Source organism: Micromonospora phaseoli (assembly GCF_900109115.1).
Lineage (GTDB): Bacteria > Actinomycetota > Actinomycetes > Mycobacteriales > Micromonosporaceae > Micromonospora > Micromonospora phaseoli.
On the sequence record NZ_FNYV01000008.1, the window covers coordinates 114,839 to 227,826 of the forward strand.

Here is a 112,988-nt window from a genome sequence, read left to right on the forward strand (position 1 = left end):
AGGAGACCTCCATCATCGACGAGCCGAGCTTCGCGGCACTGGTCGACCGGCACCGACGCGAGTTGCAGGTGCACTGCTACCGGATGTTGGGGTCCTTCGAGGACGCGGAGGACCTCGTCCAGGAGACCTACCTGCGGGCGTGGCGCAAGCGGGAGACGTTCGAGGGGCGGTCCGCCGTCCGCGCCTGGCTGTACCGCATCGCCACCAACGTGTGCCTGGACTTCCTGCGGGCCAACGCGCGCACGCCACTGCCGCACCGGCAGCCGGCCCTCGGCGCGGACCCGGACACCGCGCCGCCGCCCACCGACGAGGTGCCCTGGCTCCAGCCGTACCCGGACCGGCTGCTCGACGTCGTCGCACCGCCGGAGGGTCAACCCGACTCGCAGGTTGTGGCGCGCGAGACGATCGAGCTCGCCTTCCTCGTGGCGGTCCAGCACCTGCCGGCCCAGCAGCGGGCCGTGCTGATCCTGCGCGACGTGCTCGCCTGGCCGGCGAACGAGACCGCCGCGATGCTCGGCATCAGCCTCGCCTCCGCCAACAGCGCCCTGCAACGGGCCCGCGCCACGCTGAAGGACCGGCTGCCGCCGCGCCCGATCGAGTGGGGCGCGACCACGGATCCGGCCGAGGCCGAGCGGGCGCTCGTCCAACGATGCATCGAGGCGCTGGAGAAGGCCGACGCGGTGAGCTTCGCCAAGCTCCTGCGAGCCGACGTCCGCGTCACCATGCCGCCGGACCCGTTCTGGATCGTCGGTCGGGAGACGTTCACCGCCGGGCTGCTCGCCCAGTTCGACCCGACCTCGCCGGCCTACTTCGGCGAGTGGCGGGCGCTGGGGACCCGCGCGAACCGGCAACCGGCGGTCGCCGGGTACGTCCGGCGGCCGGGCGAGTCGCTGTACCGCCCGCAGGTCCTCAACGTCTTCCGCGTGGAAGGCGGCATGATCGCGGAGATCACCGCGTTCCCGCCGGAGGTCTTCTCCGCCTTCGACCTGCCCCACCACCTGTGACCGGTGTCGCGGCGCCGGCCGGTGCCGCGACGCCGGTACCGGTCAGCGCCGCCGCGCGACGGTGAGCCCGTCGGCGATCGGCAGCATCACCGCCTCCAACCGGTCGTCGGCCGCCACGGCGGCGTTCACCTCACGCAGCACGGCGGCGCACCGCCGCTGCAGCGGGTCGGCGGCCAGGTCGGGCGCGGTCACGAAGCCGTCGAGCAGCACGTTGTCCAGCAACAACAGACCGCCCGGACGCAGCAGCGGCACCACCAGCTCGTAGTAGGTCGGGTAGTTCAGCTTGTCGGCGTCGACGAAGACGATGTCCACGGCCGCCCGCTCGGGCATCGCCCGCAGGGTGCGGGCCGCCGGCCCGAGCCGGAAGTCGATCCGGTCGGCAACCCCGGCCCGCTGCCAGTGCGCCCGGGCAAGCTCCAGCCAGCGGTCGCTGTTGTCGCAGGTGACCACCGTGCCGCCGGGAGCGACACCGCGGGCGAAGGCGAGGGCCGACAGCCCGGTGAAGGTGCCGACGTCGATCACCGTACGGGCGTGGACGAGCCGGGTCAGCAGGGTCAGCAGCGCCACCTGCTCCACCGGCACCATCATCCCCGCCACCTCACCGAGCTCCGCCGTGGCACGGGCAAGGTCGCGGACGGTCGCGTCCGGTGCCGAGGTCGAGGCGAGCAGGTACTCCCGCAACACCTGGTTGACCGGTACGTGTTTGGCGTTCCCGCCCCCCAACGACGCGTTCACACGGTCGCCCCTTCCTGGTCGTCCCGCCGGCGCCCGGCCGGGTTCAGGTGTCTGGCCCGATCGTCGCCGCGCCCTGCCGCCGGCCGCATCCTCCACGGTGCCGAGGGCGCGACAGGACGGACCCGCGGTGGTCGCGCACGGAGAAGGAAGCGACTGCCCGGCGGGCCGTGCCACGCTGACGGCAGGGGAACACGACCAGCCGGGAGCGCGAATGCGGGCAATGTGGAAGGGCGCAATCTCCTTCGGTCTCGTGTCGATCGCCGTCAGGGTGCACGCCGCCACCGAGGAGAGGACCATCCGGTTCCGGCAGGTGCACCGCGACGACGGCGGCCGGATCAGCATCCGCCGGTTCTGCGACGACTGCGACCGCGAGGTGGCCTACGAGGACGTCGCCAAGGGGTACGAGGTCGACGACGGGCAGCTGGTCGTCGTCAGCGACGAGGAACTGACCGCCCTGCGGCCGCCGATGTTGCGCACCATCGAGGTGGGCCGCTTCGTCCGTACCGACGAGATCGACCCCATCCTCTACGACCGAACATACTTCCTGGAACCGGACGACGTCGCGGTGCTGCCGTACACGCTGCTGCGGGACGCGCTGCGGGACAGCCGACGCACGGCCCTCGCCCGGGTGGCGCTCCGCCAGGTGGAGCGCCTCGCGGCGATCCGGGTACGCGGAGACATGCTGATGTTGCACACCATGATCTGGCCGGACGAGCTACGCGTGCCGGAGTTTCCCTTCCTGTCCGCCCCGGTGGCGGTGCCGGCCCCGGAACTCGCCCGGACGACCTCTCTGGTCGACGCGATGACCGAGCGGTTCGACCCCGGTGGCCAGCGGGACGACTACCGCGCCGCCGTGCTGGAGCTGGTGGCCGCCAAGGTCGGCGGCGACGCGGCGAAGCCACCTGGGGCGGCGGACGCCCCACCGGCGCAACCGCCACCCACGGCAGAGGTCCAGCCGGCGCAACCGGCCCCGTCGCGCCGGCGGCGCGCCACGAAGGCCGCGTAGGCCGGACCGAATTCAGACACCGTAGCCCTGCTCGACGACCCGACGCACCGACTCGCCGTACCCGTCGGGCCCCTCCGGCGCCACCGTACCCAGCCCGTCGACGTAGCGGTTGAACATGCAGAAGGCCGCCGCGATGAGCACGGTGTCGTGGATCTCGACATCGGTCGCGCCCTGTTCGCGGGCGGATGTCACCAGTTCGGCGCGTACGTCGCGACCCGACTGCTGCACCGCCGCGGCGATACGCAGCAGGGCCTTCAGCTTGGCCGAGATGGACGCGGCGTCGGGATCGGCGCGCACCTGCCGCACCAACGGCAGGCCCTCGTCCAGTTGGGCGGCGGCGAACAGCGAGTGCGAGGTACAGCAGAACTCGCACTCGTTGCGGCCGGAGACGTACGCCGCGATCAGCTCCCGCTCCCCCCGGCTCAGCGAGTTCGGGCCGCGCAGCAGCACCTCGGCCAGCTCGTTGAGGGGTTTGGCGGTCTCCGGCCGATACCGCATCAGGCCGATGATTCCGGGGTTCTGCACTTCGTCGAGGCCCAGATCGATGTGCGCGATGATGACACCTCCGATGTGGATGACTGCTCGTCACGACGTCGCGACGCAGCGGGTTGTCCGGATGGTGACACACACACCGGTCGCGGGTTTCTTCGTACGTGCTCAATTTTCCGGTGCCGGCCGTCGTTCACCGGGGCAGCGGCCCCGCCGACGGGACCACCCGCCCGGTGCCCGTTGACAGCGCCCACCGGGGTCGGGAACGTCTCTGTCCACAGCACCGACTACGGGAGGCGCAGCGGATGGACGACACCTACGATCCCGACGTCACCGAACGGCACCGCTATGTGATCATCGGCGGCGGCCCGGCCGGCCTGCAGCTCAGCTACTACCTGCACCAGGCCGGCTGCGACTACCTGACCCTGGAGAGGGAGTCGGCGCCGGCGGGATTCTTCCGCCACTTCCCCCGACACCGCCGGTTGATCTCCCTGAACAAGGTGCACGCGGTGAGCGACGATCCGGAGATCCGGCTGCGCTGGGACTGGAACTCGCTGCTCCAGGAACCCGCCGACCTGCCTTTCCCGACGTACAGCCAGGAGTACTTTCCGCACGCCGACGACATGGTGCGGTACCTGGACGACTTTCACCGCCACCACGAGTTGCGGCTCCGGTTCGACACCGCGGTCGAGCGAATCGAAGCCACCGGCAACGGCTTCGTCGTGCACACCGCGACCGGCCCGATCGGTGCCCGATGCGTCGTGGTGGCCACCGGCTGGGGCCGGCCGAACGTCCCGCCGATCCGGGGCATCGAACACGCCGTCGGCTACGAGGAGATGGACGTCGACCCGCGCCACTACGCGGGTCAACGGGTACTGATCATCGGTAAGGGCAACTCCGCGTTCGAGACCGCCTCGGCGATCCTCGGCCACGCCGCGATGGTGCACCTGGCCAGCCCGCGTCCGCTGCGCCTGGCCTGGAACACCAAGCACCCGGGAGACGTACGCGGCCACCACGGAGCGGTGCTGGACAGCTACCAGTTCAAGACGCTGCACGCGGTGCTCGACTGCGTCATCGACGAGATCCGCCGCGACGACCACCGGTACGAGGTCCACCTGACCTACACGCACGCCGACGGCGAGACAGCCGTGCTGCCGTACGACTCGGTCCTGCGCTGCACCGGCTTCGCCATGGACACCTCCCTGTTCACCGCCGGCTGCCGTCCGGAGCTGGTGCCCAGCGGCCGGATGCCGGCGACCCGCCCGGACTGGCAGTCGACGAACGTCGACGGGCTCTACTTCGCCGGGACCATCGCCCAGGACCGCGACTTCAAACGGGCGTCCTCCGCCTTCATCGACGGCTTCCGCTACAACTTGCGAACGCTGACCGCGCTGTTGCGCGAGCGGTACGAAGGTGTCCCACTGCCCCACCGCGACGTCGCCCGGGATCCCGGCATCCTCACCTCGCTCGTGCTGGACCGGGTGAACTGGAGTTCCGCACTGTGGACCCAGTTCGAGTTCCTCTGCGACGCCCTGGTCGTCGACGACTCCACCGGCACCGTGCGCCACTACGCCGACCTGCCGGAGGACTACGTCCGCGCCCGGTTCCACGACCAGGCGCACTACTACACCTTCGGTTTACGGTGGGGCCGCGACGACTACCGCGACGTCTTCGCCATCGAACGCCACCCGCAGCCGCAACGCGCGGCCGAGAGCGCCTTCATCCACCCCGTCATCCGCCGCTACCACGGCCAGACACTGGTGGACGAGCTTCATCTGCTGGAGGATCTGCTCGCCGAGTGGCGTCGTGCCGACCGGCACATCGAACCGCTGTGCCGGTACTTCGCCCAGGAGCTCGGCCGTTCGCGACACGGCAGCGGATCAGAGCCGGACCATAACCTCCTGCAGTGACTTGCGGCGCAGACACGGCACCGTGGCCTCCGGTGCCGCGTAGCCGACGGGCATCACCACGTACGGCCGCTCCTCAGCGGGGCGTTCGCAGACCTCGTTGAGAAAGCGCATCGGCGAGGGCGTGTGGGTCAGCGTCGCCAGCCCGGCGTGGTGCAGGGCGGTGATGAGCACGCCGACGGCGATCCCGACGGACTCCTTGACGTAGTAGGGCCTGGGCGTGTTCGGCCCCTGGTGCACCTCGAAGACGACGATCACCACCGGCGCGTCGGTGAGGAACGGCTTACGCCAGTCGGTGCCCAGCGGCGCGATCGCGGCCAACCAGTCGGCCGTGGCCCGGCGCTCGTAGAACTCCCGCTCCTCCGCCTCGGCGGCCGCGCGCAGCCGTCGTTTCCGCTCCGGATCGGTCACCACGACGAACCGCCACGGTTGCACATTCGCCCCACTCGGGGCGGTGGCCGCCGCGCGGACCGCCTGCTCGACGACCGCCACCGGCACCGGCCGCGAGGAGAAGTGCCGCAAGGACCGCCTGGTGGCCATCCGGTCCGCGAAGGCCCGACTCACGCTGAGCATCTCCGCCTCGTCGCGCCCCACCGTCCGGTGGCCGCCGCCCGTCGTGTCCATCGACCGCCTCCTGCCATCGGTTACCGATCCAGCATCCCGCGACGCGACCGTCACCGCTTACGGCAGAAAGCTCTCTTCGGCCGGCTCCCGGGTGCCGGTGCCGCTGACCGTGCTGGCGATCAGGTAGTCGACCACGTCGGCGGGGCGGCCCGTCCGGCGTCCCACGGTCCGCTGACGGTGGGCGCCGCTGCCGGCGGCCAGCAACCGGCGCAGCCACCCGTCCAACAGCTCACCGTCACCGAGCTGCTCCAGCACCGGCCGCAGCGAGGCCACGAGCCCGGTCACCATGGCGGCAGCGGGTACGAGCCGACCGGTGGACAGGTCGAGCAGCTCACCGTCGAGCCCGTCACGGGCGGCACGCCAGTACGCCAGGCGCAACAGCTCCGCCGGCACGTCGTGGTCGGCCTCGCCCTGCTCCACCGCCGCCAGCGCGCGTACCACGAGCGCCCGGACCAGCGCCGCGTACAACGCCGACTCCGCTGCCGTCACCGGCACGTCCGCGGCTCGGATCTCCAGGGTCGGGTGGGTGGCCGACAGACGCACATCCCAGAACAGCGTGCCGGAGTCGACAGTGGCACCGGCTGCGCCGACGGCCGCCACGGTCTGCTCGTAGTGCGCGGCCGAGGTGAACCGGGGTGGCGGCCCGGCGACCGGCCAACGCGACCAGATCACGGTGCGCCAACTCGCGTAACCGGTGTCCCGTCCACGCCAGTACGGCGAGTTGGCGCTCAGCGCGATCAGCAGCGGAAGGTGCGCCCGTAGGTGGTTGCTGACCTGCACCGCGTACTCGCGGTCGGGCATCTCGACGTGCACGTGCAGCGCGCAGATGGCCAGGTCGTCGTGCAGGCCACGGAACATGGCGGTGCCCCGGGCCGGACGCGGGCCCTCGACGATCGGTGCCGGACCGTCGGCCTGGATGATCGGCGTGCCGGACGCGACGAGGCGGAGTCCTTCGTCCACCGCGCAGCGGGCGACGACCCGGCGCGCCTCGGCCAGCTCGCCCAGCAGGACTCGTAGGGAGGTGACCGGGCGGGTCCGGGTCTCCAGGTGCACGGTGCTGATCTCCCCGCAGACCCGGTCGCCGAGCTGCTCCCGCGCCCGCGCCACGACGCTGGCGGCTCCGGGTGCCACCGTCCGGCTCTCCCGGTCCACCAGGAAGAACTCCTCCTCCACCCCGACCCGGGTGCCGGCTGGGTCGGGCGAGCCGTGGATCCGCTGGTGAGGCACCCGTTCGCCGCCTTCCGGTCACCTGGCAACGCCGCGTCGTCGCGGCCCGCCGCCAGGCTACGGGGCGAGTGCGGTCAGCGGGTGGTCGCGCGCCGCGAGGAGCCGCCTGATCAAGCCGGTGAGCAGTGCGACCCGCTCGGGTGCGCGGGCCAGATCCACGTACTCGCCCCGGGCGTGCGGGTGCCCGCCGACACCGCCGAGCCCGTCGAGGGTGGGCACGCCGAGGGCGGCGGTGAAGTTGGCGTCCGACGCGCCGGCGGCGTACGTGCCGTCGATGGCGGGCAGCCCCAGTTCGGCGGTGACCGCCTGGGCCTGATGGAGCAGGGGGCGGGCGACCGCCTCGGGCATCGGGTAGCGGTTGACGCCGCCTTCGACGACGATCGAGGCGCCGGGCAGCCGCGGTACGAGGGCACGCAACGCGTCGTCCACCCGGTGCAGCTCATCACGGCTCCACGCCCGCACGTCGACGTGCATCACCGCCACCTCCGGGACGACGTTGGTCATCGTGCCTGCGGTGAGCACGGTCGGCGTGACGCTCGTACCGTCGGCGGCAAGTGTCCCGACGCCGAGCAGTTGGTGCGCCAGCTCGACGCCCGCGTTGACGCCCCGGTGCGGCTCGACGCCCGCGTGCGCCGCCCGGCCACGCACCGTCACCCGGTACACGGAGCCGCCCTTGCGCGCGATCTTGACGTGGCCCGACTCGGTGCTCGGCTCGCCCACCAGCACCGCGCCGGAGCGTGCCGCTTGTTGTTCGATCAGCGGGCGCGAGGCCGGCGATCCGCTCTCCTCGTCACAGGTGAGCAGAAACCCCACCTGTGACGGGTCGGGAAGCAGCTCCACCGCGGCGAGCATCTGCACGATTCCGGCCTTCATGTCGCAGACACCCGGGCCGGTGGCCACGGTTCCGGTGACCGCGAACGGCCAGTCCCGGACGGTGCCCGGGGGCCACACCGTGTCGTAGTGCCCCAGCAGCAGGACCCGCTGGTGCACGGCCGGCCACAGCAGGTGGGGCAGGCCGTCGAGCCACACCCGTCGCGCCGGCCTGCCGAGGGCCGCGTTTCCCCAGTTCTCCAGGAGATCGGCACAGGCAGCCAACTGCCCGGCAGCCCCTGGCGGGGATTCGCAACCGACCAGGTCGCGAAGTCGAGCGGTCATCCCCGGCAGCCGGTCCCGCGCCTGACCCCACATGTCACTGACGCCCGTCATCGTTCGATCGTCCATCACGGACGGACCGGCGACGCGGCGACATGGCAGGTATGCCGGTTTCGTAGTGAATCGGCCTGGCGACTTCGGCAGTCTGCGAGAACTCGCACCGCCTATTTGTCGATGTCGTTGCGCACTCGACGCAGACGAATGTCGAGAACCGCACCCCCTGCTTCGACCCATGAGGTGAGCGCCGCTTCACCGCCACGCCAGGGAGGTCACCGTGCGGTACATCCTGCTCAGCTGGCTCGACCGCGACAGCATCGCGGTACCCGGCACGATCGGCTGGAGCAACGCCGACCTCCGCACGCATTTCCGGTACCTCGACGACCTCAACCAGACCCTGACCACCACCGGGGAACTGGTGAGCAGTCATACGCTGGCCCATCATCGGCGGGCGCTGGTCGTCCGCGCCAACGCCGGGCCGGCGTCGACGATGAGGCGTTTCTCCGGCCCTCGCGCCCTGGCCGGGTACTGGTTGATCGACTGCGCGAGGCCCCGGCGGGCGATCGAGATCGCCGCCCTGCTCTCCGCCGCGCCCGGCACCTCGGCGCGCCCCCTCAACCACCCGGTCGAGCTGCGCCCGGTGGTCGGGGCACAACCTCCGCGATTATCCGGCTGACCTACAGGCCAATGTGGAGTAACGAGCCGACCGTTTCCGATGATTGCCCATGGACCGACACTTCGTCCCCGATGGCGCGGGCGGCTAGGTCCAGTCATCCATCCGCTCTCCGAAGGGTAGTCCGTTGTCTGACCTTGTACTCACCGAGAAGCGCGGTCTGAACGCCGGCCCGGAACCAATCGGCACGGCGCTTGAGCACCAGCGGTCAAACTTCCTCCGCCTCGTCACCCAACTCGATCCGGCGGGCTGGGCGGCGAAGTCCCGCTGCACCGCCTGGTCGGTGCACGACGTGGTCCGGCACGTGGTCAACGTGGCCGAGCTGCACATCGCCCTGCTCAGCGGCAGCCCGGACGTCGAGCGGTTCCTGCGCCACGGCCCCATCCTGCCGGCCACCACCCCGCAGTTGTGGCTGGCGGACTCGCCGGCACAGAACCCGGAGGAGACTATTCAGACCCTTGCGGTGCTGATCGAACGGGAGCGGGAGCTGTTCCAGGCCCGGACGGCCGGGCCCGAAGGCCCGCTGATGCCCTCGCCGAGCGGCCGTCAACTGCACTGGTCGACCCTGTCCCTGCACATGCTCTGGGATGCCTGGATCCACGAGCGCGATGTGGCCCTGGCGCTGGGCTTCGAGCCGGAGTCGCGGGCCGAGGACTTCCCCCTGGTCACCATGTACGGTCTGCTGCTCGCCGGGGGCGTCGGTGTGCTGGCCGGCCACCCGCCGGCCGCCACGCTCGCACTGCGGGACATCACCGAAACGCGGTACGAGATCGGCGTCGCAGAGGACGACGTGTTCGTCGTGGCGGGTGCGGACGGCGACGCGCAGGGGCACGGGGCGGCCGGCGAGGTGTTGGACAGCCTCACCGGCCGCGAACCGGATCTCGCGCAGGCGCTGACGGCACCGGAGCCGGTCCGCGCGCCCCTGGGGGTGCTCCGCCAGGTGATGTGACGGATTCCCGGCGCGCCCGTTCCGGCGGCGACGCCTGCCGATACTGGCATCCCCGTGTCGGCCATGAACGGGTGCCCGCTACGGGGCCGGGTCAGGGTGCAGGACCATCGCGAACGTCGTCCGGCGCCGGTGCCGGCCCTCCGTCCGCATCCGCAGGGGTCGCAGAAGCTCGGTGATCGCGGTGGCGAGCTGGCGCGATTCGGCAGGAGTGGTCCAGACCGGAATCTGCTGGTACACGACGCCGTCGCGGGTGGGGGCGGCGTCGGTGGTCCGCAGGTACTGGTCGAATCCGGCGACCAGCGCGCCGACGAACGCGGCGAAGTAGCGCTGGTGGTCGGCCGAAGAGGCCGCGTCGAAGTCTCGGGGGCCGAGGGTGACCGCGGACTCCACCACCGTGTACGTGCGCTGCGTGCCGCCACGCACCCGCTCCTCGCGTGTCACCCGCAGCACCCCCGCGTCTACCAGGCGCCCGACGTGTCGGTAGAGCGACGCCTGAGGGATGTCGCTGAGTTCGGCGCTGAGCTGGCGTGCGGTCAGCTCGCGGTCCATGAGCGCGTGCACGATGCGCAGCCGGCCCGGATGCAGCACGGTCTCCACGATTCCGGCGCTGGATCGCGCCGGCTCGGCGTTGATTATCACAATCAAGAATGTTAGCTTGAGCTCCGATGCTTCTCAGAAGTGAGAATAAAGGGTAGATCGTTGCGGGAGCAGAGTGTCGAGATCAGGGCTGCGGGAGCGCTGCTGGCCGGCGCGCTCAGTCGGCCAGACGGGGACGGCCGTCACCCGTCCGCGTTGCTCATCAACGGCTCCGGGCCGATCGACCGCGACTCCGCAATGCCCGGGATGGCACTGGGACTGGGCCGGGAGCTCGCGGTGGCACTGGCCGACCACGACTGCGTCACCCTGCGCTACGACAAACGGGGCGTGGGTACCTCGCAGGGTGACTACCTGAGCACCGGCTTCCACGACGAGTGCCGCGACGCCGCAGCCGCCCTCGCCGCGCTGCGCGCCCACCCCGCGGTGGACCCGGAGCGGGTCTTCGTCGTCGGGCACTCGACTGGCGCGGTGGTGGCGGCCAACCTCGTACGGGCCGTGGCACCGCCCGCCGGCTATGTGCTGCTCGCGGGTGCCGCACAGCCCGGCGACCAAGTAATGGCCTGGCAGAGCGACCGGATCGCAGCCACGCTGCCGCGGCTTCTGCGGCCGCTGGGCCCGGTACTGGTGCGCCGTCAGGCCCGCGAGCGCGACCGAATCCGCCGGTCCACCACCGACCGACACGACCGGATGCCCCGCTCGCGCCTCACCGACCGTTGGCTACGCGAGTACCTGGCCCACGACCCAGGCCCGGACCTGGCCGTCATCGACCGGCCGGTGCTGGCGATCACCGGCGGCAAGGACGTCCAGGTTGACCCGGCCGACGTCTCACGCATCGGCCGGCTGGTGACCGGCCCGTTCGACGGTGAAGTGCCGCCCGACCTCACCCACCTGCTACGCCGCGACCCCGGGCAGCCAGGACTGTGGCGGTACCGAGCTCAGCTCCGCGGGCCGATGGATGGCTGGGTCACCGAACGCATCGCGGCATGGGCCCGGATCCGTCTCGCAAGCTGACCGCCCGGTGCCCCCGCCATGCCGGCGCGCGCCCTCTTGACACCCACCGCAACGCGACCGGGACCAATATCTTGCCGTCGATGGCGATCACCGTCGGTACCGCCTCGGCCTGGCCACCAACTGAACGTCCGGGCACCGACCTGGGTGCGGTTGCCCGAGTCGTCGTACGCGTACGCGACGTTGGTCGTGCCGTCGTTCCACGAGGTGAGCCGGTCCGCCAGATCGTACGTATAGGTGTTTGAACTGCCACCCGCGAAGCCGGTGACAACCTTCGAGGTCTCGTTGCCGTTGTCGTCGTACCCGTAGTTGATCGAGCCGAGGGTCGTGGTGCCGGCCCCGTTCTTCAGGGTCTCCGTCTTCAGCCGTTGCAGACCGCCGCAACTGAGTGAGCGGACGTTGCCGGAGCCGTAGGTGATGGTGGCGACCTGCGACATCGAGTTGTACGCGATGATCAGGTTGATGCCGGTGATGGTGTTCGATGCCGTCCGGAAGCGACCGGCCGGGTCGTAGCCGAAGTGGCGAACCGCTCCGCCCAGTCGCTGCCGGCCGGCTCCAGCGTCACCACCCGGTCAGCCCGTTGGAGTTGGAGGGCGAGGAGGCAGAAGGGCGGACTCCCATGCTGGCGACTTTGCCCAGATTATCTTAGCCATTAAGATAACTGGATGAGCATATCGACTGACTTCTCGGTGGCCATCGCCGGCGCCGGGCTCTCCGGCCTCTGCCTCGCCCAGTACCTGATGCGCGCCGGCATCGACGTGCACGTCTACGAGCGGGATCCCGGCCCCTTCGTCCGGCGGCAGGGCCACCGGATCATTCTCGACCGGTACGGGCTGGAGGCGCTGCGCGAGAGCCTGCCCCGCCCGCTGTACCGCCTGGCGCTGACCACCGGCGACGAGCCCGGCGGGCACCTGCGCTTCACCGACAGCCGGCTGCGGGACGCGTTCACCATCAACTTCAAGGACGAACCGCACGCGACCCGCCAGGTCGACCGGCTGACCCTGCGGTCGATCCTGCAGTCCGGGCTGGACGGGCGCATCCACTACGGCAAGACCGCCGTCGCGGTGGACAGCGGCGACCCGGCAAGGCCGCGGCTACGGTTCTCCGACGGCGGGGCCGCCGCGGCAACCGTCGTGGTGGGCGCGGACGGCGTCGGCTCGGCGCTGCGCGCGCAGCTCATGCCGGACGCGGACCCGGCGAACACCCCGATGGCGGGCATCTACGGCCGGTCGCCCCTACGGCGCAACGGCGAGAGCATCATCCCGGACGCGCTGCGTACCAGCGGGGTCCTGGCCATCGCCGACCGCCCTGGCCGCGCCTTCTTCTTCACCTCCATGCGGTTCGGCGAACGCCCGCGGGAGGCGTTCGCGCGCCTGGCCCCGGGCAGCTACGCACCCACCGGCGACGACTACGTCATGTGGGCACTGCTGCTCCGGCAGGAGGAGGTGCCCCTCGACGTCCGCGGCGAACTGCGAGCGCTGTGGAAACTGGCCGCCCGGATGAGTGCGAACTTCCACCCGCTCATCCGACGGCTGGTCGACACGGCCGAACTGGACACCACGGTGCTCAACCTCTTCGCCACCGGCCGTCGCCCACGCCAGTGGGCGGTGCCCCGGGCGACGATGATGGGCGACGCCGTGCACGCCATGCCACCGTTCGGCGCTCACGGCGGCAACACCGCGCTCCGCGACGCCGCCCTGCTCGGCCACCGGCTGGTCGAGGCCCGGGCGAACGGCACGCCGGTGGAGGAGGCGATCGCCGGCTACCAGAACGAGATGGTGCCCTACGCCTTCCGCGCCGTCGACACCGCCGCCAGGCTGATGCGCCGCCTCACCGGGGGCGCGGCCGCACCCCACTGGATGCTGACCCGCGTGTTACCTCGGCTGCACCGGGTCACCGTACCGGAGGCATGATTGCCGGCATGTCCCACGAGCCGGCCCGTGCATCCGCCATCGCCGACCTCATGCGCGCCGGGCGGGAGACGTCGCGACTGTCCATGGTGTTCCGGTACGCCATCGCGGAGCGGCTGGGCCTCACCGTGAGCGACCTGGAGTGCCTGGACTACCTGGCGGACGTCGGATCCGCCACCGCGGGGCAGGTCGCCGAGCGGACCAACCTCACCACCGGGGCGGTGACCAGCATGCTCCGCCGGCTCCAGCAGGCGGGCTACGTGACGGCCGACCGCGATCCGGCGGACCGGCGGCGGGTGATCGTCACCCTGCGCCCGGAGCGGATCGCCGAGTTGGAGCGACCGTACGAGCGGTTCGCCGAGCGGGCGGAGCGGCTCATCGAGGGCTACAGCGTCGAGGAGGTCATGCTGCTGGTCCGGCACCATGACCGCATGCAGGCGATGTACCTCGCCGAGTTGGACCGCCTCCGCAGTGGTCTGCCTGAGGCGGCCTCGCGGGACTGACCGCGCTCCCGATCGCCACCGAGCCTGCGCTCGGCCGCACGGCTGCGCGCGCCGCCCGTGCCGACGGATCACTCGGCCGTGCGGAGTGGAGATCGTCCCCAGCTCCGGGTCCTCGGCGAAGGCCAGCGCCGTCACCCCGGGCTCAGATGTCGGGGCGACGACCCGCCAACAGTCCCATTCGACGAACGGGTTCTCAGATCGCTCGAACTTCGGCGAGCCGCTTGACTGCGTACTCGTCGCCCCAGCAGACGGCGGCTTCCCACGCGGCCGACGCTTGCGCGGCGATGTCGTGCGCGACGTCGTCGAGGCCAGCAGCGTTGCCGGGCAACACAAGGTCGAAGTCGGGGACGTCGACGTGCGACTCGTCCCAGTCGATCAACGCAACCTGACTCGCGGTCATCCGGACGTTGCCAGGGTTGGGGTCGCCGTGCACGACGCACGTCTGACGTCCGGCGAGCCGCGCCCACGCTGCCCGGCACCGAGCAACACCCTCAGCGGGCAGCACGCCCAGGTCGATCCTCGTCCCGGTCTCGGCGTGCAGGAGGTCGGTCGACGATCGCCAACCCGGGCGCTGCGGCCAGCCCCGCGTCAACCGATGCAGCTCGCGGAGCGTGCCGGCCACGCGACGCCAGTCAGCCGCCGTCTCAGGCGGCCCGCCATCCAGATAGGTCATCACCACCAGACCGTCAACGAACAGCCGACCATCCGCAGCCGGGGTCGGCACCGGCACGGTCAGACCCGCACGGTCCAGGTATCGGAGAAGCTCGGTCTCCCACGCGAGATCAGCGTCGCTCCTGGTGCCGAGACGACCTACCGCGAGACGCTCATTGACACGCACGCTCCACACATCGTTGGCAACTCCGCCAGCGAGCCGTTCGACGCGAACCGCGTCGTCACCCCACCGCCCGAGTGCCTCCCACCCCACTGGCCACATGCTACCGGCTTGCGAAGATCACGCGGACCTGCAGGCGCTCCTCACCCAGATGGGACGACCCCCCTTGCGCTATCCCAACGGGTGCCGTTGTTCCTGATGGAGCAGGAGGCGCCTCCGGAAGACCGTCCGGGGACGGTGACGACCCGGCCGGATTGCACGCCGACGGCGGAACCGGCGGGTTCGCCGCCGAGGCCGAGGCCGCCGTACAGGCGGTCGATCCGGCACACGGTTCGGCGCGGTCCGAATGCGATTGACAGGATGATCGAGCGGGTTCTACGGTCGCGCCGATGCGCCCAGGAGAGATCGTCGTCGCTGTCGAGCAGGTACGCGCCCTGATCGACGAGCAGTTCCCCGAATGGTCGGACCTGCCGATCGTTGCGCAGCCGTTGAACGGCACCGACAACGCGCTGTTCCGGCTGGGTGATTCCCTGACGGCACGGCTGCCGCGGGCGCAGTGGGCGGTCGACCAGGTGGCGACCGACTCGACCTGGCTGCCGCGGCTGGCGCCGCATCTTCCGGTGCCGGTGCCAGTGCCGGTAGCGGTCGGCCGGCCGGGCGGGGACTATCCGTGGCCGTGGACGGTCGTCCCGTGGCTGGACGGGCGCAATCCGGAAGCCGGGCAGGACCTCGTCGACCTCGCCGTCGACCTCGCCGGCTTCGTGCGCGCGCTGATCGCGATCGACCCGATGGGCGGGCCTCTCAAGGAGGGGATTCAGCGCGGCGTACCGCTGGTGCAGCGGGACGAGGTGACCCGCCGGTCGATCGCGGCGCTGGGCAACCGGATCGACGGACGGGCGGTGACCGCGGCGTGGGACGAGGCGATGGCGGCGGACGAGTGGCCCGGACCGCCGGTATGGCTGCACGGTGATCTCCTGGCAGGCAACCTGCTGGTCGACCGGGGCAGGCTCACCGGGGTGATCGACTTCGGCGGTCTCGGCCGCGGCGATCCGGCGGTCGAGGTGCGGCCGGGCTGGAGCCTGTTCGATGCTCGCGCGAGGGCTGCCTACCGGGAGGCGCTCGGGTTCGACGAGGCGACCTGGGTACGCGGGTGGGCCTGGATGCTGTCGGTCTCGCTCTACTGGCTGGCGGACCTGTGGGACTCGATCAGCGAGGACGACCGCGAGGACACGATCCGCTACGTCGACTACATCGTGCGTCACCGCCACGACTGACCTGCGACGGCGACGCGATCACCGTCGGGCGACGCCCCGGACGGCAGCGTCGAGAGCCCGACCGCGAAGCTGGGCCGGCTGACGTCCTCGGCGTTGATCGCGGTGGCGCCAGCCTCTGCCCATACCGATCTCGGCGCAGCAGTGCGTGCCGGGGATGCGGGGCACGATGAGCTGGGCACTCCTCGGCCAGAGCGCGGACCTGGTCGGCCTCGTCGGCCCCGTCCTGATGAGGCGACGCTCAACCAATCCGCCAGGCGGCTCGATAGGGGCTCGAAGGGACAGTAGAGTTCGTGTTGATCTAGTCATCGGCGGGTCCTCACTGCGTCATCGCGCAGTAGCCCGGCTGGCCGACGTCATCCTCGCCGGGCACCGATCTCGCCCTCCTGCCGGTCAGCGATGACTGACGACGTTGACCACCTTGCCGTCCGGGTCGCGAACGAAGAAGCGCCGGACGCCCCACTGCTCGTCGGTGATCGGGTGCACGATCTCTGCGCCCGTCCCGCGTACCGCCTCGTAGACGGCGTCGACATCGTCGACCTCAATGCTGAGGTCCGGATTTACCGCGGCCGCAGCATCCTTGGTGATGAGGATGACCTGGGCGGTGGGATTGGATGGTGAGACCAGGTTGACCACCCAGCCCAGGTTCATCTCCTCGCGGAAGCCGAGAAGCTGGTAAAAGCCGCTGCTCGCGGCCGGGTCAGCAGTTGTGACATCGGGTACGGCACGGCGAATCGTCATGTCGGATTCTGGCATGCGGAATACTGGCTCTGACGGTAGCTAGCGACCCCACGCCACGGTGCAGGCCCCGCTGACCATGCGTCGGGACGGGCGTGCGGAGCGCTCCGACGATGACGTGTCGCGGCGTCCGAATCTGCCGCAACAGGTGCCACCTGGCTGCGGGACAGGGGCGTCTGGTGGTGGTCGCCGGGTGCGACTGGGTGCAGCGATCAGGATCATGACGTCGTTCCGGAGCGCCCGGCTCACCGACGGCGCCGTGATCGTCGGCCATCGAGGAGTCATTCTCATCGTGGCTTGGGGTATGCGGATGGCCTGGTCAGTGCTTCGTGTCGTCCGCTTGAGACAGGACGAGGCCTTCGGGCCGGTTATGCGTCCTATCCCATCATCGTGAGCAGCTTCTCTACCGTGTTCCAGTTGCGCACGGTCGTCGACGGTCCGCTCCTCGCCTTGCCGAGGACGGTCATCAGCGGGCTGTCCCGCAGGCCGCCTGGGCACCAGATGTACATCTCGGTGCCGTCGACGATGTAGCGGTCGTCGCCGATGTCAGCGCCATCCAGCACGGCGCCGACGGGCGTCTGCGGGGGCGCCGCCATGAACGCCACGACGTACTTCGAGCCGTCGGTCGCCACGTCGCCGAGGGGGTTCTTCGCCACGATGCGCGTCAGCTGGTCGTGGCTGCGCAGGATCGTGTCGACGGCGAATCCGAACCGCTCCTCGATCAGCTGCTCGATCGTCCTGCCTAGCTCCTCGGCCGGCTGGTCGGCGTCCAGCACCACGTTGCCGCTCTGTAGCAACGTGGCGACGTTCTCGTACCCGCTCAGCGTGAGCACCGTGCGAAGGTCGGCCATGGCCACGCGTCTGGCCTTGCCGAGGTTAATACCGCGCAGGAGGACCGCGTAGCGCGCCATCGTCTCCCCCTCACTGGCCTTGGGTCTGTCGTCGCTGCGAGCTTAGCCATGACTCGCCGAACGGAGTGCGGTGCGCTCATTGGCCATATCCATCACGGTGGGCCGGTCGGATCGCCTGGCCACCGCAGGCGTGTCGGTCAGGCCGGTATCCGCTCATGCCGAGATAGCGGAGTCGCGGAGAGGTCGCGAAGTTGGTGAAGGACGATCTGGCTCGCTGTGGTGAGAGTTGAGCGGCTGCGAACGGCCGCGTAGACGTGGCGGGTCAACGGTCGGCGTAGCGGGCGGGTGGCGACGTGGTATCGATGGTCCACGGCCAGCTCGGGCAGGAGCGACACGGACAGGCCAGCTTCGATATGCGCCAGGAGCAGCTCGTAGCTGGCGAAGCGGCCAGCCACGACTGGCTCGAAGCCGGCTTGCCGGCAGGCGCTCGTCACCAGGTTGGACAGGTATGTGCCGGGCATGTCGATGGACCAGGCCGCCTCGGCGAAGTCGGCCAGGTCCGCCGGTGCGTCAGAGGCAACCTGCGGCCGCGGCAGCACGAGCACGATGGCGTCGGTGAGCAGGGGAATGGTGTGCACGTCAGGATGCAGCGGCATGGAGCCGTCGATGAAGTCCGCGGCCACGATGATGTCGTAGTCGCCTCGGCGTAGGGCCGGATGGCTGGCTTGCGGGTCCAGTTCGGCGACCTCAAGCTCGATCCTGGGATGCGCCTCCCGGAGCCGCGCGGCGAGCGGAATGACGACGGTCCGTATGGCGCTGGAGAACGCCGCGAGGCGTACCGGCCCCGTCGGTTGTCCGGAGCGGCCCCGGAGGTCCGCCTCAGCAGCCTTGACCTGGTCAAGGATGATGCGGGCGTGCCGGGCGAGCGTACGCCCAGCAGGCGTGAGCTGTACGCGTCGGCCGCTGCGCCGCAGAAGTTCGGTGTGGGTCTCCGCCTCCAGCACCGCCAGTTGTGCTGACACTGCCGACGGACTCATGTGCAGGGCTGCGGCGACGGCCCGCATGGTGCCGAGGCCGTCCAGCAGGCTGAGCATCTCCAGGCGTGCTGTGTTGAGCCGCATCGGAAACTCCTTGTGCACGAATTCCGCACAGCGTAGCCAGAAACACGAGCTTTTCGTGCATAACGAACACTCCTATCGTGAGGCCCATGACGCTGACCACCAAGCGGAGTACCGCCGAACAATTCTGGTCCGACGCTGCCCGCCATCTGGTGCGCTACGGCGGATCGTTCACGCCCGAGATCATCGAGCGCGCGGCCGGTAGCTTCGTGTACACCGCTGACGGCCGGCGGATCCTGGACTTCACCTCGGGCCAGATGAGCGCCATTCTCGGGCACTGCCATCCCGCGATCGTCGACACGGTGCAGCGGGAAATCGCGAGGCTGGACCACCTGTTCAGCGGCATGCTGTCCCGCTCGGTCGTCGACCTCGCACGCCGGCTCGCCGAGTCCCTCCCCGCGCCGTTGGAGAAGGCGCTGCTGCTGACGACCGGCGCCGAGTCGAACGAGGCGGCCATCCGGATGGCCAAGCTCGTCACGGGCAAACACGAGATCGTCGCCTTCGCCAAGTCGTGGCACGGCATGACGCACGCCGCGGCCGCCGCAACGTACAGCGCCGGCCACCGGGGCTACGGGCCCACGCCGGGAAACTTCGCGATTCCCACGCCCAACCCGTACCGCCCCGACTTCACCACCCCTGACGGCGAGTTGGACTGGCAGCGCCAGCTCGACTACGGCTTCACCCTCGTCGATGCCCAGTCGTCGGGAAGTCTCGCGGCGTGCATCGTCGAGCCGATCCTCAGCTCTGGCGGCATCATCGAGCCACCGCCGGGCTACTTCGTCGCCCTGGCACGCAAATGCCGTGAGCGCGGCATGCTGCTGATCGTCGACGAGGCGCAGACCGGTCTGTGCCGCACCGGCACGTGGTACGCCTTCCAACGTGACGACATAGTGCCCGACATCCTCACGCTGTCCAAGACGTTGGGCGCCGGCCTACCGCTCGCCGCGATGATCACGACAGAAGAAATCGAACAACGGGCACACGAGTTGGGTTACCTCTTCTACACCACACATGTGTCCGACCCCCTCGTCGCCGCCGTCGGCAACACCGTGCTCGACGTCCTCCAACAGGAGCAGATGGACGTACGGGCCCGAGAACTTGGCGAGTTCCTGCGCGCCGGCCTGCTTGACATCAGAGACCGACACGACGTGGTGGGAGACGTACGGGGGCGCGGCCTGATGCAGGGGATCGAGCTTGTCCTCGACCGGGAGACGCGAGAGGGCTCGGACGTCCTCGGCACCCACGTCACCCGCCGCTGCCTCGAGCTCGGCCTCCACATGAATGTCGTGCAACTGCCCGGCATGGGAAGCACCTTCCGGATCGCACCACCCCTCACCACGACGCGGGACGAACTGGCCCTCGGTCTGGAAATCCTGGACCAGGCGATCGGCGAAGCGGCGCCGGCCTGACCGGCCGCGTCACCCGTTCCGCCACGTAGGCGAACAGGTCATCACGCATCATGTTGCTCCATTCGACCATGGAGTGCCGGTGGACATGGGGGTGTGAAACATGATCCGCTCAATTGATCAGCGTCGGCGTGAACGACTCGACGGGCACGAAGCGACAACCGCCCGCGAGGCGACCTTCGATGATCGGCGGGAGGGCGGCAACGGTCTGTGCGCGGTCGCCGCCGCCGTCGTGCAGCAGGATGACGGAGCCGGGCCGAACCTGGTCCAGGATCCGTTGGGCGACGACGTCGGCGCCGGGCATGGCCCGGTTCGCCGCCTCCGCGTCCCACAGCGCGGTCGTCGGCTCCAGCACCCGGAGCCAGTCGATGACCTGCGGGGTACGCGAACCGTACGGCGGCCGGAAGCACCCTGTGGGTTCCGCGCTACTCGGTGCGCAGGGCCGTCGCAGTTCGGGTCCTGGCCGCCCACCCGGCCGGCAGTAGCGCTCCGAGTAGGGCCGTCAGCGGCCCGCCCAGCGCCAACGCCGCCAGTGGGACCGGCCCGTATACGTCGAGCAGCGTCTCCGGCAGGTGCAGGCCGCCGCTGGCGGCCATCATGGGGACGACGAGCCGCTGCATCGCCATGCCCGCGGGTACGCCGAGCAGCCCGCCGACCAGCCCGACCCCGGCGACGGACGCGACCACCATCGTGACCGTCTGGCCCGGCGTCATGCCGAGCGCTTTGTGTACGCCGAGATCGTGCACCCGGTCGCGCAGGTCGAGGACGAGCATGTTGAACACACCGAGCGCGGCCACCGCGAGAAGCAGCAGGGTCAGCGTGGCGGTCAGTCCCTGCACGGCCACGAGGAGCGGGTCGGTCCCCAGGCCGTTCGGCCGCGCGGTCAGGCCCTGGGCGGCGAGCGCGCCGGTCAGCGTTTCCGCGTAGTCGCCGGCATCGGTGCCATGGGTGAGCCCGACCCGGTAATCGACCGGGTTCCAACCGGCAATCGTGGCGGTGCTGGTGAACACCGCCATACCGGACTCGAAAACCTCACCGACGATGCGCAGGCGCACCGGCGTGCCCTCGACCTGGACCGTGAGGGTGTCACCGACCCGGGCTCCGGTCGCCGTCAGCAGGCGTCCGCCAACGACGGCCTCGCCGGGGGAGGTAAACCAGCGTCCGGACACCATCTCGAAGCCGTCCCACGCCGCGTCGCCGGTTATCGCGGTGACGGGAAACGGGTCGGGTACGCCCACGACCGTGCCCGGGGCCTGCGCGAGGCCGTATCTGGCTCGGGTGCCCTCCTGTGCGTCGATCGTCGCCAGCACGGTCGCGGGATCGACGGTCGGAGCGGCGGCGGGTCCGGCGGCAGGGTCGCCGCCCACCGTGACGTCCGCGACGTTCTGTTGGAGGGCGGTCTGGATTCGCAGCAGCGACGCACCGAGCCCGGTCGCGAACGTCACTGCCGCCGCGCCCGTCGCGACCGCCAGCAGGATCGCGATCGTGCGCACCGGCCGGGCAAACGGGCGGGCCAGGCCGAGCCCCACCGGCCTGGCCACCGGCAGCCGCGCCGCCAGGCGCGATGCCCGTCGGCCGCGCGCGGGGCCGGACGCCCGCCCGACCGCGATGGCATCCACAGTACGTAGCCGGCCGGCCCGCAGCGCGGCCACCCACGCGGTAACCGCCACCACCGCCAGCACCCCGCCAGCGGCCAGAAGAGTCACCCACCAGGCGATCGTGGCGTTCGCCGAGCCATAGAGCTGCCCGGTTTCGGCCAGCACCGGCAGCGCGATCAGGTTCCCGGTGACAGTTCCGGCGACGGCACCGACGGTGGCCGGGAACAGCGCCTGCGCGACGTAGGCACGGACGATGCCGGTCGGCGTGCAGCCGAGCGCCTTGAGGATGCCGATCCGGCGGGTGGCGGCACCCACCGTCCCGGCGACCACCGTGCCGACCACCAGCACCGCCATCACGATGCCGAGCAGCGCGAACGCGACGAGGAACGGCACGAACACGGCCGCGTCCTCGACGGCGCGCTGCCGCACGTCGAGCCAAGACCGGGCGCCGGTGACCGCACCGGACGGCAACGTCGCTAGCACGGCGTCGCGGCCGCTCTCGACCTCCGTCGCGGTGCTCGCATCCGCGAACCGGTAAAGCATCTGGTATCCATCTGCCGTTCCAGGCCCGTCGAGTGCGCCGACTGCGGACGGCAGCACCCAGGCGCTGGCGGTGTCGCTGACCGACCGGGCCGTACCGACCACGGTGAACTCGGTGCCGCCGGGTGCGGTCAGGCGGACGCCGGGCGGAATGCGGATGGCGCCGCCGCCCAGCACAAGTTCATCCGGGCCGGCCGGCCACCGTCCGCCGGCCAGCTCGACCCGGTCGACAGGGCCGCCAGGATCGGCGCGGGCAACGATGGTCAGCGGCGGCATCCGCATCCCTCCGCGCTCCGCGAAGGTGACCACCAACACCCGGTACGGGCCGGCGGCGGCGACCACGCCCGGTGCCGAGGCCGACGCGTGCAGCTGCGCCTCCGTGACCACACCGGTGTCCGCCTGCACGGTCAGGTGGGCCCCCCGCTGGGCTGCGAACGCGTCGTCGAAGGGTGCCTTCGACGCGACCAGCAGCCCGGCGCCGAGCACTGTGGCGGTCACGGCGGCCGCCGTAACGAGTCCGATGACGATGGTCTGCACCCGGCGACGCCGTACGCCGGACCGGATTACCCGGCTGAGGCCGCTCACCCTGCCACCTCTACCCGGCCGTCGCGCAGGCGGATCGTGCGGCTCGCACATGCCTCGGCCAGCCGCAGGTCGTGGGTGACGAGCACGATGGTCTGGCCACTGTGGTGCAGTTCGTCGAGTAGATGCCGGACGTCCTCGCCCGAGGCGGTGTCCAACGCGCCGGTCGGCTCGTCGGCCAGTAGGAGCGCGGGGCGGTTGATCAGGGCGCGGGCGACGGCGACGCGCTGGCGTTCGCCCCCGGAGAGCCGTCCCGGGTACGCGTGCGCGTGCCGGGTGATGCCGAGCGAGTCCAACAGTCGGGTCGCGTGTTCGCGCGATACGCGAGCCGGGGCGCCGGCCAGTTGGGCCGGCAGCAGCACGTTGTCCAGCACGGTCAAGTCGTCGAGCAGATTGAAGAACTGAAAGATCAGGCCCACGTGTGCGCGCCGGAAGCGGGCCGACGCGGCCTCGCCGAGCTTCTCCAACCTGGTGCCCGCGACGGCCACCGTGCCCGCATCCGGTCGGTCCAGGCCGGCGAGCAGGTTGAGCAGCGTGGACTTTCCGCTGCCGGACGGGCCGAGCACGGCGACGGACTCGCCGGGCTGCACGGTCAGCGACACGTCGTGCAGCGCCGGCGGGCCCTCGTCGTAGCGGCGGGTCACCCCGCGTAGTTCGATCACCGGGTCGGTCATGTGTCGCCCCTCGGGTCAGGCCGGTCGTCTGGACGGCCGTGACGTTAGGTGCGGGTACGAGGTCCGTGCATCGGTCCGGCGATGCACCGGTCGTACCGTCGAAGTCGGATCTTTGCTCGGGGTCATCCCGGCGATGTAGTCGCGCTGCATACCGTGGCTGATGCCGCAACCGGCGCCCGGCGGCGAGAATGTGGCCTGTGAGAGGCATCGTGGCGACGGGACCGCTGCCGAGGCCAGGCTGGCGGGCGCTGCTGCTCGACGCAGCGCTGGCCGGTGCGCTCGGGCTCGTGTGCTTCCAGGCCGCGACGGACGATGCCGAGGTCCCGCCGCCGTTGCCGCCGTTGATGGTCCCGCCGGAGGTGCAGCCGGCGCAGCCGGGATCGGCTCTCGGAGCGCTGCTGCTGGTCTTCGTCATGTGTGCGCCGCTGGTGCTGCGCCGCCGATATCCGCTCGCGGTGCTCTGGGCGACGATGGCCGCCGCGTCACTGGTTCTGGTGACGGACGGAGCCCAGCAACCGAACCTGTATCCGTGCGTGGTGCTGACCTGCCTCGTCGCCGTCTACAGCGCGGCGGCGCACAGTCCGTATCGGCTACCGGCACTGGCATCCGTCCCGGTGGCCGCGGTGGTTGCCATGGGCTTGCGCGAGCTGATGCTGATCACGGTGTCCGCGGACTATCTTCCGTTCGTCCTGCTGGCCCCGCTGGTCGCCGCCGCCGGGGGTCACCACGTGTGGCGGCGCCGGGCGGGTGAAGATCGGCAGCGGCTCACCGCCGAGGCCCGTGCCCACGAGGCGGCGCTGCGCGACGCGGTCGCCGGTGAGCGGGCCCGCATCGCCCGCGAACTGCACGACGTCGTGACGCATCATGTGAGCGTGATGGTCATCCAGGCCGGGGCGGCCCGGACGGTGCTCGCCGCCGCACCGGACCAGGCACGGGAGGCGCTGCTCGCCGTCGAGTCGACCGGCCGGTCCGCGTTGACCGAACTGCGGCACGTAATGGGCCTGCTGGCCCAGCCCGAACCGGACGACCCGGAGGACCCCCAGCCCGGGATCGAAGGCCTGCCCAAGCTGATCGAACGCATGCATGACGCCGGCGTGCCGGTGCGACTGACCATCTCGGGCGAGCGCCGACCGGTCACCTCCGGCATCGGGCTGACGGCCTACCGGGTGGTGCAGGAAGCGTTGACCAACATGGTCCGGCACGCGCCCGGTGCCGCTGGTACGGTCGTCGTCGAGTATTCGCCGGAAACCCTACGGATCGAGGTCGGCAACACCGAGCCCGGCATCCCGGTCGCGACCAGCGGGACGGATGGGCGCGGCCTGATCGGGCTGCGGGAGCGGCTCGCCGTCTACGGCGGGACGCTACGCGCCGGAGCCCGGCCAGGTGCCGGCTACCAGGTCGAGGCCCTGATCCCGTGGGAGGCGATATGACGGTGCGAGTGGTGGTCGCCGATGACCAAGCGTTGGTTCGCACCGGGTTCCGCATGATCCTCACCGCCGGCGGAGTGGACGTGGTGGCCGAAGCCGCAACAGGCCCAGAGGCGGTCGACGCGGTCCGCCGCACCAAGCCCGACGTCGTGCTCATGGACGTGCGCATGCCCGAGTTCGACGGTCTCGAGGCCACCCGCCGCATCCTCACCGGGACCGCCGCAGCGCCGCGGATCATCATCCTCACCACGTTCGACCTGGACCAGTACGTTTACGCCGCACTCGCGGCCGGAGCCAGCGGATTCCTGCTCAAGGACGTGACGCCGGAGCATCTCGTCGCGGCCGTGCGCATGGTCCAGGACGGTGACGCGCTGCTCGCGCCCGCCATCACCCGCCGCCTGGTACGACGCTTCGCCCGCCGCGATCCGCAGACCGCGACGCTGCACCGCGACCTGGCCACGCTGACCCGACGCGAGACGGAGGTCCTGCGCCTGCTGGCTGGTGGCCTGAGCAACGCCGAACTCGCGGCGGCGCTACACCTGTCCGAGGCGACCGTGAAAACTCACGTCGCCCGGATCCTCGCCAAGCTCAATCTGCGCGACCGGGTTCAGGCAGTGGTGGTCGCCTATGAAACGGGCTTCGTCAGTCCCAGTTCGCCAGAGGACTAACTGATCTCGGGTCCAGCCGGCTGGTCACCTGATGGTTGTGACGTAGTGGCTCCAGGTTGCGCTGGCTTGGGTGTGCCGGCGGGTGGTAGTGGTCTGGTGGAAGCCCAGCGCGTCGGCGATGACCGGTGCGGGTGCTTGCAGCACGAGCCGGCGCAGGGTGGAGACGCGGGCCTCGACGAGCGGGAATCCCAGCCGGGACAGCCATCGGTACAGGGTTTGGTAGGCGACGGGCTGGCCGGGCAGCCGCCCAGGGAACAGCCATCGGTCATCGCGGTGTTCGTCGACCGAAAGGTGTAGCAGTTGCGCAACCGCGGCTGGGACGGGGCTGGGTGGGGTTGCCAGTCGAGTGCGTCATGGTCGAATGATGCGTGGTGCGTTGAGGTCCTGATTGTCGATGTGGACGTCGGCACGGTCATGCGGGGTACAGGCTTCGAAGTAGATGCGTTGCGCCTCCACGTAGCGACGGATACTCGGGTGCGCGGGATCGGGATCTGTTCCGTCGCGCATCGCCATGCGCCTCGCTGTCTCGGCAAAGGGCACGTCCAGGAACACCGACAGATCCCAGGCCGTGACCAGCTCGTCGCGTTGCAGAAAGAGGCCGTCGACGATGAGTACGGCGGCAGGCGCAGCGGTAAGCGGTTCCGGGTCGAGGGGGGCGTCGGTGGCGAGGTCGTGTGCGGCAGGCCGGTGCAGCCGTGTGCCACCCGGGCGGAAGGGTTCGAGAACATCGCTGCGGAACCTCGGATAGTTGAAGGCGTGTTGCCAATAGCCCTCCGGTGACTCCCGTCCGTACTGGTATCGGATCGCTCGCGGGTTGTGGAAGTCGTCGAGAGAGACCCGCACGACAGGGCGGCCGGACGCCTGAACTTCGGCGGCAAGCTCATTGGCGAACATCGTCTTGCCGGATGCATCCGGACCATCGACCGCCACGCGGGCACAGGCACCGTTCTGCAATGCGGGAATCAAGCCCGCAACCCGTCGGATGACATCGCGTCGCTCGACTGAGATGATCATCCGGCAAGATTCCCATGCCGACCTACCGGCCCGCATCCGCTTCTCGGCAGAAGCGGAAGCAGAGTGGCGCGTGTTGGATGGTCGCATGTTACGGAACGTCAACGTCACCTGCCGGCCTCACCGTTGGGTACCGCAGCCGTGCCATCCCGACCAGAACCGAGTCCGGAACGTAACAGCCACCCGGGCGATGCTGGCACCGTCTTTGCGGTGCCCGGGAAAGGCATCGCGGGTGGGTTGCTGCTCCGTGACGTGAGACGCCTCAACCCCTGCAAGCTTCCTAGGACATCATCGATCGGAATCTGATAACTACTCCAATCAGATCGACAAGGGGCTCGCTCTCGTTCGCGGCGCTGCCGTCACCAGCGTCCGGCACTATCGAGCTCGGACCACGCCTGCCGCGGGTACCCGAACTGGCAGCCGCTCGACACCGCGGCATGACGCGCAGCCACCGGTCGAAGGTGATCTTCGAACCCGGCGCCACCGTCACGGATGCAGTGCTGTCAACGCAGGTAGCTCTTTGCGCGCGAGCCCCCTCAGCCCGACGCGCCTCCACGACCCGACGCGGTGCACGCTCATGCCGATGTGCGGATGGGGCAAGCTCAGTCCCGCCTCCGAGGTGAACCTGTTCGGGCGGCCAGGAGCCCGCGACGCAACTGAGTGTTCGGGAAGCCGTCACGGCGCAAACGGGTCCCAGTGGGTGGCATAGCGGAGCAGGGACAGCGCCAGGTCGGGGTGCGCGGCGGCCCATTGTGTATCGAAGAGGAACAGTTGCTCGTGGCCGAAGAAGTCGTCGATGTAGCGGGCGGCCTGGGCGAGGTGCTCATCCACCGCGACACGGGCCTCCGGTGGTGGTTCCGGCAGCTTCCATTGCAGGATCTGCTCGTAGCTGGGTGCGGTCCACTTTCCGAAAGTCGACAAGTCGTATGGCTCGAGGCAGACGTAACGGTCCAAGGCGGGGCCGATGTTATCGTCGTCGGGTCCGACGAGTGAGCGCAGCAGGTCGGCGTCGAAGCGTTCCCGGGACACGGGATCGGTGATACCGCGTAGGTGGTCGGCAAGTCCGGGCAGGTTGACGCCGGGGAAGACGGTCGCTTCCCGCTGGTCCAGGTTCGTGCCGTTGTGGTCGGTGTGCTGCCAGGTGATGCGGACCGCGTAGACGGAATCCGGACCGGGTCCAGGTGGGCCGACGACGCGGAGCGCCACGTCAGGGGTGAAGGTCGCGCCGCGCGCGGCGGCGCCGGAGGGCAGCGGCCACGTGTCGTTTACGAGGTACGCGAGCCGGTCGGGGTGGGCGACGATCGCCTCGTCCTCGAAAAAGAAGTAGGCCAGGTCGACCTCGTCGTCGTTGGTACGCACTCGCAGCCCCCGCTCGTCGAGGCGTATCGGGTCGTCAGACTCGACCCAGAGGTGCTCGTCCAGGAGCTCGCGCAGCTCGACGAGGGTCTGTGGACATGGCAGGCGATGCCCCTCGATCGCCTCGAAGATCGAGTCGAAACCGTAGGCGCCGCCGCCGATCTCGGCGTCGAGAAGCGCTTGTCGGTCGTCGTGATGCCAGGCGCGCTGGAACCAGCCGAGCACCGTCATCTCGGGCACGTGGAAGACCAACTTGCTGAACGGAGAATCCACGCGCGACCGCTCCACGAAATACACGTGAGGAGCTTAGGTGTGCGAGTGGAGATCGCATACGCCCTGATGTCCGCCCATCGGCGGAAACCAGGCGCGATCAGCGAACGCGACTCGGCTGACCCCAGCCATGGGGCTCAACGCCCATGAAGCCAGAATCACGCGACGGAGCCTCGGATCGAGTGTCCGGATCTGCCGCAGATCGGGCGTTACCGGTTGTGACAGCCCTGCGGCGGCCGCTCGACGTGCGGTCGCGCCGACGATCGGGGTCGTGGTGGCGTTTGCCAGAGGAGGCTGTCGCGGGTGTTACTGCAGGAGCGCGGTATGCACGGTGAGGTCCTCGGAGGCGTAGAGGTTCGTGATGGCGTCGGGATCGTCGGTGGCGCAAACTGCGGCGATCGTGTCGATGAGTTCGTCGTATTCGGGGCCGGTGTTGCCCTTGTAGGAGGCCGCCATGCGTCCCCACTCGTCCCATGGCAGCATCTCGACCTTGTTCAGCGCGGCGAGATCCCTGATTGCGTTTCCCCGGATCTCGGCCGGCCCCCAGTTCTCGGTGCCGTACACGCCGAAGGTCGCCGCATCGATGTGCCCCTGTCGGAAGGCCGCCCACGCCTCTCCGCCGGTGAGGAACTCGTCGGTGGCGAGGTCTTCGGGTTCCCTAACGAGTGAGCCGCCCAGGATTTCGGAGTCGATCCGCACCCAGCGGCCGTCTTGGCGGTACTCGGTGATCCAGTGGTCCACGCCCCGGCCAGGGTGGAAATACGTGGCGAAGCCGCAGCGGGCTCGGGCCGCGATCCCGCGGTAGCGCAGCAAGGCACAGCTGAGCACGGCGAAGTGCCGGCACGTGCCGATCACCCGCCGGGCGGGGTCGCGAGCCACGGTCAGCGGGGCCGCGTCGAGGGTTAGCAGGGCGCCGATCAGACCGTTGACGGGACGGAGTTGGTTCTCGGCGAACCGCTCGTCGGGCAGGCTCAGACCCTTCGCGTCAGTCGGCTGGACGACGAGATCGTGAACAAGGCGGCAGATCTCCACGGCCTCGCGCGGGAGATCGGTCAGCGCGGGCTCGTGGAGCGTGTCGATCGTCGTCAGTGGACCTGCCACCGCGAAATCGATCGTCCCTGTCATGCCGGGCATCGTAGGCGTCGCCACCCAGATCTGCTGTCCCCTGACCACGCGACCGCCTCGCGAGCATTTGCCGGGGACTCGGCGCCATGTCTGGCAACGAGGGACCGGTTCCGTGACCATCAGAAGAGCTGTTCAGGGTTACAAGACCACCCCGCACAATATCCGCATCTGCCGCAGTCCGATCGCTGCACGGCATCAAAGCGAGGTGGCGGGTTGCCGAAGGGCCAGGCGTGCCGCGATCAAGTCGCCAACAACGAGGCCCGGTTAGAGTTCACCCAGAGTGGCTGGGCATGCGGGTCACCGACCTCGACCGAGGCCAGGCAGTCCTCCCCGCCGAACACGCGTATCGCGGCCGGGCCCGAACTCGATGTCGTCGGTCGGCGGTTTGTCGTCGATCTCCGCCATCGCGAGCTCCATCCGTTCCGCGCGAATCCGCACGTCGCGTCGCTCGCGTCGTTCCGCGACCTCATCGCTCGGCTGACGCGGGCGCCGGTGCCCCTTAGCGCTCATAGCGGGTAAGTGTTGCAACTCGGCGTCATGCCCTCAAGAGTGAACTGGCCAGCACGCCTCGTCCTTCGGGCACCGACTCTGGGATAGTCAGCCATCCGCTTCTGGCCGCCGGTCGCGTGCTGGCCACGGTTCCGGGTCGCTCGGGCCAAGAGCCTCGACCGGCAGTCGGCGGTACGGTTTGGCAGTGCCTGCCAGCGCTGGACGACCATTGATCTTTGTCGACATCGACGGTGTGCTTATCCCGCTCCGCGCACGGCCCGCAGGGGCCGACGGTCGTTGGAGCGGCAGGGCCGGAGACGGCCACGACCGCGACGGCAACCCTCTGCTGGATCGTCTCGACCCGGCCGACGGTCGCCGGCTGCTCGCCCTGCCGGGCGAGCTGGTCTGGGCCAGCACCTGGATGGCCGACGCGAACGACGTCGTGGCGCCCCGGATCGGTCTTCCCGCTCTGCCCGTGGTCGACTGGTCCGACGATGACGAGGAACCACCGCGCGGCGTGCACTGGAAGACCGCATCGGTGGCGCGGTGGGCGGCAGGACGCCCGTTTGTCTGGCTCGACGACGAGACCACCGACGCCGACCGACGATGGATCGCCGCACACCACCCACAACCGGCCCTACTGCACCACGTCGACCCGTACCTGGGACTGACCGACATCGACCTCGCGGCAGTACGTCAATGGCTCGACCACCGACACGAAGCCGATTGACGGCCACACACATCTGCCGCCGTCCGTGCCCCCCCGGCCGGCGGGGAGACCTTCGCGCTCCCTGACCCGTGCAAGAGCGTCCCGAACTGCCGATGTGCGGATGTCATGGGACGGTGCTGGTCGCCGTCTTTGGGCCTGCGGATGATCGCGCAGCTGATCTAGCATATTAGTCAGTGAGCGGGTACCGACACACAGACCATTGTGGTGTCCTCAATGGCCTCAACGACCCCGGGCGTTTGCTCGGGCACGTGAACAAAGTCCCCTGCGTGCACCGTTACGGCGTCGCTTCCAGCGCCCACTCGTAGAGCTCCGCAGAGCACTACCCAGATCTCCGCGTAGGAGGCCGGCAGGTCGGCCGACGCCCCGGCATAGAGGAACGACGTGTAGGCGCTCATCGACCTGCCGGCCTCTTTACCGAGGCCGGGCGCGATGAGGATCCGGTCGCCGAAGCGGATGGCGTCGTCGCCAATCGTCGAGCTAAACCTGCGGACCTGCGGGGGCGTGACATCCATACCGAAGCCTCTCTCCCTGCGCGGTGGTTAGGCGTCGAGCTCGGTCGCGGCGGAGGCGTGCACGGGCGGTGCCTGGAGCCCGAGTTCTCGTGCGATGGCCGGGATCTCCGGGTCGGCGAGGAACTTTTCGTAGTCTTTCGTGTCCCAGTCGAAGATGGACCACAACCGGTGCGCGTCGTCAGGATCGAAATAGACCCGGGCGCCTCGGCAGCCGTGCTCCCGCCGCTTCTGCGCGCCGATGGTCTCGAAGATCTCTAGGAACCGAGCGGGGTCGGTAACCTTGGCGATGGTGACGATCACTTTCTGCTCCTGAGCATCTTGTATGATTTTCTGCCAGTCGATCAGGATCGTAAAACCTCGACTCTGGTTGAGGTCAACTGCTGCGTTGCGTGACCTCAACCCAGCCGTCCTCATCTGCCGCTCTCAGCGCACCGGCGAACGTGCAGGAGAGGGCTGTTGGGTTTCAGATCGACTTCGTTGCCCTGATCGTCGATGAGTACCGCCCTACGATCACGTTCTTCACCGACGTGCTCGCCCTCGACCTCGTCGAGGACTCGCCATCGCTGACGAGTGCTGGGCGACCCGAGCGGTGGGCGTCGTCCGGCACCAAGGGGCACTGCGGAAGCCGACGGCTTGAGGCCCTGCGGTTGATGTGCACTGCTGTCGACGGGGGGTCGCGACCACGGGCTGCGGACAAGGTCCGACGAGCATAAGCCGCTGACGTCGCTTTGACCGCTGCGACCTCAGGCCGGAATCCTGGCCGCATGACCTCGAGAGCCTGGCTTCGTCAAGATCGCGAGCTGGTACCGGGTACCGAGATCTTCCGCAGCGAGCGCCAGTTCGCGATGGAGGCCTACTCCGCAAGCCACAGGCAGCTGCTGCTACGCAGCAATCCGGTCGACGATGAACACGAAACGACAATCGACCTGCTGTTCAAGCCGGTGGAAGCGATCAAAATCCGGGACGGCTTCGCAGGGCTGGTCATCAGATGCGCAACCGTTAGTGAAGCGGCCCAGATCATGACCGCGCTGCCTCGGGTCAGCCCTGACCGAGGCGACCGGGTCTTCATGCTGGAAAGCCAAGGCCGATCCGACTACGTCATCAGCATGGCTTTCGGTTGGCACGAAGGCATCCTGCCCCGCGTCCAGGGAAGCTTCTTCCATACCGCGGACGCCTACCTGCCACGATGGCCCACGGGACCGCTGTTCGGTCTGAACGCAGGGTTCAACGCCGCGGCAGCCCAAGACCTCGTCCATGCGTTGAACTCGGACGACCATCGGCCGCTCCGCCGTGACCGATTCCGGTACGTCTTCGTCCTCATGACCGACGTGGACAGCGAAGACAGGCCGAAGATCTCGGGCGCAGGAGTGTTCCTGACCCGGGCGGACGCCGAGCAGGCCCAATCTCTGCTGGCCGCAAAGGTCGCACGCTGCTGGATCGAGACGCTCCCGGTCGCCATGTAGGAAGCCGAGTCACCAAGATCTCCTCCCATCCGCTTCTGCCGCCGACCGCGCGCTACGCACGTCACCACACCCGGGATCGAAACGGATCCCGTTCGTGCTGGCTGAAGCCGGAAATGATGGCTTCCGCCTCGTCGTCGGGATCGGACCAGCGCCGGAGTGCGTACGCGAGTCATCGGTAAGCTGCGCTCGCTGGATGTTCGGGGTGAGAGCGTGCGGAAGATAGCCGCTATCGCGGAGCCTGGCGTGTTCGACGCATGGGGCGCCGCGCTGCTGCTCGGTGATGCCGTGGGACTCCGGGCGTATAACGTGGGGAACTCTGTCGAGCGGCAGTGCGGGGCGCCACGGCGTGGGGATGGCGGTTCGCGGGCCACATGCAGGCCGGCGAGCTGGTACCGGACGAGGTGCTGGCTGAGTTCGTCTCGGACACGGTTGACCCGGTCGCCGGGCTGCTGGGTGCTGTCCGGCTATCCGCGCACCGTGCGTCACGCCGATCTGCTGGCCGAGCACGGCCACGCACCGGACACCCGTCATCCGGGTGATGCTCGACGAGGGCCGTATCGACCAGCACTGGCGGCTGGCCGCGAAACGCGAGCAGCTTCCGCAGGTTCTCGCCGAGCACCAGCTGTGCGTAGCGCCAGTGCGGCCGTCTACCATGCCTCCGACGCGTTTCACCTGCTGCAACAGTCCGCATCGATCGAGGATCTCGTTGCCGATTTGCAGGCAATCGTGTTCGGTGCTGTGGGGCGTGGCCTTCGCCAACATCCTGCGCGGCGTACGGGAGAGTAAGCCGTCAGATCCCAGCCGGTGTACTGATCTGGCGATCCGGATTGGGTTCTCGCGGGACCTGCGGACCGGGCCCGGTTACGTTCGGGGTGGTGCGGTCAATCGCTGGCTAGACCCCACGAGCGGATGCGGGCAGGGTAGATGCGAATGACCTCGCGACTCATGCCGTGCATCGGCGGCTCGACGTCGACCAGGGCCTCGACGTCGCCGCGGATCTCCACCCCGCGTACGTGCCACGGCTGCACGGACGCGATGTCGTCGACGACGAGCGTGGCCTTCGGGTGGGCGCGGACGTTGCCGAACTTGCGACTGTCCCCGAGCTTGTGTCCACCGATGTCGATCGTGCCCAGGTCGGCGTTGTAGAAGAACCCGACGGGGTTGTTCTGCGGATAGCCGTCCGGCGCGACAGTGGCCAGCCGCCCGAGCCGCTGCGTGCCGAGATACTCGAGCTCACGTTCGCTGAGGGTCGCCATACAGCGATCGTGCACCCTCAACCGCACTTGAGGTCAAGCGGAACGGCGCCCCCGGGCGTGTCTGGCTGCTCACCAGTCGGCGGGCACCTACACGCCATCGCGCCCCACCCGCCGGCCGGACCCACATGATCTGGCGCTCGCTCGTGCCGCGAACCGATCGTGACCGTGGATGACGGTGATGCTGGTCATCAACTTCCGGACGTGCCGAATTGAGTGCGTGTTCTGTGTGCGTTTTCGGCGACGCCTGGCGGTCTTCCTAGTCGATTTCGAAAGCTAGGGTGAGAAGGTTTTCGCGCACCTTTTCGAGCAGTTCGACCAACGTGGCTCGTTGATCGTTCGCCATTCCGGCTGTTGCGGTCTCGGCGAGGGTGCGCCAGGCTGATTCGATCTCCGAGGTACCGGTCCGACCTTTGTCGGTCAGCACGATACGGGTGGCACGTCGATCGCCCGGCACGGATCTTCTGACGAACCAGCCGCCGTGCTCGAGGCGACTGAGACTGCGCGTCACTGTCGGCTGCTCCACGCCGAGCCGAGCCGCGATCTCAGAGACCGTCAGTCCTTCGGGCTCCTGCCCCAGCATCCACAGCAGGACGTCCTGCCCCGGGTGCAAGGCGAGTCCGGCCAGCACGTCAGCCTGCGCACTCCGATACAGCTTGGCCACCTTGACCAGGGCCTTGTTGGTTGCCAGGACATCCGAGAGTTCCACCTGGGCAGTGTACGAGTTGACAGGCCACCCACTCCTGGTACATAGTCGGCTAACCTATAGCCGACTATGGAGCGGTGATGGAAACCGGTCTGTCGAACAGGGTCGCCCTCGTCACCGGCGCTTCCGGCGCTATCGGCCGAGCCGCCGCATTGCACCTGGCTACCGAGGGCGCCTCCGTCGCAGTGTCATGGCACACCAACCGCGACGGCGCCATGGATGTCGTCAAGGCCATAACGAAGGCAGGCGGCGAGGCCTGCGCCGTCCACCTGGATCACGGCGACCTCGCCACCGTGCAGGGCGTCATCGAACAGATCACCGAACGTCTCGGACCGATCTCTGTCCTGATCGCCAACGCCGTACAGTGGCCCTCTTTCGACGCCGACGAGATCGACGGCCTCGCCAGGTCGCTGGCCGTCAACACGCTCGGCCCAGCAGCTCTGATCGATGCGGCCCTACCGGCCATGCGCGCCGCCGGCTGGGGACGCATCGTCGCCGTTTCGACCGACATCGTCGAGCAACCCATGGCAGGGCCGCTCGCCTACGCCACTGCGAAGGGAGCACTCGAGACCGCCGCGCGAGTGCTCGCCGTCCGGGAAGCCCGTCATGGCATTCTGACGAACATCGTCCGCCCCGGCTTCACGCTCACCGACAAGGCCCTGAATGCCCCATTTCTGGGCCCGAAAGCAGTCACGGCCGAATCGGAGAAGACCCCGACCGGCCGGATCTGCACTCCCGAAGACATAGCCACCGCGATCACCTATCTCGCCTCGGCAGCCAATGGCCACATCAACGGGCAGATTCTGTCCCTGGCAGGTGGCCGCGAACTCGTGCGATAACTCGCACGCACTGACATGCCGCGAAGCGCTCGCTACCGAAGGTGGCGTTGGCGCGGTCGCAGGTTCCTGAGCGTGCCGAGACAGCCCTACGTCCGCCGCGAGGTGGTCACTTCACCATCCGGAAAAGGGTTGTTGGTCAGCAGCGCGCCGACCGTGTTCGGCGGTGACCTGAACCTGTGGACCGGCGTCGCCCTACCCGACATGCGCTCGTGCGTGCGCCGGGCTAACGGCGGATCGACGACGGCGCCCGGCAGCAGATCGTGGCGATGAGCGACGTCACGATCTGCTGCCGCCGGTCGGGGTGGACATGCGCGGGACGACAGACCATCTGGCGTTGCCGGCGAGGATGCTGATCGGCGGCTACGTCGCGACGGGTCTACGGTTTGCGGGCAAGTAGTCCGACGAAGGTGTGGTAGGTGTCGGTCTGCTTGGGCGCGGGCGTGCCCGGATCCGGACGCCACTCGGCCAGCGGCACCAGCCCCGGCTCCAGCAGCGTCAGCCCATCGGTGAAGGAGAGGATCTCCTCGTCGGTACGCCAGCGGCCGGTGCCCAGCGACTCGTTGAAGACCCGCTCGACCTCGCGGGCCTTACGGGAGCCTTCCGGGTCCCGCTCACCTGGATCACGGAAGTGCGAGATCGCCACGTAACTGCCCGACGGCAGCGCGTCGAACAACTCTGCCGACACCGCTCGCGGCTCCTCGTCGTCGCCGAGGTGGTGCAGGATCGCGAAGAGCAACAACCCGATCGGCCGGTCGAAGTCGAGGAACCGGCGGACGTCCGGATCGTCGAGGATCTCCTGCGGTCGCCGGATGTCGGCCTGGATCACCGTCGCGGTGCCCTCCGCGGTGAGCAGGGCTCGCCCGTGGGTAAGGACGATCGGGTCGTTGTCCACGTACACCACCCGGGCGTTCGGGTTGTGCTCGGAGGCTACCTCGTGCACGTTGCCCTGTGTGGGCAGTCCTGACCCGATGTCGAGGAACTGGTCGATGTCGGCCTCGGTGACGAGGTAGCGGATCACCCGGCGCAGGAAGGCCCGGTTCGCCTGGCCGGCGGCCGGCCCGTCCGGCGTGATCCGCAGGGCGTGCTCGGCGACCTTGCGGTCGACCTCGAAGTTGTCCTTACCGCCCAGGAAGTAGTCGTAGACCCGGGCCACGCTGGGAACGCTGGGGTCGATTCCGGGGGGTGCGGCCTTGTCGCGGGTCAACGGCATCTCCATCCGATTCTGATTCAGCGCGCCAGGTACTGCGGGCACTCCGGGACGTTGTCCGGGAGTGTAGCGATCCGACGGCCTAGATTGTCGCCCCGCTGGTATCGCTCCCAGCGGATCGCTACTTCCGCCGGCTGGTCCGACTGGTCGCCGAGCGAGGTCGGGACGCGATCGCTGACGGCCGGCCGGGCCGCAGAGATCTCTCGACCTTGCTACATCCGGGAATGCCGGCCGCGGCAATGGCACCCCCACGACTTCCGGAGCACCTTCGTCACCGACGCCATCCGCTTCGGGCTGCCCCCACATCGCCGCCAAGGTCTGCGGCCACACCACCGTGGACATCACGCCGTGTACGCACGAAGACCTGCGTCAGGTCCCCGCTACTGCGGGTCGACCCGGCTCAAATGTCACGGCTGGTACGGATCTACGCCAACCTCGCCGACCGGCTCGACGAGGCCAGGGAGCAGGGCTGGCTCGGCGAGGTCGCCGCGATCGTATCGATGCGGGTACCCCACCGACGCGCGGTCTTCGCTTCATCGCTCGCCGACTCGGCACCCGTCCGCTTCTGAACGGCCAGGATGTTCCAGTTGTCGACGCCGTGCTGCCGGGCGACGATCTCCAGGCAATCGCTGTGCGCAGCATCGACCTCGAACCGGCTGCGCAGCTCACTACGCAGTGCCTTTGCCATATTCTTCGGGTCGGGTACGGACTGGACCATGAGAATCTCCATACCGGCGAGCCATGGATCAGCGCTTGCGTTGCTGACTGGGCCGCCTTCGAGAGTCTCCGGTGCGACAGTCGGTGATCGAGCGATGCGTTCACCAAACCCAGCGGGCGCAAGCGGCCGGCCGCATCAAGCCGGCCTCAGCACAGCGCCTGCACGGAATTGTTGGCCCGCATGTCCAGTCACTTTGGGCGATGGGACGACGGGGGCGCGTCGACACGCCCGACTGTCGAAGGCTGCCAAGGTCCACCTGTGATCGTCAGTCACCGGAGCTGGCGTGTTGGCACTGGGGGTGTGTCGGGCAACACAAACCAGCACCCAACAGGGGCCCGCCCTGTCGGCGTTGATCCCGATGGCGGTAGACCAGGTTGTCACAGGTTCGTGTGAAGATCGTCGCCGTGACTGGTTGGGTTTACAACGATCGCCCTGAGGGACTCAGGTTCCTGGCCGAGCGGATCGCGGAGCCGGGTCGTACCCAGATCGAGGACGAGATCTGGAGCTGGGTCGTGCGGGGCGAGGACAACGCCGATGAGTTCGTCGAGTTTCTCGACGAGGACGAGCAGCGCCATGGGGCCACGGACGAGGACCTGCGGACGGCGTACGAGAAGGCACTGGCTGCCCGGCGGGACCAGCAACGGCAATGGGGCGAGATACGCAGCAACCTCACCCGCGCCTTCGACGAACTCACCGAGCTAGGCGTGCTGGCCAGGCAGAACTTCAGCTGCTGCGGCACCTGCGCGTCCGCCGAGATCCACGACGAGCGGGACGACTCCCGGCACTGGCACGGATACCTCTGGTATCACCAGCAGGACACCGAATCGCTGCTCGCGAGCGAAGACGGCGAGGTCTACCTCGGCTACGGCGCCCATCCCCCAGCGGACTTCGACGAGGCCGCCTACAACGCCCTACCAGAAGCCGAACAGCAGGCCCGCTACCAGGCCGACCTGGAACGGCTCCTGGACGACACCGCATTTCCGGTACTGCGCAAGCACGGCATGCGGGTGCAGTGGAACCGCCAACAGTCCAGGCGGATCCGGCTAACCGGCGCCCACTGGTACGCACCATTGACCTGAAACCCAACCAGACACCCCGACCGCTCCATCGCGCGTCACCTCGTTCACGGATCCTGTCGCTCGCTCGACGCAGAAATCCGGGTCATCCGGCGGGAGGCCCATCTGCCCGCTGCTCTGCTCACGCGGAAGACCGAGGGTGCTGAGCCGCCTCGTGTATGGGCCCGCGATGGTTGGGGAACGACGTCGATCGAGGTGGGCAGGATGACGGACACAGCATGGCGCCGCTCCGGTGATCCGCTGGTGGTCTGCTCGCGTGGTTCCCTGGTGGAGTTGACCGCGATGCTACCGGCGTCCGGCAGATTCGTGGTCGCCCGCCTTGACGGCATGAGGATGGCGGACACCAACCAAGTCTTCTACGACTTCTCGGACGCCTTGCTCTTCCCCAGCTACTTCGGCTGGAACTGGCACGCGGTGTCCGACTGCCTCAGAGATCTACACTGGCTAGCGGCGGACGGCTACCTGGTGATCATCGACAACGCGCCCCACCTCCTGCCGGGCAGCCTCCAAGACCGGCACACGCTCTTCCGTATCCTCGCCCGGGCAGTTGATCACTGGGCCAGCCCTCTCGGCCAACCGGAGGGCAAGGTGGTCCCGTTCGGGGTCCTGCTGCTCTGTGACCGCGAGGAGGAGACGATGCACCTGCGGCAGGACATCGCCCGAGCAGTCCGCAACGGGCGGTGAGATCCCGAACCGTTCGCGACCGCCACCATCCACGTGTCGGGGGACTGGCGTTGGCCGCGGGCTGACAGGCTAGTTTGCTCGGATGAGTCTCCTCGATGACGTCGCGAGGCGTGACGGTTGGCGGTGCTGGGTGTGCGACGAGCCGGTCGAGGCCGACAGGTCGGTGAACGATCCGCGTGGTCCCAGCGTCGACAGTCGTACCGCCGACAAGAAGGCCAAGGTCGCCGAGCGGCTCGCGCACCGTGCCTGCAACACCCGCAAGGGTGCGGTCAAGGTGGTCATTGCCTGGCCGGACCGTCTGCACGTGGTGGAGCCCGCGCCGCTGATCACCGTCGCCGAGCGACTCGAACGCAAGGGTGGCCGCGAGTTGGTCGCCCGCTGTCTGAGCAAGAAGGACGCCCAGGAGGCGGCGGACTGGCTGGTCGACCGGTTCTCCCGGCTGGTGCCCGGACTGCCGGTGACCGCAAGCGTCGACGCGGGCGGCGGACAGTACCTCGTCGCTTTGGCCACCAAGCGCCGCTGACCGGTGACCCTGGGCCAGCGGGCCGCGCCGGCCCAGGGCAGCCCGGGACCGACCCACCACCAATACTGTTCTCCACCCACGACACCCCAGCGGCCTTGGTCGGCCTCGCCGGCAGCTATCGACAGCGGCGCTGCTCCGCCAGGTGGCTTCCACACTGCCATGATGACGAGGTGATCATCCTCGGGTACTTGGACGGGTACGAACCGCCGATCCTGCGATCGCCGTTGGTCGACGGATCTGACGTGATGTCGCACGCGCTGTTCTGGCCCGCCTTTCTTGCCACCGTCGGCGGAGCCGCGTCGGCACCGGACGCCTTCGATATCGATCCAGCCGACCTGGAGCAGATCGTCGACGTCTTCCTCGACCCGCACAGATGGCCGGTGTTCTCGCTACCACTCTCCGGGCCCTGTCGCCTGCACGTCATCATGCGCAACTTCGAAGATGAGGGCGGCGTCGACTACGTGCTCGATCCTGGCACCGGCAACGCATCGATCCCCCTCGCCGCGATGGAGGGACACTTCCGAGGGCCGGCGTTCGCGTGGCCGGAAGTCGTCGCCGCAGCACATCAGCCGGATCCGGATCACACCCCGGCCGAGCGGCTTCTCCTGCTCGTTCCGGCCTGTGCCGACAGCAACCGCCCGAACGAGGCCGTCGACCTGGTCGCGGAAGCCTTGGCCACTCTCGGCGCCCGGTCCGACCTAGGTCAGGTCAGCGAAGAACTGCTCAACAACCGCAGGTACTGGGCGCCGTGCCGATGGACATACGTCGACGACGTCCTCGTCGGCCTTGGACCGCATACCTACCGCCGTCACGGAGGTGAGTTGTCGCCGGAACAACTCCACCTCATCGCCGCCACGCTCCAGCCCGCACAGAACGCCGTACATCGGTAGCACCCAGGGCACTGCTTCCCTGCTCCGAACCCTCGGAGGGTCGACAGTAGTGACCAGGTACTCCTGGATCGCGGCTATGAGAGTAAGACCGGTCTTGTTCGTCCCATGCCTCTGGCCGTTCTGTGCGGCAAACTTGAGCGTAGGCTCCCATCCCGCGACAAACGGACCACTACGGTTCGCCAGACTGCACGCTCGCCAGATTGTCCGCCGGACGGATTCAGCCGCGCGACAAGCGGCCCCGGCGATGCGCACACGGCGGCTACAGATGTACGCAGCTGATCAACCGACTTCGTCTCGCTGTCTGCGCCACTGATGCACTGCTGCAGGGTCGGCGCCGGTCTGTCCCACCTCCCGCTCATCCACGCCGGGTCGAGGTCCTGGCGGTCGCATCGGCTGATCGGATGGGATCAGGCGATGATCGGCTAATTCCATGTGCGACCGACCGTCCGCGACGCCTAGGAAAGAGCCATGACCAACGAGGTGACCGTTCCCCTGCTGCCCTGCGCGTCGATTGACGACATCGCTTCCTTCTACGGGGTTCTCGGCTTCAGCACCACGTATAAGCAGCGCAAACCCAACCCCTGCGTGGGCCTGCAACGTGAAGACCTGCACCTGCAATTCTTCGAGATTGCCGGGTTCGACCCAGAGCAGTCCTACGGCTCCTGCCTCGTGCTCACCTCGGACATCGCGGAACTGCACCGGGCTTTCGCTACCGGCATGCGGGCCGCATACGGCAAAGTCCTGGTCTCCGGAATGCCGCGGATGACCCGGCCCAGGGCTCGAAAGAACGCCGACGGGCTGGGCGGATTCAGCGTCATCGACCCGGGCGGCAACTGGATCCGCGTCTTCCAGAACGCCGCCACGATGCCCACGCCAGCACCCGCACCCGCACCCGCCGGACGACTCGCCAAAGCGCTGGCGAACGCCGTCGTGCTAGCCGACTCCAAGGGTGACGTCGGCCAGGCAGTCCGCATTCTCGACAGCGCGTTGGCTCGCCCGCAGGCCGACGATGACCCCGTCATACACGTAGAGGTTCTGGTGTACCGCGCAGAACTGGCGATGGCGCTCCATGACCGGGAAACCGCAACGGAGATGCTGGCCCGCGTCGAGCACATCGCGCTGAACGCAGACGAAACCGGGAGGGCGGCACCGACCTTCGAGATCGCTGCCGACCTCGCAGCGGCGCTGCGATGAGGTCGGGGTGCAGAGGTGTAGGCGATGCTCTGTGTCAATCTGGCCGCTGACTCCAGATGGTCAACAAAGTGGCGCTCGTTCTGACGAACATCCGCGGGGACCGGGAGCGCGAGGTGGCGCCGAAGTGGCGAACATCTGGCTCCGGTTCTCGCGGACAAATTCAGGTTGCCCTCTTCCCTCGCGATCCCCACCTGCTGCGGCACACCGATCATGACGCCGGTAACTCCGGTACCTCACACCAGCGTCCTGGCGTCTGATGCAGGCAGGATGAAACGATGGCGACGATAAGACGTTTCGACAACGCCGACGCCCTCGCCGTGGCGGGCCTCATCGAACGCTGCCTTCGTGAGGTCAACAGCCGCGACTATCCGAGCGAGGTCATCGAGCGGATGTGCGACCACTTCACCGAACAACGCATCAAGGAACTTGCCACGCAACGGCAGATGTTCGTCGCTGAAGCGAACGGCATCGTCGGCACGGTGTCCCGCGATGGCAACAAGGTCTACACCATGTTCGTGCACCCCCGCGCCGCCGGTCGCGGCATAGGACGGCTCCTCATGCGCCACATCGAGGCGCTGGCCGCGATCGACGGCTACGACCACATGGAGACCGGTGCGAGCATCACAGCGCATGACTTCTACCGCCGGCTCGGCTACCTCGATGTCCGTTCCACCGAGACAGAGTTCGGCTTCAACTATGTCCTTCGCCGGGATCTACCCTGACGGAACCGCCATCGAAGCCGGACGGCAGGTGCGCGCTCATGCCGTGAGCGCGCGGCCACGATCCGAGCGCCCCGTCCGATGTGTCGTAACCATGGGCAACCAGTGTGGCCATGATTCGTAGCTCCCACACGTCATCGTCTGGGTCGCACCACCGGTGCTGGTGCGGGAATTGCCAGTTCGGCGGCGCATCACCGACTAGGCAGCCGCCGAGTGCCAGCTGTCCGTTGGCAGCGGCCGCCCATGCTTCCGGAATGGGGACCGGACCGCAGAGGAACTCCCGGGACCGTACCGAGGCGGCGTCCTGATCCAGCCGCTACCGATCGAGCGGGACTGGATGCTGGCACGAGGCGGTCCAGGGCGACCGGAGGACAACGTCGCCGACGATGACGAATTCGCTGATGCAATGTGGGAGTTCTGCGAGGCCAACGCCGTCGCCGCTGCGATATCCGTGGATATCGGCTGGCACCGACCTCTCGACGCGATAGTCCACGGCTACCCCGTGTTGTCCGCTGCGCCCGAAGCTGGCCCCCATGACGCTTCCGCCCGGCGTGTACTGCCTTCCGGACTGACTCGCGTCTGGACGTCCCGACACGGACGGAAGCTACCGAGCCACCCCTCTGATCAGCGACGGCGCGATTGGCCTCGGCGCCTACCCGAGCGGCGTGGCCGGCTTCCCCGGCTCGGGAGCGGCTGGGGCGGTACCGGCGCTGCGCTGGGATATTCCAAGACGGTCAAGTCGGCGTTCGTGGCGCTCTGATCCGCTGTCACCCGGGACCACCATGCTTTGAGACGCTCCTGGTCGGTCCGGACAACGTAGGCAACGACGACAGCGCTGAAGAGCAGCATTCCCAACCCTTGCGGAAACTGGCGATTGATCACCTGGACGACGCCGACTTCGGCCGGACCTGCCGCCACGCCGAGCATCGCAATCCAGAACAGCTCAGCGTGATCGGTGATGTCGGTGAAGCCGAGCAGCGCTGTCCCCAGGCCGCTGCACGCCACGCCGGTGGCCCACCATGGGTCGGCGCCAGCGAAGAGGCCGCCCAACGCGAGTGCCACCAGTGCCGTACCGCAGCCGAGGACCGCCAGCTTGACGCGGCCGAGATCACCCACGGCGACGGCCGCACCTGCGCTGAGACCGACCAGACCGATCACCATGATCGGCGCACCCACCAGTGGGTTACCACGCGCGCCGATCAGGCCGAGGCAGATGACGGCCGCGCAGCAACTGAACCATGCTGCCGCACCCAATGCGATCCTCCGGGTCTGGATAGCCACACCGAACGCCATGCCCCCCAGGCCACCACCGATGAGCGCGACACCGGCCATGACCGGATAGTCCATCAGAGCGTCCCACGGCAGGCGACTCCTGCCCGCCGCCACAAGAGCACCCAAGACGATGTAAGCACTGCCCATCCCGATGGCGGATGCGCTACCCAGCAACGGTATCGCCGCTCGGCGCTCCGCTACGGCCGTAGCGCCGACGACTAGTGCGACGGCCACGAACGCCGCCCACAGTCCGGCGATGCTGTCAGTGGTCGCCGCAACCACCGCGGCGGCGGCAGCGAGCAGGACCATCGCCCTCGTAGCCAGCCGAACGATCGTCGATGTCGGCGGCAAGCGGCGTAACCCGTACGCCGCGACGCTGATGGTAACGGCTACCATGGCGGCCGCGAGCACCCGCCAGCGGTAGTCATTGCTGAGCACGTTGACGGCCACTGAAACGGCAACCGTGTTGGCGAGAAACACGTTCAGCCGCTTGTGCCAGTCGGGTCGGAGCCTGGTGTCACCACTCACCGTTTCATGGTCGCAGTCCGAGGGCCGCAGCCCGCGGCTCGCCGCCGGGCCCAACATGTCGACTTGGAGACTCACACCGTTCGTCGCGGCACCGCATGTCGGACAGCGCACCGCGCACCGCGTCGGTCAGGATGATGCACCGCTACCCAGCGTTCGCACCCTGCGGGCAAGCTCGCTCTGCTCGTCTCGCCCCGTCGGTGCTGATTGAAGATGCTGGCCCGGTGTGCGCCAATGCCTCGAAGTGCTCCTCACCGACGGTGATGTCGGCGCCGATCGCCGGCGTTCGGACGCGCCGAGAACAGTGCCCGTGATCCTGCCGATGAGGCACTCACACGCGATGCCTTAGCCTGTACGAATTGGTGATCATCATTTGTTGGCTCGACCGCCGGGGGAAACCTGCGGAGGCTAGTCCACTGGCGGAGGATCGACGCAGGCACTCCAAGACGGGGACCGGAAATGACCGCTGAACGAAAATTCGCCGACGCCGAAACCCTGACCCCAGTGATACGGGAGGTCTTCGGCACCGACCGCCTCATCACCACCGTCGACCGCCTGCTCAACGGCACCAAGAAGGGCGTCTACCGCATCATGCTGGACGACGCCACAACCGCGATAGCCTATGTCTGGAACGCCGACGAGGACTACTGGGACGGGCTGCTCCCGGATGGCCACGACGATCCGTCAAACCCGTTCGCCCATGCCTCCGGCATCGACTTCTTCGAGGCTGCCACCCGTCGACTGGAAGCGGTAGGAGCCCGTTCGCCGCGGCTGTTGCTCGCCGACCGCAGCAGGGACCTGTATCCGGCCGACATCGCCGTCACTGAGGACGTCCGCGGCGGAACGCTGGAAGCGCTGCTGGAACGCGACCCGGACGCCGGCCGGCAAACGCTCGCACAGCTCGCGGACATGCTTCGGCGCATGCACACCTACCGCGCACCGGCGTTCGGGCGCGTCGCGTGGATCGACAACGGAGGGACACCGCCGGACACGACCTGCGAGCAGGCCTACCTGCAACGCGCGCTGGTGAACATCGCCACCGCCGTGCCCCGCGATGCCCGCGCGGCCGAAGCCGAGGCGATGCTGGAGCGCAAACTCCGCACCCTGCACGCCGCACTCGACCCACGCGCAGAGCACGGCGTGGTCCACGGCGAGCTCTGCGCTGAGCACACGCTCGTCGGGCCGGACGGGGAGCCCGTCATCATCGACATCGAGGGCCTGATGTACACCGACATCGAAGTAGAGCACTGCTGGATGCGGATGCGCTTCGGCCCGCACTACGCGTCGCTCCGCAACCCGGACCTCGACCCACAGCGGGTCAAGTACTACCAGTACGTCATGCATCTGGACCTGGTCGGCGGCCCGCTCCGTATCGCCGAGGGCGACTTCCCGAACCGGGAGTGGATGCTCGACGTCGCGGACTTCCACCTGCAGAAGGCGCTCGCCTACGAGACATGACTCGACCGTGATACCTTCCAGGATCGTGCCGAAGTCGCCAGGCCCACCGACAGCATCCTCATTTGCCGCGGTCCGGGCGTCACGGTGTGTGACGGCTTTCGGTGTCCGGTCGTGCCGATGAGCGGTAACCGTGGTCGTGGCTATGCTCCGTCAATGACCGAAACGACTTCACAGCTCAACGTGCCGGCGGCTCGGACTGAGGTCGAGGCTCTGCTGTCAGTTCTCGAACGCAACCGGCGGACCTTTGCCTGGAAGACCTCAGGCCTGGACGAGAACGGCCTGCGCACGATGACGGCTGCCAGTGCGATGACGCTTGGTGGTCTGATCAAGCATGTGGCGCTGGTCGAAGCCGACTGGCTCGCTGTCAAGCTTGCCGGCCAGGAGTACGGAGCGCCCTGGGACGCAGTGGACTTCGACGCTGACCCTGACTGGGAGTGGCGTACTGGAAGCCTGGACGCTCCCGAGGACCTCTACCGAACATGGCGAGACGCTGTCGAGCGGTCGCGCGAACTGGTTGCTGAGGTCGTCGGGAAACGTGGACTCGACGGACCGGCGTCCTTCACCTGGCCGGACGGGCGTACTCCGACCGTCCGCGACATGTTGTTGGACATGATCGAGGAGTACGCGCGACACACAGGCCACGCAGACATCCTGCGTGAGGCCGTGGACGGCCGCGTGGGCGAAGGTGCGCCCGAGAGCTTCACAATCTAGAACGTACGCATCTGCCGCCGAGCGCGCGGAGCAGGGGCCAGATGGATCAGTATCCCGGTTGACCGCCAGCGGCCAGCCGGGCCGATGACAGCGGATCGCAGCCCCCGTACGTTGGCGCCATGGCGACTTTCTGGACCTTGGGATGCGATGCCTACGATCCGCAGCGGATCGCTGCTTTCTGGGCGCTGGCCCTCGGCTATGTCAAGGAACCTGGCTTCGACGAGCCCGATAACGCGTCCATCGTCGACCCGGATGGCCGGGGCCCGGCCATTGGTTTCCTCAAGGTGCCCGAGGGCAAGTCCAGCAAAAACCGCATACATATCGATGTCCGGGTGGCCGGTCCAGGCCCCTGGGACATGATCGAGCGCGCCCGGCTGATCCGGCAGAAAGTCCCCGAGTTGGTCGCCGCTGGCGCGACGGTGATCCGCGAGGAGTGGTACGGCGACGTGCTTGGTCACGTCGTCATGCAGGACCCCGAGGGCAACGAGTTCTGCGTCGCGTGATGCCACGGTCACTAACCGCGTTTCGACATCCGGATCTCCCGGTGTCTGCGCGCGGTGGCAGCCCTTCTTGAAGCCGACCCGCTCTCGCCGGCGCTTGTAGATCATGTCGGCATGGCCGGCGTCGTCGAGATGCACGTTCCGTTGGTATCAGCTCCGGGTCTTGAGCCGGATGGACGTAGGGTCCGGGTGTGCCCAGTGAGCCTTTCCGTGTCGCCGCTGCCGTCTACGGCATCCTCCATGACCGAGGTCGAGTGCTGCTGATCCGCCGTGCGGCGACCGGCTACCGGGACGGTCAGCTCAGCCTGCCGGCCGGACACCTCGACGGCGGCGAGGACGCGGTCACGGGCCTCGTACGGGAGCTACGAGAGGAACTCGGGATCGAGGCTGATCCTCATAGCTGCCGCCTTGCGCTGCTCATGCACTCCGCACCGGAGCGCTCCGACGATCGTGAATACTTCCACCTGTTCTTCACCGTAGATCGCTGGATCGGCGAGCCGTTCATCGCGGAGCCCGGCAAATGCAGTGAGCTGCGCTGGGCGACGGCATCGGCGCTTCCACCGGACGTCGCCGACTACGTGGCAGAAGCCCTGGCAGCGGTCACCCGAGGCGAGAGCCTGATGGTGCGTGGATGGTGACGCCCAGGTCTACATTCGCCAGGGTCCCTGGCTTACCGCAGCCGTTCATGCCGGGCGGCCGACGCATGCTCGCCTGCCGCTAGGCGCTCGTCGCCGAGGGTGACCTCATTACGGGCCGTCGGCGTTCGGCCGGGTCGAGGTCGGTGCGTTCGTGGGGTCAGCGCGCCTGCCAGCCGGCCGGGTCGACGCCGCCGGGTACTGGCGTCACGGGGTTGTAGGGCTGTCGGGTGAAGATGAAGGTGCCGAGGTCGAGGTGGCTGACGGCGCCCGTCGGGTCGTGTTGCACCCGCAGCCGCTCCCCGGCGAAGTAGCCGTTGATCCCCTCCCAGTCGCCGTCGCCGGTGGGGCGTAGCCGGGTGCCGTGCCCGCCGGACAACGGGGCCAGCTCCAGGAAGCCATCAGCCTGCGGGCGCAGTACGTACGGGGCCGGCCCCCAGTACCAAGGGCCGGCGAGATCCAGTAGCTGCGGGTCGACTGAGGGCAGCGGGCGCCACGGCGCCGGGATCCGCGGCTCCCGCTCCGCGACCGTCTGCAGCAGGTCAGCGGCGAGCGCACCGGCGGACAGGCCGGCGGTCACGTTACCCATCACGACCGCGCCCAGGGCGTCGTCGGGGCTGACCCACACGGTCGCGACAAAGCCCGGCATCGAGCCGGTGTGCCCGGCCAACAGCCGGCCGTCGCGGCGCAGCAGCTGCATGCCGAGCCCGTAGCCGATGTCCCAGTCCGTCGCCTCCGATGGGCTCGCCGGGCTGCGCATCTGCGCCACGGTGTCCGGATGCAGCACCCGGTCGTCGCCGTCGATGAGGAACGCGGCGAACCTGGCCAGGTCCGTTGCGGTCGACCACAGCTGCCCGGCAGGCGCCATCAGACCGGTGTCCACCGCGGGCTCCGCCAGCAGCACATCGGCCCAGGGATGCACCGCCCAGCCCGTGGCGTGCGGCGCCACCGGCAGCAGGGTGGTACGGGTCATCTCGAGCGGCTCCAGCACCTCGCGCCGCAGCACCTCGCCCCACTCCTGGCCGCGAACCCGCTGCACCAGCGCGCCGAGCAGCGCATAGCCGGGGTTGGAGTAGTGGTGGCGCTGTCCGGCCGGATGCACCTGCGGATCGCCGCCCAGCACGTCGGCCAGCGCAGGTCGCAGCGCGCCCGGGGTTCGTTCCCACCACGGGCCGGGCGTCTCAGCGATCAGCCCGGCGGTGTGCGCCAACAGGGCACCGATGGTGGCCTCGCCCGCCACCGTGCCGGGCAGGTGCTCGGCCAGCGGGTCGGCAAGCGCGAGTCGCCCCTCGTCGCGCAGGCGAAGCACCAGCACCGCCATGAACGTCTTGGTGATCGAGCCGATCCGGTACTGGAGGTTGCCATCCGGCGCCCTGCCGTCGACCGCGCCCCACCCGTCCACCCACACAGGACGACCATCACGCACCACGGCAGCAACGACCGAAGGCGCCCGACCCGCGACCTGACCGGTTGCCAGCCGGTGGACCAGCGCACGTCGGGTCTCGGGCAGCAACGGCGTCGGGATCGGTGACATGCAGGCAAAGCTACCGGGCGGCGGCTCAATGATCCGACGCGTCCGGATCCGACGCGCGTGACGGAGAACAGCCGACTGCCCACAGACGGCGATGCGGAGACCGGCCGTAGCGCCAGCGTCCTCCAGATGTTGGACGCTGCGCAGCGGACTCAGGTGGCGCTGGCGGCGATGACCGCGTACCTGCGGTCCGGGCGTTCGGGGAACTGCTGCTGCAGGCGCTGGAGTTCGGTGAAACCGGCCTTCGTCAGGCGGGCGGAGAACTCGTCGACCGGCCAGCGGTACGCGGGAAGGACCTTGTGGTCGAACTCGGCCACCTCGTCGTCGCTGTCGAAGAAGCCGATCACCAAGCGCCCGGACGGGGTCAGCATCCGGCGGAACTCGGTGAGCACCTGGTCCAGTTCCTGCGGCGGCAGGTGAATTGTCGAATACCAGGAGAGGATGCCGACCACCGAATGGTCGGGGACGTCCAGTTCGGTCATCGAGCCGAGCCGGAACGCCGGCCCGGGGAAATTCGCTCGGGCGTGGTCGACGAACTCACGGACCAGGTCGATGCCGATCACGTCGACGCCGAGCGAATGCAGGTAGGCGGTCCAGTGGCCAGGGCCACAACCGAGATCGAGCACCGTGCCTTCCAGGCCGGCGAGGTGGCCTCCGACGAGGGCCGTGTCGTCCTCGTGGGCCTGCCAGTCACCATCGAACAGCGCGATGTACTGCGCTGACATGGACGAATAGGCATCACGTACCGGCTGTTCGCTCACGGCGACACCTTAGACCCGGCGCACGATGCTCAGGCCGAGGTTAGTACTCCGGCGACGTGCGGGTTCGACCCTGCTCGCCGATGTCTACCCGTCCTCGAAGCCGAACGGGGTGGGTGGGGGCACTATCGTTCTGGAGTGCACATCCATTTTGACGTACCAGCCGATCCCGCCTACCCCGGCCGCGTTGCCGCTGCGCTCAGCAGTGTCCGGCTACGCAAGTACGGCTACGTCGGCGCGGTGCTGGCGGCGGTCGGGGCTGTCGGTTTCGGCATCTCACGGGAGTTCACGTGGGGCGAACAGATCTCGCCGCTGTGGATGGCGATGGTCGTGGGCGGTCTGCTGGCGATGCTGTGGGGGCCGTGGGTACGGTTACGCGCCCGGCGCCGCTCCAGCGGCTACGCCGTCGAGGGCGCCTACGACATCACCGACGACAACATCATGATGAGCAGCGGATCGGAGTCCGGCGGCATCGCCTGGGACGGGGTCACCCAGGTAAGGGACACCCCTGAGTTCTGGATCGTGTACGTCGACCGGATGCCGGCGACCGTGATCCCACGCCGCCTGATGTCCGCCGAGGACGCCGAGACCTTGCGAGCCCACATGGCCAAACGCGGACTGCTCCAGGCTCGCTGAACCCACCTGCCGCGCCCGGCCGGCCGCCGCTATCGCGGCACCTCGTGCAGGGTGACGGCGTCGAGCCGACCGCCGGTCAGCTCGGCGGTGAGGTACGTCGCGTACGGCTGGCGGCGCCGGTCGGTCGGCGAGCCGGGATTGAGCAGCCGCAGACCGCCCGGCGCCTCGCTGTCCCAGGGGATGTGGGAGTGCCCGAAGACGAGCAGATCGCAGTCGGGGAACCGGGCCGCGCATCGCCGCTCCCGGCCGCCGGACGGGCCGGTCTCGTGCACCACCGCGATCCGCAGTCCGGCGACCTCCACGCGGGCGATCTCCGGCAGTCGGGCGCGCAGGTCGGGACCGTCGTTGTTGCCGTAGACGCCGATCAGCCGGGCGCTGCGCCGGGCCAACTCGTCGAGCAGCGAGGCGCTGACCCAGTCGCCGGCGTGGATGACGAGGTCGGCGGCGTCGACGGCGGCCCACAGCCCGGCCGGCAGGTCCCGGGCACGTTTCGGCAGGTGGGTGTCCGCCATGATGACCAACCGCACGCGGTCAGCGTAACCCCGCCCCGGCCCCTGTTCCGGCCAGCCGGGTCAGCCCGCGGCCCGGTAAGCGCGACCCGCCGCGGTGAGCTGCCCGTCTGCCCGGTAGAGCCCGGTGCCGCTGTCCGCCGTGGCCGGCAGGCCGAACCAGGCGTACCGCTGCACGTACGGAAGGTCCTCCAGCATTCTGGCGGCGCCAGTGACGAACGCCGCCTGCTGGGCGTCGGTCGGGTACTTCGCCCCACCGGAGAAGTTGATCAGAGCAAACTCGGTCAGCCAGATCGGCTTGCCGTACCGGCGGTGGGTCGCCTCCAGGTAGGAGCGCAGGTGCCCGACGGCGGCGGCGGAGAAGTCGGATCCGTACCAGTGCAGGGCGATGAAGTCGACCCGGTGGCCGCGCCGCTCGGCGCCGACCATGAAGCGGTCCAGCCAACCGCCTGGGTCGGCAGCGCCGAAGGCCGGTGCCGGGCTGCCCAGCCGCAATCGGGTCGCCTGCAGGCGGGGCCAGAGGTCCAGCGCCCGCTCCACCGTCATATCGGCCTGTTCGCCGAGGTCGGGCTCGTTGAAGCCGAGCAGCACGTCCCCCGCCCGCCGGGCGGCCGCCAGGTTGGCGTCGGTGACCGATTCGGCGCCCCAGATCATCGGGACGAACTCGACCCCGGCCGGCGCCGGCATCGTCGCGTTGCTGGCCGACCAGTTGTAGTACCAGGCCGCCTCCACCGCGCCCAGACCCTGCTTGACCTTACTGAACTCCCAGCTCGCGACGCCCTTCTTGGCCGAGTACCGGGCCGCGGGCGGGGCGGCCGGGGCGGAGCCGGCCGACCTGGTCGGTGCCGGGTTGACCGACCTGGTCGGTGCCGCGCTGGCCGACGCGGCCACGGTCGGTGTGGGAGTCAGGGTGGCCGCCGCGCGGGTCGGGGTCGTGCTCGGGCTCGGCACTACCGCCGCGCCGGCCGGTGCGGCGGGCCCCGGGTTGTCGGGCAGCAGCACGTAACCGGCCACCGCCGCGACCACGACGACCAGCGCGGCGGCCACCCCAACCGTGAGCGGCTTGACGACGCCGGCGGCGCGCCCGGTCCAGGCGGGGGGCCGCTCCCCCTGGCTGGTCCGCACCACGCGACCGGCCTGCTCAGTAGAACCGGCCGACTCCAGACGACCGGACTGCTCCGTCGGGCCCGCGGTGGGCGTGGTCGCGACAACGGATGTGGGCGCGTACGGCGGGACCGGCAGCGGGACCAGACCCAGACCGGCCAGCAGCCGCTCGGCCGCGACCAGATCCGACCAGCCGGCCGCGCAGCGTACGCATTCCCGCGTGTGCCGGGCCAGTCGCTTGCGCCACAACGGGTCGGGCCGGCCGGACCAACCCGAGGTCTGGAGTACCAGTTCCGGACAGCGGGGCACGGCGTCCAGCGCCCGCACGACCGTACGGGCGGCGTCGAGCTGTGCCTTCATCCGTTGCACCCGCACGGCCGTGTGCTGGCGGGTCAGCCCGAGCGCATGCGCCACCTCGTCGCGGGTCAACGCACCCGTGGTCTCCAGCCACCAGAGTGAGAGAAGTTCGCGGTTGTCGGCGTCGAGCCACCGGGTGGCGACGGTGACCTCCCGACGCTGACCGGACAGGTGCAGCCGCAGGATGGTCAGATCGGCGAAGTCGGCGCCGGGGTCGGCCACCTCGTCCGGCTCCACCACCGGTGGCGGCAGCCGGCGTGCCCGGTACCGGTCCCGGACCTGATGCACGGCGATCGCCACCAGCCAGGACCGAAAGCTCTCGGGCGACCGCAGTTCGCCGAGCCCGGCCAGGCAGCGCAGCATCGTCTCCTGCACGACGTCGTCGACGTCGGCGTGCCCGTCCAGCGCCCGACCCACCACGTTGTAGACCAGCGGCAGGTACACGGCGACCAACCGGTCGACCGCCCGCGGGTCACCGTCGCGGGCAGCGACGACGAGTTCGATGTCCGTAACGTCGCGTTCCTGCATCGCACCTCTCCTCAACTGCCACATCCTGGCCCACCCGAGACGTACGCGACAGAGAGCGAACGCGATCGGGTGTCCTGAGGGAGACGCCAGGACACCGGCCGGGATAACACAAAAGCCGCCCGCGACCGGTCGACCCGGTGGCGCCGACCCAGACCGAGGGCCGCCGACACGGGTGGGCTCAGGATCGGTGCTTGTCTGCCACGTCTCGGCCACCTACCGGGACACCCCGCTTGTCCGGGATCCGCCGGACCGGGAACTGTCCGGATGGTCTCATGGGGCGCTACCTCAGCTGGTCGCGGCGGCGGATCAGGTAGGCGGCTTCGGCGGTGTTGCCCGCCAGCTCGATGGCTTTGTCGTAGGCCGCGCGCGACTTCTGGCTGCGGCCGAGCCGGCGCAGCAGGTCGGCGAGGGTCGCATGGTAGGCGTGATAGCCGGCCAACGCGCTGTCGAGGCGGTTGACGGCCGCCAGTGCCACCTCGGGGCCGTCGAGCTCCGCGACCGCGACGGCCCGGTTGAGGGCGACGATCGGCGAGGGGTCGATGCGGACGAGTTGGTCGTAGAGGGCGACGACCTGCGACCAGTCGGTGTCGCGTACGTCGTGGGCGGAGGTGTGCACGGCGTTGATCGCGGCGAGGATCTGGTAACGACCCGGGGCTACTCCAGCGGCCAGGCGCTCGCGCACCAGCCGATGCCCTTCGGCGATCAGCGCCGCGTCCCAGGCCCCCCGGTCCTGCTCGCCGAGGGTGACCAGCTCCCCGCTCGCCGAGACCCGGGCGGTGCGGCGGGCCTCGATGAGGAGCATCAGCGCCAACAGCCCGGCCGCCTCACCGTCGTCCGGCATGAGGGCACGGACCAGACGAGTGAGCCGGATCGCCTCGGCGGTCAGGTCGTGGCGTACGGGATCGGTGTCGGGGCCGGTCGCCAGATAGCCCTCGTTGAAGACGAGAAACAGCACGGCGAGAACGCTGGAGACGCGGGCCGGCAGATCCGCCGCGGACGGCACCCGATAGGGGATCCGAGCCGCCTTGATCTTGGCCTTTGCGCGGGTGATCCGCTGGCCCATGGCGGTCTCCTGCACGAGGAAGGCACGGGCGATCTCGGGCACGGTCAGACCGCCGACCATGCGCAGCGTCAGCGCGACGCGGGTCTCCATGGCCAACGCCGGATGGCAGCAAATGAAGATCAGCCGGAGCCGTTCGTCGTCGATGGCGCCGGGAGGCTCGGGCACGTCCTCGTACAACATCCGAGCCTCCTTCTGCTTGTCGTCGCGTTTGTTCTCGCGCCGGATCCGGTCGATGGCCTTGCGGGTGGCGGTGGTGGTCAACCAGGCGCCGAGGTTGGGCGGGACGCCGTCGCCCGGCCACCGATCCACAGCGGTCGCGAACGCCTCGGCCGCCGCCTCCTCGGCGATGTCGAGGTCACCGAAACGCCTGGTCAGGGCAGCGACCACCCGCCCCCACTGCTCTCGGTGGGCGCGGGTGATCGCCTCGTGGACGTTGAGCACGCTCACCGGAACGGCCGTACCTCGACCTTCCGATTGCAGTGCATCGACCCGTCGGCGGCGAGCTTGAGCGCCACGTCGAGGTCGGGGGCCTCGATGACCCAGAACCCGATGAGGTACTCCTTCGACTCCAGGAAGGGCCCGTCGGTGAACACCGCTCTCCCACCCCGGTTGTCGATGACGGTTGCCGAACTGGGCGACGCGAGGCCACCGGCGAAGACCCAGTGACCCTCCGCCTGCAGCCGGTCGTTGAACGCGTCGATGGCAGCCATCTCGTCCGGGGTGGCGAGGCGGGCCGTGTCATCGATCACGGAAACCAGATACTGCATCTCGGATCATCTCCTGTGATTCGTGGCGCCCTGATGGGTGGCCGCTCACCCCTGCTACGAACACCTCCGCCCCGATCCGACACCGCCTCGGGACTTTTCCCAGGACGCCTGACCCTGACCTGACCTGACCTGACCTGATCTCGGAGGCCACCTCGACCCCGAACGGCCCCGGCACGGGCGGGCAGTTCAGTCCGCGAGTTCGGTGATCGGTCGGTCGCTGACGACTGCCGTCAGGATCATCGGAGCGTCGCCGTCGCACTGGTTCACGGAGACCGCGACCCAGCGTCCGTCGGCCGTCACCGGCCCCCACACGGTCAGATCACCGTAACAATCCACGTCGCACAAGGACTGGAACAGTGCCGGCACCGGTTCGCCAGCCTGATCCCGAAAGAGCGGTACTCGCATGGAGACCGGCCGGTGGGGACCCCACCAGCGGTCCAGTTCTCCTACGACGAGGGTCAGGTTCTCCGCCGCGGCCTCCTCCGCCTCGTTCCAGTCCCTCCCGTACACCCCGGTGAGCGCTTCGCTCTCCCAGATCGGCCTGATCTGGAAGCCCGCGCCCCTGGTGACGGTCCACTCCCCGGTCTCCGGGTCTCCCTCGCTGACTACCGCGCCGTCGGCGGACAGGTCCACGGCGAGCAGCGCCTCGATGTCGGACACGGCCCGGTCGATCGAGAACGCTTCGCCGGCCCGGCTGGTCACTGCACGGCTCGTTCCACCGCTACCAAATTCCAGGACGCCAGCTGTCGCATGGCCTGCCTCCTTCCGCCGTGGATATCGGATCATCGCGTGGTCATCAGGTCGCCGGCGATCTGCGTAGGCTGCCAGCATGGCGCACCCCGAATATCTGAATCCGTTCGTGTTGCCCGTTGAGCCGGTCGCGCCAGAGCGCCATGGCCGCGTTGACCTCTACCTGCCGGCGGCGACGCGGCCCAGCCCGGCGATCGTGTTCGTGCACGGCGGCCCGATTCCGGCCGACCTACGCCCTACTCCGCGAGACTGGCCGGTGTACCGGGGATACGGATCACTTGCGGCCACCCGGGGCGCGGTCGGTGTCACAGTCGACCATCGCCTGCACGGCGCCGGCGACTATCCGCAGGCCGGCTCCGATGTCGCGGCAGCGGTGCAGGCAGCGCGGGATGACCCACGGGTGGATGGCGACCGGATCGCGCTCTGGTTCTTCTCCGGCGGCGGCCTCCTGCTTGGTGACTGGCTGCGCGAAACACCGGAGTGGCTACGCTGTGTCGCAGCCACCTATCCCCTGCTCGCCATCCCGCCGGGCGCGAACGTCGACGTACGGTTCCTGCCCGTGGACACCATCGCGATGGCAGGTGCACTACCTGTGGTGTTGACCCGGGTCGGGCACGAACGCCCGCAGGTCGCGTACACCGTCGAGGCGTTTGTCGCGGCCGCTCGCACGGCCGGGGCGCGGTTGCAGATCGTTGACGTGCCGAACGGCCGACATGGGTTCGACATGCTCGATCACACCGAGGAGTCCCGCGAGGCCGTCGAGCAGGCCATCGACACGGTGCTCACGGCGCTGGCCTGACCCGGTCCCTCCCGCCGCCGGCTCGACGTGCAGCGCCACGTCGCCCGGGTGGGGCCGCTGGAGCCCACTGCCACCCCACCCTGTCCCAATAAGCAAGATTTACCTACCGCATTGCGGGACAGCCGGGCTACGGTCATCGCCACTGACCGGGGAGATTCGCGCATGTCAGCCGCACCGAACGTATACACCCACGGGCATCACGCATCGGTGCTGCGCTCGCACCGGTGGCGTACCGCCGAGAACTCGGCGGCCTACCTACTGCCGCACCTCGTACCGGGCATGTCGGTGCTCGACGTCGGCTGCGGACCCGGCACCATCACCGTCGACCTGGCCACCCGCGTTGCACCCGGACGAGTCACCGCCGTCGAGATCACCGGCGACGCGCTCCAACTGGCCCGCACGGAGGCCAACTCACGTCGTCAACGCAACATCGACTTCGCGGTCGCCGACGTCCACGCGCTCGACTTCCCCGACAGCGCGTTCGACGTCATCCACGCCCACCAGGTCCTTCAGCACGTCGCCGATCCGGTCCGGGCGCTGCGCGAGATGCGCCGGGTTTCCCGCCCGGGCGGGATCGTCGCCGCGCGGGACAGCGACTACGCGGCGTTCACCTGGTTTCCTCGCGTGCCGGCATTGGACGATTGGCTCGCCCTGTACCAGCAGGCCGCCCGCGCCAACGGAGGCGAGCCGGACGCCGGCCGGCGTCTGCTTTCCTGGGCCCACGCCGCCGGGTTCACCGACGTCAGGGCGACGGCGAGCACCTGGTGCTTCGCCACGCCGGAGGACAGACAGTGGTGGGGTGAAATGTGGGCCGAGCGGATCCTTCACTCGGACCTGGCCCGACAGTTGCTGACCTCAGGCGCCGCCACCGCGGAGGGCCTACGGCGCATCTCGGACGGCTGGCGGGAGTGGGCCGCGGCAGCGGACGCCTGGTTCGCCGTTCTGCATGGCGAGATTGTCTGCCGGCCCTGAAGAAATGACAGCATGCGGAAGATGTTGCGCAGGTGGGCTTCTATCGCGCGCGGGCTGAGGAACAGCTGCTCGGCCACCTACCGGGGGTCGCTCCGGTGGCCACCAGTCGCGCGATGTGCAGCTCCTGGGCGGTGGGCGCATCGGTCGGCTGCGCGGGTGCTCGCCGGTGGCACGTAGCTCGCGGGCGGCACGCGGTATTCAGGGAAAGCTCGCCGACGAGTTCCGCCTCAGCCCCCGGGCGCGAGGGCTGACAGCCAGTCCTCGGCCGGGGTGAGCGGGACGGGTGCGGGGCGTTCGACCGTCGTCGTCAGCTCGACCCGCCGGCCTTCGGCGGCCGAACGCAGCAGAGCGGTCATGATGTCGAGTACGTGCAGCGCCACCGCACCGCTGGCCCGGGGCGGACGCATCTCGTCGGCCCGGACCAGGTCGATCAGGCCGATCCCTCGGGAGGCGGCGACGTAGCCGGCCCGCGGTTCGAGGGCGTGCCACCCGGGCCCGTCGAGCGCGAGATGGCGGACCTCGCCGTCGAAGTTGTTCGGATCGGGTACGGCGAGGGTGCCGTGCTCCCCATGCACCTCGATCGGCGCGGCCGTCGTCGCGACGCCGTCGAAGCTGGTCGTGAGGGTGGTCAGCGCACCACCCGCGTGTTCCAGCACACCGCTCACATGGGTGGGCACCTCGACCGGGATCCGCTGCCCGAGGCGGGGGCCCGAGCCGATGACCCGGGTGTCACGCAGCTGGCTGGCCGCCCCGATCACCGCCCGGACCGGCCCGAGCAGGTGGACCAGCGCCGAAATGTAGTACGGCCCCATGTCCAGCAGTGGGCCGCCCCCCGGGGCGTAGTAGAAGTCGGGGTTCGGGTGCCAGCGCTCGTGTCCGGGGGTGACCATGACGGCCGACGCGGAGAGTGGGCGGCCGATCAGTCCACCGTCGATCGCCGCTCGGGCGGTCTGCGTGCCAGTGCCCAGGACGGTGTCCGGTGCGCAGCCGGCACGAACGCCGGCCGACGCCGCCCGGTCGATGATCGACCGGCCCTCCGGGAGCGTGACGGTGAGCGGCTTCTCGACGTAGACGTTCCGGCCGGCGTCGATCGCCGCGCCCGAGATCTCAGCGTGCGCCGCCGGGACGGTGAGGTTGAGCACCGTCGCCACGTCCGGGTGGTGCAGCAGTCGCTCGACACTGACCGCCTCGGCGCCGGGAATCGTGGCGGCGGCCGCGTCGGCCCGGGCCGCGTCCAGGTCGGCCACCGCGATGACGCGCACCGCGGGATGGTTGGCGAGCGTGTTCAGGTACGCGCGGGAGATGAAGCCGAGACCTACGACGCCGATGCCGTGCGGGTCGCCCACACCATTCCCCTCTCGATGACGGTACGGACGCTCGGGTGCTCCAGCACGTCGAGGCTGTGTCCCGGAGTCGTCACCACGATCCGCCCGGCACCCCAGTGTCGGGCCCAGATCGCCGGCGAGGTCACCGGCCGATGCCACGGGTGCCACTCCCGGGTCGGGTGGGTGGTGGTGGCCAGCACGTCGATCAGGTCGTCGTGCAGTACCCAGTACTGCTCGGTGACCAGGTCGAAGTCCTCGATCCCGGCGGTGATCGGATGCTCCCTGCCGAGGTCGGTGATCGCGATCGAGTGTGGCAGGAAGTTGTCTGCCTCTCCGCCGACACGGTCGCAGGGCTGGATGCCCGGATGGGTGGCGAACTGGCCGCCCACCAGGTGCAGGTAGTCCGAGGAGGCGCGGAACGAGTCGGCGATGCCGCCGTGCCAGCCGGTGAGACCCGTCCCGGCAACGACAGCCGCGGCCAGACCCGCCACCTGCTCCGCGGTGATCTGCGACATCGTCATGCACTGCACGATGAGGTCGGTGTCGGCCAGTTCGGCGGCGTCGGCGTAGATCTCCGTCGACCCCTCCACCCGTACCGCGTATCCGCTGCGTTCCAGGAACGGGATGAACAACTCCGTCGCCTCGACCGGCCGGTGTCCCTCCCAGCCTCCTCGGACCACAAGGGCTCTCCTCGGCGGCACACCCGCTCCTCCCCCGGTCCGTCACCCCTGGCCACCGCTGCCGCCGGGCCGACGCCCGCACTGTCCGACCGCCGCTAACCGTACCCGGACCGCCGCCCTGACTCAGCCCTCGCCCGGGGCACCGCACGTCGACACCGGCATCCTCACGCAGCCCCCTACCGCCCTCGCCGGCCTGCTGCCGGTCGGCGGCTGCCAGCGGCCGGCGTCCCACACCCCGACCTGACATGGGTGCCGCCCTGACACGGACAGACCGCCGGATTGTGGATGGCACAGGTCAGTGCTCGTGTTCTGCGGTGAGATCCTTGTTCGCGGCTGCACCTCGGAGTGTGACGAGGGCCCAGATCGCGGTGAGGACCATGATCCCTGCACCGGCGATGCCGGCGACGGTGATCGCGTCGGTGAACGCGGCGCTGGCGATCTCGAGGATGGAGGTTCCGGTGCTGCCATCGACCTCGCTGGCAACCAGCAGGGCCTCTGCCATCGTCGAAGATGCCCGTTCGGCAAGGGACGCCGGCAGATCGAGTGCATCGGTTCCGGCCGTGACAGCCCTGGTGTACCAGGCGACGAGCACCCCGCCCAGTACGGCCGTCCCCAGCGTCGTGCCGATCTCGTAGGCGGTCTCTGAGGTTGCGGCAGCTTGCCCGGCTCGTTCGGGCCTGATGGAGCTCATGATGATGTCATTACTTAGCGTAAGTCCGATTCCGGCACCGAGTGAGACCAGTGCGAGCGAGGTCGCGACCAGGACGGGACTCGATGTCGGTGTCAGGAAGATGGTCAGCCCGAAGCCGATGGCGGCGATCAGGAGTCCGACGGAGATGACGTATGCGGGAAGGACGCGCTTGACAAGAGCTGTCGCGACGAATCCAGCGGTGCCGGCGAGGATTGCCTGGGGTATGAGCCAGACGGACGCCTCGAGTGGATTGAGGCCGAGCACGAGTTGAAGGTGCTGGACGAGTGCGACCAGCGCGCCGACCATCGCGAAGATCGACAGCAGATCCCCGATGACAGCTCCACGGAAGTACCGCACCTTGAAGAGCCTGACCTCCATGAGCGGCGTCGGGAGTGCGAGTTGTCTGCGCACGAAAAGGACGACCGCGATCAGGCCGACGATGAGGGCAGCGATCGCGAGACCGATGTCTTTGCCAGCGGCGAGGGTCTTGATGGCGTAGACCACGCCGATCATGCCCACGAAGGAGAACGCGACACTGAGGGTGTCGATCTTGTGCAGCTCGGGATTACGGCTCTCGGGCAGCAGGAGTGGGCCAAGGATCAGGAGAAGCAACATCACGGGGATGTTCATCAGGAAGGCGGCCTGCCAGCTGAACGTCTCGATGACCCAGCCACCGATGATCGGTCCGACCGCCGCGCCGACCGACGCCATCGCGCCCCACACGGCCATCGCGTAACGGCGCTGCTGCCGGTCGAGGAACATGTTGCGCACCAGCGACAGCGTCGACGGCATCATGATCGCACCGCCCACGCCCAGGAGAGCACGGGCGCCGATCAGCATCCACGGCGATGTGGCCAGCGCGCCGGTCACGGATGCGATCGCGAAGACGACGGCGCCGATGAGCAGGTTGCGTCGCCGACCGAACCGATCACCCACCGTGCTCATGGCCACGAGCAGGCCGGCGAGCACGAGCGAGTAGATGTCGATCATCCACAGCTGCTCGATACCTGTGGGGCTCAGCTCGGCGGAGATCGCGGGCAGGCCCAGAATCAGGACGGTGCCGTCGATCGTGATCAGCAGCAGCGGCAGGACGAGGACGGCGAGACCGATCCAGGTCCTGGCTGTGGCCTTGGGAGGGGCGTCAAGCATCAAGACTCCTCGTCGACAGTCGGATGGCGGGCGGTCCCCCAACAAGCTACCGTCCAGATGGTCGGTTAAACAACACACGAGCTAGTGTTGTACGGCACGCTCGTTCGAAAATGGCCGTCACGGAACGAGGTTCGAGGGATGCCCGGAAGCCGCTCGGAGACGACCCCGGGCAGGGGGGACAAGCCTCGTGGGATCGACGGCCCCCGGTTCGCGGTGAGGCACGCCGGGACCGGCTCAGAACTGGAAGGGTCTGCTGCACCGACAGGCACACCAGACCCGAAGGGTCACCAAAGGGTCAGATGGGCGTGTGGAAGGTGCCATCCGTGGCGAGTTCAAGCAGGAGCCGGCAAGCCGTCGCGATGCTCGCTGCATCCTCTTCTCCATGCAGGGCCGCGACGGCGATACCCTCGGCGGCCCGGCGCACGATCTGGATGCGCTCGGCACTCAGCCCATCAGCGGCGAACTGCTCGCTCCACCACACGTTGCGCTCTTTCACGACTGCGGCGATCGCGGGGTCCGCGTACAGGCTGTTCCAGATCGGCGCTGAAGTGAAGTCGTGCGCAGCTGCGGCGTCGGTGCTTTCTGCGCAGAGTGCGCGAACGTAGGCACGGAGCATCTTGCCGGGGTAGTTCTCCGACAGGTCCAGGTGGCTGAGTACCGCCTCCCGGAAGCGTTCGTACACATCTTCCACTACGGCGATCACCAGCTGATCGCGACTGCCGAAGTGGTGGATCAAGCCGCTCTTTGACACACCGGCGGCCGAAGCGACCTGGGCCAAAGTGATGGCGGCGCCTCGCTCCAGGATCATTGGAGTGGCGGCATCGAGCACTGCCCGCCGTGTGCGCTCAGCGTTCCGCGTCTGTCGCCGCTCAGTCACCGGATCGCCCGCCACACATCGACTCCACTATTGACCAGATGGTCGATAATACAACACAAACGAACGGTCGATTGAACCGCCGCGTCGGTACGCGCCCTGATGGCCGAGAACCTGCGCCGGCAACGGCTCGCCCCGACCTCACCTCCGACGCGTCCCGCGCGCCTGGTGTCGGGAAGATCCTCATCAGGCACCCCGAGGTTCGGTTTGTACCCAACGTCCGGTGGTGTGATTCGAACGGTCAGCGGTCGACCCACCCGCTGCCGGGTTGCAGGACCGCCTCTCGCAGTGAGCCCGTGTGCCCACCGGGTACTCCAGGTCGGCGACAATCTGGCTGAAGTCCGCACGGCTCGCGGGTATCGGTCTCGTGGACGTAGAGCGGTCGACCCGAAGTCGGGCCGGCCCCGATCGCCCGCGCTGACGCCGGCCTGGCCCGCCACGCCCGACCGGCCGCACGGACCCGTTGCAGCGCCGACAGACCTCAGTCGGCCGTCCGCCCTCCTACCGGGCCTGCGGCTACCTATTGTCATAACGACGCAGTAAATCCGAGTGACTGCCGTCTGCTGGACGACTTACAGGAGGCCATTTTGGGCATCAAAGATCGACCCGAAGGTATCAGCCATACCGCGGTCGAGGCAGCGCCAGGATTGTGGCGGATAGATTTGCAGAAACATGATCTCAGTATTCCCGGCTGGGAGGTCGTCCAGACGCGTGTGGAGTTCACGCCGGAGTCGCCGCCATTCAAGCACTCCCACCCCGGCGAGGAGATCATTCTAGTGCTGCAAGGATCGCTCGAGTATCAGATCGATGGCCGGCCGCCAGTGGTATGCAGGACCGGCGACGCTCTGACAGTCCCCTATGGCGTCCATCACCAGGCACGAAATGTTGGCGACGACATCGCGGTTGAACTGGCCACCTACGTCGTCGAAAAGGGAAAACCGCTCCTAACCAAGATCGAGTGAATAAGGCGATCTAAACAATATTCACCCACCGCGCCGACCCTGCGGGGCATCGAGGCACTGTGCGCGTCCACGGGTAGCGCCAACGGCCGCTCACTGCGCTGGCGAGTCGCAGGAGCAGATGACAATCGAACTGCGGTGTCGGACAGCTCACCGCCTCGCTTGCTCGCTCCGTCAGGCCGGGGAGGACGAGAGCGCCTCGGCGATCATCCGGTGGCCCTGGGCCTCGAACGACCCGTCGCCTACTCGGTACGCCCAGGCTGCGGTGCCGATCGCCTGACGGACCCGGGTGCGGTGCCACCCGTCCGCCTCGCGGGGATCGCTCCCGTACCCGTCAAGAAAGGCTGCCTCGAGCCTCGGGTCGCGGCGGAAGTCCTGGACGGCAAGTCGGGCGAAGTCCGTGAACGCCGGCCGAATCTCCGCGCGACCGAAGTCGATGACGCCCACCGCCTCGTCATGGACCAGCCAGTTGCGGGGCTGCCAGTCCCCATGGGTGGGCACGAGGGTCGCGGGCGGAGTCGGCCAAGCGGCGATCTCGGCTCGTAGTCGCTCCACGATGGTCGCCGCGATCCGGTGTGGCCTGCCGAGCCACGCCAGTGACTTCTCGTTCTCGCGCCCCTCGTAGTCGTCGTCCGTGACGGCAGTCTGGGCGTGCAACAGGGCCAGCAGCTCACCTGCCTGCGCATAGATCGCGGGATCGTCGGCGTGCTTGCTGCCCAGCACCAACTCACCGGGCAGGTACCGGGTGACGAGGAGCTTCGCATCCGCGCTGCCATGCACCAGAGTCGGCGCGCGGCCCCTGCTGGTCCACGGACCCAGCCAGTTGAGATGGGCGTGGATCTCTCGCTCGATGTGATGGTCGCCGTCGCCGCCGGCTTTGACGATGAGACGTGACCCGGCATGGGTCATCTCGAGGACAGTGGTCTCCACCAAGCCCCAGCTGTGGTCCCGCTCGACGGTCGCGCCCGGAAGCCACCGGTCCACCAGTGCCCGCTGATGCGGAGAGAGGTTTCCGAACGCAGAAGTCACAGCGGTGATCCTATGAGCTGAACGACTGGACTCTCGAACAGCAGGTGACGAGCGCGTAGCTGGCATTCGACAAGCCACGCCCCTACCGACGCCGGTTGCCCGGGGGATGTTTCTTGGCCGTTCGCCCGAATTCCTTCCCCATGGCCGTTCGCGCCACGAGCCAGTTGTCGTGGCGCGAACGAGCGCAGTCCGCGATACCCTTGCCGTATATGGCTACCTATCGCAGCGCCTCAGTCCTTCTCTCCTCCGACGGCACCAGGACCCCCGGCACCGCCGCGCTCTTCGCCGAGCCCGCCCGCAAGGGTGGGACCCCACCGTGGGCAGGCGACTTCCGACCCGCCAACAGCGCCGGCAACGGCCCCAAGAACGCGGTCGGAAAGACCTTTACGTTGGAGCTGCCCGACGGCAGCACCGGCAAGGTCGTGGTCCAGAGCCTCAAGCGCGGGAAGGGCGGCGTCGTGCTGGCGTTGATGGGCGAGGACGCGCCACCCTTCTGATCGGGCCCTGAGCCGCCACCGGCTGGAGACGGCCGGTGTACAACCCTGCCGAGGCGCCAGGCACGGCCGGGGTCGCCTGCTCTGCCCCGCCGCGTTCGCCGACGCCTCGCCGACATCGACGTGGATCTCCACGTCGGGCACCGACAGCAGCCCGATAGAGTACGGACAGCACACGCGCCGAAAGAACGCCGGGGTACGGCGTCGGGCAACTGCAGGCAGGATCGTTGTCCTCACACCGGCAGGGCGGGCAGGAGAGTCGACAGGTGGAGGGGCTCAGCCGCACGCAACGGCCACTGGACCATGGCCAGGTGCAGTGGTTCGTTGCCTCGTCCTTCGGGGCAGGCCACCGGGTCGTGGACAGCGAACCCATCCTGGGCGGTGGCTTCGCGACGGTGTGGCGGGTGGCGCTCGACGACGGGCGCGAGGTCGTACTGAAGGTGTCGCCACCTCCCGACGCACCGCTGCTTCGGTACGAGCAGGGCATCGCCGGGGCGGAGGCCCGATACTTCCGCCTGGTCGCCGCACGCGCGCCCCGGGTGCCGGTGCCGCCACTGCTGCACCACGGCAAGGATCCGGAACACGGCGAGTGGCTGTTCACCGGCCTGCTGCCCGGACGATCACTGCGGGCGTGGGCGGAGTCCGGGCAGTCCCTCGACGACGCCCCGGTCCGATACGACTTCGGCGCAGCCGTCGCCGCGCTGCACACGGTGACCGGCGACCGCTACGGGTACGACGGTGGCCGGGCGAGCGGTGCGACGTGGCGGGAAGCCTTCTGCGCCATGCTCGACGCCCTGCTCGCCGACGCGGTGGACTGGGAGGTGCGGCTGCCGGCCTCGCCGGCGCAGATCCGGGAGTTGCCCGAGCGGTACGCCTGGACCCTGGACCAGGTACGGCGGCCGGCGCTGCTGCACTTCGACGGCTGGGACGGCAACGTGCTCGCCGAACCCGTCACCGCCGGTGCCCTGCGCCTACGCGGAATCGTCGACGGTGAGCGGTTCCTGTTCGGGGATCCGCTGATGGACCTCGTGTCGCCGCTGCTGTACCAACGGGCGGAGGACAACGCCGACCACCCCTTCCTACGCGGCTACCGGGAGGCCGCCGTCGATCCGTTGGTCTTGGACGAGGCCGCCCGACGCCGGCTCAGCCTCTACCGTCTGCACCTGTACCTGTTGATGACGGTAGAGATGCCGAGCCGTGGGATCACCCGGGAGTCCCGCCCGGATCGGTTCGAGCGACTGGCCGATCTGTTGGATCAGGAGCTGCTCGAGCTCTCGGTGGAGACGCCGTCGGGTCGACAGGCCTCCGGGTGACCTGCCAGCTCCGGCCAATCAAGGTGGTAGCGGTTGACGTCCTCGGAGGCGGCCACGCCAGCTTGGATGAACATTCCCAGCACAGCGTCACGAGCCCGCCGCGCGCGCGGGGCAGTCGGAAACTTCAGGCTGCCGGTACGGCGGGTCAGCCCGGCAACCATCGTCACCCGGGGCTCACGCAGCTGTTGAAAGCTGACAAGCGCGTCGCTGATGTCGTCGGCAGTGTCGAGACACCGTGCCAGGACCAGGGCGTCCTCCAGCGCCATGGAAGCGCTCTGCCCGTCGTGCGGCGGCATCGCGTGGGCCGCGTCGCCGATCAGGCAGACCCGCCCTCGGCTCCACCGTGAGGGTGGGTCAAGGTCGTACACCGGCCACCGGATGACCGTGCCCGTGCTGGCTTCGATGATGTCGGAGATCGGCCGGTGGTCGGAGCGGTGCAGCTCGACGAGGCGGGTTCGCCACCGATCCACGGGGTCCGCCCGCGGTCCCGCCGCGAGATCCTCTTCCCCGGCGAGCATGCTCTGGAACCAGACCACCTCGCCGCCCGGTAGTGCCTGGTGGCCGAAGAATGCGTGGTTGCCGAACGTCAGCCGCAGCACCCCATCCGGTGCGATCCCGTCGACCCGCGGTGCCGAACCACCCCCGTCGAGTACCCCGGTGAACCGTGCCGACGGGTGCTCGGGGAACATCAAGCGACGAGTGCGGGAGTGCACGCCGTCGGCACCGATCAACAGGTCACCGGTGTGACTCGACCGGTCTGCGAGGGTGGCGACGGCCCCGCCCACCCCGTCATCGCATAGCCCGACCATCCGCGCGTCGTGGATGATCCGGACGCCGGCACGACGGGCTGCCTCGCGCAGTGCCCCACCGAGCCGGTCACGACGGATCAGCGTGCTCGCCTGGTTGTTGCTGCCGATCTCCCGCCCCCGGTGGTCGTGGAAGGAGATGCGGTGGGTGGCCGTGCCGACGGCCTCCACCGCCGGAAGGATCCCCAGGCCACGTAGCACGGTGCGGCCGTTGTCGGCCAAGCTGAAGTACGACCCCAGCGGTTGCTCGCGCTCCGGTCGGGCCTCGAGGAGCGTCACGCGCCACCCGATCCGGCGCAGGACCAATCCGACGGCCGTTCCGGCGATGCCGGCACCGACCACAAGGGCATGTGGGTGCCCGGTCACGTCGAACTCGTCTCGGTCGGGCCATCGATCGGACAGTTGGCATCCATTTGTTCCCCCGTATCCCCCGCGCCAATGGCGTGCTGCAGCCCGAACGGTATCCACGTAGGTCACAGTGGTCAAACCACCACGGTCAATCGACCGGAGGCTTGACAAGCCTGCCGAGGTTGGCAAGACTTGGCCCGTCCTGCTAACACCGAGGCGGGGCCATGGCACGGGGGAATCGGTTTCATTAGCTTGCATTCGCCTGTGCGCGGCTCCAGGGCCATCATTGAGAGCTCATCCGTAAACGGATACCGCCGCGTCGGGTGAGGTAGTCCCTGTTCGTCCGGCAGACGCTCGCGGCCCTGCTGCGGGAAGACCTGCGGAAAACTAGGACAACCGACACACGACTCGGTCATTCATTGCGCGGACTGCTGCCAATGATTCCAACCGTCGTCCGACGGTTGGCGCGCAGTGCATCCCTAAGCACAGCGCAGGCCTACCCTCAATTCCGGCGTCGATGCTTGAGGGGAGGTGGCGCAATGAAGGGCAACTCGGCCGGCTGACCGCATTAATCTCCTATCGCGTCGATGAGCGTGCGCCGCCATGACGGCGCACGCTCATCGATGGCGCATATGTCCAAATCGGAAGGAACTCACATGACGGCCGAGACGACCTATCCGATGACTTTCGGCCAATTGGCCGTTTGGCGGGACATCGAACGAATGCTCCCCGAGAGGCGCTGGGAGGGCAACCTCAGCTTCTGCTGGTCACTGCCTCCGCGAGGGGTGACGGCGGCAGACGTCTGGCGTGCGGTTGGTGCGCTCGGCATGAGGCACGCCTCACTGCGCACGACGTTCGACGTGACGGACCTGACGGATCCACGGCAGCGCATCTCGGTGGACTCCCCCGCCGACGTGATCGCGGCGGTACGGCAACCCGGCCGCGACGTGGCGCTCTCCCGGATAGAGACCGAGGAGATCCAGCGCCCCTTCGCGCTCAACACTGACCTGCCCTGGCGGGTGTGGCTCACCGGATCCGACGATGCCCCTGGCAAACTGATGGTCGTCATCCACCACATGGCCGCCGACGGCGCCGGTATCAACGTCATGGAGCGTGACTTCCACGCCCTGCTCGCCGGGGAGACGCTGCCACCGGTGCCACAGCCGGCCGAGTTGGCGATGCGGCAACGCTCCGGTGAGGTGGACTCCAAACTGCTCGCCGCCGAGGCGTACTGGCGCAAGACGCTGGCGACGGCACCCCGACGGGTCGCCCCGCGACCGGGGGCGGTGTTACGAGCGACGATGCACACCGGCATCCCCGAGCCCATGCTCCGCGCGGCTGCCCAGGGCATCGGCGCCACCGTGGCCGCCGTATCGCTGACCGCGTACTGCCGCGCCCTGATCAGCACCGGCGTGACCAGTACGCCGGTGTTGCTCTACCCGATGTCGTCCAACCGCTTCGATCCGGCCGTCACGTCGGTCGTCACATCCATGAACCAGTGGCTGCCCGTGCTGGCCGAACTCGACCCCGACCAGTCGTTCGCGCAGGCCGCCCGCGCCCTGTACGTGCGGAACATGCGGGCACTCAAACACGGCGTCTACGATCCGGACACGGTGACCCGGGTCCGGGAGGACGCCGAACGGGAGGGCGGCCCGCTCGACCCCGGATACCACTTCAACCTGCTCCTACCGCCGATGACGGTGGACCCGCCCGAGGAGATCCAGGAGTCCTCGATCGAGTGGCACACGCCGATCCGGTCGACCGGACCCGGCTTCTACCTGATGGCCAGCGCCGACACGACGGTCCGGCTGACGGTCCGGGTAATCCGCGAGGGCTACCGCCGGGAGGAACTCCACGCTCTGCTCACCACCATGCGCGACGACCTGCTGGAACTGGTCGGATCGAACGGGGACAAGGTCCGGTGACGGCGACCGCGCCGGTCACCGCCCCGCCGGCCCCGTCGAGCCTGTGGCGTCACCGGGACTTCATGACCCTGTGGACGGGGCAGACCCTCAGCGAGACCGGGTCCGCGGTCTCCACCCTCGCGATCCCACTCATCGCGGTGTCCGTACTGAACGCGTCGACGTTCTCCGTGAGCATGCTGCAGGCTGCCGGGATGGCGGCATATCTGGTCGTCGCACTGCCGGCTGGGGTGATCGTCGACCGGATGCGCAAGCGGCGACTCATGGTGGCCTGCAATCTGATCCGGGCTGCGGCGATGGGCACCATTCCGCTGGCCTTCCTCGCCGGCGAGCTCACCATGACACAGATGTGGCTGGTTGCGGCCCTCTGCGGCATCTGCTCCGTCTTCTTCGAAGTGGCCTACCAGTGCTACCTGCCGGCGGTGGTGCGCTCCGACCAACTGCTGGACGCGAACGGCAAGCTCAGCACCACCTACTCGGTGGCCCAGGTCGCCGGCATCGGACTCGGCGGCGGACTGGTCGCGGCCTTCGGCGCGGCGCGGACAGTGCTCATCGACGCCTCATCCTTCGTGGTCAGCGCGCTATCGCTGCTGTTGATCCGGCGGTCGGAGCCGGAGCCGACGGTACCGCAGGGCCCTCGACCCCGGCTGCGGGACGACATTTCCGCCGGGCTCGCCTTTGCCTTCCGGCACCCCGTGCTGCGGAAGATCGTCGCGGCAAGCGCCACCCTGAACGTGTTCAGTCAGGTGATCTATGCCCTGTCGGTCATCTACCTTGTCCGGGTCCTCAGGCTGACCCCAGCCGAGGTGGCCGTACAACTGGCCCTGGGCACCGCCGGCGGCATCGCCGGCGGGCTCGCCTCGGGCCGGTTGGCTCGGCGCATCGGCACTGCCCGCATCATCTGGGTCTCCCTGCTGGGCCTCGGATGGACGATGCTGCTGGTGCCGTTGGCTGAGCCGGGTTGGAGCGTCGCCTTCTACACGTTCGGTATGACCGGCTTTGCCGCGCTCTGCGCAATTTACAACGCGGCGCAGATCAGCTACCGGCAGCAGATGTGCCCGCCAGAACTGCTCGGCCGCCTCACCGCCGGGGTCCGCTGGATCGTATGGGGTGCGCTGCCGGTCGGCGCGGTACTCGGTGGCGTGCTGGGCACCTGGCTAGGCGTCCGTGAGACCCTCGTCGTCGCCGCTGTCGGCGTCTGGGCCTCCGGGTTGTGGGTCTACTTCTCCCCGCTGCGGCACATGCGCGACTTCTCCCCGCCCCGCCTGGAGCCGATCACTCAGTCCTGACCGGCGACGGACACGCCGGTCCTCGTGGGCCGGCATGCGTGGGACCCCCGCTGCCGCAGCGCCGGACGCCCGCCGCGATCACCCGACATCCCACCAACGGCGCGTGCGACCGTCAGGCACCCGCCCCGGCCAGCGCCGCCCAGGTACGCGCCACCCCGGAGCGCAGGTCAGTGGTGGGACGCCAACCGAGTAACGCCGACGCGCGCCGGACGTCGAGCCAGATGTCCCGCCGGTCGAACGTCCGACGTTCCGAGAACTCCACGGTCGGCGGACGGCCGATGGCCGCCGTCACCACCTCCAGCAACTCGGCGAGGGAGGTGGGGCGGCCGGCGCCGACGTTGAGCACCGCGCCGTCAAGGGCCTCACGCGTGTCGCGGTCCAGGTGACGCTCCCGCACCGCCAGCAGGGCGGACACGACGTCGTCGATGTACACGTAGTCGCGGCGTGTCGCCAGGTCACCGAACACCTGCAACGGGCGCTGCGCCGAGGCGGCCTCCAGCCAGTAGGACACGACGCCGAGCCCGCCCCGGGCCCGCTGCCCAGGGCCGTACACATTAGACAACCTGAGTACGACGGGTCGCACGTGGTCGTCCGCCTCCCACAGGGCCCGCTCCTGGGCCAGCTTGGCCTGGCCGTACACGCTGTCCGGACCGAGCGGACTGCTCTCGGCCAGCGGTGGCGGCGCGTCCGGCCGGTACGCAGTCCCGCCAGACCCCAGCAGGACGAAGGTGGGCCGCCTGGCGCCCAGCTTGCACGCCTCCAGCGCGGTGCCCAAGGCGCGCTGGTCCACCTCGACGAGTTCGGGCTGGCCACAGGCCTTACTGGGGGTGATCGTGCTAGCGGCGTAGAAGACCAGATCAGACTGGCTGATCGTGTCGACGAACCGATGATCGTCTGCGGCGTTGCGGGGCCGGGGCACTCGCCGCGGAGACAGGTTGCGGCGATCGAGTGCACGGCACAGGTTGGCCCCGATGAACCCGTCCGATCCGACGACCACCGTGACCGGCGCAGGGACGGTAGTCGTCACCTTGAGACCTCGGTCTCCACCTGGGCCGCCAGCTCCGTGGCGTAGTCGGCGACCCCGTCGCGGGCGGCCAGCAGGTTCCGGTGCAGTGTCTCCAGCAGGTCGAGGGAGTATCCGCTGCGGCGCCACTCCTCCTCGGTGACGCCGTAGCCCAGCCTGCGCCACAGGTCGGCGTTGACCTGCTCGTGCGCGCCGAAGGGCGCGAGCAGCACGATCGGCGTGGCCGACCAGAGCGAATCGATCAGTGTGCCCCCGCCGGTCTTGCAGAGCATCGCGACGCTTTGTCGGGCGAGATCGAACGAGTCATGGTACGACCTGCCCCTTCGGTACTCGACCGTCCCGTCGGGCCCGACCTCCCCGAACGGTGGGAACCCGTCGTCCTGCCAGGCCTCCCAGGTCGGGTCGATCATGAACGTCCGACAGCCGGCTGGCAGGCCGGCCACATCGGCCGGGTCGTGCGCCACCACGTCGACCAGCAGCCCCGCCTGGGCGAATTCCGCCGCATGAGTCCGGTACGTACCCAACCCCCAGCCGCCGCCGTGCGCCAACAGGCGGGGTTCCCGTCGCTGCCACGGCACCGGCTGCTCGTCCGTGACGCGGATACTCGTCGGCGCGGTGCCCCGCTCTGCGTCGAACATCCACACATGGCGGTAGCGCTCCGTCCGCGCCCGGAACAGGTTGAAGGACGCGGTCGATGCGGCGTCGAGGTGACAGACGTCGACCCGGGGAGCCCGAGCCGTCGATGCCTCGTACCGTTCGACGACCGGCACCCAGAAACCGGAGAAGATCACGAGGTGATCCACGTCCACGGCCCGCCAGCGGCGCAGCAGCTCACCGACCGCGGCTTCGTCCAGCGCCGGCAGTTGGTCGCGCACCATCCGCTGGGCGGCCACCGCGAGCTTGAAGTTGCTTCTGAAGGTCACCTTGGCAGCCCTCAGCTTGTCAAGTTCGTCGGGTCGCAGCAGGCGCTCGAACACCTCGACGTGTACATCGATCCCGAGGGTCCGCAACCGGCCGGCCAGGATGAGGGCCGGCACGTGGGTGCCGAGCGTCGCGCCCGACGTGAGCAGGACGACTGTCATCGATGCTCCGATCGTCAGGAGTCAGGCGACGAGACTCGAATCGGTCTCGTCGCGGAGAGCAGGTCGCCCACCTTCGCCTCGAGGGCGGCCCGCCCTGCGCCCGGTGACGCGAACACAGCGAAGAAGAGCCGCCCCCGGGGCGGGGTGAGCGTCCCCGACGCGAGCGGGAGCACCCCGGGACGGTCACCTCGGAACAGCAGATCTGCCTCGTCGAGCGCGGACAGCAGCCTGCCCAACGCGTCGCCGGCGACCACTGGCGTCGTCCGGCAACGCAACCAGCAGCTCAGGCCGACGGCCCCGGCCCGCTGATCGAGCTGCAGGTTGAACAGACCCATCGATCGCCGGGCGTTGACCTCCAGCACCGACACAACCGTGCCGTCGCGCAGCCACAACCCGTCCACGCAGACGGGACCGGTGTAGCCCTCTGCTGCCAGGGCCGCTCCGACCTGTGCGATCACCTCCCGGTGAGCAGGGGTGTCGAGGCTTGCGTGCTGCTCCGGCGAAAGCGGGCCGGAGCCCCGGTACGCGAACTCGGCGTTGTCGACGTGCCGCATACCCCGCCACCGGACGATGGCACCCGGACCGACCTCGATGTGGGTGGAGAAGCTGAGCGCCTCGTCGAAGAGAGGTTGCACCAACAGTTCCACCCTGGCCCCGCGTCCGGCCTGCCGCTCGAGGTGCCGAACGACGGTGTCCAGCATCCGAGGCGAGGTGACCCGCAGTGCGCCCAGGCCCGCCACTCCGTACGGGTCCTTGAGCACGACGTCGCCGTCCGCGTCCTCCACCAGCCGCCGTACCTGCCGGGGCGTGCTGGCGAGGACGGCAGCGCCGGGCAGGCCGGCGCCACGAACCAGGTCGTTGGACCAGACCTTGGAGTTGACGCGCGCGGTCACCTCGGCGGTGGGGAGGGTGGCAACGAGTCCGAGTCGTTGGACGGCCGCGGAGGTTTCCGGCCGGACGGAGTACACCGCCGCGGCCCAGCCGCGCACCTGCGGTAACCCCACGTCGCCGAGCGTGGCCAGGCGCTCTTCCACCGTGGCGTCCTCCGGGCCCGGCACAGCCACGATTCGCGGCGCGATGCCGGCGGCTGCCAGTACCTCGACCAGGCCGTCGTCCATCGGCTCGGCGGTCAACAGCAGGTCACCCGGGGCACAGCCGACCGCCAGGAGCTGGTCCAGGCAGCGGTTACCCCGGTTGCCGCCGACCGCCGGGCTGGCGGGCAACCGCGCGAGATCCGCGGGCCGCCACGCCGCCTCGGCGTCGAACGAGCCGAAGTGGACCGTTGCGGTCACCGGAGCTCCGCGGCTCTCCTCACTGACCATCGGGGTCGAGAGCGAAGTGGCAGAATGCCTTCACCGACTCGAGATGAACGGCGTCCAACGACTCGAAGTCGATCTCGACGTCGAACTCCTCCTCGACGGCGAGCAGGAAAGTGATCATGTGCAACGAGTCGATGCCGATGTCCATCAACAGGTTGGTGTCCGCCGTTGTCTCGTGAGCGAGCGATGGCTCCTCCAGCACCCGCGCGAGCAGGGCCGCCATCCGGGTGATCACCTCGTCCACGCGTTCACTCCCCGCTCAGGTAGAGAAGGATGCACTTCGAACACACCGGCATGAGGCCGTTTTCTCGCAGCACGCTCCGGACCTGGGTGAACCGCTCGCTCTGCCAGATGTCCTGCATGGACTGCTCACCGAGATCACCGATGACGAACTCCGGAAAGAACTTGCATGAGCTGACCCGGCCATCGGCGTGGATCTCGATGCGATTGGACACCGCGAGACAGCGACTACGCCGCTGGGCCGGACGTGACGTGCCGCGGATGAAGTCGTCGATCTCGTCCTCTTCGACCTGCGGCTGGTAACGCACCCGCAGATCCCACACCCGGCCCGCCAGTCGCGCCATCGATTCCTTCAGTACCGGTAGGCACCTGTCGGGCAGCGCGTAGGTGTACGAGTGCCACGTCGGCTTGTCGCCCGGCTCCGGCGGGTTCAGCCAGGAGAACGACTCCGCATAGAGCCGATCCATCGCCGACGCCGTCTCGGGGCTGATGTACCAGGGCAGCAGCCAATAGACCGAGTTGAAACCGGTCTGCTCAGCCCACTCGGTGAACTCGTACATGCGGCCCACCATGTCCTCGCTGACCATGCACGCGACGGACAGCTCGCCCTGGAACTCGCCGCGACGCTGAAGTTCGAGCATCGCCTCGACGTTCTTGAGCGTGCGCCGGAACGATCCCTTGCCCCGCAGGGCCTCGTGCTCCGGCTCGAAGCCATCGAGACTGACCAGCAAGTTGAGCCGCGGCCCGATGGCGAGCAGGTGCTCAGCGTTGCGTTCCATCAGCAGGCCGTTCGTGCACATGTTGACGACCCTTGGCACGGCGCCGAGCAACTTGGCGATCTCGCCGAACCGAGAGTGCATCAGGGGCTCACCGCCCCAGAGGAAGACCTTCGCCGCGTCGGGCGCGGTCGTCTCCAGCACGTCCCGGACGATGTCGAGGTCGAGCTCGGAGCGCTTGCGCTTACTGTCGTAGTTGTGGAAGAACCCCTGCTCGTTCCACTGAAAGCAGTGGTTGCACCGCAGATTGCACCGGTAGGTCAGCTGCATGCTGACCTCTTGCGGGAGGGTGGTGGCGTAGAGCGGATCGACCGCCAGGTTGCGGCGCGTCGCTGACCTGATCGCCACCGTCCGGCGAAGGTCGTGCAGCTCCCCCGGCGTGAAGACTTTTTTGGTGCGTGGGTAGGACATTCGGGCTCCCCGCTTGTCTGTCACGAAACGATCGCTCTCGCTCCAGGCAGGAGCCGTCGCTTCGCCAGATTCGTGATCGGATCCGGGACCGCACGCATCCCTACATGCGCGCAGGCCCCGATACCACGCAGAGCCGGTGGCAGCCGTCCGACGCCGATGTGAGTGTCCTGCTCACGCTGCCACGGGTCAGTGAAAAGAGTGACACACGAGATCGTCGCCGTAAACCCCATCGATCGGCTTACGTATATCGCCAGCCGTCCAGTCGTGCTGCCGGCGTGGCGGGCCCGGCGCGCCAGCGGGTACTGCGTCGGGGCGGTTCGATCGACTGTCTTGGATGGACGAACTCGGGCCGTCAAGATTTCTTTCGCACAGCAGTCTGCTACGCGGTAGCATCCACGCACGGTCCGTTGTAGGCCGTTGCCCTAGCCCCCGGCATGAGTCGCGTCATGCCGAGGTGAGGCTATGGATCAGCGATCCGGTGATAATTTCTCCATCACGCTGCTGGCCGCACCAGGGGCAACCACGGCCCTGGTGTGCCTCGCGGGTGAGATCGACCTGACGGCCAACTCGGCGTTGGCGGACGTGGTCGACCGCCTGTCCACCATCGCACCGACCGAGGTCGTCGTCGACGTTGCTGAAGTCACCTTCGCCTGTTCCACCCTGCCCAACTTCCTTGCCCGAATGCACCTCAATCTTCCAAACCGCTCCGCGCTGGTCGTGTGCCGTCCTACCACCAACGTCCAGCGGCTGCTGGATCTCACAGACATGGGCCAGATCGTGACGCTGCGTGACGATCTGCCAACGTCTGGTTCCTGGGCACCACGCCGCACCTCACCCGCAACCACGGCCGCCCATGAGCCGTTGCTCGGCGGTCGATGATCACTTCGCAGAATCCGGCCGGGGTTGGGGCGCACCGCCTCCGGTCTCATCGGCTGACCTCACCTCTCTGCAGCACCCTTCTCACTGCCGGAGCCCCGGCCGGACGGTGGCCTACGGCAGTGTGTGTGGGCACTGTCGAGCTGAACCGTTGGTGCTATCACGCAGGGCTGGCCGACCAGCAAACGACGGCGGTCACCGCGCAACGGCTAGCCTGCCGTCATGGCGAGTACCGAACTGGATGAGCTGATCGTCGCGGACGCCGAGGCGCTACGCGCGTGGTTGTCGGTCAACCACGCCACGTCGCCCGGTGTCTGGCTTGCCCTGACCAAGAAGGGCGGCACAGTCACCACACTGACCTGGCAGCAGGCGGTTGACGAGGCCCTGTGCTTCGGCTGGATCGACGGGCAGGCCCGTAAGCGCGATCAGGAGACCTCCTGGATCCGGTTCACCCCGCGCCGGCCCCGCAGCTCATGGTCACAGCGCAATGTAGCCCACGTGGCCCGGCTGGAGGCCCAGGAGCGAATGCTGCCCCCGGGCCGCGCCGCAGTAGAAGCCGCGAAGGCGGACGGCAGGTGGGCGGCCGCCTACGCCCCGCCCTCGGAAGCCGAGGTGCCGGCCGACCTCCTCGCCGCGATCGCCGCCGACCCCGCCGCCCAGGCCATGTTCGACGTACTCACCAAGACCAACCGCTTCGCTCTCATCCACCGCGTCAATGCCGTCAAACGGGCGCAGACCCGGGAGCGGAAGATCAGCGAATTCGTCGCCATGCTCGCCCGTCACGAGACGATCTACCCGCAGAAGGCGGAGCCTCCGAACCCGCGGCCAACCCCATGACGTCACCGGCGACGAGTGCTGCCGAAGCCCGAACGCACCGCGTTGGTGAGCGGCTGGAATGGCCGCGCGGCCGGCCGCGGCCGGCGCGTAGGTGATCATGCCCGTACGCAATCCACGTTAGGGCGGGGCCGCGATCGCCACGATCCGATAGTCCGCACCCGGCGCGAAGGTCTGACTACGCAGCCTCGACCTTTCCTCGCTGGAGTCGGTAACGGCCCTGGGCGACGCCCTGCGGGATGAGGGCCGCCCGATCCACATCCTGATCAACAACGCGAGCGTGATGAGGCCGCCGCACCGGCAGACCACGGCCGACGGATTCGACATGCGTGCCTACCGCCAGTCGAAGATCGCATTCGGGCTGTTCGGCCTCGAACTGGACCGCCGCAGCAGGGCGCACGGTTGGGGCGTCACCAGCAACCTCGCCCACCCAGGAGTGGCCCCCACCAGCCTCCTCGCCGCCGACCGGATCTCGGCCGCAGCCAGGACACTCCCCAGTTCCGCCTGATCCGGGCCATGTCCGCACGCGGCATCCTGCTGGGCACCGTCGAGACGGCGAAGCTGCCCGCGCTCCTGGCCGCGACCGGCCCCCACGCCAAGCCTGGCCTGCTCTACGGACCCAGCGGCCCCGGCAACCTCGGGGGTCCACCCGCCGAACAGCGGATGTACCCGCCACTGCGCAGCGCGGAGGAGGCCGCCCGCATCTGGCAGGTCTCCGAAGAGCTCACCGGGACCGCATTCGTCGCGGCCACATGAGCACCCTCACCGCTCGCACGTCGAAGCCCGCGCGGCCGTGCCGGCGTCGGTCAGCGGTCGACGGCGGCCATCTTTCTCCTCGAAGCGATTATCGGCCATGAGCGGTGGCCACCGCCGTTGATCGGGCCGTCGGCCGAAAGTCCCCGCCCGGACTCCGTAGCCTTGTGCTGGTGACATCTGTGCGGGAACGGATCAGGGCGGTTCTCGCCGGGGCGGTCGACTACGAGGCGGGGCTGGACGCGCTGACCGTCACACCGTCGGCCGAGGTCGACCCGGAGTTGGTGGCCGCCAAGGACGAGGCGTGCGCGCGGCTGTGGCGGGGCGGGTGGCAGCCGGCCGAGCTGCACCGGGTGATCGCCCGGCGGGGCCGCCCGCACCAGGCCGACCTGGTCACCGACGCGGTCGCCGCGCACCTGCGACAGTTTCCCCGGGCCACGGTCGACGGGCGGTGGCTGGCGCAGGCGGACATCCTCGGCGCGCGGGTCTGGTGGACCGGCGACGCGACGTACGTCGACGAACTCGCGGCCCGCTGGCGGCTCGACCGGGTGGCCGTACTCGATCTGGTGTTGGGCCTGCTCGCCATCCTGGCCACGCTCCCGCCGATCGAGGTGCTCGTTGCCCCGCCGGGGTCCGCCGCCGCGCCGGCCGACCGGTCGGGCGCCGTCGGGTCGTCCCGGATCGACGCCCGCCTGCTCGACCGGGTACGCGCCCTGCTCGCCAAAGCGGAGTCAACGACCTTCCCGGCCGAGGCGGAGGCGTACACCGCCAAGGCCCAGGAGCTGGTCACCCGGCACAGCCTGGACGAGGCGCTGCTGGCCGCCCGGGGCGGTGACGCGGCGCCGGTGGTGCCGTACGCGCGGCGGATCGGCGTGGACCACCCGCACGAGAAGGAGAAGGCATCCCTGCTGGACGCCGTCGCCCGGGCCAACCGCTGCCACACGGTCTCCTCACCGGAGCTGGCGTTCAGCACCGTCTTCGGGTTCGACACCGACATCGACGCGGTCGACCTGCTCTACACCTCCCTGCTGGTGCAGGCGCACCGGGCGATGGCCCGGGCCGAGCCGCCGGGCGGCAAGGCCGGTCGCAGCCGCCTGAAAACGTTCCGCCGATCCTTCCTGGTGGCATTCGCGGACCGGATCGACGAACGACTGGCCGGCGCGGCACAGCTCGCGCTGGCGCAGGCCACCGGTCGGGGCGAGGGGAACGGGATGACCGACCCGGCCGACCTGCTGCCGGTGCTCGCCTCCCGAGACGAGCAGATCCGCGAGACCATGCGGCGGGTCTTCCCCCACACGGTCCGGGCCCGGGCCAGCCGGGTGGACAGCCGCGAGGGCTGGGAATCCGGCCGGCAGGCCGCTGACCGCGCCGCCCTACCGACCGACACCACACGGCACCGGTAGTCCTGCCGCCGCACGGCACGGCAGAACTAGTGAACGGATGCCATCAGCAGTCGGTGCCGCCCCGCTTGGGACCAAGGTCCTGTCGGTTCGGGTCGTTGCGATCAGGTACGACGACGCCCGAGTAACGAGAGTGGACAGTGGGCGAACAGTACAGCAGCCGGCTCCCGACCAGAAGGATGCTGCCATGGCCGACACCGCCATCGTCAACCGAAGGCATACCGAGGCACCGGACGAGACCGACAGCATGATCGCCACGCTGGTCGAACACGGCCTCGGCGCGCTGGCCACGTACGACAGCTTCACCCAGGAGCAGATCGACACGATCGTCGCCAAGGCGTCGGTCGCCGCGCTGAGCCGGCACACCGAACTGGCGCGGTTGGCCGTCGAGGAGACGGGCCGGGGAGTGTTCGAGGACAAGGCCGTGAAGAACATCTTCGCGTGTGAGCACGTCCCACACCACATGGCCGGGCTCAAGACCGTCGGGGTCGTCTCCCGGGACGAGATCAACGGCATCGTCGAGATCGCCGAGCCGGTCGGTGTCGTCTGCGCGGTCACCCCGGTCACCAATCCGACCTCCACCACGGTCTTCAAGGCGTTGCTCGCCCTCAAGACCCGTAACCCGGTCATCTTCGCCTTTCACCCGGCCGCCCAGCAGTGCAGCGCCGAGGCGGCGCGCATCGTCCGCGACGCGGCGATCGCGGCGGGCGCGCCGGAGCACTGCATTCAGTGGATCGCGAATCCGTCGGTCGCGGCGACCGGTGCCCTGATGCGGCATCCCGGCGTGTCGGTCATCCTCGCCACCGGTGGCAACGCCATGGTGAGGGCGGCCTACTCGGCAGGCAAGCCGGCGCTGGGCGTCGGTGCCGGCAACGTGCCCGCGTACCTGCACCGGCACGCGAAACTCTCCCGCGCGGTGCACGACGTCGTGCTGTCCAAGTCGTTCGACAACGGGATGGTGTGCGCCTCCGAACAGGCAGCCATCATCGACGCCGAGATTTTCGCCGCCGCGCTGGCCGAATTCACCCGGCTGCACGCCTACCGGGCCACCGAGCAGGACAAGACCAAGCTCGAGAACCTCATCTTCGGTGCGGCGGCAGGCAGCGAGAACTGCGCCCAGGCGCGACTAAACGCGGAGGTAGTCGGTCAGAGCGCGGAGTGGATCGCGCAGCGGGCCGGCTTCACCGTGCCACCCGGTACCTCGATCATCCTTGCCGAGGTGCGCGGTGTGGGGCCGGCCGAGCCGCTGACCCGGGAGAAGCTGTGCCCGGTGCTCGCCGTGCTCCGGGCCGACTCCACCGAGCAGGGCTTCGACTACGCCGCGCGGATGGTGGAGTTCAACGGACTTGGCCACAGTGCGGTCATCCACACCGAGGACGAAGCCGTGGCCGAGGCGTACGGCCGGCGGGTCAAGGCGGTCCGGATCATCTGGAACGCGCCGGCCTCGCAGGGCGGTATCGGCGACATGTACAACGCCTTCCTGCCATCTCTGACGCTCGGGTGTGGCAGCTATGGACGCAACTCGGTGTCCAACAACGTCAGCGCGATCGACCTGATCAACATCAAGCGGATCGGCCGGCGCAGCAACAACCTTCAGTGGTTCAAGGTGCCGCCGAAGATCTACTTCGAGCCGAACTCGATCCGCTACCTGACCGACATCTCCGATGTGCACCGGGTCACCATCGTCACCGACCACACCATGACCCGGCTCGGCTACGTGGACCGGATCATCACCGTCCTGCAACGCCGGCCGGAACGGGTCGCCCTGCAGATCATCGACGACGTCGAGCCGGAACCGAGCCTGGCCACCGTCGACCGCGGCGCGGAGCTGATGCGCTCCTTCCGACCGGACACCATCGTCGCGCTCGGCGGCGGGTCGGCGATGGACGCGGCCAAGGTGATGTGGCTGCGCTACGAGCACCCGGAGGTGGTCTTCTCCGACATGCGGGAGAAGTTCTTCGACGTGCGCAAGCGTGCCTTCACCTTCCCCACCCTCGGCGAGCGGGCCCGGCTCGTGTGCATCCCGACCACGTCGGGCACCGGCGCGGAGGTCACCCCGTTCGCGGTCATCACCGATGGCACAACCGGCAAGAAGTACCCTCTGGCCGACTACGCCCTCACGCCCAGCGTCGCCATCGTCGACCCGGTACTGGCCGCCGACCTGCCACCGACGATCACCGCCGACAGTGGCTTCGACGCGCTGACCCACGCCATCGAGTCGTACGTCTCCGTCTACGCCAACGACTTCACCGACGGACTCGCCCTGCAGGCCATCAAAATGATCTTCGCCTACCTCGCTCGGGCGACCACCAGCGGGGCGAACGACCCCGAGGCCCGGGAGAAGATGCACAACGCCGGCACCATCGCCGGGATGGCCTTCGGCAGCGCGTTCCTCGGCATCGTCCACGCCATGTCCCACACCCTGGGGGCGACCTTCCACATCGCGCACGGCCGCACCAACGCCGTCCTGCTGCCGCGCGTTATCCGGTACAACGGCTCGGTACCCACCAAGCTCACCGGGTGGCCCAAGTACGAGAGCTACCGGGCGCCGGAGAGGTTCCAGGAGATCGCCCAGATGCTCGGGCTGCCCGCCGCCACCGCGTCGGAAGGAGTGGAGTCCCTCGCCCACGCGGTCGAGCAACTCCGCCGTGACGTCGGCATCGAGGAGTCCTTCCAGCAGCTTGGCGTCGACGAGCAGGCGTTCCTCGACGCCGTGCCGCAGCAGGCCCTGAACGCCTACCAGGATCAGTGCGCGCCGGCCAACCCCCGGATGCCGATGCTTGACGACATGCAGGACATCATGCGAGCCGCGTACTACGGCAAGTGATCGTCTCCGACAGGTGGGCCGGTGGTGACCGGTGTCGCCGCTGGCCGCAGCCGACGGGCGGCGGTCAGTACACGCTCAGACCCCGGTCGCGGAACTGACAACGAACCCGGTCGAGCAGCTCCGGTCCGGGCGGGTCGACGCCGGCGAGCGGGAAGTCGAGACCGAGGGCGGTGTACTTGGCGGTACCCAGCCGGTGAAACGGCAACACCTCGACCCGCTCGACGGTGTCCACACCGGCGACGAGGTCGGCGACCGCGTCGACGTTGGCCGGGTCGTCGGTCAGGCCCGGCACGAGCACGAAGCGGACCCAGACCGGCTTGCCGAGCATCGCGAGCCGGTGCGCGAAGCGTACGGTCGCCGCCAGGCTGCCGGTGCGGGTCACCTTGCGGTAGGTCGCCGAATCACCGGACTTGATGTCGAGCAGCACCAGATCGACGTCGGCCAGCAGCACGTCATCCGCGCGGTCGCCCAGGAACCCGCTGGTGTCCAGGGCGGTGTGCAGGCCCATCTGCTTGCACCCGGCCAGCACCTCGCGCACGAAGCCGGGCTGTTGCAGGGGCTCGCCCCCGCTGAGGGTGACGCCGCCACCGGAGACCTTGATGAACCGCTCGTACCGGCGGATCTCGGTGAGCAGGTCCTCGACGCTGGTCGACTCGCCGCTGCGGCGGTACCAGGTGTCGGGGCTGTGGCAGTACTGACAGCGCAGCGGGCACCCGGCCAGAAAGGCCACGAAACGGGTGCCGGGCCCGTCCACACCCGTCGAGATGTCGAAGGAGTGGACGGACCCGACACAGGGACCTGCTGTCACAACGCACCGTGGAATGTGCGGGAGATGACGTCGTGCTGCTGCTCGCGGGTGAGCCGTACGAAGTTGACCGCGTAGCCGGAGACCCGGATGGTCAGCTGCGGGTAGTTCTCCGGGTGCGCCATCGCGTCCTGAAGGGTGGCCCGGTCGAGCACGTTGACGTTGAGGTGGAAACCACCGGCGTCGGTGTAGCCGTCGAGCACGCCGGCCAGGTTGCCGATCCGTTCGTCGCGGGTGCGGCCCAGGCCGTTCGGGGTGACCGTGGTGGTCAGCGAGATGCCGTCGCGGGCGCAGTCGTAGGGCAGCTTCGCCACCGACAGCGCCGCCGCGACCAGCCCGTGCCGGTCACGCCCGTTCATCGGGTTGGCGCCCGGCGCGAACGGCTCGCCCGCGCGCCGGCCGTCCGGGGTGTTGCCGGTGTGCTTGCCGTAGACGACGTTCGACGTGATGGTCAGCACCGACAGCGACGGTTCGGCGTCGCGGTAGGCCGGCTGCCGGCGGATCTTGTCCATGAACCGCCGCACCAGGTCCACGGCGATGGTGTCGGCGCGGTCGTCGTTGTTGCCGAAAGTCGGGAAGTCGCCGTCCACGGCGTAGTCGACGACCAGCCCGGTGCTGTCCCGCAGTGCCTTGACCTGGGCGTACCTGATGGCCGACAGGCTGTCGACGGCCACCGAGAGCCCGGCGACGCCGGTGGCCAGGAAGCGGTGCACCGGGTGGTCGTGCAGAGCCATCTCGAGACGTTCGTAGGCGTACTTGTCGTGCATGTAGTGGATGACGTTGAGCGCGTCCACATAGGTCTCTGCCAGCCAGTCCAGGGTGTTGTCGAAGGCGGCGAGCACCTGGTCGAAATCCAGCACGTCGCCGGTGACCGGCGGGCTCGCCGGTGCCACCTGGTCGCCGCTGATCTCGTCACGGCCGCCGTTGATCGCGTACAGCAGGGCCTTGGCCAGGTTGGCCCGCGCGCCGAAGAACTGCATGTCCTTGCCGACACGCATCGCCGACACACAGCAGGCGATCGCGGTGTCGTCGCTGTACACGGGCCGGATCAGGTCGTCGTTCTCGTACTGGATCGAGCTGGTGTCCATGGACACCTGGGCGCAGAAGCGCTTGAAGCCGTCCGGCAGCTGCGGTGACCACAGTACGGTGAGGTTCGGTTCCGGTGCGGGTCCGAGGTTGTAGAGAGTCTGCAGGTACCGGAAGCTGCTCCGGGTCACCAGCGGCCGGCCGTCGGCGCCGATGCCGCCGATCGCCTCGGTGACCCAGGTCGGGTCGCCGGAGAAAAGCTGGTCGTACTCCGGGGTGCGCAGGAACCGGATGATCCGCAGCTTGATGACGAAGTCGTCGACCAGCTCCTGCGCGGCCGACTCGGTGAGCGTGCCCTCGTCGATGTCGCGCTGCAGGAAGATGTCGACGAACGACGAGGTGCGCCCGAGCGACATGGCCGCGCCGTTCTGCTCCTTGGTCGCGGCGAGGTAGGCGAAGTACAGCCACTGGATCGCCTCGCGGCCCGTCGTGGCCGGTCGGGAGATGTCGGATCCGTAGGCGGCGGCCATCGTCTTGAGCTCGTCGAGCGCGCGGATCTGCTCGGCCAGCTCCTCACGGGCGCGGATGACATCCTCGGACGACAGCTGGGTGTCCAGCTCCGCCTTACGCTCCCGGCGCTCGTCGATCAGGCGGTCGATGCCGTACAGGGCCACCCGGCGGTAGTCGCCGATGATGCGACCCCGGCCGTAGGCGTCGGGTAGGCCGGTGATGATGTGCGAGCGCCGCGCGGACAGGACGTCCGCCGGGTACGCGTCGAAGACACCGTCGTTGTGGGTCTTGCGGTACTGGGAGAAGATCGCCTGCACGGTCGGGTCCAGCGTGTAGCCGTACGCCGTCAGCCCCGCCTCGACCATCCGCAGGCCGCCGGCGGGCATGATGGCCCGGCGAAGCGGCGCGCTGGTCTGCAGCCCGACGATCAGCTCGTGCGATCGGTCGATGTAGCCCGGCGGGTGCGCGGTGATGCTCGACGGGGTACGCGCGTCGACGTCGTAGATTCCGCGCTTGCGCTCCTCGACGAACATGCGCTGCAGCTCGCTCCAGAGCCGCTGCGTGCGGTGCGTCGGCCCGGCCAGGAACGCCGCGTCACCGGTGTAGGGCGTGACGTTGTCCTGAACGAACGCGGCGAGGTCGATCGCCTCCCGCCAGGTCGCCCCGGTGAACCCCCGCCAGGCGTCTTTGCGTTCCTGCACCATGGCTCCTCCTCGTCTCTGCCCTCAGTTTCGTCAGTGACCACAGAGCCGGGTCAGGGTCGAAGTGCCCGGGAGGCGGAGCCACCCGGGCACTTCGGGGCCGGGCCAGCGGCACCATGATCTCCGGTCGCGGGTCGGAGCTCAGGCATCCGACCGTGGCTGCACCGAGGCCGGGCCGGGCTGGAGCAGCTACCGGGTTTGCTCGCGGCGAGCTGTCGTTGCAGTCCATGGACCACGGCCCAGCACCTACTCCCGCCAGCCGGTCAGCTCGACCCCCTTGGCCAGTTCCACCCGGAAGCCCAGCGCGACCTCGCCGCTGTCGCCCGGCGCGAGCGACAGCCGCCAGGTCAGCTCCCCCAGCTCCGTACGCTCGACCGGCGGCGGCACGACGGTCGTCTCCCGCACGACCACCGCCTCGTCGCGCGACACCGGCAGTTGATCACGCACCTCGACGGTCGCCGGGCGGGGCGTGTGGTTGGCGACGGTGATCCGGTACTCCACCTCCCGCCGCCGGGTCGAGGAGAGCGTGGTCTTGGTCTCGGCGCGCCGATGCAGCTTCCGCTCCACCCGCAGCCGGTCGTCCACCCCCAGAGCCAACTCGGTCTCCTCACCCGGCGCCCACATCGGCAGCCTGCTGGACGCGACGAAGTCGGCGTCGTGGAACACCGCGGCCGGCCCGGGAAGCAGCGTGTGCTCCGACGTGTTGCGCACCTTGGCCCGCAGGTACGCCTCCGCAGCGCGGACCGGCGCGGTGACGTGGTCCAGCCGGGCTGGCAGCTCCAGCACAGCGATGGTGGCCCGGTGCGCGCTGCCGTCGGCCGGCACCGCCACCGATCGGGCCGGCCGGTAGGTGGCCGCGCTGACCCCCTGCTCGACCTCGGCGACGCTCTCCCGCAGCCACGGACGGCCCGCCGCGGAACGGGCCGGACCGCCGCCGGCCGGAGCCGCGCCGGGCAGCGGCACCGGCAACCCGAGCGGCATGTCCACCGACACCGCGCGCGCGGGCGCCGGCCGGATCCGGTCGAGATACCAGGGCGACAGTTCGGGTACGCCGGTCGCCGCCGCCGGCCGGGCGGTGGAAAGTTGAAGTTCACACTCCGGCCAGTCCTCCCCGGTGCTCTGGCTGACCATCCCAAACCAGGTGACCGTCATGGTGTCGTCGACCAGCCGCAGGTCGTAGGAGGGTTGCCACCGGGCCCCCTCCACCAGGTAGGTCAGCTCCAGCTCGACATCGGCGTCGTCGACCTCCACCGCCACGATCACCTCGGCAGCCAGCCGGTCCGGCTCCCGCTTGCCGTGCGCGGCGTCGAGGTCGCGCCCAACCGCGGCCAACTCCTCCGCCAGCCCGGTACGCCGACGGGCCAGCCCGCGCCGACGGGCCCGCGAATCGACGAGCTGGGCGGCCACCGAGTCGGTGAAGGCGGCCACATCGCTCGACGCCACATCGCCAGCGGCCAGGGCGCGGGCATACGTGCCACTGGCCCGCCCGGCCAGCCGGGTGAGGAACTCCCCGCGCTGCTCCTCGATACCGTCCGCGTCGTCGACCTCGGCCAACTCGTCGGCCAGCTCGCGACGACGCTGCTCCAAGCCGATGACCTGCACGTCGGTGCTGCGGGCCTGCCGCCAGGTGGTCACGTCCACGCCGAGCACGGTGGCCGGGCCCCGACCGCCGACCCGGACCGAGTCCCGCCGCAGGCCGAGCGGGAGTGGCGCGACGCGTACCCGGTGCCGGCCGGCGGCCAGCTGAGCACCACCACGCCGGGTGACCCGGGCCCGGTCCGGATAGACGGTGACGCCGACGACGGGTGCATCGATCTCCGCAGTGTCCACGGCGGCGAGGGTAGCCGAGCAGCGCTCACGTCCCCGCCGACGACAAGCGGAGGACGGCGCGCCGCAACCCCGTCACCGGCCACCCAACCCCTCACCCTGCTGGGACCGCACCCTCTTCCTCGACCCCGGCGGCGACCTCTGGTTCGTGCGCCAGGCGCCCGGGACCATGTCCGGTACGCGATGCCACGCGCCGTCTGCGGCACGAGCGTGCGTGCGTCGCCGGCGGGCGGGGGTGCCTGCCGCCGAAGAGCCGTGTCGGTGGGCGGTGGCAGGGTAGGCGTCATGGCGATTGAGGTACGCCCGGCGACGGTGTTCGAGGATGTCGCGGCTGTCGTGGGCCCGAAGCGGCCGGACGCCAACGTGTGCTGGTGCCTGAGCTACCGCATCGGGGCGAAAGCGAACCTGCAACTGCGCGGGCCGATGCGCGGCGACCGGGTACGCGAACTCGTCGGGCTCGATCCCCCTCCCGGAGTGCTCGCCTACGACGGCGACGAAGTCGTCGGCTGGGCGGCGGTGCATCCGCGAGCCGACACGAGCTTCGCCCGCAACAAGCGCATCCCGCACCTCGACGATCTGCCCGTGTGGACCGTGTGGTGCTTCCGGGTACGGCCGGGCCACCGCAAGCGGGGCATCGTGCGCCACCTGCTTACCGGCGCCGTCGCCTTCGCCCGCGAGCGCGGCGCGCCGGCGATCGAGGGCTACCCCGTCGACAACCGCGGCGAGAAGGTGGACCTCACGATGGCCTACGTCGGTACCCGCGCGGTTTTCGAGCACGCCGGCTTCGTGAAGGCGGCCGACACCACCTCGGTGCTCGCCGGGTTCCCACGCGTGCTCATGCGGCTCGACCTGCGGTGACGTCGATCGCCGTTGGCGGAATGCACCCGGATTCTCGGCGGATCGGACCGCCTCCACGGGTTACGCGAAGACCGCCCTCAGGCGAACTCGCGCGCGGTGGATTCCAGCGTCTCGCGGTAGGCGGCCCACCACGCCTCGTCGCCCTCGACCACGTTGTCGCCGGGGCGTCGCCAGCCGACCTGCCCGTCGATGAGTTCTCGCACGATGTCGGCGTGTCCGGCGTGCCGGTTCAGCTCGGCGAGCATGTGCACGAGGATGAGGTGCAGCGTCACCGGGGTGTGTTGCCACCACCGCACCGTGCCGGTCGCGTCGATCGGGAGGGTCTCGATCGTGGTGTCCGCGTGTGCCCAGACTCGGTGCCACAGGCCGATGATGTCGTCACGGGACTCGTCGGCTGCGGCCCACACCCGGGGCGGTGGCTCTCGGTGTCCGTCAGGCTCCGGCCGCCAGCTGGCGACCCTCGCGGCCAGGGCCCGCCTTCAAGGTGTTCCTGCGCGACTCGTCGCCCATCTGATGACGGTGCTGCGGTCCTGAACTCATGCCCGAACTCGTGATCCTCAGCCCCCATCGCGGCCGGCAAGAACACCCCGCGGGCCGGCTCACCCACCTGCTGACCGAACGTGGCGAACACCGTCGTGGTTGACCTCAACCGCGCTTCAGCTTCTACCGTCTACGCATGAGTGAACTCGACGAGGCTTACCAGCGGGTCCGGCTTTCCGGTCCGGAACGGGACGGGTGGCTGTCCAACCACGCGCCCATGGCGGTCGAGGCTCTGGCCCGGCACGGCCACGGCGAGGCGGTGCACCGATGGTTGGACGGGTACGCCGACCGGTTGGAGGACCGACCACGGGGCATCGCGCCGATCGCCGCCGACGAGTGGCGAGACCCGCTCGGTGACCCGGTGCGCACCGGTGACTGGCTCGACTACTTCGACCGCGAAGTCGCCGGCGAGCCCTGGCGGCAGGTGCTCGCCCGATGGTGGCCCCGCCTGCTGCCCGGCATCGCCGCCGGCGCCACCCACGGCGTGATCCGGGTCGGCCACGCGGTACGCGCGCTGCTGGACCAGGAGACCGCACCCCGCGTCACCGAACTCGGCCATGGACTGGCCTACTGGGCGGCTCGCTGGCAACCCCTCGCACCACCCGGCGCCCGGCCGTACCTGGCCACCGATCCACGAAGCGCGCTCGACGCGGTGCCGCGCGTACCCGACCAGCGCTTCGGAATCCGGGCCCGCCTCGCCCAGCTCGCCGACCTTCCCGGCTGGCCAGCGGTGGCCGGGACGGTGCCGCACGGCGAAGAAGACGTCGGGGAAACCGCCGCCGGTGAGGAAGCCGTCCCGGCCCGCCTGGCCGGCATCGTGCACGCGGCGGTCGTCCGGCACGGCACCCACGGGTACGCCAATCCGGTCATGCTGGTACACGCCGCCACCGCGCCGAACGCAGTCCTGCGCACCCTGCCCGCCCTACCCGGGAGGCTCTGGGCGGCCAGCCTAGCCGCCGCCTGGGCCGCCACGGCGGCCGTCACCGCCGCGTACGCCCCGGCGACCGGACGCCCCGCTCCGCCAGCCGCACCCGATGTGGACCCCGGCGAGGTCATGCGGCACGCGGTGAACTCCGCCGGACCACACGCCATCAAGTTCGCCGACGCCGCGCTCGACACCTACGCCACCACCAGCGACACCACCGTCCTCGCCGCCTCGCTTCGCGCGACTGAACAGACCGGACGGTGGTGAGCCCCCAGCCGTAGAGGCAATCTCCAGATCGCGTTTCCACGGCCGTTGCAGAGCAACGGAGAGCTCAAGAGATCGACATATCAACGGCCCTGTCGATGGCTCGGACCACAGCCGGTGGCAGCGGGACGAGCGCGACCCTGCCACCCTTGCCGCGCACGCGCAGCACCCGGTGGCCGTGCTCCTTGCCCCAGATAGGCGATGCTTGACCCGCAGGCTTCAAAGCTCCGCAGCCCGAGCAGGCCCGAGAGCGCGACCAGGGCGAAGTCGTTCGGGTTGGCCGACAGCCGGGCGGTAGTGATCAGAGCTTCGACCTGCAGGCGACCCAGCCCGAGGATTCGCGACTCGGCCGGCACCGTGCGGCACGTGCGGGTACGCCGTCCAGCGCCGTAACTCGCCGCGCTCTGGTCGCGATATCTTCCAGCGGGGCCGAGGCGTTCCCGACCGGCACTCCACCGCAATCGCGGAAACGCCGCCTTCGAAGACGCTGCGAACTTCGGTACTGGCGGTGGCGGAGGGGGAACGGACTGAAACCCACCGTCACCCGCCCAGCCGTGCTTGCCGAGGCGCTCTCTCGGCACGGCCGTTACTGAGTGGATGAAGAGGGTTCGGTCAGCCTGGCGCAAGGATGCAGAACTCGTTGCCTTCCGGGTCGGCGAGGACCGTCCAGGAGACATTGCCTTGACCTAGGTCGATGGCGGTGGCGCCGAGAGTCCGCAGTCTGGCCGCCTCAGCCTCCAGGTCGTCACCCGGGTATGGGCGAACGTCGAGATGGACGCGGTTCCACCCGGTCTTCACGTCGGGTGTGCGGATGAACTCCAGATATGGGCCAACGCCCTTGGCGGAACGCAGCACCGCGTAGTGGTCGGTCACCTCGTGCAGGGTCCAGTCCATGGCGTTGCCCCAGAAGCGGGCCATCGCTCGCGGATCAGCGCAGTCGACCACTACCGCGGCGATCGGTCCAGTGTCTCGGTAGAGCGGTCGGGGCTCCAGCACACAGAACTCGTTGCCCTCTGGGTCGGCCATGACCGTCCATGGCACGTCGCCCTGGCCTATGTCGGCGGGTGCTGCGCCGAGATCCTTCAGGCGCGTGACCACCTCCGCCTGGTGGGCCACCGAGGTGGTGGCGAGGTCGACGTGCACGCGATTCTTCACCGTCTTGGGTTCCGGGGAGGCGATGAGGTCAAGGCAGACGGCGGTGGGGTCGGGGTAGACGAAACCCTCAGGTTCGAGGTTCGTCACGCCCGGTCCCTCGCTGGAGACCCCCCAGCCGAGCGCCTCCGCCCAGAAACCGCCCAGCGCGGAGTCGTCCCGAGCCTTCATGTTGATTTGCACAAGCCGCGTCGCCATGCCGATGATGCTAGCGGCAGTTTGGCGTATCAAGATCAGCCGTACTGATCTCGGCGACCTGCGGACTGGACAGCAAGGGTGGAGCATCATCGGAACGCAGTGATCCCGGTATGTCCGTGCGCTGACGGCCCGTGCCGCAAACTGCGTAGCGCTCGGTGGGCGGCATTGGCGGATGTCAGCAATGATGAGGTTCGGTCGGAATCTGGTGATGATGAAGCAGCCAAAGCTGTTCCTGACGGTGGGACTTCCATGCACCGGGAAGACCACCGCTGCTCGGCGCATCGAGATCGAGCAGAGAGCACTTCGTCTCACGAAGGATGAATGGGTGAAGGCTCTCTACGGGCACGAGAATCCGCCATCGGCTGGGGACGTGATCGAGGGACGGCTCATCGAGATCGGGCTGCGCGCCCTCGAACTCGGCATCAACGTCGTGATCGACTACGGCCTCTGGGGCCGAGACGAACGCTCCGCTCTACGGCAGGCAGCAGCAGACCTCGGCGCGACGGTGGAGATGCGCTACTTCGAACTCACCCCAGCCGAGCAACGGAGACGACTTGATCAGCGCCAAGCCGAAGCGCCACACACGACCTGGCCCATGTCCGACGAGGAACTCGCCCAGTGGGCTGCCAACATCGACATCCCAACGCCAGGCGAGCTCGACGGCAGCGAACCCATCGATGGCCCACCGGACGGGTTCGCGACCTGGAATGAGTGGCGCGGACACCGCTGGCCGCCGTCGGTCTCCTGACGCCTGCTCCTCGCTGCACCACCACGACCGCTCAGCGCCCGCAAGGGTGAAACCCGGCGATGGTCTTGTCGTTCCAGTCGCTCATGCCTTCTCCTCGCCCGGCGCGCACCGGCTGCTTGGACACGATTCCGGCAGTCCCTGTGGCGACAGGACACCGCGACCGGTCGCCGGCCGCCGACCGATCGGACGTTCGCCACGCCCACGGCCCCAGCAGCAGGTCTGTGCCCCCTGGCGGCTCGACCCGGCGAGCCGCGCGATGCTTCTGGGCTGAACAGATGATCAACGGCCGTAGGCGCTCGTCATGGCTCAGCGGATTCTGGACTTGCCTCGTCGGCGGCGCGGTCATCGCGACGCTGCTGATGGTTCTCGACCCGATCATGCGCTACGAAGAATGCCCCAACTACGGCGGGAACGGAAACGCCAGCGCCTTCGACAACCCCGCCTGGGAGTTCTGGTTCCCGATCGTCCTGCTCGGCTGGCTGGTCCTCGTGGTCCTGGAGCAGACGTTGCCCGTTACCCGGCGTCACCGGAGCGGCGCGGAAGTCGCTGTTCGGGCGGCGTCCGCGTTCACCTTGTCCGTCCTGATCTCGTGCTGCCTGTTCCTCAACGTGGCAGTCGTGTGTCGCTGACGGTCAGGGCCGGAAGCTGGCCCGGTACTGCGTCGGTGTTCGGCCAGTCAGTTCCCGGAACGCGGCGTTGAACGCCGACAGTGAGGTGTAGCCGACCGTGTATGCAACCTTTGTCACCTGGGTGTCGCCGGCAGCGAGTTCCTCGATTGCCCGCAGCACCCGCATCCGGCGCAGTACCGCCCGCCAGGTCATGCCGGTCTCCTCCTCGAAGCGCCGTGCCAGCGACCGCGGCGCCAGGCCGACCTCGCCTGCCACGTCCTCGAACCGGACCTCACTGCCGAGCCGCTGCTCGGTCAACCGCAGCGCGCGGCGAAGTTCCGGTGATCGCCCGGCCGGCACCACGACTGGACTCGGCTGCTCAGCGAGCCGCCAGGTCACCGCCGCGAGCGCGGCGAACAGCGTCTCGGCGTACGTCGTGAGGGGTTCATCGCTCTCGCCCCACCTGCCGCACTCGGTCACCAGCGCGCGGGCCAGCGGGCTGAGGTCGAAGACGGTCAACGACGCCCGCGGGGCCTGGGTGAACCCGACGTCGAACAGGACCGACGCGGTCGTGACCGGATGTGGAATGCTCACCCGGATCGGCCGGCCTGCCTCGATCAGGGCAGCCCGGGCCGGCGGCAGCAACCATGCCTGATCCTGCGCCTCCAACCGGAGGACGCCAGCGGAGGCGCACAGCAGATAGTGGCGGTCCACACTGAGATCGCGAGCGGGTCCCGGCGCGAACGTACGGACGAAGCTGTACGCCCTACGGGTCATCGGTGGCCTCCCACCCGCTGATCGTAGAAGTCAGCCGCGACGCCGGTCAGACGACCGTCGCCAACAGCTGCGCCCGGAAGCGCCGGCTCACCGCAGCCCCGCTCATGATCGGCGCAAGTACCTCGCCGGTGCGCGCAAAGGAGTCCGACCCCAGATAGCCGACGAACGACGCCTCGTCATCCCACTCGTGCACCACCGTGATGCCGGTCTCGTCCTCACGCGACGCGTAGACCCGGAAGGCGATGTTGCCCGGCATGGCGCGTACCTGGTCCCGCACGCCGTCGAGCTGACCGAGGGCGACCGGCCGATCCGCGGCAGCAGTGCTGAAGTCGAGGATGGCGATGAGCACGAGAGACCTCCTGAAACCGGCGGCGACTGCCGCGAGTGGGATGCCCCGATCCTCCCGCGGTGCCCGCCCAGCCGGCCTCCGTCAGTCGGACGCGTTCACACCCACAGCGGACAGGCCCCACGCGTGCGGCAGAGCCCAGACATGCGGGCCGCCACAGGGCCGGACAGGTCGCGGGGTTTCGCCGGCTGTCGCTTCCGGGTAGCGGATGGCTCATGAACCGCAATCTCGCGAAGGGCCTGCAGGCGGCGTGGGGGCTGCCGGAGTTTCGCGGCGGGGTGCGTCACCTCATCGACCTCGACGAGGTGACGGGGCTGCTGGCCACGCTGTCCGTTGCAGATCATGACCGCGAGGTGGAGGGCAGCCTGCTGGATCTGCTGCGCTCCGGCCTGGACACGGTCGAGATTCGGGAGGCCGTGTTGCTGCTGCTGGAGCGGGACGAGGTGCGCCGGCCGCTCGTCGCCGCGGTGGTGGAGCCCCTCGCGGACCGGCCGGGTCAGGCGGCCGCCATCGCCTCGGCCGCCGAGGATCCTGCGGTGCGGTGTGAGGTACGTGCGGTGCTGGACAGCGCCAAGGTGCGCGAGCTGATCTGGCAGGCGATCGACCACCAGTTGCGCGACAACCGGTTCGGCTTGATCCGCCGGGCGGCGGTGCTGTTCGTGCGGCACCCGAGCGTCCGGCGCCTCGCGTGGGCCCTGCGCCGACACGGCGTACTCCGCGAACTACGCCGCAAGCCGCCGATGACCTCTGTCGACGCCGAGGGCCGCGGACAGTCAGGCGCGTAGATCACGGACGCTGGCCGATGGTTCGGGTGTCACGGCCGCAAGACCCGCTGCGCGTCGCGGATGACCTGCTCAGAGGCGAGTGGGGCCCACGAGGCGAACAGCTCCCGCAGGTAGGCACCGTGCCGGTCCGCCACCGCAGGATCATGCTCGATGACGTCCAGTTCGTTGACGATGCTCAGGTTCACGAGCGACCGAAGCTGCGCCGTACTCGGCGTCCGCACCTCACCTACGAAGCGGTCGAACACCCGGCCGGTCTCTGCCAGCTCCCGCCAGCTGCGGCTACGGTCGCAGGCGCCGTACAGATAGACGAGTTTCTCGGCTTCGGCACCAACGAGATCCCGCAGCACGCCACGATCGGCCCGATTCAGCAGGGCGAGGTCGAACCCGTCGGTGCCGTAGACGGCGTGGGTAAGGCCCGCGGCCTGCACGTCACTGCCGCAGCCAAGCACGGCGAGTCGCTCGCTGACGCGACACAGGTGGGCGTACAGGGTGCCCCCGGGATGCGCGATCTGCTCAGCGCCATGCCGACGGAGCCAGACCCGCACGCCCCTGTCGGTGCTCATGGCCCGACTGTAGGTGTCGGTCGTCGGATCCGCCGGCCCTGCGTCTGGGCAATACGTCACAGCGGTTCGTCAACGGCCACATCGGTCCGGGCGTACCCACGGCCAGTCGGTGGCGATCCAGTTCGCGACGGCGGTGGCCAGCGGCACGTCGAGGCCCGCCCGGTCGGCCCGCACCCAGGACTGGACCGTCACGTCGTACTCCTCGGAGGCCGGCGGGTAGAGGTAGACGCAACCGATGACGTCGCCGTCGACCGGATCGAGGACGGTGAAGGTGAACCCTCTGCCACTGGTGAAGTCGTCAGCATGACGACGCAGATCGGCGAGATTCGCCTCCAGCGACATGCCGCCCGGTGGCGGCCAGTCGCCGTCCGGGTAACCCGGCGTGGCGCGGATGTGCTCGATGCTCGACATCCAGGCGGCGTGATCCGCCACGTTGTGCTGCGGGCCCAGCGGTTCGAGGCGAAACCGGTCGGTGACCAGCGACGTCGGCGGATCGAAGTCGGGTGGCACGAAAGCGTCCGAGGTCATGGCCGGGACGCTACTGCTCCTGCCGGCCTTCACGCACGCGACTTGTGGTCGACTTCGAGATCAGCCCCGGGCGTCCGCCCCGCCCGGGTCCATTGGCCGCCACAGCCAGCGCAGGGCGTCCGGCAGCAGCACGCCGCCGTGGTTGGGGCTGTGGCCCCCGTCGCCGAGCACGAGACGGAAGTCGTAGCCCGCCTCTGCCAGGGCAGCGGCGACGTGCAGGTTGCTGGCCAGCCAGTTGCGTTCCCGCTCGTTCCAGCGCAGGTCCCGGTGACCGGCCTGCATGAAGATGCGCAGCGGCTTGCGGGGGACGCTGCGGATGAGTTCGGGGTAGGGGTTCCCGTCCGGCATCTGCACGAAGCTGGAAAGGCAGCAGATCACTCGGCGGAACGTGTCCGGGCGCAGCCACGCGGCGGTGAACGCGCAGTTGCCGCCGCTACTGCCCCCACAGATGCCCCATCCGTTGGAATTCTGGGTGATCGAGTAGCGGTCCGTGACCTGCGGGATGATCTCGGTCAGCAGGAAGGTGGCATAGCGGTCGTCGAACGCGTCGTACTCGACGTTTCGACACCTCGGCTCGCCGGCACCGGCATGGACGCCAGGATCGACGAACACGCCTACGGTGACCGGGATGTCGCCACGGTGCACGAGGTTGTCCAGCACGATCGCGGCACGAACCTCACCGTCCGGATCCAGGTACCACCGCCCATCCTGGAACACCATCAGTGCCGCAGGGCACGACGGGTCGTACTGAGCTGGCAGGTGGACCCAGAACTTCCGCGACGTACCCGGATAGACAACGCTGTCATTCCAGTCGAACTCGACGGTCCGACCGACCGGCACGCCCGGCTGCCGTGCCGAATCGGGGCCGTGGGCGTAGCGAACGTCCGACTGGTCGACGGCAAGGGGACGGAAGGGCACCTCGACGATCACCCCAGGCACCCTATGCGCAGAAGCTCGCGCCCGAGTGCTCGAAAGAAGTCACGCGGCGGTGAACCATGGCCGGCTGCGCGCCGTGGTACCCGCAACCAGCCACGGATTTCGAGGAGCACCTTCATGACCTCACCTGATGTGAGCCGCAGGCGGCTTGTGCGGGCTATCGCGACCCTCACCTGCTCGGCGGCCATCGCCGGCCTGGCCGCCGAACCGTCGGCGATGGCCGACTCCAGCGCGCGGATCGTCGGTGTGGCCGGAAAGTGCGTCGACGTCCAGTGGTCCGGCACCGCGAACGGCACGACCGTGCAGCTGTGGGACTGCAACGGCACCCACGCGCAGAACTGGGCCGGGGTCGGGAATCGGGGCACGCTCCGCGCGTTCGGCAAATGCCTGGACGTGGCCGGCGGCTCCCACCGGGACGGCACCCGGGTGCAGCTGTGGGACTGTAACGGCACCGCCGCGCAGAGCTGGCTACCGAAGAACGGACGACTGGTCAACACCGGGTCCGGCAAGTGCCTGGACGCGTTCGGTGGGGCGGAGACTGGGACGGCGTTACAGATCCGCAGCTGCTCCGACGCCACCACGCAGGCATGGGCGCCGCGCGGCGCTCCGGCAGTTGCCGGGCCGGCCGCGAAGAAGGGCGTCGCCACGTGGGCGTTTCCGCCCGGCGCCGACGCAATCCGCGACGCCGGTGCGTCCTGGTACCACGACTGGTCCGCGTCGAACAGCGACGTGCCGGCGACGGCCGAGTTCGTACCGATGATCTGGGGTGCCGCGTTCGTCAACGACGCCGATCTGGCCACCGCCCAACAGTCCGGCCGCACCCTGCTCGGCTTCAACGAGCCGGACCTGCCGTCGCAGGCGAACATGTCGGTCGACCACGCACTGGACCTCTGGCCCCGGCTCCAGGGCACGGGCATGCGGCTGGGCAGCCCGGCCGTCGCCTTCGGCGCCGACACCCCCGGCGGCTGGCTGGACCAGTTCCTCGCCGGCACCCGTCAGCGAGGGCTGCGGGTCGACTTCATCACCCTGCACTGGTACGGCTCGGACTTCGGCGACGACGCCGCAAACCACCTGATGCAGTACGTGCACGCGGTCCACGAGCGCTACCGGCTACCGATCTGGGTCACCGAGTTCGGTCTGATCGACTTCAGTCGGGACCCGCACCGCTACCCGACGCCGCAGCAACTCGTCACGTTCATCAGCAAGGCGACCGCCGCATTGCAGGCCACGCCCTACGTCGAGCGGTACGCCTGGTTCGCCCTACCGGCCAACGGCAAGCACGCGGCGCACGGTCTGTACCGCGAGAACGGCACCGCCACCGAGGCGGGCGCGGCCTACCGGTCGGCGGGCCGGTCATAGCTCTCCAGAGTCGACGGCCGTCTCTGCCGGGGCGGCCGTCGACAGCCCCTGGCCCAACCACCGCTCCAGGTGCTGCGCATCGGTGCGGGTTGGTGACGCTCGCCTTCGTCGCAGCAACGTGACGCCCGCAGGGCGTGTTCGGCGAGATGACGGCGCTGCGGCGGCGTCGGATTGCCTTCCGCGACACGGCCGCCAAACCGCGCGGACGAGGTCGCCGGCACCGGCAGGGTCGGGGCTCAGGGCAGCTCGAACGGGAGCTTCATGCCGTCCAGGCTGTGTGGACAGGGGCAGTCCCGCTCGGCCGGGAGCGCGGCGATCGCGTCGAGTAGCAGCCCGCGCAGCCGCTCGGTGTTCTCGCCGAAGACCCGGAACACCTCCTCCTGGGTCACCCCGTGCCCCTTCTCCACCCCGGCATCCAGATCGGTCACCAGGGCGACCGCGCTGTAGCAGAGGGCCAGTTCCCGCGCGAGCACCGCCTCCGGGTGACCGGTCATGTTGATGACGGCGCCGCCGATCGCCGTGTACCACCGGGATTCGGCGCGGGTGGAGAACCGCGGCCCCTCCACCACCACCATCGTCCCGCCGTCGTGCGCGTCCACACCCCGGCCGGTGGCAGCCGCCAGCAGGGTCCGCCGCCCGAGGGGGCAGTACGGGTCGGCAAAGGAGAGGTGCACCGCACCCTGCTCGTAGTACGTCTGTACCCGGCCACTGGTCCGGTCGACGAGCTGGTCAGGTACCACGAACGTGCCAGGCCCGAACTCCGGCCGCAGACCACCCACGGCACATGGCGCGAGCACCTGGCGTACCCCGAGGGACCGCAACGCCCACAGGTTGGCCCGGTAGGGGATCCGGTGCGCAGGGTGCCGGTGGTCCCGGCCGTGCCGTGGCAGGAAGGCCACCGTACGGCCGCCGACGTCGGCGATCGTCACCGCATCGGAGGGAGCACCGTACGGTGTCTGGACCATGTGTTCGGTGGCGCCGTCGAGCAGCGTGTAGAGACCTGAACCGCCGATGACGGCAAGTTCCGCGGATGGGGACACGGTCACCTTCCAATTGTCGAAGCCTCCGGTCAGGGAGTCATGAGCAGTTCCTGCCCTTGTTGATGCAGGTGACGACGCGTTGCATGGTGTGGGTGGAGTTGACGTTGAGGAAGTCGATCCGTCGCCGGTGAGCACGCCCTACCACGCCGTCAGGAGCAGGTGGTTTACCGTGAGGGCCACCGCTGCCTGCGCGGTGAGCCACGTGCGGCGGCCGGTCGACGGAATCAGGGCGGCGCCCGCCATGAGCCACCAGGTGAACGGCAGCCAGATGCGTTCGACCTCGGCCTTGCTGTAGCCGGACAGGTCCGCGGCGACGATCGCCGCCGCAGCAGCAAGGGGCAACAGCCATGCGGCGTACCCGGGGCCGCCGCCGTACAGCTCGATGATGCCGGCCCGCCGCCGCAGCGACGAGATTGCCTGCCATCCGGCGACTGCCGCCCGGCGAAGGACGACGGCGGCCGCCGGGCCCGCGGCGACGGTGAGGATCGCCAGGTTGGCCCACACCCAGTAGCCGTACCCGCGCCGGCTGGCGATGCCCTGGTAGTAGCGCTCGATGACCAGGTGATAGCCGGCCAGCCAGTCGAAGCCGGCAGCCGTGAACGCGCCCACGACCAGCGCCGCACCCCCGAGCGCCCACCATGCGGCAGGCCGGTGCCGGTGCCCCAGGAACACGACTGCCAGCGCGATCGGGACCATCAGCACCAGCCCGTAGGAGAGGTAACAGCCGAAACCCAGCAGCGCGCCACCGGCGAGCGCACCGAGCGCGCTGCCCCGGGTGACGCCGTAGGCCAGCAGCGCGACGCCGGTGGCGCTCACGCCGGCGAACAGGCCGTCGGCGGACACTCCGGACCACACCGCCCCCGGGAACAACGCCGCGAACGGCAGCACGGCACGTGCCGCGTCGTCGGTGCCGAGCAGCTGCACGGTGTGCGGCACGGCGACGGCGGTGAGCGCCGCCATCAGGATGCACAGCGCCCCGGCCCAGCCACCGCCGCTCAACCCGACCCGGTCGAGCCAGACGAACACCAGCAGCGCCCCGGGCGGATGGCCGGCCACGTGGGTGGTCCAGGAGTCCGGTTGGAAGTCGAGGATCCGGGTGGTGAAAGCGCTCAGCATGGCGGAGATGTCGGTGACGCCGGGGACCTCGTGCAGGTATTCGTGGCGGGTGGTCAGCCGACCGGCGATGCCGCGCCGCCAGCCGTCGATCAGAGCCAGTGACAGCGTCCAGGCCACCGCGGTGGCGTACGACAGCACGAGCAGCCACCGCCAGGGCAGGCGGGCTGCCAGCGCGGGTCCGCGCCAGCAGACCAGTACGGCCACTGCCACCGCCAGCGGGGTGCCGAGGCCGACGTGCGGCCGCCAGTGCGCGAACAGCGGCGCCGCGCTGGCGTGCACCGGACGTCCCAGCAGGTAGAGCAGACCGCCGACAGCGGCAGCAACGGCGAACAGCCCGACGGCGACCAGGACGGCGATCAGGTCGGCACGTCCGGTGTCGCGCCGCAGTCGGACGAGGACCGCCATCATCCGCGCAGTGGCGCGTGGGCGAACTGCCTGACTCCGTCGGCGAGGCGGATCGCCGCACGGAACCCGAGTTCGGCCTGGGCACGGGCCGGTGAGGCGATCACGTGGCGTACGTCGCCGAGCCGGAACTCGCCGGTCACCACCGGCGCCGGCCCACCGGCGGCCCGCGCGAGTTCGGCGGCCATTTCGCCGATGCTTGCCGGGCGGCCGGAGGCGATGTTGTAGGCCCGCCAGCCGGTGCCGCCTCCGGTCGCGGCCACCGCCGCGAGATTGGCCGCCGCCACGTCGTCGACGTGCACGAAGTCCCGTCGCTGACCGCCGTCCTCGAACACCCGCGGCGCCCGTCCGGCCGCCAACGCGGACCGGAATATCGCCGCGACCCCGCTGTACGGCGTGTCACGCGGCATGCCGGGCCCGTACACGTTGTGGTACCGCAACGCCACCACGGTGCCACCGGTCTGCCGGCACCAGGCCGCCGTGAGGTGCTCCTGGGCGACCTTGGTGGCGGCGTACACGCTGCGCGGGTCCACCGGCGCCTCCTCGTCGATGAGCCCCGGCTCCAGGACGGCGCCACAGGCGGAGCAGGCGGGCTCGAACCGCCCGGCGGTCAGGTCCACGGCAGCGCGTGGGGCAGGGCGTACCGCACCGTGCCGGGCGCACGTGTAGGCACCCTCGCCGTAGACGACCATCGAGCTGGCCAGCACGAGCCGGTGGATGCCCACGCGGGCCATCTCGGCGAGGAGCACGGCGGTGCCGAGGTCGTTGCAGCCGACGTACTCGGGAAGGTCGTCGAGGTCCACGCCGAGCCCGACCATGGCCGCCTGGTGCACCACCACGTCGACACCGGCCAGGGCGTCGGCGACGGCGGCCCGGTCCCGCAGGTCGACGCGGCGCAGCGCAATGCCGGCCACAGTGTCCGGCAGCGGCGCGCGGTGCGCGCCCGGGTGGCCGGCGTCCACGACGGCCACCTGATGACCGGCCCGGTGCAGCGCGGCGACGACATGGGTCCCGATGAAGCCGGCTCCGCCGGTGACGAGTACGTGAGTCACGCACTGACGCTAGAACCAGCCAGGCGCTGGAGGCGGCCGTGATGGGCAGCCGTCAGCGGTTCGTAAGACTTCATCATCGGCCGGTAATACCTCACCCACCCGATCCTGATTAGCGTCCGCGACATGACCGATGTGGTTCTTCCCTGCCGGAACGAGGCTCCGGCCCTGCCCGGCCTGCTGGCCCGGATACCGGCCGGCTACCGGCCGATCGTGGTGGACAACGGCTCGACCGACGACTCGGCCGAGGTGGCTCACGCCCACGGCGCGGAGGTGATCAGCGTGGCCGACCCCGGCTACGGTGCCGCCGTGCACGCCGGTGTCCTGGCGGCCGACCCCGCCGACGGGGTGGTGTGCGTGATGGACGCCGACGGCTCCTTCGACCCGGCGCAGCTGCCCCGGCTGGCCGGTTGCGTCCTCAGCGGGCAGGCGCAGCTGGCCACCGGCCGGCGCCGACCGGTCGGGCGCGGGGTGTGGCCGCTGCACGCCAGGGCCGCCAACGCCGTCCTCGCGCACCGGCTGCGCCGCACGACCGGCCTGGACGTCCACGACATCGGGCCGATGCGGGCCGTGCGCCGCGATGACCTGCTGGCTCTGGGGCTGCGCGACCGGCGCTTCGGGTACCCGCTGGAGCTGCTGATCGCAGCCGACCGGGCCGGCTGGCGGGTGGTCGAGATCGACGTCGACTACCACCCGAGGGCGGCCGGCACCCGCTCGAAGGTGACCGGCACCCTGCTCGGCACCGCCCGTGCCGTCCGCGACATGAGCGCGGTACTGGCCCGGTGAGCGCCCCTCAGGTCCTGGTGCTGGCCAAGGCGCCCGTGCCCGGTCGGGTCAAGACGCGGCTGTGCCCACCCTGCACCCCCGAGCAGGCGGCCCGGATCGCCGCCGCCGCCCTGGCCGACACCCTCGACACCGTCACCACCGCCGCAGCCGGCCCCCGGGTCCTCGTCCTGGACGGCGACTACCCCGCCCCGGCAGGTTGGGCGACGCTCGCCCAGCGGGGCGACTCCCTCGGCGACCGCCTCGCCAACGCGTTCGTGGACACCCGGACACCCGGCACGCCCGCCGTGCTGATCGGCATGGACACCCCGCAGCTCGTCGCCGACCACCTCGACACGGCCCGAGGGCTGCTCGGCACGGCGGACGGTCCAGACGCGGTGCTCGGCCCCGCCACCGACGGCGGCTGGTGGATGTTGGGCCTACGCGATCCCCGCCACGCCACGGTGCTGCGCACCATCGCGACCTCCACCGCCTCCACGGGCCGGCGCACCCTGATCGCGTTGCGCCGTCGCGGACTGCGGGTGCACCTGATGCCTCAACTGTCCGACGTGGACACCACAGCCGACGCCCATTCCGTGGCCGCACTGTGCCCGCCGGAGAGCCGATTCGCCCGTGCCGTCGCCGCCGAGGTGTCGCTTCCCGCACCGGTTGCCCGGTGAACGCCGTCGCGGTCTTCGACACCGCGATCGACCGGGCCGCGGCGGGCATCCCGGCCGGGTTCACCGCCCGGCACGCCAGCGGTGCCGTGTACCGATTCGACCCGGCCGCCTGGTGCCGCGACGTGATCGCCGGAGACGGCGCGCTGCTCGCCGCCTGCACCGGCCACACCCTCGACGTCGGCTGCGGTCCCGGCCGGCTCACCAGCGCACTCGTCGAGGCCGGCCGGACGGCCCTCGGCATCGACCTCAGCGCCAGCGCGGTCCGCCTGGCCCGCCGACGCGGCGCGCCCGCCCTGCAACGCGACGTCTTCGGTCCGGTGCCCGGTGCCGGCCGCTGGCGCCACCTGCTGCTCGCCGACGGCAACATCGGCATCGGTGGTGACCCGCGCCGGCTGCTGCACCGCTGCCGGCAACTGCTGGCCACCGAGGGTCTCCTCCATGCGGAGTTGGCGCCGGCCGGCACGCCCGCCTGGTCCGGCACGGCCACGGTGCAGACCCCGGAAGGTGCCGACCGCGCGCTGCGCTGGGCCTGCGTCCCCCTCGACGACCTTCCCGGGCTGGCCGAGGCCACGGCGATGCGCGTCCTCGACACCTGGACGGAGGCGGGCCGGTGGTTCGCCACACTGACCCCCCGGTGACCGGCCCCACGAGGGTGCTGCGGCGGCTCACCCAATGGTGTCTGGCACCACTGCCGGCACCGCCTGCGGCACTGCGGCGCGGGCCGATGCGCCCCGAGGTGTTCCGGTCCCGGTTACGGTCGCCCCGGCTGACCAGTCAGCTCGGCGTTGCCCTCGGCGTGGCGTTCGGCGTCTGCTTCATCACCGGTCTGCTCAGCCACCTGATCCAGCACCCGCCGGGCTGGTTCTGGTGGCCGGCCCGCCCGGTAGGGCTCTACCGGTTCACCCAGGGTGTGCACGTGGCGACCGGTCTCGCCTCGATACCGCTGCTCGGCGCCAAGCTGTGGTCGGTCTACCCGCACCTGTTCAGCTGGCCGCCGGCCCGCTCGATCGCCCACGCGGCCGAACGTGCCGGCACCGGCGTGCTGGTCGCCTCGGCACTGTTCCTGCTGGTCAGCGGGGTCCTCAACATCTCCCGCTGGTACGCGCCGATGCCGTTCTTCTTCACCGCCGGACACTACTGGGTGGCCTGGCTGGCGGTCGGTGGGCTGCTGGTGCACATCGGCGTGCACCTGCCAGCCGTCCGCGCCGCGCTCACCCGCCCCACCCGCGAGCCGCGGCAGGACGGGCTGAGCCGGCGCGGTCTGCTCGGCGGCGTCGCCGCCGCGTCCGGGCTGATCACCCTGACCACGGTCGGGCAGACGATCCGACCGTTGACCGGTCTCGCGGTGCTCGCCCCCCGCCACCCCGACACGGGACCGCAGGGGCTACCGGTGAACCGGACCGCCGACGGCGCCGGAGTACGAGCCACAGCCCTCGATCCGGCGTACCGGCTGCGGGTCACCGGACCCGACCGCAGCGTCAGCCTGGACCTCGCCGCCCTCAACGGACTTCCGCAGTACACCGCAGACCTACCGATCGCCTGCGTGGAGGGCTGGAGTGCCACCGGGACGTGGACCGGCGTGCGGCTACGCGACCTGATCGCGCTCGTGGACGCCGACCCCGGACACTCCACGGCCCTGGTCGAGTCGTTGCAGACGGGCGGTAGATACCGGGCCTGCACCGTAGCGCCGGAGCACGTTGTTGACCCGCTGACCCTGGTCGCGCTGCGGCTGGGCGGCGAACCCCTGCACATCGACCACGGCTATCCGGCGCGGTTGATCGCGCCGAACCGACCCGGCGTGCTGCAGACCAAGTGGATCAGCCGGATCACCGTACGGGAGCCACGATGAAGACCCGGACCGGGTTGGTCATCGGCGGCTGCCTGCTCATGGCGTACGCCGTCGTCGGCGCCACCACCGATGCCGACCTGGCTCCGGCCGGGGTGCTGCTCTTCCTGGCCGCCGTGCTGGTGGGCCACGACGCCGTCTGGATGGTGGCAGTCCTTGCCGTCGGCGCCGCGCTGACCCGCGTCCCGCCCCGGTGCCGGACGACCGTTCGGATTGCCGCGATCACCGCCGCAGCGGTCACCGTGGTCGGACTCCCCCTCGCCCTGGGATTCGGGCGCGCGGCCGACAACGCGTCGGTGCTGCCGCTGCCGTATGGCCGCAACCTTCTCGCCGTCCTGCTGGTCATCGCCGGCACGACGCTGCTGGCATGCGTGTCGCCGCTCCGGCGGCCCAGGGCGGCAGACCGTAAGGAATCCGAAAGACCCGGCGGGGGCAGTCCGTGACCCCCGGTCGATAGCGTGGCGGGGATGAGGCACCGGATATTGGTGGTTGACGACGACCTGACGGTCAGCGACGTCGTCCGGCGTTACCTGGAGCAGGCCGGCTGCGAGGTCCAGCTGGCCGCCGACGGCGCCGACGGCCTCGCCGCGATCGCCGCTGCGCGCCCCGACCTCGTGGTACTCGACCTCATGATGCCCGGCATCGACGGCCTCGAAGTCTGCCGCCGAATCCGCCGGCAACTGCCCGACCTGCCGGTGGTCATGCTCACCGCACTCGGTGAGGAGGCCGACCGTGTCCTCGGACTTGAGGTCGGCGCCGACGACTACGTCACCAAGCCCTTCTCCCCGCGCGAACTCGTGCTGCGGATCCGCTCCGTGCTACGCCGCACCGCCGCGCACACCGCCCGTCCCACCGTCCCCGCGAAGCTGACCGACTCGACACTGATCGTGGACACCGCCCGCCGCATCGCCACAAGGGACGGCGCGCCACTGTCGCTGACCGCCCGGGAAATCGATCTCCTGATCTTCTTCATGCACCATCCCGGGCGTGCGTGGTCGCGCAGCGACCTGCTGGACAAGGTCTGGGGATGGCAGTTCGGCGACCAGTCAACAGTCACCGTCCACGTCCGCCGACTGCGCGAGAAGATCGAGACCGACCCGGCCGACCCGCACCGCATCCGCACTGTCTGGGGCGTCGGATACCGCTACGACCCACTCGATGAGAAAGCCGGCCAGTGACCGATACGCTGCTCATCGGGCTCTACGCCCTCGCCGCCGGCGGCGTCGTCGGCCTGGTCGGCGCCGCAGCGCTACGGCTGCTCCGTGGCCGCTCGATCCTCGTCCACGTCCTGGTACTGCTCGCCGTCACCGTACTCGCCGTGGTCGCCGGAGTCGCCACGGTCGCGCAGGCCATGTTCCTGTCACGGCACGACCTGTGGGTCGTCCTCGTCACGGTCAGCGCCTCCGCGGTGATCAGCCTCGCGGTCGGCGCCGTTTTCGGCAGCCGGCTGGCCGCCTCCGCGGTCTGGGCCCAGACCGCCCGGGAACGCGAACGGCGGCTGGAGGCCGGCCGCCGGGAACTCGTCGCGTGGGTGTCACACGACCTGCGCACCCCCCTGGCCGGGCTGCGGGCCATGGCCGAGGCCCTCGAGGACGGCATCATCCACGACCCGGCCATCGTCGACGAATACCACCGGCGTATCCGGGTGGAGACCGACCGCATGACCCAGCTCGTCGACGACCTGTTCGAGCTGTCCCGGATCAACGCCGGCGCGCTGCGGCTCATGCCCACCACCGTGCCGTTACGCGACGTGGTGTCCGACGCGATCGCCGGTGTCGCGCCGCTCGCCGCCCGCCGCCGGATCCACCTGGTCGCCGCAGACAGCGGCTGGCCCAACGTCCGGGCGGGCGAACGCGAACTCGCCCGGATCGTCAGCAACCTACTGATCAACTCCGTCCGCTACACACCCGAGGACGGCACCGTGCACATCGCCGCCGGCCACGAACCCGACAACGTGTGGCTGGCCGTCTCCGACACCTGCGGCGGCATCCCCGGCGAAGACCTGGACCGGGTCTTCGACGTCGCGTTCCGAGGTGAACGCGCCCGCACACCCGGAGCGGCCGGCTCCGGCGGTGGAGGAGGACTCGGCCTGGCCATCGTGCGCGGCCTCGTCGAGGCACACGGCGGCCGGGTGGACGTACGCAACACCGACCGTGGGTGCCGATTCGAGGTACGGCTGCCCGCGCCGGCGGCCCCTGGATCCCGTACGTCAGGATGATCGGGCTGCCCCTCGCTCGTACCGCAGCGGGAGCCGAATCTCCCGCCTGAGCAGGATGCGGTCAGCCAGTTACTCCACGAACATGCAAATATGTCTAGTAATCTTCGGACACTCAAAATGGTCGCCACCGGCGTCGCACTGGTGGCCACGATCGCTGTCGTACCCGCATCCGCCACAGCGCAGCCGGGTCCGTCCGCCGGCGGGCTCGATCGCGCCGAGTTGCGTGCCGCCCTCGCCGCGGTACCCAGATCCGGCGCCCCAGGCGTGCTGGTCGCTGTGCGCGACGACCGCCGTGACTGGCGCGACGCCGCCGGCCAGGCGGTTCTGACCACACCCCGGCCGATGCAGCCGCAGATGCGGCACCGCATCGGCAGCATCACCAAGACGTTCGTCGCCACCACCGTGCTGCAACTCGTCGACGAGGGCCGGCTCGGCCTCGACGACCCGATCGGTCAATGGCTGCCCGACACCGTGCCGGGTGAGCTCGGCGCCCAGGTCACCGTCCGGATGCTGCTGAACCACACCAGCGGCATCGGCAACTACACCAACGCGATGATCGACTCATACGCGGCGATCAACCAGATGCAGGTCACCACGTACGCTCCGGCGGACCTGGTCGCCACCGGCCTGGCCATGCCGCCGACAAACGCTCCCGGCGCCGGGTTCAACTACTCGAACACCAACTACGTGCTGGCCGGACTGTTGATCGAAACGGTCACCGGCAACGATGCGGCGACCGAAGTGCAGCGACGCATCCTGCGGCCACTGAGGCTCACCGGAACATCCTTCGCCGGCACCGACCCGAAGATCCGCGGCACCCACAGTGGCGCCTACTTCGCCCCGTTCGGAGTCCGCGACCTCAGCGAGTTCAACATGAGCTGGGCGTGGACGGCGGGCGAGATGATCGCCACCACCGCGGACCTGAACACCTTCTTCCGGGCGCTGCTCGGCGGTGACCTGCTCAGCCCGGCCACCCTCGATGAGATGCTCACCGGGGTGCCGATGCGGCCGGAACTGCCCGAAGCCGGCGGCTACGGTCTCGGCATCTACTCGCTGCCCACCCCGTGCGGCGAGTTCTGGGGCCACGACGGCGCGGTCATCGGTCACCTGACGTTCTCGCTGCACAGCCGGGACGGTGCCCGACAGGTGTCGTCCGGGATCAACATCAGCCACTACCAGGCCGGCCTGCCCGATGCACACCCGATCGACATCGCCTGGAACACGTTGCTGGGTACCGCGATATGCCCGGCCAGCGAGGTGGGTAGCCGCTCGGCAGAGACCCTGCCGCAGCTGCCCCGCGTGACCCGGATGCCGGGCAACGACGCGGCGGTGGCGGTGCCCTGACCCAAGGCCCGACCGCCGGAAGTGAGCGTTCGTCGGGGGTCCTGTCGGGGGTGGGCGATACCGTCGTCGCCATGAGCGTGCTCGACCGCCGTGCCCTCAATCGGGCGTTGCTGGCCCGTCAGCTTCTGCTGCAGCGGCACGACATGCCGGTCGCCGACGCCGTTGAGCATCTGGTGGGGTTGCAGGCGCAGGAGCCCTTGGAGCCGTATGTCGGGTTGTGGAGCCGGCTGGCCGGCTTTCAGCCGTCGGCGCTGGTCGAGTTGCTGCTGAGCCGTCGGGCGGTCCGCACCCTGCTGATGCGTCGCACCCTGCACCTGGTGACCGCACGCGACTGCGTCGCGCTGCGGCCGGTGCACCAGGCGATGCTGGTCTCCCGCATGTGGTCGACGCTGCGCCGGGCGCTGCCCGGTGTCGACCTGGACGAGCTGACGAAACTGGGCAGGCCGCTGTTCGAGCAGCGGCCACGCATGCTGACCGAGGCGGCCCGCGCAATCGCCGACCGCTGGCCGGGTGTGGAACCGCGCTCGTTGGGCGACGCGCTCAGCACGCTCCTGCCGCTCGTGCAGGTGCCGCCCCGGGGTGTCTGGGGCGAGCGCGGCGCCGCGTACAACACCACGATCGAGACGTGGCTGGGCCGCCCGTTGGAGCCGACGTCGCCAGCCACCGTCGACGCGCTGGTCCTGCGTTACCTCGCCGCCTACGGCCCGGCGGCCACCGCTGACCTTCGTGCCTGGTCAGGGTTGAGTGGGCTACGGGAGTCCGTCCACCGGTTGCGGCCGTCGTTGCGGACGTTCCGCGACGAGCGGGGCCGCGAGCTGCTCGACGTGCCCGACGGCGCGCTGCCCGACCCGCAGACCCCGGCGCCACCGCGCTTCCTGCCGGCGTTCGACAACGCGGTGCTCGGCTACGACGACCGCAGCCGCGTCATCGACGCCGAGCATCGCGGGCTGAGCGTCACCGGGGCGCGCTTCCTGCTGGTCGACGGCCGCGTCTCGGGCACCTGGGCGGTCACCGTCGACGACGGCGCGGCGACGTTGCGGATCACGCCGCTGCGCGCGCTCACGACCGACGAACGCGACGCCGTCCTCACCGAGGGCGACAGCCTGCTGGCCATGTTTGAACCCGAGCCACGAAACCCCAACACCGTCTCGATCACGGACGTCTGACGCAGGTGAGCGGATGGTCGACCATGTGGGCATCAGCTGTCGTCAGGTCTTGACCGCCTCGCCGGGGAGGGCGGGGAGTTGCCGTACGGTGTCGCCGACCCCGATTGTTGCGCCGACGAGCACGCGGGCGTTGAGGCCACGCAGGCGCAGTCGCTGGCCTTCCTCGGTCCAGACGATCTTGTGGGCGTACCGTCCGAACCGGGCGGCGAACTTGGCGCATCCGGTGTGTGGCTGGTCAGTCACTTCGATCACGGCCCGGTCGCCGATCGCCAGGCGGGTACCGGCTGGCATGGCGTCGATGCTCAGGTCGAGATCGACGTAGAGCTGGTCCCCGGCAAGCGCCCAGGCGTCACGATCGGGACCGGCGATCAGCTCGACGAAGCGCGAGTTGATGACGTTCAACTGCATGTCGGGGTGCGGCGAACGGTCGCTCGTTCGTGAGCTGGGTCGCTGACTCCAGCTGTCGCCGAGCAGCCCGGCCTCCGGATCCAGTTCGGCCAGGGACAGCACCTCCCGGACGTCAACGGCCGGCCGGCGTACGGCCAACGCCAGGGTGCCGATACCCCGCGGGGACTGCCGCACGCGATGCAGCCCTTCCATGATCTCGTCCATCGAGCGCTGACGTACGGTGACGGAATTCTCCATGCTCCGACTGTGCTCCACGCACATCCGTGGCGTCCAAACAGTTCTCGAAACCCGAGACCGGAATGAGGGCTGCTCCACTCCAGCGGTGTGTGGCGGATCCGGTTGCTGCCTACCGGAGCGGAATCGAGTAGCGTGGCCGACTCTCTCGTGGAATTGTCGCCGGGTGCGTCAACCGATCCTGCTTACCGCCCGTATGTTGTTGGTTCCGCTCGAAGACCGGCACTTCGACCTGGAGGTCGAGCTCGATTCCGACCCGGAGGTGCTTCGCTACATCACCGGGCGGGCGCGGTCCAGGCACGAGGTGGCCGCGTCTCACTCGCAGAGGTTGGCTCTGTCCGGCAAGGTCGACGGCCTGGGTTACTGGATGGCGTTCGGTTCCGATGGCGGCGCGCGTGGCACGGTGCCGCCCGAGCACGAGGACGAAGGCGATTTCATCGGGCTCATGATGCTTCCGCCGGCACACGGCCCCGACCAACCTGACGATCCAACCGTCGCGGAGTTGGGCTACCGGATCACCCGCCGCTACTGGCGCAGAGGTTTGGCCAGCGAGGCATCCCACGCCTTGCTGGGGCATGCCTTCGACACCGTCGGGCAGCACCGGGTGCTCGCGCAGACAATGACGGTGAACGTTGGATCTCAAGGCGTCATGAAGGCCGTCGGCATGCGGTACGTTCGCACATACTTCCCTTCCTGGGACGATCCGCTACCAGGGGCAGACTCGGGTGAGGTGGAGTACGAGATGACCCGGGAGATGTGGGAGACACGTCGCGATACGCGCTGAGACACACGGCTCGCTGACCTCGGACGTGCGTGCACCGGCATCATCATCGACATCGGCGTCATCGATGTCCACAGGTTCGGCCTGAGCGGGTCGACGCGCTGGCTCGTCGGTGGACGGTCGAGGTGGCAGCGGAGGTGCTTGCCGACTCTGGTCACCTCACACCGCCGAGGAGGTGGCGTCTACCCGCACGCCGCCAGATTCGGTCATCCTCGCGAAGCCGGGTGGACATGGCTACGCAGGAAGGTGAGAATCTCACGCCGCGCCGGTCGAGCGGCCGGCACGAGACTCGGGGTGCTCAGGAAGGTGTGGGTGGCCCTCGGGTAGCAGGTCAGGCGAGCGTCGGTGCCGTCCTCGCGGAGTCGTTCGGCGTAGCATCGTCCCTGGTCGGCCAGCGGATCCAGCGCGGCCGTGACGACCAGTGTCGGTGGCAGCCCGGCGAGGCTGTCGAACTTGAGGGGTGACACGCTACGAGCGTCGAGGCCCGGTGGGACGCCCAACTTGCGGGCTGTGCGCAACCGGGACAGCGGCAAGGTAGGATTGTCGGCGTTCTCCTCGATCGACGAGTACTCGGTCATGGTCTCGGTCCAGTCCGTCGCGGGATAGTTCAACACCTGGGCGCGGAGCGGCGGGCCGTCCTTGCGGGCGTGCAGGGCGATGAGCGCGGCGATCGTGCCGCCGGCGCTTTCACCCACGAGCGCGACCGCATCAGGATCGATGCCCCAACCGGCGGCGTCCTCGACGAGCCGGACGACGGTGTCGTAGCCGTCCTCGATCGGCTGGGGCAGCGGGTGCTCTGGGGCGAGACGGTACTCGACCGATACGACCACCGCGGGGCACCGGGCCGCGAGGTGGCTGTTGAGCCAGTCGTTCTGCGCCGCCGTCCCCGCGAAGAACCCCCCACCGTGAAACGACACGATCAGCGGCAGTCTCCGATCTGTTTCCTTCGGGCGGTGTACCCGCAGCATCAGGCGGCGGCCCGGAAGATCGATGCTGGCCTCCTTGACGTGCGCGCGACGGTCGGGCAGGCCCGTAACGATCCGTGCGACACGGGACATTGCTGCGCGATTGGCCTTCTCACGAGCGGCGATCACCTGATCCCCGGTCAGGGCCTCCCAGTCCTGGGTATCCCTGAGGATGCGAGTACCTAGTGGAGCTCTGCTTCTCATCTGTCCTCCGGGTGCAAAGACGCTATGAGCCCACTGTCACAGCCAGTGCCCGCCGTTGGATTGGACGAATGTTCCGGGCCAGCGGCCACGGATTCCGATCGAATACTGCGTCACGGCCGAGCAGGCCACGCGACATCGTCGACGGCGAGGAACGGGGCGCTCGCCACTGTCGCAGGCGTGACCCCGGTGAAGGTCATGACGTCGCGATGAAGGTGGGACTGGTCAGCGTAGCCGCTGTCCACCGCCACCGCGGCGGCCGCCTGACCGGCTGCGAGGCGATGGGCCGCGTGATCAAACCGGATGAGCTGGGCGGCGCGTTTCGGGGTGATGCCTATCTGCGACCGGAACCGGGCCCACAACCGTTTGCGGCTCCATCCGACTTCAGCCGCCAACCGCTCGACCTGTGTCTGCCCCCGCCCGTTCATCATCCGTCCCCAACAGAATGCAACCTCCGGATCGACCTCGCGACCTGCGTCGAGACGCCGGGCGAACGCGACTTCCGCGATCGCGAACCGGTCGTCCCACGACCTGGCGGCGCGCAGCCGCTCCTGGGTCCGCACGGCCTCGTCTCCCCAGAGGTCCTCGAGGTTCAGTACCGCCCCGCTCAGCTCCGACGCAGCACCTAGAACCGCCCGTGCGATCAGGGGCGACAGACGCACCTGAAGGCACGTGAAGCTGCCAGCCTGACCCTGCCCTCTCACGCGGTTGGGCGCGAGTCCGGCGACGACACTCCCCCGTTGTTCCTGCCCATTGCCGTCATCGACGGCCAGCGCCTGGTCGCCGAGGTCGAAGAGCACCATGACGGCCGGATGCGGCACCACCTCAACGTCGATGAGGCTGTCCGCCCGATCAGTGAAGCCGGCCATGGTGGCACCCGCCAACCGACCCGGCCGCAACGGGACCGCGATGTCCCAAGCAGGTACACCGACACGGACCGGCCCGGCAGATGGCACCTCACGATCCTACGTGCCGATGCAAACGATCCCGGGCCAGCACACCGCACATCGCCCGTCCGGATACGAGCGCCAGCGAGCCGGCCGGAAACCCTCTTTGATCGAAACCCGGCCGGGGACTCCACGACCACGTCGGCGCCGATCGCCGTCGGGCAACCGGACGACATGGAGGTCGGCTCGCTCACCATCCGCCCGAGTGTGCAGAGCTGACGCCGGGAGGGGCTTGACGCACCGGCGTCCATCGAGCATGGTCGATTTACATCGATAACCTCGAATGCCTTGACATGGGAGGACTGATGAGAGCCTTCGTCACCACCGCCACGGCTGCGGCCCTGCTGCTCCTGGCCACGGGCAGCGCGCCCCACGGCCGGCCGGCCACCGACGCGCCCTGCACCGGTCAACTCCACCCGAACCCGGGGTTCGAGCGCGGCGCCACCGGCTGGACCGCCGGCCCTCGCATGGTCGTGCTCGGCGACGCGACCCGGCCCGCACACACCGGCCGCGCCCACGCCACCTTCGCCGGGCTGGACGTGACCCGTGGCGACCTGCTGCGCACCACCGTCACGGTGCCGGCCGACTGTGACCTGACGGTCCGCTTCTGGGTCCGCACCACCACCACGGAAACCAGCCGCGGCGATTACCTGAACGTCGGGCTGGCCGTCACCGGCATACCCCCGAAGACGAGGTTCTCGCTGGCCTTCGACGGCGGGCCGCAGTGGCGGCAGTACACCATGTCGACCGGGACGGCGACGACCGAGCGCACCGCGACGGTCAGCTTCGTCGCCAACGAGACGGCCGGCAACGGCGTCACGGCCTT

At 69.3% G+C, this 112,988-nt stretch carries 114 protein-coding genes and 2 pseudogenes (2 of these 116 running past the window's edge); 58 read left to right on the plus strand and 58 right to left on the minus strand.

Annotated elements, in window-relative coordinates:
- Positions 1-1,004: the 3' portion of an RNA polymerase subunit sigma-70 gene (locus BMY89_RS20470; RefSeq protein ID WP_092381643.1), read on the plus strand. It extends 43 nt beyond the left edge of the window; 1,004 of the gene's 1,047 nt are visible here — the last part of the coding sequence; its start codon lies off the left edge, out of view; the stop codon is at positions 1,002-1,004.
- 42 nt (positions 1,005-1,046) lie between these two features.
- On the opposite strand, the gene BMY89_RS20475 is transcribed toward BMY89_RS20470, so the two are convergent.
- Entirely contained in the window at positions 1,047-1,739 is a 693-nt protein-coding gene (locus BMY89_RS20475) for an O-methyltransferase (RefSeq protein WP_372433270.1), read from the minus strand.
- Between the two features lie 211 nt (positions 1,740-1,950).
- On the opposite strand from BMY89_RS20475, the gene ku reads away from it, so the two are divergent.
- A complete protein-coding gene (gene ku, locus BMY89_RS20480) occupies positions 1,951-2,745 on the plus strand; it encodes a non-homologous end joining protein Ku (RefSeq protein WP_092381644.1) in 795 nt (264 codons plus the stop codon).
- A 12-nt stretch (positions 2,746-2,757) separates the two neighbouring features.
- Here ku and BMY89_RS20485 read toward each other — a convergent pair whose 3' ends face one another.
- Complete coding sequence (locus BMY89_RS20485) at positions 2,758-3,300, minus strand: carboxymuconolactone decarboxylase family protein (RefSeq protein ID WP_092381645.1); 543 nt, start codon at positions 3,298-3,300, stop codon at positions 2,758-2,760.
- A gap of 239 nt (positions 3,301-3,539) precedes the next feature.
- On the opposite strand from BMY89_RS20485, the gene BMY89_RS20490 reads away from it, so the two are divergent.
- Positions 3,540-5,144 carry an NAD(P)-binding domain-containing protein gene (locus BMY89_RS20490; protein ID WP_092381646.1) on the plus strand — a complete coding sequence of 535 codons (1,605 nt, stop codon included), beginning with the start codon at positions 3,540-3,542 and terminating at the stop codon, positions 5,142-5,144.
- On the opposite strand, the gene BMY89_RS20495 is transcribed toward BMY89_RS20490, so the two are convergent.
- The 3 genes from BMY89_RS20495 to BMY89_RS20505 form a co-directional block, all read right to left on the minus strand.
- Entirely contained in the window at positions 5,115-5,714 is a 600-nt protein-coding gene (locus tag BMY89_RS20495; protein ID WP_372433272.1) for a nitroreductase family protein, read from the minus strand. The two genes, BMY89_RS20490 and BMY89_RS20495, sit on opposite strands and share 30 nt — an antisense overlap.
- A gap of 108 nt (positions 5,715-5,822) precedes the next feature.
- Positions 5,823-6,992, minus strand: coding sequence for a carboxylate-amine ligase (locus BMY89_RS20500; RefSeq protein ID WP_232521444.1), 1,170 nt, complete (start codon positions 6,990-6,992; stop codon positions 5,823-5,825).
- Positions 6,993-7,049: 57 nt separating this feature from the next.
- Positions 7,050-8,198, minus strand: coding sequence for a M20/M25/M40 family metallo-hydrolase (locus BMY89_RS20505; RefSeq protein WP_092381648.1), 1,149 nt, complete (start codon positions 8,196-8,198; stop codon positions 7,050-7,052).
- 220 nt (positions 8,199-8,418) lie between these two features.
- On the opposite strand from BMY89_RS20505, the gene BMY89_RS20510 reads away from it, so the two are divergent.
- Both BMY89_RS20510 and BMY89_RS20515 read left to right on the plus strand, forming a co-directional pair.
- Positions 8,419-8,817 (plus strand): YciI family protein, encoded by a 399-nt coding sequence (locus tag BMY89_RS20510; protein WP_092381649.1) that lies wholly within the window; start codon positions 8,419-8,421, stop codon positions 8,815-8,817.
- A gap of 124 nt (positions 8,818-8,941) precedes the next feature.
- Positions 8,942-9,763: a maleylpyruvate isomerase family mycothiol-dependent enzyme gene (locus BMY89_RS20515; protein WP_170147761.1), complete on the plus strand. Its 822-nt coding sequence runs from the start codon at positions 8,942-8,944 to the stop codon at positions 9,761-9,763.
- A gap of 78 nt (positions 9,764-9,841) precedes the next feature.
- On the opposite strand, the gene BMY89_RS20520 is transcribed toward BMY89_RS20515, so the two are convergent.
- Positions 9,842-10,402 (minus strand): helix-turn-helix domain-containing protein, encoded by a 561-nt coding sequence (locus BMY89_RS20520; RefSeq protein ID WP_232521475.1) that lies wholly within the window; start codon positions 10,400-10,402, stop codon positions 9,842-9,844.
- 60 nt (positions 10,403-10,462) lie between these two features.
- Between BMY89_RS20520 and BMY89_RS20525 the strand changes: the two genes are divergently transcribed.
- Entirely contained in the window at positions 10,463-11,371 is a 909-nt protein-coding gene (locus tag BMY89_RS20525) for an alpha/beta hydrolase family protein (protein ID WP_092381652.1), read from the plus strand.
- Here BMY89_RS20525 and BMY89_RS29980 read toward each other — a convergent pair.
- The gene (locus BMY89_RS29980) at positions 11,296-11,805 is read right to left on the minus strand and encodes a hypothetical protein (RefSeq protein WP_111313856.1); all 510 of its coding nucleotides are present in this window, start codon (positions 11,803-11,805) and stop codon (positions 11,296-11,298) included. The genes BMY89_RS20525 and BMY89_RS29980 overlap by 76 nt on opposite strands.
- A 228-nt stretch (positions 11,806-12,033) precedes the next feature.
- Here BMY89_RS29980 and BMY89_RS20530 point away from each other — a divergent pair, with 228 nt between their 5' ends.
- Positions 12,034-13,281: an FAD-dependent oxidoreductase gene (locus tag BMY89_RS20530; protein ID WP_092381653.1), complete on the plus strand. Its 1,248-nt coding sequence runs from the start codon at positions 12,034-12,036 to the stop codon at positions 13,279-13,281.
- An 8-nt stretch (positions 13,282-13,289) separates the two neighbouring features.
- Positions 13,290-13,781, plus strand: a complete 492-nt coding sequence (locus tag BMY89_RS20535) for a MarR family transcriptional regulator (RefSeq protein ID WP_232521445.1) — start codon at positions 13,290-13,292, stop codon at positions 13,779-13,781.
- A gap of 193 nt (positions 13,782-13,974) precedes the next feature.
- Here BMY89_RS20535 and BMY89_RS20540 read toward each other — a convergent pair whose 3' ends face one another.
- On the minus strand, positions 13,975-14,715 hold the full coding sequence (locus BMY89_RS20540) for a phosphotransferase (protein ID WP_269766879.1): 741 nt from the start codon (positions 14,713-14,715) through the stop codon (positions 13,975-13,977).
- Positions 14,716-15,002: 287 nt separating this feature from the next.
- On the opposite strand from BMY89_RS20540, the gene BMY89_RS20545 reads away from it, so the two are divergent.
- On the plus strand, positions 15,003-15,887 hold the full coding sequence (locus tag BMY89_RS20545; protein WP_092381656.1) for an aminoglycoside phosphotransferase family protein: 885 nt from the start codon (positions 15,003-15,005) through the stop codon (positions 15,885-15,887).
- Between the two features lie 390 nt (positions 15,888-16,277).
- On the opposite strand, the gene BMY89_RS20550 is transcribed toward BMY89_RS20545, so the two are convergent.
- The 3 genes from BMY89_RS20550 to BMY89_RS20560 form a co-directional block, all read right to left on the minus strand.
- On the minus strand, positions 16,278-16,640 hold the full coding sequence (locus BMY89_RS20550; RefSeq protein WP_232521447.1) for a VOC family protein: 363 nt from the start codon (positions 16,638-16,640) through the stop codon (positions 16,278-16,280).
- Positions 16,641-16,999: 359 nt separating this feature from the next.
- The gene (locus tag BMY89_RS20555) at positions 17,000-17,533 is read right to left on the minus strand and encodes a DUF1697 domain-containing protein (protein WP_092381658.1); all 534 of its coding nucleotides are present in this window, start codon (positions 17,531-17,533) and stop codon (positions 17,000-17,002) included.
- A gap of 137 nt (positions 17,534-17,670) precedes the next feature.
- Positions 17,671-18,594: a LysR substrate-binding domain-containing protein gene (locus tag BMY89_RS20560; RefSeq protein WP_092381814.1), complete on the minus strand. Its 924-nt coding sequence runs from the start codon at positions 18,592-18,594 to the stop codon at positions 17,671-17,673.
- 86 nt (positions 18,595-18,680) lie between these two features.
- On the opposite strand from BMY89_RS20560, the gene BMY89_RS20565 reads away from it, so the two are divergent.
- Positions 18,681-20,000, plus strand: a complete 1,320-nt coding sequence (locus BMY89_RS20565) for an aspartate aminotransferase family protein (RefSeq protein ID WP_092381659.1) — start codon at positions 18,681-18,683, stop codon at positions 19,998-20,000.
- Positions 20,001-20,109: 109 nt separating this feature from the next.
- On the opposite strand, the gene BMY89_RS20570 is transcribed toward BMY89_RS20565, so the two are convergent.
- The 3 genes from BMY89_RS20570 to BMY89_RS20580 form a co-directional block, all read right to left on the minus strand.
- Complete coding sequence (locus BMY89_RS20570) at positions 20,110-20,352, minus strand: polysaccharide deacetylase family protein (RefSeq protein WP_092381660.1); 243 nt, start codon at positions 20,350-20,352, stop codon at positions 20,110-20,112.
- Positions 20,353-20,422: 70 nt separating this feature from the next.
- Positions 20,423-22,720 (minus strand): FtsX-like permease family protein, encoded by a 2,298-nt coding sequence (locus tag BMY89_RS20575; RefSeq protein ID WP_092381661.1) that lies wholly within the window; start codon positions 22,718-22,720, stop codon positions 20,423-20,425.
- A complete protein-coding gene (locus BMY89_RS20580; protein WP_092381662.1) occupies positions 22,717-23,391 on the minus strand; it encodes an ABC transporter ATP-binding protein in 675 nt (224 codons plus the stop codon). Before BMY89_RS20580 ends, BMY89_RS20575 begins: the two co-directional genes overlap by 4 nt.
- 188 nt (positions 23,392-23,579) lie before the next feature.
- Here BMY89_RS20580 and BMY89_RS20585 point away from each other — a divergent pair, with 188 nt between their 5' ends.
- Both BMY89_RS20585 and BMY89_RS20590 read left to right on the plus strand, forming a co-directional pair.
- Complete coding sequence (locus BMY89_RS20585) at positions 23,580-24,821, plus strand: sensor histidine kinase (protein ID WP_092381663.1); 1,242 nt, start codon at positions 23,580-23,582, stop codon at positions 24,819-24,821.
- A complete protein-coding gene (locus BMY89_RS20590) occupies positions 24,818-25,486 on the plus strand; it encodes a response regulator (protein ID WP_092381664.1) in 669 nt (222 codons plus the stop codon). Before BMY89_RS20585 ends, BMY89_RS20590 begins: the two co-directional genes overlap by 4 nt.
- 351 nt (positions 25,487-25,837) lie before the next feature.
- Here the strand turns inward: BMY89_RS20590 and BMY89_RS20600 are convergent, their stop codons facing one another.
- From BMY89_RS20600 to BMY89_RS20610, 3 genes are all read right to left on the minus strand, one after another.
- Positions 25,838-26,500, minus strand: a complete 663-nt coding sequence (locus tag BMY89_RS20600) for a nucleoside/nucleotide kinase family protein (RefSeq protein WP_232521448.1) — start codon at positions 26,498-26,500, stop codon at positions 25,838-25,840.
- 672 nt (positions 26,501-27,172) lie between these two features.
- Positions 27,173-28,084, minus strand: coding sequence for a hypothetical protein (locus tag BMY89_RS20605; RefSeq protein ID WP_232521449.1), 912 nt, complete (start codon positions 28,082-28,084; stop codon positions 27,173-27,175).
- Between the two features lie 345 nt (positions 28,085-28,429).
- Complete coding sequence (locus BMY89_RS20610; protein ID WP_092381668.1) at positions 28,430-29,248, minus strand: transglutaminase-like domain-containing protein; 819 nt, start codon at positions 29,246-29,248, stop codon at positions 28,430-28,432.
- A 718-nt stretch (positions 29,249-29,966) separates the two neighbouring features.
- On the opposite strand from BMY89_RS20610, the gene BMY89_RS20615 reads away from it, so the two are divergent.
- Complete coding sequence (locus BMY89_RS20615) at positions 29,967-30,467, plus strand: HAD domain-containing protein (RefSeq protein WP_198414099.1); 501 nt, start codon at positions 29,967-29,969, stop codon at positions 30,465-30,467.
- A 170-nt stretch (positions 30,468-30,637) separates the two neighbouring features.
- On the opposite strand, the gene BMY89_RS20620 is transcribed toward BMY89_RS20615, so the two are convergent.
- Positions 30,638-30,979: a cupin domain-containing protein gene (locus BMY89_RS20620; RefSeq protein ID WP_092381670.1), complete on the minus strand. Its 342-nt coding sequence runs from the start codon at positions 30,977-30,979 to the stop codon at positions 30,638-30,640.
- A gap of 27 nt (positions 30,980-31,006) precedes the next feature.
- A complete protein-coding gene (locus BMY89_RS20625) occupies positions 31,007-31,279 on the minus strand; it encodes an antibiotic biosynthesis monooxygenase family protein (protein ID WP_092381671.1) in 273 nt (90 codons plus the stop codon).
- 167 nt (positions 31,280-31,446) lie between these two features.
- On the opposite strand from BMY89_RS20625, the pseudogene BMY89_RS31560 reads away from it, so the two are divergent.
- Positions 31,447-31,572: pseudogene (locus tag BMY89_RS31560) on the plus strand (VOC family protein); the annotation flags it as partial.
- A 171-nt stretch (positions 31,573-31,743) separates the two neighbouring features.
- Positions 31,744-32,442 (plus strand): hypothetical protein, encoded by a 699-nt coding sequence (locus BMY89_RS20635; RefSeq protein ID WP_092381673.1) that lies wholly within the window; start codon positions 31,744-31,746, stop codon positions 32,440-32,442.
- Between the two features lie 881 nt (positions 32,443-33,323).
- On the opposite strand, the gene BMY89_RS20640 is transcribed toward BMY89_RS20635, so the two are convergent.
- Both BMY89_RS20640 and BMY89_RS20645 read right to left on the minus strand, forming a co-directional pair.
- Positions 33,324-33,698, minus strand: a complete 375-nt coding sequence (locus BMY89_RS20640) for a PPOX class F420-dependent oxidoreductase (protein WP_092381674.1) — start codon at positions 33,696-33,698, stop codon at positions 33,324-33,326.
- 256 nt (positions 33,699-33,954) lie between these two features.
- A complete protein-coding gene (locus BMY89_RS20645) occupies positions 33,955-34,404 on the minus strand; it encodes a MarR family winged helix-turn-helix transcriptional regulator (protein ID WP_092381675.1) in 450 nt (149 codons plus the stop codon).
- 77 nt (positions 34,405-34,481) lie between these two features.
- On the opposite strand from BMY89_RS20645, the gene BMY89_RS20650 reads away from it, so the two are divergent.
- A complete protein-coding gene (locus tag BMY89_RS20650; RefSeq protein WP_092381676.1) occupies positions 34,482-35,240 on the plus strand; it encodes an SDR family NAD(P)-dependent oxidoreductase in 759 nt (252 codons plus the stop codon).
- Between the two features lie 376 nt (positions 35,241-35,616).
- Here the strand turns inward: BMY89_RS20650 and BMY89_RS20655 are convergent, their stop codons facing one another.
- Positions 35,617-36,456, minus strand: coding sequence for an SAM-dependent methyltransferase (locus tag BMY89_RS20655; protein WP_232521450.1), 840 nt, complete (start codon positions 36,454-36,456; stop codon positions 35,617-35,619).
- Between the two features lie 395 nt (positions 36,457-36,851).
- Between BMY89_RS20655 and BMY89_RS30480 the strand changes: the two genes are divergently transcribed.
- Positions 36,852-37,016, plus strand: a complete 165-nt coding sequence (locus tag BMY89_RS30480; protein WP_175510395.1) for a hypothetical protein — start codon at positions 36,852-36,854, stop codon at positions 37,014-37,016.
- 50 nt (positions 37,017-37,066) lie between these two features.
- Here BMY89_RS30480 and BMY89_RS31565 read toward each other — a convergent pair.
- A pseudogene (locus BMY89_RS31565) lies at positions 37,067-37,177 on the minus strand (hypothetical protein); the annotation flags it as partial.
- 392 nt (positions 37,178-37,569) lie between these two features.
- Here BMY89_RS31565 and BMY89_RS20670 point away from each other — a divergent pair.
- From BMY89_RS20670 to BMY89_RS20695, 6 genes are all read left to right on the plus strand, one after another.
- Positions 37,570-38,244: a DUF6891 domain-containing protein gene (locus tag BMY89_RS20670; protein WP_139217978.1), complete on the plus strand. Its 675-nt coding sequence runs from the start codon at positions 37,570-37,572 to the stop codon at positions 38,242-38,244.
- Positions 38,245-38,445: 201 nt separating this feature from the next.
- On the plus strand, positions 38,446-38,925 hold the full coding sequence (locus BMY89_RS20675) for a barstar family protein (protein ID WP_232521451.1): 480 nt from the start codon (positions 38,446-38,448) through the stop codon (positions 38,923-38,925).
- 82 nt (positions 38,926-39,007) lie between these two features.
- Positions 39,008-39,448, plus strand: a complete 441-nt coding sequence (locus tag BMY89_RS20680) for a hypothetical protein (RefSeq protein WP_092381679.1) — start codon at positions 39,008-39,010, stop codon at positions 39,446-39,448.
- Positions 39,449-39,618: 170 nt separating this feature from the next.
- Positions 39,619-40,338: a hypothetical protein gene (locus BMY89_RS20685; RefSeq protein WP_092381680.1), complete on the plus strand. Its 720-nt coding sequence runs from the start codon at positions 39,619-39,621 to the stop codon at positions 40,336-40,338.
- A 468-nt stretch (positions 40,339-40,806) separates the two neighbouring features.
- Positions 40,807-41,532: a VOC family protein gene (locus BMY89_RS20690; RefSeq protein WP_092381681.1), complete on the plus strand. Its 726-nt coding sequence runs from the start codon at positions 40,807-40,809 to the stop codon at positions 41,530-41,532.
- A gap of 275 nt (positions 41,533-41,807) precedes the next feature.
- Positions 41,808-42,254, plus strand: a complete 447-nt coding sequence (locus BMY89_RS20695) for a GNAT family N-acetyltransferase (protein WP_092381682.1) — start codon at positions 41,808-41,810, stop codon at positions 42,252-42,254.
- A gap of 621 nt (positions 42,255-42,875) precedes the next feature.
- On the opposite strand, the gene BMY89_RS20705 is transcribed toward BMY89_RS20695, so the two are convergent.
- The gene (locus BMY89_RS20705) at positions 42,876-44,051 is read right to left on the minus strand and encodes a hypothetical protein (protein ID WP_139217979.1); all 1,176 of its coding nucleotides are present in this window, start codon (positions 44,049-44,051) and stop codon (positions 42,876-42,878) included.
- Between the two features lie 456 nt (positions 44,052-44,507).
- Here BMY89_RS20705 and BMY89_RS20710 point away from each other — a divergent pair, with 456 nt between their 5' ends.
- From BMY89_RS20710 to BMY89_RS20725, 4 genes are all read left to right on the plus strand, one after another.
- Positions 44,508-45,506, plus strand: a complete 999-nt coding sequence (locus BMY89_RS20710) for a phosphotransferase (protein ID WP_092381684.1) — start codon at positions 44,508-44,510, stop codon at positions 45,504-45,506.
- Positions 45,507-45,659: 153 nt separating this feature from the next.
- Entirely contained in the window at positions 45,660-46,217 is a 558-nt protein-coding gene (locus tag BMY89_RS20715; protein ID WP_232521452.1) for a DinB family protein, read from the plus strand.
- A gap of 119 nt (positions 46,218-46,336) precedes the next feature.
- A complete protein-coding gene (locus BMY89_RS20720; protein WP_092381686.1) occupies positions 46,337-46,720 on the plus strand; it encodes a VOC family protein in 384 nt (127 codons plus the stop codon).
- A 188-nt stretch (positions 46,721-46,908) separates the two neighbouring features.
- Complete coding sequence (locus BMY89_RS20725; protein ID WP_092381687.1) at positions 46,909-47,355, plus strand: NUDIX domain-containing protein; 447 nt, start codon at positions 46,909-46,911, stop codon at positions 47,353-47,355.
- A gap of 157 nt (positions 47,356-47,512) precedes the next feature.
- Here BMY89_RS20725 and BMY89_RS20730 read toward each other — a convergent pair whose 3' ends face one another.
- Both BMY89_RS20730 and BMY89_RS20735 read right to left on the minus strand, forming a co-directional pair.
- Positions 47,513-48,886, minus strand: a complete 1,374-nt coding sequence (locus BMY89_RS20730) for a serine hydrolase domain-containing protein (RefSeq protein WP_092381688.1) — start codon at positions 48,884-48,886, stop codon at positions 47,513-47,515.
- A gap of 149 nt (positions 48,887-49,035) precedes the next feature.
- Positions 49,036-49,644: a class I SAM-dependent methyltransferase gene (locus BMY89_RS20735; protein WP_232521454.1), complete on the minus strand. Its 609-nt coding sequence runs from the start codon at positions 49,642-49,644 to the stop codon at positions 49,036-49,038.
- A gap of 135 nt (positions 49,645-49,779) precedes the next feature.
- Here BMY89_RS20735 and BMY89_RS20740 point away from each other — a divergent pair, with 135 nt between their 5' ends.
- Entirely contained in the window at positions 49,780-50,277 is a 498-nt protein-coding gene (locus tag BMY89_RS20740; protein ID WP_092381690.1) for a YcxB family protein, read from the plus strand.
- A gap of 29 nt (positions 50,278-50,306) precedes the next feature.
- On the opposite strand, the gene BMY89_RS20745 is transcribed toward BMY89_RS20740, so the two are convergent.
- The 5 genes from BMY89_RS20745 to BMY89_RS20765 form a co-directional block, all read right to left on the minus strand.
- The gene (locus BMY89_RS20745; RefSeq protein WP_092381691.1) at positions 50,307-50,804 is read right to left on the minus strand and encodes a metallophosphoesterase family protein; all 498 of its coding nucleotides are present in this window, start codon (positions 50,802-50,804) and stop codon (positions 50,307-50,309) included.
- A 45-nt stretch (positions 50,805-50,849) separates the two neighbouring features.
- Positions 50,850-52,775 carry a sigma-70 family RNA polymerase sigma factor gene (locus BMY89_RS20750; RefSeq protein ID WP_092381692.1) on the minus strand — a complete coding sequence of 642 codons (1,926 nt, stop codon included), beginning with the start codon at positions 52,773-52,775 and terminating at the stop codon, positions 50,850-50,852.
- Positions 52,776-53,055: 280 nt separating this feature from the next.
- Positions 53,056-54,279 (minus strand): RNA polymerase sigma factor, encoded by a 1,224-nt coding sequence (locus tag BMY89_RS20755; protein ID WP_092381817.1) that lies wholly within the window; start codon positions 54,277-54,279, stop codon positions 53,056-53,058.
- A 2-nt stretch (positions 54,280-54,281) separates the two neighbouring features.
- Positions 54,282-54,605 carry a YciI family protein gene (locus BMY89_RS20760; RefSeq protein ID WP_092381693.1) on the minus strand — a complete coding sequence of 108 codons (324 nt, stop codon included), beginning with the start codon at positions 54,603-54,605 and terminating at the stop codon, positions 54,282-54,284.
- 186 nt (positions 54,606-54,791) lie between these two features.
- The gene (locus tag BMY89_RS20765; RefSeq protein ID WP_092381694.1) at positions 54,792-55,307 is read right to left on the minus strand and encodes a hypothetical protein; all 516 of its coding nucleotides are present in this window, start codon (positions 55,305-55,307) and stop codon (positions 54,792-54,794) included.
- Positions 55,308-55,434: 127 nt separating this feature from the next.
- Between BMY89_RS20765 and BMY89_RS20770 the strand changes: the two genes are divergently transcribed.
- The gene (locus tag BMY89_RS20770; protein WP_092381695.1) at positions 55,435-56,154 is read left to right on the plus strand and encodes an alpha/beta hydrolase; all 720 of its coding nucleotides are present in this window, start codon (positions 55,435-55,437) and stop codon (positions 56,152-56,154) included.
- A 162-nt stretch (positions 56,155-56,316) separates the two neighbouring features.
- Complete coding sequence (locus tag BMY89_RS20775; RefSeq protein ID WP_092381696.1) at positions 56,317-57,126, plus strand: class I SAM-dependent methyltransferase; 810 nt, start codon at positions 56,317-56,319, stop codon at positions 57,124-57,126.
- A 227-nt stretch (positions 57,127-57,353) separates the two neighbouring features.
- Here the strand turns inward: BMY89_RS20775 and BMY89_RS20780 are convergent, their stop codons facing one another.
- From BMY89_RS20780 to BMY89_RS20795, 4 genes are all read right to left on the minus strand, one after another.
- A complete protein-coding gene (locus BMY89_RS20780; RefSeq protein ID WP_092381697.1) occupies positions 57,354-58,472 on the minus strand; it encodes a Gfo/Idh/MocA family protein in 1,119 nt (372 codons plus the stop codon).
- A complete protein-coding gene (locus tag BMY89_RS20785; protein WP_443673911.1) occupies positions 58,442-59,131 on the minus strand; it encodes a ThuA domain-containing protein in 690 nt (229 codons plus the stop codon). Before BMY89_RS20785 ends, BMY89_RS20780 begins: the two co-directional genes overlap by 31 nt.
- Positions 59,132-59,426: 295 nt before the next feature.
- Positions 59,427-60,971: an MFS transporter gene (locus BMY89_RS20790; RefSeq protein WP_092381699.1), complete on the minus strand. Its 1,545-nt coding sequence runs from the start codon at positions 60,969-60,971 to the stop codon at positions 59,427-59,429.
- 295 nt (positions 60,972-61,266) lie between these two features.
- Complete coding sequence (locus BMY89_RS20795) at positions 61,267-61,800, minus strand: TetR/AcrR family transcriptional regulator (protein WP_139217980.1); 534 nt, start codon at positions 61,798-61,800, stop codon at positions 61,267-61,269.
- Positions 61,801-62,432: 632 nt separating this feature from the next.
- Here BMY89_RS20795 and BMY89_RS20800 point away from each other — a divergent pair.
- On the plus strand, positions 62,433-62,807 hold the full coding sequence (locus BMY89_RS20800) for a cupin domain-containing protein (RefSeq protein ID WP_092381701.1): 375 nt from the start codon (positions 62,433-62,435) through the stop codon (positions 62,805-62,807).
- 171 nt (positions 62,808-62,978) lie between these two features.
- Here the strand turns inward: BMY89_RS20800 and BMY89_RS20805 are convergent, their stop codons facing one another.
- Positions 62,979-63,833 (minus strand): phosphotransferase, encoded by an 855-nt coding sequence (locus BMY89_RS20805; RefSeq protein WP_198414062.1) that lies wholly within the window; start codon positions 63,831-63,833, stop codon positions 62,979-62,981.
- A 209-nt stretch (positions 63,834-64,042) separates the two neighbouring features.
- On the opposite strand from BMY89_RS20805, the gene BMY89_RS20810 reads away from it, so the two are divergent.
- Together BMY89_RS20810 and BMY89_RS20815 are read left to right on the plus strand one after the other, a co-directional pair.
- Positions 64,043-64,330 (plus strand): hypothetical protein, encoded by a 288-nt coding sequence (locus BMY89_RS20810; protein ID WP_092381703.1) that lies wholly within the window; start codon positions 64,043-64,045, stop codon positions 64,328-64,330.
- Positions 64,331-64,638: 308 nt separating this feature from the next.
- The gene (locus tag BMY89_RS20815) at positions 64,639-65,640 is read left to right on the plus strand and encodes a phosphotransferase family protein (RefSeq protein ID WP_232521455.1); all 1,002 of its coding nucleotides are present in this window, start codon (positions 64,639-64,641) and stop codon (positions 65,638-65,640) included.
- On the opposite strand, the gene BMY89_RS20820 is transcribed toward BMY89_RS20815, so the two are convergent.
- Complete coding sequence (locus tag BMY89_RS20820; protein ID WP_092381705.1) at positions 65,583-67,052, minus strand: FAD-dependent oxidoreductase; 1,470 nt, start codon at positions 67,050-67,052, stop codon at positions 65,583-65,585. The genes BMY89_RS20815 and BMY89_RS20820 overlap by 58 nt on opposite strands.
- Before the next feature lie 464 nt (positions 67,053-67,516).
- On the opposite strand from BMY89_RS20820, the gene BMY89_RS20825 reads away from it, so the two are divergent.
- Both BMY89_RS20825 and BMY89_RS20830 read left to right on the plus strand, forming a co-directional pair.
- A complete protein-coding gene (locus BMY89_RS20825; RefSeq protein ID WP_269766883.1) occupies positions 67,517-68,719 on the plus strand; it encodes a condensation domain-containing protein in 1,203 nt (400 codons plus the stop codon).
- Positions 68,716-70,005 (plus strand): MFS transporter, encoded by a 1,290-nt coding sequence (locus BMY89_RS20830; RefSeq protein WP_092381707.1) that lies wholly within the window; start codon positions 68,716-68,718, stop codon positions 70,003-70,005. The genes BMY89_RS20825 and BMY89_RS20830 overlap by 4 nt, the downstream gene beginning before the upstream one ends.
- 112 nt (positions 70,006-70,117) lie before the next feature.
- Here the strand turns inward: BMY89_RS20830 and BMY89_RS20835 are convergent, their stop codons facing one another.
- Genes BMY89_RS20835 through BMY89_RS20850 form a run of 5 tightly spaced genes read right to left on the minus strand, consistent with a single transcriptional unit; the run spans position 70,118 to position 74,857 of the window.
- Positions 70,118-71,032 (minus strand): NAD-dependent epimerase/dehydratase family protein, encoded by a 915-nt coding sequence (locus BMY89_RS20835; RefSeq protein WP_170147758.1) that lies wholly within the window; start codon positions 71,030-71,032, stop codon positions 70,118-70,120.
- Positions 71,029-72,111 (minus strand): hypothetical protein, encoded by a 1,083-nt coding sequence (locus BMY89_RS30485; RefSeq protein WP_170147757.1) that lies wholly within the window; start codon positions 72,109-72,111, stop codon positions 71,029-71,031. The genes BMY89_RS20835 and BMY89_RS30485 overlap by 4 nt, the downstream gene beginning before the upstream one ends.
- A 14-nt stretch (positions 72,112-72,125) precedes the next feature.
- Complete coding sequence (locus tag BMY89_RS20840) at positions 72,126-73,403, minus strand: ATP-grasp domain-containing protein (RefSeq protein ID WP_139217981.1); 1,278 nt, start codon at positions 73,401-73,403, stop codon at positions 72,126-72,128.
- Between the two features lie 19 nt (positions 73,404-73,422).
- On the minus strand, positions 73,423-73,674 hold the full coding sequence (locus tag BMY89_RS20845) for an acyl carrier protein (protein WP_092381710.1): 252 nt from the start codon (positions 73,672-73,674) through the stop codon (positions 73,423-73,425).
- Between the two features lie 4 nt (positions 73,675-73,678).
- Positions 73,679-74,857 carry a radical SAM protein gene (locus tag BMY89_RS20850; RefSeq protein ID WP_092381711.1) on the minus strand — a complete coding sequence of 393 codons (1,179 nt, stop codon included), beginning with the start codon at positions 74,855-74,857 and terminating at the stop codon, positions 73,679-73,681.
- 462 nt (positions 74,858-75,319) lie between these two features.
- Between BMY89_RS20850 and BMY89_RS20855 the strand changes: the two genes are divergently transcribed.
- From BMY89_RS20855 to adhE, 6 genes are all read left to right on the plus strand, one after another.
- Positions 75,320-75,736 carry an STAS domain-containing protein gene (locus BMY89_RS20855; protein ID WP_092381712.1) on the plus strand — a complete coding sequence of 139 codons (417 nt, stop codon included), beginning with the start codon at positions 75,320-75,322 and terminating at the stop codon, positions 75,734-75,736.
- A 219-nt stretch (positions 75,737-75,955) separates the two neighbouring features.
- A complete protein-coding gene (locus BMY89_RS20860; RefSeq protein WP_092381713.1) occupies positions 75,956-76,570 on the plus strand; it encodes a YdeI/OmpD-associated family protein in 615 nt (204 codons plus the stop codon).
- Positions 76,571-76,892: 322 nt separating this feature from the next.
- Positions 76,893-77,075 carry a hypothetical protein gene (locus BMY89_RS30700; RefSeq protein ID WP_198414063.1) on the plus strand — a complete coding sequence of 61 codons (183 nt, stop codon included), beginning with the start codon at positions 76,893-76,895 and terminating at the stop codon, positions 77,073-77,075.
- Between the two features lie 8 nt (positions 77,076-77,083).
- The gene (locus BMY89_RS30705) at positions 77,084-77,323 is read left to right on the plus strand and encodes a Rossmann-fold NAD(P)-binding domain-containing protein (RefSeq protein ID WP_198414065.1); all 240 of its coding nucleotides are present in this window, start codon (positions 77,084-77,086) and stop codon (positions 77,321-77,323) included.
- A 170-nt stretch (positions 77,324-77,493) separates the two neighbouring features.
- Positions 77,494-78,723, plus strand: coding sequence for a DUF2786 domain-containing protein (locus tag BMY89_RS20870; RefSeq protein WP_232521456.1), 1,230 nt, complete (start codon positions 77,494-77,496; stop codon positions 78,721-78,723).
- A 184-nt stretch (positions 78,724-78,907) separates the two neighbouring features.
- Positions 78,908-81,547, plus strand: coding sequence for a bifunctional acetaldehyde-CoA/alcohol dehydrogenase (gene adhE / locus BMY89_RS20875; RefSeq protein WP_092381714.1), 2,640 nt, complete (start codon positions 78,908-78,910; stop codon positions 81,545-81,547).
- Between the two features lie 64 nt (positions 81,548-81,611).
- On the opposite strand, the gene pflA is transcribed toward adhE, so the two are convergent.
- The 3 genes from pflA to BMY89_RS20890 form a co-directional block, all read right to left on the minus strand.
- Positions 81,612-82,355, minus strand: a complete 744-nt coding sequence (gene pflA / locus BMY89_RS20880; RefSeq protein ID WP_092381715.1) for a pyruvate formate-lyase-activating protein — start codon at positions 82,353-82,355, stop codon at positions 81,612-81,614.
- Positions 82,352-84,592, minus strand: coding sequence for a formate C-acetyltransferase (gene pflB / locus BMY89_RS20885; RefSeq protein ID WP_092381716.1), 2,241 nt, complete (start codon positions 84,590-84,592; stop codon positions 82,352-82,354). The genes pflA and pflB overlap by 4 nt, the downstream gene beginning before the upstream one ends.
- Positions 84,593-84,835: 243 nt before the next feature.
- Positions 84,836-86,419 (minus strand): DUF4139 domain-containing protein, encoded by a 1,584-nt coding sequence (locus tag BMY89_RS20890; protein WP_092381717.1) that lies wholly within the window; start codon positions 86,417-86,419, stop codon positions 84,836-84,838.
- Between the two features lie 282 nt (positions 86,420-86,701).
- Between BMY89_RS20890 and BMY89_RS20895 the strand changes: the two genes are divergently transcribed.
- Positions 86,702-87,274: a GNAT family N-acetyltransferase gene (locus BMY89_RS20895; RefSeq protein WP_092381718.1), complete on the plus strand. Its 573-nt coding sequence runs from the start codon at positions 86,702-86,704 to the stop codon at positions 87,272-87,274.
- A gap of 77 nt (positions 87,275-87,351) precedes the next feature.
- Here the strand turns inward: BMY89_RS20895 and BMY89_RS20900 are convergent, their stop codons facing one another.
- Complete coding sequence (locus BMY89_RS20900; RefSeq protein ID WP_269766884.1) at positions 87,352-87,744, minus strand: mycothiol transferase; 393 nt, start codon at positions 87,742-87,744, stop codon at positions 87,352-87,354.
- 206 nt (positions 87,745-87,950) lie between these two features.
- On the opposite strand from BMY89_RS20900, the gene BMY89_RS20905 reads away from it, so the two are divergent.
- The gene (locus BMY89_RS20905; protein WP_092381719.1) at positions 87,951-89,006 is read left to right on the plus strand and encodes a questin oxidase family protein; all 1,056 of its coding nucleotides are present in this window, start codon (positions 87,951-87,953) and stop codon (positions 89,004-89,006) included.
- Between the two features lie 609 nt (positions 89,007-89,615).
- Here BMY89_RS20905 and BMY89_RS20910 read toward each other — a convergent pair.
- The gene (locus BMY89_RS20910) at positions 89,616-90,353 is read right to left on the minus strand and encodes a VOC family protein (protein WP_092381720.1); all 738 of its coding nucleotides are present in this window, start codon (positions 90,351-90,353) and stop codon (positions 89,616-89,618) included.
- 181 nt (positions 90,354-90,534) lie between these two features.
- Between BMY89_RS20910 and BMY89_RS20915 the strand changes: the two genes are divergently transcribed.
- Together BMY89_RS20915 and BMY89_RS20920 are read left to right on the plus strand one after the other, a co-directional pair.
- The gene (locus tag BMY89_RS20915) at positions 90,535-91,101 is read left to right on the plus strand and encodes a P-loop nucleotide/nucleoside kinase family protein (protein ID WP_232521458.1); all 567 of its coding nucleotides are present in this window, start codon (positions 90,535-90,537) and stop codon (positions 91,099-91,101) included.
- A gap of 275 nt (positions 91,102-91,376) precedes the next feature.
- Complete coding sequence (locus tag BMY89_RS20920) at positions 91,377-91,730, plus strand: hypothetical protein (RefSeq protein WP_092381721.1); 354 nt, start codon at positions 91,377-91,379, stop codon at positions 91,728-91,730.
- Between the two features lie 3 nt (positions 91,731-91,733).
- Here the strand turns inward: BMY89_RS20920 and BMY89_RS20925 are convergent, their stop codons facing one another.
- Positions 91,734-92,486 (minus strand): AraC family transcriptional regulator, encoded by a 753-nt coding sequence (locus BMY89_RS20925; RefSeq protein WP_092381722.1) that lies wholly within the window; start codon positions 92,484-92,486, stop codon positions 91,734-91,736.
- Between the two features lie 46 nt (positions 92,487-92,532).
- Positions 92,533-92,835: a putative quinol monooxygenase gene (locus BMY89_RS20930; RefSeq protein WP_092381723.1), complete on the minus strand. Its 303-nt coding sequence runs from the start codon at positions 92,833-92,835 to the stop codon at positions 92,533-92,535.
- Between the two features lie 212 nt (positions 92,836-93,047).
- On the opposite strand from BMY89_RS20930, the gene BMY89_RS20935 reads away from it, so the two are divergent.
- Positions 93,048-93,617 carry a hypothetical protein gene (locus BMY89_RS20935; RefSeq protein WP_092381724.1) on the plus strand — a complete coding sequence of 190 codons (570 nt, stop codon included), beginning with the start codon at positions 93,048-93,050 and terminating at the stop codon, positions 93,615-93,617.
- Positions 93,618-93,646: 29 nt separating this feature from the next.
- Here BMY89_RS20935 and BMY89_RS20940 read toward each other — a convergent pair whose 3' ends face one another.
- From BMY89_RS20940 to BMY89_RS20950, 3 genes are all read right to left on the minus strand, one after another.
- Complete coding sequence (locus BMY89_RS20940; protein ID WP_092381725.1) at positions 93,647-94,180, minus strand: DUF6817 domain-containing protein; 534 nt, start codon at positions 94,178-94,180, stop codon at positions 93,647-93,649.
- 69 nt (positions 94,181-94,249) lie between these two features.
- The gene (locus BMY89_RS20945; RefSeq protein WP_092381726.1) at positions 94,250-94,708 is read right to left on the minus strand and encodes a GNAT family N-acetyltransferase; all 459 of its coding nucleotides are present in this window, start codon (positions 94,706-94,708) and stop codon (positions 94,250-94,252) included.
- A gap of 60 nt (positions 94,709-94,768) precedes the next feature.
- Positions 94,769-95,638, minus strand: coding sequence for an alpha/beta hydrolase (locus tag BMY89_RS20950; RefSeq protein WP_092381727.1), 870 nt, complete (start codon positions 95,636-95,638; stop codon positions 94,769-94,771).
- Positions 95,639-95,761: 123 nt separating this feature from the next.
- On the opposite strand from BMY89_RS20950, the gene BMY89_RS20955 reads away from it, so the two are divergent.
- Positions 95,762-97,003, plus strand: coding sequence for a glycoside hydrolase family protein (locus BMY89_RS20955; protein ID WP_092381728.1), 1,242 nt, complete (start codon positions 95,762-95,764; stop codon positions 97,001-97,003).
- A 236-nt stretch (positions 97,004-97,239) separates the two neighbouring features.
- On the opposite strand, the gene BMY89_RS20960 is transcribed toward BMY89_RS20955, so the two are convergent.
- From BMY89_RS20960 to BMY89_RS20970, 3 genes are all read right to left on the minus strand, one after another.
- Positions 97,240-98,043 carry an S-methyl-5'-thioadenosine phosphorylase gene (locus BMY89_RS20960; RefSeq protein WP_092381820.1) on the minus strand — a complete coding sequence of 268 codons (804 nt, stop codon included), beginning with the start codon at positions 98,041-98,043 and terminating at the stop codon, positions 97,240-97,242.
- 138 nt (positions 98,044-98,181) lie between these two features.
- Positions 98,182-99,567: a hypothetical protein gene (locus tag BMY89_RS20965; RefSeq protein WP_092381729.1), complete on the minus strand. Its 1,386-nt coding sequence runs from the start codon at positions 99,565-99,567 to the stop codon at positions 98,182-98,184.
- Complete coding sequence (locus BMY89_RS20970) at positions 99,564-100,613, minus strand: NAD-dependent epimerase/dehydratase family protein (protein ID WP_092381730.1); 1,050 nt, start codon at positions 100,611-100,613, stop codon at positions 99,564-99,566. Before BMY89_RS20970 ends, BMY89_RS20965 begins: the two co-directional genes overlap by 4 nt.
- Before the next feature lie 123 nt (positions 100,614-100,736).
- Here BMY89_RS20970 and BMY89_RS20975 point away from each other — a divergent pair, with 123 nt between their 5' ends.
- From BMY89_RS20975 to BMY89_RS21015, 9 genes are all read left to right on the plus strand, one after another.
- A complete protein-coding gene (locus BMY89_RS20975) occupies positions 100,737-101,396 on the plus strand; it encodes a glycosyltransferase family 2 protein (protein ID WP_092381731.1) in 660 nt (219 codons plus the stop codon).
- Entirely contained in the window at positions 101,393-102,052 is a 660-nt protein-coding gene (locus tag BMY89_RS20980) for a TIGR04282 family arsenosugar biosynthesis glycosyltransferase (protein ID WP_092381732.1), read from the plus strand. Before BMY89_RS20975 ends, BMY89_RS20980 begins: the two co-directional genes overlap by 4 nt.
- On the plus strand, positions 102,049-102,690 hold the full coding sequence (locus BMY89_RS20985) for a methyltransferase domain-containing protein (RefSeq protein WP_232521459.1): 642 nt from the start codon (positions 102,049-102,051) through the stop codon (positions 102,688-102,690). The genes BMY89_RS20980 and BMY89_RS20985 overlap by 4 nt, the downstream gene beginning before the upstream one ends.
- Entirely contained in the window at positions 102,687-103,901 is a 1,215-nt protein-coding gene (locus BMY89_RS20990) for a molybdopterin-dependent oxidoreductase (RefSeq protein WP_232521460.1), read from the plus strand. Before BMY89_RS20985 ends, BMY89_RS20990 begins: the two co-directional genes overlap by 4 nt.
- On the plus strand, positions 103,898-104,341 hold the full coding sequence (locus BMY89_RS20995) for a hypothetical protein (RefSeq protein WP_092381735.1): 444 nt from the start codon (positions 103,898-103,900) through the stop codon (positions 104,339-104,341). Before BMY89_RS20990 ends, BMY89_RS20995 begins: the two co-directional genes overlap by 4 nt.
- Before the next feature lie 24 nt (positions 104,342-104,365).
- Positions 104,366-105,076 (plus strand): response regulator transcription factor, encoded by a 711-nt coding sequence (locus BMY89_RS21000; protein ID WP_092381736.1) that lies wholly within the window; start codon positions 104,366-104,368, stop codon positions 105,074-105,076.
- The gene (locus BMY89_RS21005; protein WP_092381737.1) at positions 105,073-106,116 is read left to right on the plus strand and encodes a sensor histidine kinase; all 1,044 of its coding nucleotides are present in this window, start codon (positions 105,073-105,075) and stop codon (positions 106,114-106,116) included. The genes BMY89_RS21000 and BMY89_RS21005 overlap by 4 nt, the downstream gene beginning before the upstream one ends.
- 219 nt (positions 106,117-106,335) lie before the next feature.
- A complete protein-coding gene (locus BMY89_RS21010; RefSeq protein ID WP_232521476.1) occupies positions 106,336-107,460 on the plus strand; it encodes a serine hydrolase domain-containing protein in 1,125 nt (374 codons plus the stop codon).
- 71 nt (positions 107,461-107,531) lie between these two features.
- Positions 107,532-108,626: a winged helix DNA-binding domain-containing protein gene (locus tag BMY89_RS21015; RefSeq protein ID WP_092381821.1), complete on the plus strand. Its 1,095-nt coding sequence runs from the start codon at positions 107,532-107,534 to the stop codon at positions 108,624-108,626.
- 42 nt (positions 108,627-108,668) lie between these two features.
- Here the strand turns inward: BMY89_RS21015 and BMY89_RS21020 are convergent, their stop codons facing one another.
- Positions 108,669-109,271 carry an MOSC domain-containing protein gene (locus BMY89_RS21020; RefSeq protein WP_092381739.1) on the minus strand — a complete coding sequence of 201 codons (603 nt, stop codon included), beginning with the start codon at positions 109,269-109,271 and terminating at the stop codon, positions 108,669-108,671.
- A gap of 163 nt (positions 109,272-109,434) precedes the next feature.
- On the opposite strand from BMY89_RS21020, the gene BMY89_RS21025 reads away from it, so the two are divergent.
- Positions 109,435-110,052, plus strand: coding sequence for a GNAT family N-acetyltransferase (locus tag BMY89_RS21025; RefSeq protein ID WP_092381740.1), 618 nt, complete (start codon positions 109,435-109,437; stop codon positions 110,050-110,052).
- Positions 110,053-110,255: 203 nt separating this feature from the next.
- Here BMY89_RS21025 and BMY89_RS21030 read toward each other — a convergent pair whose 3' ends face one another.
- Together BMY89_RS21030 and BMY89_RS21035 are read right to left on the minus strand one after the other, a co-directional pair.
- Positions 110,256-111,158, minus strand: coding sequence for an alpha/beta hydrolase (locus BMY89_RS21030; protein ID WP_092381822.1), 903 nt, complete (start codon positions 111,156-111,158; stop codon positions 110,256-110,258).
- Positions 111,159-111,328: 170 nt separating this feature from the next.
- Positions 111,329-112,084 carry a helix-turn-helix domain-containing protein gene (locus BMY89_RS21035; protein ID WP_092381741.1) on the minus strand — a complete coding sequence of 252 codons (756 nt, stop codon included), beginning with the start codon at positions 112,082-112,084 and terminating at the stop codon, positions 111,329-111,331.
- 383 nt (positions 112,085-112,467) lie between these two features.
- Here BMY89_RS21035 and BMY89_RS21040 point away from each other — a divergent pair, with 383 nt between their 5' ends.
- Positions 112,468-112,988, plus strand: the 5' portion of a protein-coding gene (locus BMY89_RS21040) for a hypothetical protein (RefSeq protein WP_092381742.1). 34 nt of this gene lie beyond the right edge of the window; the window shows 521 of its 555 coding nt (coding positions 1-521); it begins with the start codon at positions 112,468-112,470; its stop codon lies off the right edge, out of view.

What these genes read in the sequence shown, in the direction of transcription:
- ku (WP_092381644.1), top strand. Translation starts at nt 1,951, where the DNA reads ATGCGGGCAATGTGGAAGGGCGCAATCTCCTTCGGTCTCGTGTCGATC.
- BMY89_RS20490 (WP_092381646.1), top strand. Translation starts at nt 3,540, where the DNA reads ATGGACGACACCTACGATCCCGACGTCACCGAACGGCACCGCTATGTG.
- BMY89_RS20495 (WP_372433272.1), bottom strand. Translation starts at nt 5,714, where the DNA reads ATGCTCAGCGTGAGTCGGGCCTTCGCGGACCGGATGGCCACCAGGCGG.
- BMY89_RS20505 (WP_092381648.1), bottom strand. Translation starts at nt 8,198, where the DNA reads ATGACGGGCGTCAGTGACATGTGGGGTCAGGCGCGGGACCGGCTGCCG.
- BMY89_RS29980 (WP_111313856.1), bottom strand. Translation starts at nt 11,805, where the DNA reads ATGTCGCAGGTCGCCACCATCACCTACGGCTCCGGCAACGTCCGCTCA.
- BMY89_RS20530 (WP_092381653.1), top strand. Translation starts at nt 12,034, where the DNA reads ATGAGCATATCGACTGACTTCTCGGTGGCCATCGCCGGCGCCGGGCTC.
- BMY89_RS20535 (WP_232521445.1), top strand. Translation starts at nt 13,290, where the DNA reads ATGTCCCACGAGCCGGCCCGTGCATCCGCCATCGCCGACCTCATGCGC.
- BMY89_RS20540 (WP_269766879.1), bottom strand. Translation starts at nt 14,715, where the DNA reads ATGTGGCCAGTGGGGTGGGAGGCACTCGGGCGGTGGGGTGACGACGCG.
- BMY89_RS20545 (WP_092381656.1), top strand. Translation starts at nt 15,003, where the DNA reads ATGCGCCCAGGAGAGATCGTCGTCGCTGTCGAGCAGGTACGCGCCCTG.
- BMY89_RS20550 (WP_232521447.1), bottom strand. Translation starts at nt 16,640, where the DNA reads ATGCCAGAATCCGACATGACGATTCGCCGTGCCGTACCCGATGTCACA.
- BMY89_RS20555 (WP_092381658.1), bottom strand. Translation starts at nt 17,533, where the DNA reads ATGGCGCGCTACGCGGTCCTCCTGCGCGGTATTAACCTCGGCAAGGCC.
- BMY89_RS20560 (WP_092381814.1), bottom strand. Translation starts at nt 18,594, where the DNA reads ATGCGGCTCAACACAGCACGCCTGGAGATGCTCAGCCTGCTGGACGGC.
- BMY89_RS20565 (WP_092381659.1), top strand. Translation starts at nt 18,681, where the DNA reads ATGACGCTGACCACCAAGCGGAGTACCGCCGAACAATTCTGGTCCGAC.
- BMY89_RS20580 (WP_092381662.1), bottom strand. Translation starts at nt 23,391, where the DNA reads ATGACCGACCCGGTGATCGAACTACGCGGGGTGACCCGCCGCTACGAC.
- BMY89_RS20585 (WP_092381663.1), top strand. Translation starts at nt 23,580, where the DNA reads ATGTGGCCTGTGAGAGGCATCGTGGCGACGGGACCGCTGCCGAGGCCA.
- BMY89_RS20590 (WP_092381664.1), top strand. Translation starts at nt 24,818, where the DNA reads ATGACGGTGCGAGTGGTGGTCGCCGATGACCAAGCGTTGGTTCGCACC.
- BMY89_RS20600 (WP_232521448.1), bottom strand. Translation starts at nt 26,500, where the DNA reads ATGATCATCTCAGTCGAGCGACGCGATGTCATCCGACGGGTTGCGGGC.
- BMY89_RS20605 (WP_232521449.1), bottom strand. Translation starts at nt 28,084, where the DNA reads ATGACGGTGCTCGGCTGGTTCCAGCGCGCCTGGCATCACGACGACCGA.
- BMY89_RS20610 (WP_092381668.1), bottom strand. Translation starts at nt 29,248, where the DNA reads ATGACAGGGACGATCGATTTCGCGGTGGCAGGTCCACTGACGACGATC.
- BMY89_RS20620 (WP_092381670.1), bottom strand. Translation starts at nt 30,979, where the DNA reads ATGGATGTCACGCCCCCGCAGGTCCGCAGGTTTAGCTCGACGATTGGC.
- BMY89_RS20635 (WP_092381673.1), top strand. Translation starts at nt 31,744, where the DNA reads ATGACCTCGAGAGCCTGGCTTCGTCAAGATCGCGAGCTGGTACCGGGT.
- BMY89_RS20640 (WP_092381674.1), bottom strand. Translation starts at nt 33,698, where the DNA reads ATGGCGACCCTCAGCGAACGTGAGCTCGAGTATCTCGGCACGCAGCGG.
- BMY89_RS20650 (WP_092381676.1), top strand. Translation starts at nt 34,482, where the DNA reads ATGGAAACCGGTCTGTCGAACAGGGTCGCCCTCGTCACCGGCGCTTCC.
- BMY89_RS20655 (WP_232521450.1), bottom strand. Translation starts at nt 36,456, where the DNA reads ATGGAGATGCCGTTGACCCGCGACAAGGCCGCACCCCCCGGAATCGAC.
- BMY89_RS30480 (WP_175510395.1), top strand. Translation starts at nt 36,852, where the DNA reads ATGTCACGGCTGGTACGGATCTACGCCAACCTCGCCGACCGGCTCGAC.
- BMY89_RS20675 (WP_232521451.1), top strand. Translation starts at nt 38,446, where the DNA reads ATGACGGACACAGCATGGCGCCGCTCCGGTGATCCGCTGGTGGTCTGC.
- BMY89_RS20680 (WP_092381679.1), top strand. Translation starts at nt 39,008, where the DNA reads ATGAGTCTCCTCGATGACGTCGCGAGGCGTGACGGTTGGCGGTGCTGG.
- BMY89_RS20690 (WP_092381681.1), top strand. Translation starts at nt 40,807, where the DNA reads ATGACCAACGAGGTGACCGTTCCCCTGCTGCCCTGCGCGTCGATTGAC.
- BMY89_RS20695 (WP_092381682.1), top strand. Translation starts at nt 41,808, where the DNA reads ATGGCGACGATAAGACGTTTCGACAACGCCGACGCCCTCGCCGTGGCG.
- BMY89_RS20710 (WP_092381684.1), top strand. Translation starts at nt 44,508, where the DNA reads ATGACCGCTGAACGAAAATTCGCCGACGCCGAAACCCTGACCCCAGTG.
- BMY89_RS20715 (WP_232521452.1), top strand. Translation starts at nt 45,660, where the DNA reads ATGACCGAAACGACTTCACAGCTCAACGTGCCGGCGGCTCGGACTGAG.
- BMY89_RS20720 (WP_092381686.1), top strand. Translation starts at nt 46,337, where the DNA reads ATGGCGACTTTCTGGACCTTGGGATGCGATGCCTACGATCCGCAGCGG.
- BMY89_RS20730 (WP_092381688.1), bottom strand. Translation starts at nt 48,886, where the DNA reads ATGTCACCGATCCCGACGCCGTTGCTGCCCGAGACCCGACGTGCGCTG.
- BMY89_RS20750 (WP_092381692.1), bottom strand. Translation starts at nt 52,775, where the DNA reads ATGCAGGAACGCGACGTTACGGACATCGAACTCGTCGTCGCTGCCCGC.
- BMY89_RS20760 (WP_092381693.1), bottom strand. Translation starts at nt 54,605, where the DNA reads ATGCAGTATCTGGTTTCCGTGATCGATGACACGGCCCGCCTCGCCACC.
- BMY89_RS20770 (WP_092381695.1), top strand. Translation starts at nt 55,435, where the DNA reads ATGGCGCACCCCGAATATCTGAATCCGTTCGTGTTGCCCGTTGAGCCG.
- BMY89_RS20775 (WP_092381696.1), top strand. Translation starts at nt 56,317, where the DNA reads ATGTCAGCCGCACCGAACGTATACACCCACGGGCATCACGCATCGGTG.
- BMY89_RS20790 (WP_092381699.1), bottom strand. Translation starts at nt 60,971, where the DNA reads ATGCTTGACGCCCCTCCCAAGGCCACAGCCAGGACCTGGATCGGTCTC.
- BMY89_RS20810 (WP_092381703.1), top strand. Translation starts at nt 64,043, where the DNA reads ATGGCTACCTATCGCAGCGCCTCAGTCCTTCTCTCCTCCGACGGCACC.
- BMY89_RS20820 (WP_092381705.1), bottom strand. Translation starts at nt 67,052, where the DNA reads ATGCAAGCTAATGAAACCGATTCCCCCGTGCCATGGCCCCGCCTCGGT.
- BMY89_RS20825 (WP_269766883.1), top strand. Translation starts at nt 67,517, where the DNA reads ATGCTCCCCGAGAGGCGCTGGGAGGGCAACCTCAGCTTCTGCTGGTCA.
- BMY89_RS30485 (WP_170147757.1), bottom strand. Translation starts at nt 72,111, where the DNA reads ATGACAGTCGTCCTGCTCACGTCGGGCGCGACGCTCGGCACCCACGTG.
- BMY89_RS20850 (WP_092381711.1), bottom strand. Translation starts at nt 74,857, where the DNA reads ATGTCCTACCCACGCACCAAAAAAGTCTTCACGCCGGGGGAGCTGCAC.
- BMY89_RS20855 (WP_092381712.1), top strand. Translation starts at nt 75,320, where the DNA reads ATGGATCAGCGATCCGGTGATAATTTCTCCATCACGCTGCTGGCCGCA.
- BMY89_RS20860 (WP_092381713.1), top strand. Translation starts at nt 75,956, where the DNA reads ATGGCGAGTACCGAACTGGATGAGCTGATCGTCGCGGACGCCGAGGCG.
- BMY89_RS30700 (WP_198414063.1), top strand. Translation starts at nt 76,893, where the DNA reads ATGCGTGCCTACCGCCAGTCGAAGATCGCATTCGGGCTGTTCGGCCTC.
- BMY89_RS30705 (WP_198414065.1), top strand. Translation starts at nt 77,084, where the DNA reads ATGTCCGCACGCGGCATCCTGCTGGGCACCGTCGAGACGGCGAAGCTG.
- adhE (WP_092381714.1), top strand. Translation starts at nt 78,908, where the DNA reads ATGGCCGACACCGCCATCGTCAACCGAAGGCATACCGAGGCACCGGAC.
- pflB (WP_092381716.1), bottom strand. Translation starts at nt 84,592, where the DNA reads ATGGTGCAGGAACGCAAAGACGCCTGGCGGGGGTTCACCGGGGCGACC.
- BMY89_RS20895 (WP_092381718.1), top strand. Translation starts at nt 86,702, where the DNA reads ATGGCGATTGAGGTACGCCCGGCGACGGTGTTCGAGGATGTCGCGGCT.
- BMY89_RS20905 (WP_092381719.1), top strand. Translation starts at nt 87,951, where the DNA reads ATGAGTGAACTCGACGAGGCTTACCAGCGGGTCCGGCTTTCCGGTCCG.
- BMY89_RS20910 (WP_092381720.1), bottom strand. Translation starts at nt 90,353, where the DNA reads ATGGCGACGCGGCTTGTGCAAATCAACATGAAGGCTCGGGACGACTCC.
- BMY89_RS20915 (WP_232521458.1), top strand. Translation starts at nt 90,535, where the DNA reads ATGATGAGGTTCGGTCGGAATCTGGTGATGATGAAGCAGCCAAAGCTG.
- BMY89_RS20920 (WP_092381721.1), top strand. Translation starts at nt 91,377, where the DNA reads ATGATCAACGGCCGTAGGCGCTCGTCATGGCTCAGCGGATTCTGGACT.
- BMY89_RS20925 (WP_092381722.1), bottom strand. Translation starts at nt 92,486, where the DNA reads ATGACCCGTAGGGCGTACAGCTTCGTCCGTACGTTCGCGCCGGGACCC.
- BMY89_RS20935 (WP_092381724.1), top strand. Translation starts at nt 93,048, where the DNA reads ATGAACCGCAATCTCGCGAAGGGCCTGCAGGCGGCGTGGGGGCTGCCG.
- BMY89_RS20940 (WP_092381725.1), bottom strand. Translation starts at nt 94,180, where the DNA reads ATGAGCACCGACAGGGGCGTGCGGGTCTGGCTCCGTCGGCATGGCGCT.
- BMY89_RS20945 (WP_092381726.1), bottom strand. Translation starts at nt 94,708, where the DNA reads ATGACCTCGGACGCTTTCGTGCCACCCGACTTCGATCCGCCGACGTCG.
- BMY89_RS20955 (WP_092381728.1), top strand. Translation starts at nt 95,762, where the DNA reads ATGACCTCACCTGATGTGAGCCGCAGGCGGCTTGTGCGGGCTATCGCG.
- BMY89_RS20965 (WP_092381729.1), bottom strand. Translation starts at nt 99,567, where the DNA reads ATGATGGCGGTCCTCGTCCGACTGCGGCGCGACACCGGACGTGCCGAC.
- BMY89_RS20975 (WP_092381731.1), top strand. Translation starts at nt 100,737, where the DNA reads ATGACCGATGTGGTTCTTCCCTGCCGGAACGAGGCTCCGGCCCTGCCC.
- BMY89_RS20995 (WP_092381735.1), top strand. Translation starts at nt 103,898, where the DNA reads ATGAAGACCCGGACCGGGTTGGTCATCGGCGGCTGCCTGCTCATGGCG.
- BMY89_RS21000 (WP_092381736.1), top strand. Translation starts at nt 104,366, where the DNA reads ATGAGGCACCGGATATTGGTGGTTGACGACGACCTGACGGTCAGCGAC.
- BMY89_RS21015 (WP_092381821.1), top strand. Translation starts at nt 107,532, where the DNA reads ATGAGCGTGCTCGACCGCCGTGCCCTCAATCGGGCGTTGCTGGCCCGT.
- BMY89_RS21020 (WP_092381739.1), bottom strand. Translation starts at nt 109,271, where the DNA reads ATGGAGAATTCCGTCACCGTACGTCAGCGCTCGATGGACGAGATCATG.
- BMY89_RS21035 (WP_092381741.1), bottom strand. Translation starts at nt 112,084, where the DNA reads ATGGCCGGCTTCACTGATCGGGCGGACAGCCTCATCGACGTTGAGGTG.